A 113,812-nucleotide genomic window follows, 5' to 3' on the forward strand; every position below is an offset into this window, starting at 1 on the left:
AAAAGCGGTATCGGCGTCAGACTGCCCCATACGAAAGGGTCGGTCCGACAACGGGCGGGCGATATCGACCGGCACGTTGACTTTCTGAAAGGCCATGCCACCGCCACAAGGCATCGGCAAGACCAGATCCGCAGGGCCGTGCAACTGGCTGGAAGGATCGATCAGAATGGGGGGCCATGGGGCGTCGCTTGCCCAAGCCGAAGACAGCCAAGCCATGAAAAAACACAGGCTCAGTCGAGCAGATACGGGCAAAATCGGAACTCCCCAAAATTCTGTAACCACCCTGCATCGGGCAGGAGACAGTTTTGCACAGATGAAACAGATTGCAACTGAGGCCGTCCGGTGGTTCTTGCCGAAATCACGTTCGCGTGGTGGTAATTCCACATCAGGCGGGTTAGAGGGTGGGCAACCGACAAACCGAACATTTGCGATTGAAACGGCAGGAAGTTTTTTGATGCAGATAGAAGATACTTCATTAGAAGGTGTGAAAATCCTTACACCAGCACGCTTTGGCGACAACCGTGGCTTCTTTTCCGAAAGCTGGAACCGGAAGCGGATGGAGGATGCAGGGCTGAACTTCGAGTTTGTTCAGGACAATCATTCGGTATCTGCAACGGTGGGAACGCTGCGCGGGCTGCATATGCAAACACCGCCTCACGCGCAGGACAAGCTGGTGCGCTGTGGGCGCGGACGGTTGTTTGATGTGGCCGTCGATATTCGCAAGGGCAGCCCGACCTATGGGAAATGGGTGGGCGTTGAACTGAGTGCCGAGAACGGCAAGCAACTGCTGATCCCGGCCGGGTTCCTGCATGGTTTCGTCACCCGTGAGCCGGACACCGAGATCGTCTACAAGTGCTCGGACTACTACGCCCCGGACTGCGACCGCTCGGTCCGGTTCGACGATGCCGATATCGGTATCGACTGGGAGCTGGAAATTGATCCTGTGCTGAGCGCCAAGGATGAAGCGGCCGTGACACTGGCGGCTTTGGACAATCCGTTTGTATATGAAGGTCAGAAATGAAAATTCTCGTGACCGGCGGGGCCGGGTTCATTGGATCCGCAGTTGTTCGTCAGGCCATTCGTGACGGGCACAGCGTGGTCAACCTGGATGCGCTGACATACGCGGCGTGTCTTGAAAACGTGGCCAGTGTGACCAACCACCCCAATTACAGTTTTGTGCAGGCCGATATTCGTGATCGCGCAGCCCTGGACAAGGTGTTTGCAGAACATGAGCCGGACGCGGTCATGCACCTGGCGGCGGAAAGCCACGTTGACCGCTCGATCGACGGGCCGGGCGATTTCATCGAAACCAACATCACGGGCACCTATCAGATGCTCGAAGCTGCAAGAGCCTACTGGACACGCATGGGTCAGCCCGCGGCGTTCCGGTTTCACCACATCTCGACGGATGAGGTTTATGGCTCGCTGCCTGCTGACCCGCAGGTTCAGTTCACCGAAGAGACGTCCTACGACCCCCGCTCGCCCTATTCCGCTTCGAAAGCGGCAAGCGACCACCTTGTTCGCGCCTGGGCCGAAACATACGGCCTGCCGGTCGTGCTGACCAATTGTTCGAACAATTACGGGCCGTTCCATTTTCCTGAAAAGCTGATCCCCGTGATCGTCCTCAATGCTCTGGCGGGCAAGCCGCTGCCGATCTACGGGGATGGTTCGAACATCCGTGACTGGCTGTACGTGGAAGATCACGCGGATGCGCTTCTGCTGGTAGTGCAAAAGGGGCAAGTTGGCCGCACATACAACATCGGTGGCGAAAACGAGCGCACCAATCTGGAACTGGTCAAAACCCTTTGCGAAATCCTTGACCGCAAACGTCCAAAAGACAGCGGGTCTTACGCAGACCAGATCACCTTTGTAACCGATCGCCCCGGCCATGACGCACGGTATGCCATAGACCCGACCCGCATTCGCAATGAGTTGGGTTGGAGCCCGTCCGTAACCGTCGAGGAAGGGCTGGAAAAAACCGTCCAGTGGTATCTGGACAACGAAGACTGGTGGCGCGCGCTGCAAAACCGCGACGGTGTTGGTCAGCGACTGGGGACGGGAAAATGATCCTTGTCTTTGGAAAAACCGGGCAGGTCGCCCAGGAAATCGCCCTGAATGCGGGCCAGCGCGAGATCGTGTTTCTTGGCCGCGATGCAGCGGATTTGACCAACCCGGAACAGTGCCAGGCCGCCATCGAAACGCACCGGCCGCAAGCGGTGATCAATGCCGCAGCCTATACCGCCGTGGATCGGGCTGAAGATGAGGCCGAGACAGCAATGGCCGTCAACGGCACAACGGTTGGGGCCATTGCCCGGACCTGTTCCGCGCTGGGCATTCCGTTGGTGCATATTTCGACCGATTACGTATTTGACGGCTCGGGTGAGGCCCCGCACCGGCCGGAAGATGCCACGCACCCGATCAACACCTATGGCCGCACAAAGCTGGCTGGTGAAACGGCGATCCGGGCGAGCACCTGCCGCCATGCCATAATGCGCACCTCGTGGGTGTTCTCGGCCCATGGCAACAACTTTGTCAAAACCATGCTGCGCCTGTCTGAAACCCGGGATGCGCTGAACGTTGTAGACGATCAGATTGGCGGCCCGACCCCGGCTGCGGACATCGCGCGGGCCTGCCTGCATCTGGCCGACCGCCTGATGGCTGGTGAGATGGACAGCGCAACCCTGCATTTTGGCGGTTCACCGGACGTCAGCTGGGCCGGATTTGCGCGCGAGATTTTCTCGCAAGCCGGTCGGTCCGTGACTGTTACGGGTATTCCGACCTCTGACTATCCTACTCCGGCCAAACGGCCCCTGAATTCGCGAATGGACTGCAGCAGCCTGTCTGCCTGCGGTCTGGAACGCCCCGATTGGCGGGCCGGCCTGCGCGACGTATTGAACAGCAAAGAGATTTCATCATGACGAACCGTAAAGGTATCATTCTGGCCGGCGGCTCGGGCACCCGTCTGTACCCGATCACGATGGGTGTGTCCAAACAGCTTCTGCCGATCTACGACAAGCCGATGATCTATTATCCGCTGTCGGTACTGATGCTGACGGGAATCCGCGAGATCTGCATCATCACCACGCCCCAGGATCAGGACCAGTTTCAGCGCACGCTGGGGGATGGCAGCCAGTGGGGTCTGGAACTGACCTACATCACCCAGCCGTCGCCGGACGGTCTGGCGCAAGCCTATCTGCTGGCCGAAGAGTTTCTGAACGGCGCGCCGTCGGCGATGGTGCTGGGGGACAACATCTTCTTTGGCCATGGTCTACCGACCCAACTGCAAAAGGCCGATGCGCAAAGCACAGGCGGAACCGTTTTTGGTTATCGCGTGGCCGACCCGGAACGTTATGGCGTGGTTGGCTTTGATGCGACCGGCGCAGTGCAGAGCATCGTTGAAAAGCCCAAAGTGCCACCGTCGAACTATGCCGTGACGGGACTGTATTTTCTGGACGGAACCGCGCCAGAGCGTGCGCGGCAGGTCAAGCCGTCGGAACGCGGAGAACTTGAAATCACGTCCCTGCTTGAGACGTACCTGGACGACGGAACATTACGCGTCAGGCAGATGGGGCGCGGTTATGCCTGGCTGGACACCGGCACACATGCGTCATTGCTTGAAGCCGGAAACTTCGTGCACACACTATCGAACCGGCAAGGTCAGCAGGTCGGGTGCCCAGAAGAAATCGCGTTCGAACACGGCTGGATTTCGCAGGAGCAGCTTCTGAAACGCGCGGAATTGTTCCGGAAAACGGCATACGGAAGATACCTGCGCAATCTGGTGGACTAGTCCCATCGCGTTCTGATCTGCGGTTTTTTTTAGACTGGTGAGTATTGCGCGGGCAGGGCTACCGGTCCGTGCTGAAATACTCGTCCGGGAAATACTTGCGCCAGAACTTACTGCCGTATCTTTGGAAGGCGTGGCAGCCAAATGGCAGCTTCCCGTCGTTGCATTCCAGCAGGTATTCCGGCGCGGCTTCAAACGCGAACCGCGACGCCTGCATCGGCGTGGGAATTGTAAACCCGCTGAAATAACGCGGCACCAGGTTTGTCCAGATCACATCCTCGTTCACGCCGGGTTTTACGGGAATGATTGTTTTTCCGAACAGACGAAGCACTAGGTTTGCCAGGGCCACGGCACCAACCTTGTTGGCTATTCTGACGGCACCTGCGCAAGTCAGGAAAAGCGCCTCATGCGTCACCCTACGGCAATCGCTGATCTTGCGAAGGGACAATCCACCGTTCAGTTCACCGGTGAAGTCATACGGCAGGTTTGGTTGGCTGTACCCGTCAAAAACCGGCGCTCCGACAAAGGAATATCCATGCGCGGTCCAGGAATCGAGATGATCCTGAATGATCAGACAATCGACCTGGCAAATCAGGATGTAGGAAAAATCAGCAAATTGGTCATAAAACTCCTGACTGATCATCAGTTGGTTGTACGAGTCGATGCTGACAAAATGGGAATCGGACAGGCAAAGAGACCGCGCTGTTCCTTCCGTTTCCCGCAGGACGTTTTTTGTGACCGTGTTGTCAAGGTAATCGCACAGAGCGTCTGGCCCCAGAATGGTGACATCGTGTGACTTCAGTATCCTGACATTGTGCAGAAGGGCCGCCATTTCCGTGTCCGTTAGTTCCCGGTGAACGGGCACGACAACGTTGCAGCAGCCAGAAGTGTTTTCTGCGTCTGAGCTGTGCGGCACTTTCATGATTTCGCCCCTTCATAGGCCAACTATTTGTAATCTTGCAATATTAGTGGGCCGATACACGATTCAGCCAAACTGTCAGGTTGAGCGAAATTTTCTTCGTTTCTGCCCTCAATCTAACAGCACCGCAATTGATTGCCAACGATACTCAGCGCTTGTCCTGCCGTGACAGGTGATGCTGACGTCATGACCCTCAGGTTGTCTTGTAACCCCGCGGCACTTTCATGATTTGGGCTGAGGTGTCAATCCGATCTTTGCCCCCGGGATGCATCCGGCCAATCCAGTGGGGCAATCCAGGCCAGATACACTCAAGTATCTGCGGCATTGGCCACCAATCCTCGAGCCGCATTCTGTCAGGAAAATCGGTGTTCATGGGCGTGAAAACTGGGTCCTACGGGAATCCCCCAATATCGCTGTCAGCCGCGAATCGTTAATTATGTATTTCAGATACCGGGTCTAAACAGACCAAACCACTTTTCCCCCAAGAAGGGGCTGGCTACTTACCCCCTCGGCCGGCCCCTTACCCCTTTCAGGCAAGTTTACAGATCTCCGGCCTGACCAGTCGCCAACCGCGCGACAAGCGCGGGCAGTTCCAATGCATCGTTGTACACGACATCATGGCAAATGTCCGAAATGGCCGATTTCCGGTAACCATTGGTGAAAAGCAAAAAAGGCACCTGCGCGCGGCGTGCCGTTTCAGCGTCAACCTCGCTGTCTCCGACAAACAGCCGCGGTCCTGTGTCGGGCAGGGCTTCGAAGCAGGCATTAAGATGGGCCGGATTGGGCTTGCGTATGTTCAAGGTATCGCCACCGAAAACAGCATCAAAGAAACCTGACATTCCCTGCGCTTCCAGGATGTGCCGGGCGGGCCGTTCGGGTTTGTTGGTGCATACACCCATCGCACAGCCCATTTCGCTGAGCGCATGCAGCGCCTGGATCATGCCGGGATACGCAACGGTGTGGACGCTGCTGGCGGCGTTGTAGTGGGCCAGGGTTCTCTGTGTCAGGTCGGAATGCTGTTCAAGGGGAAGGCCGCAATGGTGGATGACCCGCTCGACCAGTTTGGGAAGGCCGTTTCCAACGAATTGCCGGATAGTGTTCAGTTCCAACGGTCGATGACCGACATCATCCAGCATTCGGTTTGCCGCCGCCGCAATGTCGGCGAGGCTGTCGAGCAGGGTTCCATCCAGATCGAATACAAGGGTTGCAGTCACAAAAAATGTCCACCGGTATCAATGCGTTCCAAGACCTACCCGGTGTCCCGGCCCGACGCAATCAAACAGTTATGCGGAAATGTGAAGGCACATGCTTGACAAACCTGAGTAAAATAATCAGATTAAGGCGCAGACAGTCAGCCAACCCGGCTCCGGGTCAGCCAGATCGTTGAAAAGCGCAATCAGATCAAAGCGATTTGCCAAAACCTATCCGGAGTTGCCCGATGAACATGCAGAACCCGAATCCAAGCCAGGCCTATGCCGTTTCCATGTTGCCAGCTCATAAGGCGGAAGACCTGACCAAGGGTGGAAATCTGGCTCATATCGAGTTGGGGGACCAGCTGTACACGCTGCGCATCACCCGTGCCGGCAAGCTGATCCTCACGAAATGAGCGCGCAGTCCTCGCGCGGCGGGGCAACGGTTGGACATTTGGCGGATCTGAGCCCGGTCGAGGCAGGAGCCGTCATGTATCTGCGGCTGTGGGGAAACGGTGCCAACGGCCGCGCTGATGCCGCAAGCGATTTTGAAATCGCTTTGGGTAATGATCACGGTCGCGCCGCAATGCTGACCTTGGACAGGTTGTGCTCGCTGTGCGCAAACCATGGGCGCCGACCTCTGATACGCCACGGCTTGAACTGCGCATGCCTGGGTGCGGACGAAAACTGCTTTGCGCAGATGATTGCTGCCGCATCCGAAGGGGCGCGAGAGGATGCGATGATGATGGCCTCGCTTATTATCAGGCCGGATTTTGCACCGGCGCTTGTCTGTCTGTCCGAAGAATTTGGGCTGGCGCTGCGCCGAATGACCATCTCGGCTCCGTTGCCCAACACGGGGCATCATACCCCGGCAGCTACTTTACATTGAAAGAGACCGAATGATGAGAGAACCCCGAGCTGCGCAGCGGGGTTCTTCTGAATTCAGCAGCAACTGCAACCAACATGGTGGTCGTGATCGCAGACTGGGGTGGGTGCATAATCACCCACTTCGCTCAGAACGCTTCTCAAGGCCCAAAGGATCATGTCCACGTCTTCAGCCTCGATCGTCAGCGGCGGGCGAATCTTCAGGATATTGTCCTTTGGACCCTCACTCCCGATCAGAATACGATGAACCCGCATCCGGTTCTTGACGAACTTGCAGATCTCGGTTCCTTCCGATCCGTCAGGGTTGATCAGTTCGACGCCCAGAAACAGACCCATCCCGCGTACATCCCCGACGCAGCCAAAATCAGCCTCAATCCCGCGCAGGCCGTCCATCAGGCGTACACCCATATTCCGGGCATTGTCCTGCAATCCCTCGTCGTCGACGATGTCCAGCACCTCTTTGCCAATCCGGCAGGACAGGGTCGAACCGCCGAAAGTCGAAAAGAACTCGATGCCATTGTCGAAGCTGTTGGCGATTTCCTTGGTCGTGACCAGAACGCCCAGCGGATGGCCATTGCCGATGGGTTTGCCCATGACAACGATGTCGGGCAGTGCCCCCTGATGTTCAAAGCCGAAATAATACTCGCCCAGCCGGCCAAGGCCGGTCTGCACTTCGTCCGCAATACAAACGCCACCTGCGGCCCGAATTTTTTCGTAAACGGCCGGAAGATAGCCCTTGGGTGGAATGATCTGGCCGCCGACCGATGGGAAGGTTTCCGCGATGAAGCCCGCAACCCCATGTCCTTTGGCCTTCAATGCAGCAATCGCGGGGTCCACCAAGTCTGCGAACTTCGCGGCACGGTCGGAATCGTCACGTCGGAATGAACCTCGATAGTCGTCGGCCACTTCGACCAGTTCGACCCAATCCGCCTGCCCCACACCGCCAGGCTTGTTGAACTTGTAGGCCGAGATCGCCACAGCCGCATTGGTATTGCCGTGGTAGCCGTGATCCGGCGTTACAATCCCCTTTGCCCCTGTGTGCGCCCGCGCCAGCCGCAAGGCCAGTTCGTTCGCCTCGGTCCCCGAGTTCACGAAGAAGCAGACCTCGAGGTGATCCGGCAGTTTCGACAGAATCTTGTCGGCAAATGCCGTTTGAGCCGGGTGAAGATAGCGCGTGTTCGAGTTCATCCGCTTCAGTTGGTCCGCTGCGACCGCCTGAATGCGGGGATGTGCATGACCCACGTGGGGGACATTGTTATAGGCGTCCAGATAGGGGCGGCCCCACTCGTCGAACAGATGATGCCTCCAGCCGCGAACCAGCATGACCGGATCGTCATAGGTCAGCGACAGGTTGCCACCGAAATGGTCTTGGCGCCCGCGCAGGATCGCCTGTTTGTCGGTCGGGCGATAAAACACCTTGTCGTCCGGCAGGTTCAATATTGCCGCAGGGTTCGGACAGACTGCGTGCCACAGATACATCTCGTCCGGGTCGCCGACACCGGGCCAGTCCGCCTCCATCCCGGCGGTGGTCAGGGCCAGCTGGAAATGCACATGAGGGGCCCAGCCTCCATTCTGACTGGCATCCCCGAGGCGGGCAAAGGCCGCGCCCTGTGCGACGGGATCGCCCGGCTTCAGCCGGGCGCAGACCTCGGGGTCCAGGTGACCATATAAGGTATAGAACGGATCGCCTTCAGGGGTTTCATGATGCAGGATCACAACGCCGCCATAATCCAGATGGGCGTCGCGGTTCTCGACCACTTCAACACGTCCGCTCATCGGGGCAAATAGCACGGCTCCGGCGGGCGCGAATACATCAACGGCCAGATGAACAGTCCGCCGGTCCGAGGCCTTCCAAGGTCCCTTACGGAAACCCGGCTCGGCATAAATCAGGCGCGGCTCGTTGTAATACCCCAGCCACAGGCCATCGCCGAACTCGGCGCCCACGCGGGCGGCCTCTTCCAGAGGCATGTGGAACGGGTTCTGAGGCCAGGTCGAATTTTCAACCGAAAGCGATCCCATCGGCACATCCGCCAGATCCTGCCCGAACATCTGCGCAAACTGGCCGCGGTGGTCGGACAGATAGGCGTGGATACGCTCGGCCCCGTCCGTGACCGGCAGCCCGCAGGCCGCACGCAGACGGGCGGGCATCAGACCGCCATTGACGGATGTGTTCTCTAGGAACCGCCAGGCCGGAGCCTGAGAGATGGTGACATAGGGATCATCCGGGTTTTCAGCCGCCATCAGAGTCGAATTCACGACAGACACCGCCAGACGCATCCGCAGCAACGGCCAGATCAGGTCGACTTCGTCGGTGCGCAGCGGGTTGGCGGCGTGATAGCCACGCACCAGCGCCGTCAGGGCGCGTTCAGGCCCGGGATGATCCAGAACAATATAGGCCCCGGCAATTGCGAGGTCACAGATACGCGGCGCCGCACACATGTCGCCCAGATCAATCAGGCCCGAGATCTTCAGGCGTTGCCCAAGCTCACCCTCAACAAGAATGTTGTAATCGTTTGCGTCATTGTGGATGGCCTGCCTGGGCATTGCGGCCAACCTGCCGGATACCTCATGGAACCCATCACAGATTTCGGTCAGCAACGCGCGCCGGTTGGGATCCGAAACAACCTCAAGCCTGCCGGAAATCCACCGGGCCTGTGTCAGATCCCATTTGAAATGCTCCCTGCTCAGCCCTGAATGGTCGAACCTTTCCAGAGCACGGTCCGTCGCTCCAAGAACACGGCCCAGCTTCATGATCAGTTCGTCGGTTTTGGGCGCGGCCTTGGCGTAGCACTGGCCCGGCAGACGCTCCAGCAACCAGGCAAGTCTTGGCTGACCCTGATCGTCAGGGATTTCGGGCAGCAATTCACCGGTCAGGTCCGGGATGACCGCCGGGAACGGCAGGCCGGGGGCCTCGGATGAGATATGGCGCAATGCCTGAACCTGCAGGTCCACAAACTCGGCCTCACACCCGGCCCGCATCACCTTGAGAACGTAGTCCCGTCCGTTGGTTGCTTCGGCCAGGAAATTCAGATCGTATTCGCCGTCCAGCCGGGTCAGCCTCGCTTCGATCCCCCAGGTCGCACGCAGCGCGTCCGCCCAGAATTGCGTCAGATCATTCATGCGCTTTGTGTCCTTTCCCAAAGCCGATCTCTTCTTTTGTGCCCATATATCTCGGGGGTGAACTGCCGCTTACGGCAAACGGGGCAGCCGCCTTGCCTTCAGTCCAGCGCGCGCAAGCGTTTGATCAAGGAAGAGGTGTCCCATCGCCCGCCGCCCAGTTTCTGAACGTCCTTGTAGAACTGATCAACCAATGCCGTCAGTGGCAGCGACGCGCCGTTCCTGTTGGCCTCGTCCAGACAAATACCCAAATCTTTCCGCATCCAGTCCACCGCGAACCCGTAGTCGAAATGATCGTCCAGCATCGTTTCGTGCCGGTTTTCCATCTGCCAGCTTCCGGCAGCACCCTGACTGATCACCTCGATCACGGCACGGCCGTCCAACCCGGCTTTTTCGGCAAAGTGCAGGGCTTCGCTGAGACCCTGCACAACACCGGCGATGGCGATCTGGTTGCTCATCTTCGTCAACTGGCCAGCGCCGCTGTCGCCGATACGGCGGCATATCTTCGAATAGACCTGCATGACCGGTTCGGCCTTTTCATAGGCGGTTTGCGAACCGCCGCACATGATGGACAGAACGCCGTTCTCTGCGCCCGACTGGCCACCCGAAATGGGCGCGTCCACAAAGGCAAATCCCCTATCATCCGCAACCGATGCAAGCTCTTGCGTCACTTTGGCGGATACCGTGGTGTGATCGACAAAGACGGCACCTTGCGACATGCCATCAAAAGCGCCGTTCTCGCCGGTGCAGATCGCGCGCAGGTCGTCATCATTGCCCACACAGGCAAAGACCAGTTCCGCGCCTTGCGCAGCCTCCGCCGGGGTTCCCGCCATTGCGCCGCCGTGCTGATCAACCCAGGCCTCGGCCCGTTTCGCCGTGCGGTTGTAAACGGTGACGTCATGCCCTGCTGCCTGCAGGTGGCCAGCCATGGGATAACCCATGACACCCAGACCTAGGAACGCGAGTTTTGCCATCAGATGATCCTCCCAGCTGTCCGGCCCTGCCTCCGTTTTGTGGCGGGCCGGAATGTTCAGCAGAGACAAAGCAAAGCTGCGGGCAAAGGGCAACCCCGTGTCAGCTTTTGCGACCCAGATCGCTGAGGATTGGACAGTCGGGCCGATTGTCTCCGGCGCAGGCGTCAATCAGGTGGCTTAGCGTGTCACGCATGGCGTTGAGATCCGCAATCTTGATTTCGATCTGCGCTAGGTGATCGCGTGCGACCTTTTTGACATCAGCACTGGCGCGGGTTTCATCTTCGTAAAGGGCCAGCAGTGTCCTGCAATCGCCGATCGTAAAGCCCAATGCACGGGCGCGGCCCAGAAAGATCAGCTTGTGCACGTCCTGTTCGCGAAACCTGCGATAGCCGTTGTCATCACGCATGGGCCTGATCAGTCCGATATCCTCGTAATACCGGATGGTTTTAGCGGGCAGACCGGTCTGGCTGGCAACGTCTCCGATATTCATGGTGTCACCGATTGGGTTGTTGGGATTGCAGAGGGTACGGGCGCGCTGACGCTCACCCGCCGCAAACGCAGTGCGTTGGTCACAACAAAGACGCTGGACAAGGCCATCGCCCCCGCCGCGAGCGCCGGGGACAGCAGCGGCCCGCCAAACGGAAACAAAACACCCGCGGCGACGGGGATCAGCAGCGTGTTGTAGCCAAAGGCCCAGCCGAGGTTCTGGCGGATGTTGCGCATAGTCCGGCGGCTGATTTCCAAGGCGTTCGCGACGCCCCGCAGATCGCCGGACATCAAAACGACGTCTGCCGTCTCGATTGCCACATCCGTTCCCGTACCAATGGCAAGGCCGATATCTGCAGCAGCCAGCGCCGGCGCATCGTTGATCCCGTCGCCAACAAAGGCTACCACGCCAAGACTGTCCTGCAGTTCGGTGATCGCGGAAAGTTTTCCATCGGGCAGAACATCGGCGACGACATGGTCAATGCCCAACTCATCAGCCAGTGCCTGCGCGGTGCGGGCGTTGTCGCCTGTGATCATTGCAAGGTTCAGCCCCATATCGCGAAGCTGCGCCAACGCTTCTTTTGTTCCCGGCTTGACCGGATCGGATACGGCAAGCAATGCCGCTGCCGCGCCGTCAATGGCAACATACAGGGGCGTGGCCCCCGACGCCGCGCGCCTGTCCGCCTCGGTCCTCAGATCGTCAATGTCTATTCCGTTTTGCATCATCAGCTTCGCTGAGCCGATCATGACGTCCTGTCCTTCGACCTCGGCGCGTACGCCAAGCCCGGTCATCGATTCAAACCCGGACAGCTCAGGCAAATCCGGTGGACCGGCCCTTGTGATCGCGGTGGCAATTGGATGTTCGGACCGGGCCTCAAGCGCGGCGGCAAGGCGCAGCATTTTTTTCGGGTCAAATCCGTTGGCCGGGATAATGCCGTCAAGCTCGGGCCGGCCCAACGTCAGCGTTCCGGTTTTGTCAAAAGCGATGACCTGCGCCTGTTGCAATTGCTGCAGGGCATCACCTTTGCGGAACATAACGCCCAATTCGGCCGCGCGCCCGGTGCCGACCATGATTGAGGTCGGCGTTGCCAGCCCCATCGCGCAGGGGCAGGCTATGATCAGCACCGAAACGCCCGCAACCAGCGCCAGGGGCAGTGCGGGTTCGGGGCCAAAAACAAGCCACAGCGCGATTGTAAGCATTGCCATCGCAATAACTACAGGAACAAAATAATAGGTTATGCGGTCGACAAGACCCTGAATCGGCAGTTTCGCGCCCTGCGCCTTTTCAACCATCTGTATGACCTGGGCCAGCACGGTGTCTGCCCCCACGCGTATGGCGCGGACGCGCAGCGCCCCGGTGCCGTTGACCGTGCCGCCGACCACGGTGTCACCGGCGGATTTCCCGACCGGCACCGGTTCGCCGGTAATCATGCTTTCGTCCAGATAAGATGTGCCGTCCAGCACTTCGGCGTCTACAGGAACGCGCTCGCCCGGGCGGATTTGCAGGATGTCGTCCACCACAATGTCTGCGACGGGCAGGTCTGCGACCATGCCGTCCCTTTCAACCCGCGCCGTTTTGGGCTGCAACCCAATCAGCCTGCGGATCGCAGCACCTGTTCGACCCTTGGCGCGCGCTTCCAACAGGCGTCCCAAAAGGATCAGCACGATGATGACGGCGGCTGCTTCGAAATAAACATTCGCCGTTCCTTGCGGCAGTATTCCGGGCGCAAAGGTGGCGATGACTGAATAAAGAAAAGCCGCGCCTGTGCCGAGGGCAACCAGCGCATTCATATCGGGCGCGCCACGCAGCAGGGACGGGACGCCTTTGGCATAAAAGACACGACCCGGGCCAACCAGCAGAACCGCGGTCAGAAGAAACTGGATCATGTGGCTGGTTTGCGCGCCGATATTTGCCTGCACCCAATGATGGAAGGCAGGGACCATGTGCCCGCCCATCTCAAGCACAAAAACCGGTAATGCCAGAACCGCCGCCAGCAGGGTCGAGCGACGGAGGACGTTCAACTCGTCCGATTTATCGGCGGGCGTAGGATCAGGCGCATTCCCCTGGTCGACATGCGCGGTATACCCGATTCCGTCCGACACCTGCGCCAGTGCCTCGGGGGTCGTCGTCCCTTCGAGGTACGAGACCAGTGCTGTCTGGGTCGCCAGGTTGACCTGCGCATCAATGACACCGGGGCTGGCCAGTAAGGCCCGTTCAACCCGGGACACGCATGAGGCGCAACTCATCCCCTCGATTCTCAGCGTCGCTTGCTGGGTTGCCGCAGGGTATCCAACGCTATCCAACGCCTGAACCAGCGGTGCCAAGGGGCCTTCGATTGAAACCTGTGCCGTTTCCGTTGCGAAATTGACAGAAGCGTCAGTTACGCCGGAAACACCCCGCAGCGCCGCTTCCACACGTCCGACACAGGAAGCGCATCCCATGCCCGTGATCCTGAGTTGCAGTGTTTTCAGTTCAGCCATCCGACTCGTCCCGACGTAAGTTCTTCCCTGCACATGGGGGTTCCAGTCACGGGAAGGTCAAGGGGTTCGAATGGTTTTTTATCCGAATTCAGGATCCGCGCATGTTCCGTTCCATCAGTCGCTGATACAGGCGCGGCGACAAACTGTTGAGCCACCACGCAAGGCGCGCAACACGCCCGACCGGGATCATGGGCTTGGACCTGTCCAACCCCCGCAGGATGACCTCGGCAGCTTTTTCAGGGCTCATGGCGTCCATTTCATCGGATGCCGAGCCGGGACGCGCCATTCCGTCTGCCTGCGTTTCGGCATTGCCGGCATTGGTGGAAACAAAGGACGGCGCGGCAATATGCACTCTGACGCCGTGCGGCCCCTCTTCGGATCGAAGCGACTTGAAAAACCCTTCAAGCGCATGTTTCGAGGCAGCATAGGCCGTACGGTGATAAAGCGGCGCGAAGCCCGCGACCGACGAGATCGCCAGATGCGTGCCCTGCGTTCTGCGAAGCTCCGGAAGAAACGCGCGCGCCATTGCGACGGCGGCGAAATAGTTGATCTCGAACAGTTTGCGATGGCTGGTGTCGTCGGAAACGTCAAACCCGCGAATCTGGGTGACACCAGCATTGTAGATGACCAGATCGATGCCATCGCTGGATGTGATGGTCTCGAGGACCGCTTCCTGCAACTGCTCGGGTTTCGTCAGGTCGCACCCGATCGGAAGCTGTGTTGGGGTCGCCGTAAGATCTGAAACATTCAGATCCAGCAGGACAACACGCCAGCCCCGCTGCTGAAGCCCCGCCGACAAGGCCCGACCCAGCCCACCTGCGCCGCCGGATATCACCGCCGTTTTCATAGCCCCGCCCATCCTTTCCACAGCGCGAATACCTCGGCGCTGGTCTTTTCCGGGGTGTATCCGAAATCGGTTTTCAGCGCAGTGTTGTCCAGCACCGGGCGGTACTGCAGAAATCGCACCTGTTCCGGTCCGTATCGCGACAGGCCAAGGGGGCGGGCAAGGCTCAGGACTGATCGGATCGCCCACGCAGGCAGGCGCAAAACAGGTTTGTTCAGGAGGTGCGCCAGTTCTGTTATTCCCAGCGCTCCGTCGCCGGCCACGTTGAAGATACCGGCCGGTCCATCTGTCGCCGCACGTTTCAGTATACGCGCCAGATCGCGGGTCCAGATGAAGACAAAGGGACTGTCACTGCCGGACACCGCCAGCAGGCGCGGTTTGTGAAACAGCGCCGTAATCTGATTGTCCGTGCCTTCCCCCAGTACAGTGCCCACGCGCAGGACCACCTGCTCAAGCTGCGGCGCACGTTGACGGGCCTCGGCCAGCATCTCCTCGACCTGCCGTTTGTGGTCGGCATAGGGAAATTCGGCATTGCCACGCAGCGGATCCTTTTCGCGTAGCGGGACGCGGTTATCCGGGTGATAGCCGTAGGCAGCGCCCGACGACGTGACGACCAGCCGCCGAACGCCATTGGCAATTGCAGCGTTCAACACGTTTTTTGTGCCTGTGACATCCACATCAAACGCTTTCTGGCGGCCCATTCCGGGCGGTGGCGTCACAATCGAGGCCAGATGAACGATGACTTCCGGCTTCACTTTCGCGATCACACGTGCCGCTTCTTCGGTGGTTACGTCCAGATGCAGAAACGCGGTGTCTTCAGGTAGGTCGGACGGTCGGTTCAGGTCTGTGGCAAATACAGCAAGGTCTTTGACTTCGGCCAGAAGGGCGCGCCCGACTGTTCCGGCAGCACCGGTAATCAGGATGCGGGTCATCGGGCCGCCTCGGTCCGGGCCATGGCAGTTGCCAGCGCAATCCCCGAGATCGCGTGCCAGATGCCCCAGAAGGCTGCCACAACGGCCATGCCGCCCAATCCATTGAAGAACGCGAATATCAGGACCAGCCCGAGGCCGGAATTCTGAATACCGGTTTCGATCGTTATGGCACGGCGGTCATAGGGGGACAGCCGGGTCAGAGTGGCCACAACCCAACCGCCCCCCAAAGCCAGCGCGTTGTGAATGATCACAAGCCCGGCGACGGCTCCGGCAAAGCCCAGGAAAAAGTCCCAGTTGGCCGCCAGAGCAAGAATGATGAACGCAACGAAGATGCCCATGGACAGGTACTGCAGCGGTGTCCGCAACCGCGCGGTCAGATCCGGCCGGCGCTGGTTCAGCACCATGCCAAGCACCAGAGGCAGGATCAGCATCAGCCCCACGATGATCGCAATCTGCCAGGGGTCGATTGCCGTTCTTTGAAGGATTTCCCGGGTCGGTGGATAAAGCCCGCCCCAAAACGCAATGTTGAACGGGGTCATTGCGATTGCCCCGATCGTGGCGAATGCAGTCATCGATACGGACAGGGCGGCATTGCCGCCAGCACGATGCGTTATGAAGTTAGAGATATTGCCGCCGGGGCAGGCTGCGACAAGGATCAACCCGAGAGCAATCGAAGGACGCGGGGCCGCCAGCCAGACCAGTACAAACGTCAGCGCAGGCAGCACCACGAATTGTGAGGCCAGCCCCACGATCACAGGCTTGGGCGCCCGGCGCAGGCGGTTGAAATCCTGCGGGGTCAGGTCGATGGCAATCGAAAACATCACGATTGCAAGAATGCCATTCAGCAATATCAGAGAGGCAGGGCTGAAGTTTAGGGTGATCTCATCGATGCCGGTCATGGGGTGGCTTTCCTGAGCTTGTCGATCCAGCCGGTGACCGCTTTGCGATAGGTCGCCTTGTCCACGTAATACGCCATGCGGGCGAGATTGAGGTAGTTCATGCCCCCGGTGGCGCGCTCATAGGATTTTTGTTTTGTGGCTTTCAGTTCGGTCGCCGCGGCGCAGCCGCTCTGAATACCTTTTATATAGCGCGCCACCATCTCGGCTTGCTCGTGGCGTCCCTGCCAGCCCAGACCGGTCGCTTCGATCATGCCCAGAACAAACAAGTCGTCGCGGTCCGGGTGCATGGAGTTGAGGTAAAGATGCGGCGCATCGCCCTGCCAGTTCAGCAGATCCGGGTCGATGAACGGGTAATGCAGTTTGTACCCGGTCGCGGCGAGGATCATATCATAGTCTTCGCTGCCGCCATCTGTGAAATGCACAGTTTTGCCGTCGATCTGCTGAATGTCGGGCCGAACGCGCAGATCTCCGTGACCCGCGTGGTACAGCACCAGTGAGTTCACGATAGGATGGCTTTCGTACAGTCTGTAGTCCGGTTTGGGAAAGCCGTATTTCTGCGGATCGCCGACGAACCACCCAAGGATCAGGCTGTCGATCTTGCGCTTCAGCCACATGGGCAGGCGGATCATTCTGCCCATCGTATCAGCTGGCTTCCCAAACACGTACTTCGGAACGAAATAGTACCCGCGCCGCATCGACAGGTCGCAGCGCACGGCATGATGAATGGCGTCCACCGCAATGTCGCAACCCGAGTTTCCTGCGCCCACGATCAGCACGCGTTTGCCATCGAACTGTTGGGGGTACCGGTATTGCGAGGCGTGGATCAGTTCGCCTTCAAAAGTGCCTGCGAACTGCGGCATGTTAGGTTCGGACAGGGTGCCGTTGGCGATCAGAACACCGGCAAACTCGGCCTCATGTTCCCCGTCCTGATCCCGCCAGCAAACGCGCCAGCCATCGCCGGGTGCGCCCAACGGCCTAGCTTTCGTTACCTCGGCATTGAATGTGAAGAACTTGCGCAGATCGAAGTGATCAGCAAAGGCGCGAAAATAATCCCGCATTGCCCGATGCGACGGATATTCGGCGACCCCATCCTCCATCGGGAAGTCGGTAAATTCCGTCATCCGCTTTGACGAGATCAGGTGGGCAGTCTCATACATGGTTGATCTGGGGGCATCAATGTCCCACAGACCACCGACATCCGAATGCAGCTCGAACCCCTGAAATGGAATACCTTGTTCCTTTAGCACCTTGGCCGCAGCCAACCCCATCGGGCCCGCCCCGATGAGGGCGAATGCCTCGCGCTTTTCTGACATGAACTCTCCCCTGTTCGCACGGCTTAAGTTGAACGATCGTACAAAATAAGGCAAGATGATTTTCATGACCGCCAAAGTGACTGAAATAAAACGACAAAGGGCACCATCGAAACGATCGCTGCAGACCCGGGCGCGCATTCTGGACGCGGCCGAGGCGCTGTTTGCCGATCGCGGATTCGAAGGGGCGTCGATCAGGGACATCGCGGCCAAAGCCGGTGTGCAAGTCGGGTTGGTGCATCACCACGGAGGCGGCAAGGAAGAGTTGTTTCACAAGACCGTTGCGCGTCGCGCGGATGAACTGGCCCAAATCCGGCTGGACGCCCTGAACGCGTTGAAAGAAGCTGGTCAGCCAACACTGCGCGGTGTTCTGGACTGCTTCATTCGGCCTTACATTACGTTAGCCGAAACGGGCGGAGCGGGATGGATGGCCTATGGGCGTCTGGTGGCGCATGTGTCTGTGGACCCGCGCTGGCGCGCCATCGCGGCGGAATGCTTCGACCCAACGGCGCGGCGTTTCATTGCGGAAATCGCTGCGCTGTACCCGAAGGTTGATGCCGCTTTGCTGGCCAGCGGGCAGGTGTATTCGGTGTCCTCAGTTCTGGCGCATCTCAACAGTGCATGGCGGGTGGATGCCTTGTCAGAAGGCGGACAACTTGCCGGGACCGACGAACTGATCGATTTTTGCGCGGCAGGGATCGAAGCGCTTGTTCGATCCGCAAACCCCTAGACGGTTCGGCATTACCTGGTTTCAAACTGTATCAGCAGAAGCGAGTTATACGCCGCGGGCGGAGACGTTCGAACCGCTTCGGGCGAGGCAAAGAACCCAAACGAAATCACTGCCAGTGAAAAAACGATGCCAGCTAACAGCGCGCTGGCCAAATTCATTGTTGATCGCATCATTCGGGTAATTCCTTGTTCTAATTCAAGGGTAAGGAGCGTTGTTGACGTCGTGTTCAGGATCGCCCTGCCAATTACTGCCTGAGCTTTTCGTTTTCGGCCTGAAGCTGCGCCAGTTGCTGGCCAAGCGAATTCAGGTGAGGCCGAAGCTCGACCTCGGTGAAACGAGGGGTGATGTGGCGGGGGCAGTTCCAGTCCAAGGCCTCGACCTTGATGATCACTGCGCGCTCGGCGGGGGCTTCGGCGTTGTCAGGGTAAAGACTGGCGGCTGCGGCTTCGCCTTCGGTGAATTCGACCCGTCCCAGAATCTTCAGACGGCGCTGATTGGCATAATCCATCAGGATCAGGGCAATCCGGTCGTTGCCGTCCAAATTCCCGCGTGAAATGTACTGTTTGTTGCCTGAAAAATCAGCGTATCCAAGGGTTTGCGGCCCCAGCACCTTCAGGAACCCGATCGGACCGCCGCGGAATTGAACATAGGGCCAACCGGTCTCGGATACAGTGGATTGGTAAAAACTATCGCGGGCCTGAATGAATGCCTTTTCAGCCTCTCCGATCAGGTGCCCCTTTTGCGGACCGCTGTCCAGGAACTTGGCATAACTTCGCGCCGAACCCATCCTCTCCTGATGGGCGCGAACGGCGGGGGTGAAGGTCAGTTCGGAAAACGCGCGTGGCATGGGCTGTCCTTTCAGAGACCCAGATCAGACAGGCCGGGACGGTCGTCGGGGCGCTGTCCTGCGGGCCAGTGGAACATGCGTTGTTCTACCGTGATCGGCAGGTCATTCAGCGACGTGTGGCGCGAGGCCATTCGGCCGTCTTCAGCAAATTCCCAGTTTTCGTTGCCATATGACCGGAACCACTGACCGCTGTCGTCGTTCCATTCATAAGCATACCGTACAGCGATGCGATGGTCGCGATAGGTCCATAATTCCTTGATCAAGCGGTACTCAAGCTCCTTGGCCCATTTTCGTGTCAGAAACGCGTGAATCTCGGCGTGGCCGCTCAGGAACTCGGCGCGGTTTCTCCAGCGGCTGTCTTCCGTGTAGGCGGGCGTTACGACGTCCGGGTCGCGGCTGTTCCAGGCGTTTTCCGCCATGCGCACTTTCCGGGTGGCCGTTACATGCGTGAAGGGCGGCAAAGGGGGGCGGTTCATATTACAGGCTTTCAGGTTAAGGCGGCCGTGATCAGCGCCAGAGTCAGAAGAAAGGGAACGTACTGCGGTGAAAATAGGCTGGCACGGCGTCGCATCGTTGAAATCCTTTGGTGTACAGATCGGTCAATCTTGATGATAAGATGTACAGATCGGTACATGTTTTCAAGCCCCTTTTTTCAAAATATTCGACTTCACCCTCCTGACTTTGGTAATAGCGTTATAAAACAATATGTTAATTGTTGTCATTGAAGCCTCTTTAGAAAGTGTATATGTACTGATCAGTACAATCAGGAGCTAGGAATGCGCCCCAACAAACGTGATGAGCTTGTCCGCAAGGCCTTGGAGGTTTTCTACAGGGACGGTTTTCATGCCACCGGAATGGACAAGCTGGTGGTTGAAACGGGCGTATCCAAAACATCGATGTACAAGCATTTCCGCACCAAGGAGGAGTTGATCCTTGCGGCATTGCGCCTGCGAGATGAAAACTTCCGAAACTGGTTCGTCCGAAGGATTGAAGACCTTTCCGAAACGCCCGCCGGTCAGCTGATCGCCAGTTTCGATGTGCTGAAGGAATGGTTCGAGGAAGACAAATACCGCGGCTGCATGTTCATCAAGGCCGGGGCGGAGTATCAGGAAAAAGACCACCCGATCCACGTTCAGGCGGCCGAGCACAAGCGGTTGCTTCTGGACTACATGACCGATCTGTGCCGCAAGGCCGGGGTTCGTGATCCTGAAAGTCTGGGGTGCCAGCTGCTGCTTTTGCAGGAGGGCGCGATTGTGACGGCGGTTCTTCTAAAAAAATGCGACCCTGCGCAGGATGCAAAGGAGGCGGCGCAGGTTCTGCTGAACCACGCACTGACATGACCGGATTTGATGAGCAGGTCAGACGCCAGACCGCGCAAACGAACGTCGCGTAGCAAGGGTTGAGAACGCGGCGTCACCCGGATTGGAAGAATCCGGGGCCGGGGATAGCATCGGACTATCAAAGACCGGAGAATACGATATGTCGCTTTTCACTTCGACCGCCGCATGGGTCACCGACGAACACCGGATGTTTGCCGAAATGGCCGGCCGGTTCATGGATGACGAGCTTGTCCCGAGCATTGATCGCTGGGTCGATCAAGGGATCGTTGATCGCGCGTTCTGGACGAAAGCGGGCGAGACCGGCCTGATGGCGGGCTCGATTGACGAGGCTTACGGCGGCGTCGGTGGCGGCATGGGGTTCGACTCGGTCACGCTGTACGAACAGGCTTCACGAGGCGATGCCGGATGGGGATTTGGGATTCAGTCCATCGTAACCCATTACATCACCACCTATGGCAGCGAAGATCAGAAACAGAAATGGCTGCCAAAACTGGCCAGCGGCGAGATGGTCGGCGCCATTGCCATGACCGAGCCGGGAACCGGGTCAGACCTGCAGGCGGTGCGAACCACGGCTGATAAGGATGGCAATTCGTACCGGATCAACGGATCCAAGATATTCATCACCAATGGCCAGACAGCCGATCTTGTCCTTGTGGTGGCGAAGACCGACAAATCGCAGGGGTCCAAAGGGGTGTCCCTGATTGCGGTTGAAACCGACGGCGCGGAGGGGTTTCGTCGGGGCCGCAACTTGAAGAAACTGGGTATGAAGGCCAACGACACGGCCGAGCTGTTTTTTGAAGACGTCAAGGTTCCGATGACGAACCTGATCGGCCCGGAAGAGGGGCAGGGCTTTTATCAGTTGATGAAGCAGCTGCCCTGGGAGCGTCTGACCATTGGCATCATGGCACTGGGCGCGATCGACTTCGCCATCGCAGAAACGGTGAAATACACGCAGGAACGAAAAGCCTTTGGCCAGCGCGTGATGGATTTTCAGAACACGCGGTTCAAGCTGGCCGAATGCAAGACCAAGGCCGAAGTTCTGCGCAGCTTTGTGAATGACTGTATCGGAAAGCTTGAAGCGAGCGAACTGGATGCGGCCACGGCGTCAATGGTGAAGTACTGGGGCTCCGAGGTTCAGAACGAGGTCATGCATGAATGCCTGCAACTGTTTGGTGGATACGGGTTCATGATGGAGTATCCGATTGCCCGCCTTTATGCGGATGCGCGGGTTCAGATGATCTACGGCGGGACAAATGAGGTGATGAAGGAGCTCATCGCCCGTTCCCTGGACGTCTGAGTCCTGAACGCTCCCGCCAGTCGTCAATGTTCCTTGCGGAACACCTCCTCCTGTTGGGCCGCGCAGCGCGCCGGGGCGCGCTGCGTTCGTGACAGCAGATGGATCAGCCCCACAAAGTAGGGTTCATCCACGGATCTGGCAGGTGTAGAACGCCAGACGCCTTTGTCTGGTTCCGGTTGATGTGCAGGGACTGCCACGCCGGGGCCCATTCCGTTGGAATGGGATAGGGCGTGGATACCCGGTCTTCCGCAAGAAACCCAAAACGGCTGTAATACTGCGGATCACCAAGCACATAGACCTGCTGGTTCCCGAGTGTCTCAAGCTTGCTGATGCCTGCGTTGACCAGCCGTGTGCCGATCCCCTGTCGCTGAAGGTCCGATGAAACGGCAAGCGGCCCCAACAGGGCCCCCGGTGCCGGGTCGTTTTCTGTCCGGCAGGTGGTGAAAAGGACATGGGCCACCAGCCGATCACCGATGAACCCACCCAGTGACAGGATATCCTTTTCCAGCGTCAGAAGTTCCGCGACCAGCGGTGTCAGATCTTCGTCCGGGAACGCTTCAGGGTACAATTCCAGAATCTGTGCCCGATCTGATGCGCCCGTTTCGCGAATGGTGATCTTGTCGTCCAATTCGGCCTCCTTTGACAGCGGTCCAGCCGCTTAATCCGGTGGTGTTGCGACCTGCCCCTCAAGCCAGGTGCGGAAAGAAACAAGCGGTGTTGCGGCAGGTCGGTGCTGCGGCCACACCAGGTAATAGTCACCCAGGCTGACCGGCGGACCCTGCCACGCCAGCGACAGTCTGCCTTTCCTGAGATCCTCGGCAACCAGATAGCTGGGAAGCAGTGCGACACCCAGCCTGTGGATTGTGGCCTGAATCATGGTTGAGAACTGATCGAACATCATTCCGGTCAAGCCTTTGACGGGGTGTCCCTGTATCGCGAACCATTGCTCCCACGCGTCCGGGCGGGTTTCGATGTGCAGCAATGGGGCCGATGTCAGCCATTCAATATCGCCTTGATTCTTTGGCAGAAGATCCGGGGCGCAGACAGGCAGAATGTCTTCCCGCATGATGGGCAGGTAATTGACGCCGGGCCAGTCCCGTTGTCCGAAATGGATGGCGGCATCGAAATGCTCGGTCTGGAAGTCAAACGGTCTGAGGCGGGTATTCAGGTTCACGGTCACTTCGGGGTGACGGCGTGCAAAATCCTGAAGCCGGGGGGCCAGCCAATGCATGCCAAACGCGGGCAGAATGGACAGGCTCAGCGATCCGCCCGTCGGGTTTGCCTTGAGCTTGAGAGAGGCCTGCGCAAGCTGGTGCAGTGCGGTTCGGGCAATCTGGACATATTCCTTGGCCGCCGGTGTCAGATGCAGGCGCATCTGGGTGCGCCGGATCAGTTCAACCCCCAGCTGCTCCTCCATGGTTTTGAGCTGACGGCTGATCGCACTTTGCGTCAGCGACAGTTCCTCGGCCGCTGCCGAGGCGCTGCCGAGGCGATCAACCGCTTCCAGCGCCAGCAACGACGGGATCGAAGGCAGAAAACGGCGCGGCGCAATCATATAACGAATCCTCATACCTTTCGGATGGAATATCACTGGCATTGCGAAGCTGCTAGCCCGATACAGGGCAGGCTGATGGGTAACAGGAATCTGGCAAATGGGCAGTCTAGAAACAGTGGCCGAGTTTAACCGGGCCGAGCGGCTCGACGGGATAGAGCTTTCGGAAATCGTTCAGATCTCCGAACATGCGGCGCGTCTTCGGGCCGAGGGCGTGGATGTGATCGCGCTCAGCACTGGAGAACCCGACTTTCCCACGCCGCCGCACGTGGTCGAGGCCGCGCATCTTGCTGCTGTTCAGGGTCAGACGCGATACCCGGCCACGGGGGGAACACCGGCCCTGCGCGCGGCGATTGCAGGCCAAGCGGGGGTCGGGCCCGCGAATGTCATCGTGTCGACAGGTGCCAAGCAGGTTTTGTCCGGCGCGCTGATGGCAACCCTGAACCCGGGCGATGAAGTTATCACCGCGGCGCCGTTCTGGACCAGCTATGCAGACATGGTCAGGCTGGCGGGCGGTGTGCCTGTGGTGTTGGAGTGCCCGAAACAGCAAGGTTTCAAACTCTTGCCCGCACAGTTGGAGGCGGCGATCACGCCGCGCACGCGCTGGCTGCTGCTCAATACGCCGTCAAACCCGACGGGAGCAGTCTATTCCAAGGCGGAATTGCAGGCTTTGGGCGCGGTGTTGCAACGTCATCCGCAGGTCTGGGTCATTGCCGACGAGATTTATCAGCATTTGTCCTATGTGCCGTTTTCCCCGTTTGTCGAGGCCTTGCCCGAGCTTCCGCACCGGACGCTGACTGTAAACGGCGTGTCCAAAGCCTATTCGATGACCGGTTGGAGGATCGGCTGGGGTATTGGGCCTGAACCCTTGATCAAGGCGATGATCGCGGTGCAGGGGCAGATCACTTCGGGTGCGTGTTCGGTCGCGCAGGCTGCGGCTTTGGCTGCGATTACCAGACCGCAGGATTTGTTGGTGGACCGGCGCACCGAAATGCAGGCGCGCCGTGATCTGGTGGTCCGTGGTCTGAATGCGGCGGGGATGAAATGTGCGGTGCCGGACGGGGCTTTTTATGTGTTCCCCGAAACTCCACCTAAAATGCCGGTCGATCACGAATTTTGCCGTTACCTGCTGGAGGAAGCAGGTGTCGCGCTGGTGCCGGGGCGGGCCTTCGGGATGCCGGGGCATCTGCGGCTTTCTTTTGCTTATGCCACCGAAAGCCTGCAACAAGGGCTGAGCCGCATCGCGGCCGCCGTCGAAAAGATTTGAATTCAAAGACCGGGGATTTGCAATGGACCGCGCCCAGATCGTTCACGACAACTTCCTGACCCGCGTCGCCCGTCGCGACTTGCCCGAAGGCGCGCCGCCGCATCCGGGGCTAAGCGGGCCCGAGGCTGTCTCGCTCTACCGATCGCAGGTTCTCAGCCGTGCGCTGGACCGGACAAGCCGGGCGATGCAGAAGGCAGGTCAAGGGTTTTATACCATCGGTTCTTCAGGGCACGAAGGCATGGCGGCCGTGGCCCACGCGCTTCGGCCGACCGACATTGCCTTTCTGCACTACCGCGATGCCGCGTTTCAGATTGCGCGGGCTGAACAGGTCCCTGGTCAGCAGATCGCCTGGGACATGCTTCTCAGCTTTGCCTGCTCGAAAGAGGATCCGACGTCAGGCGGCCGGCACAAGGTGCTGGGATCCCGGGCGCTGATGATACCGCCGCAAACCTCGACCATTGCCAGTCATTTGCCCAAGGCCGTGGGCGCGGCCTATTCGCTGGGTGCCGCCCGGCGTCATGACCCCGAGCATCGGGACCTGCCCGCAGACGGGATCGCCATGTGTTCCTTCGGTGATGCGTCGGCCAATCACTCGACTGCACAGGGTGCAATCAACACGGCCGGCTGGACCAGTGTGCAGTCAACGCCGCTGCCCTTGTTGTTTGTCTGCGAGGACAACGGCATCGGTATTTCGGTGAAGACGCCAAAAGGCTGGATTCAGGCCTCGATGGAGCATCGGCCGGGCATCAAGTACTTCCAGGCCAACGGGCTGGATATTTTCGAAACCTTTGCCGTGGCACAGGAGGCCGCCGAATATGTCCGGACGCGCCGCAAGCCCGCTTTCCTGCATCTGAAAACAGTTCGTCTTTATGGCCATGCGGGGGCGGATGTGCCGACAACCTATCTCAGCAAATCCGAGGTCGAGGCCGATGAAGCCAACGATCCCTTGCTGCATACCGTTCGCCTGCTGGATCAGGCCGGGGCCATGACGCCGGACGAGGCATCGAAAATCTATAACCAGACCTGCGCCCGTACTGACCGGATCGCCGCCGAGGCCGCGACCCGCCCGCATCTGACCAGTGCCGAAGACGTTGTGGCCAGCCTGGTCCCACCAAAACGCGTCTGCAAACCCACAAACGGCCCCAGCGCCGGTGCGCGATCCACGGCGTTTGGCGGTGACATGCGGGCAATGGATGAACCGCAACCGATGAGTCGCCTGATCAACTGGGCGCTGACCGATCTGATACTGGAACATCGCGAGATCGTCTGCATGGGCGAAGATGTCGGGCGCAAGGGCGGTGTCTATGGCGTAACCCAGAAGCTGCAGCAACGGTTCGGGCCGGATCGGGTCATCGACACCCTTCTGGACGAGCAATCCATCCTGGGGCTGGCGATCGGAATGGGGCACAACGGGTTCATTCCGATCCCGGAAATTCAGTTCCTCGCCTATCTGCACAACGCCGAGGATCAGATCCGGGGCGAGGCGGCGACTCTGCCGTTTTTCTCGAACGGGCAGTTCTCGAACCCGATGGTTCTGCGGATTGCGGGCCTTGGATATCAGAAAGGCTTTGGGGGGCATTTCCACAACGACAACTCGCTGGCAGTGTTGCGGGACATACCGGGTGTGATCATTGCCTGCCCGTCGAACGGAGTGGATGCAGCGAAAATGTTGCGCGAGTGTGCCCGTCTGGCCCGGGAAGAGCAACGGGTGGTGGTGTTCCTGGAACCCATCGCGCTGTATCCGATGCGGGATCTGCATGCACCGCAGGATGGCGGTTGGATGACGACCTATCCTTCGCCCGAACAGAGAATTGCGTTGGGGGATGTGGGCGTGCATGGCGCAGGAACCGATCTTGCGATCGTGACCTATGGCAACGGACATTACCTGTCGCGGCAGGCTTTGCCCGAACTGGAGGCCGCAGGGCTGAGCGTGCGTGTCATCGATATGCGCTGGCTGGCCCCCCTGCCGGAAGACGCGTTGCGGCAGGCTACCAAACCGTGCCGGCATGTGTTGATCGTGGACGAATGCCGCAGGACCGGAAGCCAGTCCGAGGCGCTGATGACGTTCTTTTGCGAAGAAAGTGACGGGATACCAACCGCCCGCATCGTGGCCGAAGATTGTTTCATAGCGACGGGCCCCGCCTATGCCGCGCCGCTGCCGTCCAAAGATGGTATCGTCGCCTCTGCACTGAAGCTGACCGGAGTGCAGCCATGACCCGAACCGCCGTTGTGATCTGCCCCGGACGGGGTACCTATAACAAGCCCGAACTGGGTTATCTGCACCGACACCATTCGGATCGGATGAACATGTTCGCCGCGTTTGATGCCATTCGCGCCGAAGCGGGTCAGGAAGGTGTCACGGCGCTGGATGGCGCTCAGCGCTATATGGTCGGCAAGTACTCCAGAGGCGATGTGGCCTCACCCCTGATTTATGCGGCGTCGCTTGCGGATGCTCAGTCGCTTTCGGACGATATCGAAATTGTGGCCGTTACCGGCAATTCGATGGGGTGGTATATCGCACTGGCCGCCGCGCGCGCGTTGAGTACGCGAGATGGGTTCCGGGTGGTTAACACGATGGGAACCCTCATGCAGGAACAGCTGATTGGTGGTCAGCTGGTATATCCGTTTGTGGGTGACGATTGGGTGAACGATCCTGCACGGAAGGCTGAGTTGCTGGCAGATGTGGCGAGAATTGATGCGTTAAACGGACACGCTCTGGCACTCTCCATTGATCTGGGTGGGATGCTTGTGCTGGCGGGTAACGAGGACGGGCTGAAAGCGTTTGAGCAGTCGCAGCCGGTGGTGCAGGAACGGTTTCCTATGCGACTGGCAAATCACGCGGCGTTCCATACCGGGCTTCAGGCACCGGTTGCAGCTAGGGGCCGTGCCCTGCTTGGCCAGGAACTGTTCGCTCAGCCGGATCTGCCGCTGATCGACGGACGCGGCAAGATCTGGTGGCCCGGCGCAACCGACACAGAGGCGCTTTGGGACTACACGCTGGGGCATCAGGTCACGGAAACCTATGACTTTTCACGTGCCGTGCAGACCGCCGCGCGCGAGTTTGCCCCCGATCTGTTCATTGTCACCGGGCCGGGCGCAACGCTTGGTGGCGCGGTCGCGCAATCACTGGTTCTGGCAAATTGGCAGGGCATGGCCGACAAGGCTGCGTTTCAGGGCCGACAGGAGGCAGAGCCCCTTTTGATTGCCATGGGTCGCGACGATCAGAGAATGCTGGTAACCGGCTGATACACCGATGAGGACTGGTGCGAATCCGAGGGCGTCGAGTTGAGCGATCATGAAAAGCCATTGTGGCTGAATACCAGCCGCGAGCATGTGGACAGCACCCGGCTGACTGCCGATCTGACCGTGGATCTGGCGATAATCGGCGGGGGGTACACCGGCTGTTCCGCTGCCCTGACGGCCGCCAAAGCAGGCGCATCGGTCTGTCTGCTCGAGGCGCAGGAGATCGGGCACGGCGGATCGGGGCGCAATGTGGGGCTGTCCAATGCGGGCCTATGGCTGCCTCCGGACGACATCCGCGCGTATCTCGGTAAGGCGGAAGGCGACCGACTGATTGACCTGTTGGCCGGGGCTCCGGACGAAGTCTTTCGCCTGATCGGGCAACACGGAATTGACTGTGCGCCGGTCAGGAACGGGACATTGCATTGCGCACATTCCCCGGCAGGCAATCAGGACATTGCGAAACGCCATGCGCAGCTCCGCGCATCCGGCGCGCCGGTCGAGCTGTTGACTGCCGAGGATACCAGTAGACGTACCGGCAGTTCCGCGTTTCACGGTGCGCTTTTTGACCCCCGAGCGGGAACCATCCAGCCGCTATCTTATGTTCAGGGGCTTGCCCGGGCCGCAATCGCGGCCGGGGCGCGGGTGTTCACGAACAGCCCCGTGCGTTCGTTGACACAGAACGAGGGCGGCTGGTCACTGATCACGGAAGGCGGAGTTGTTCGGGCCAAGGCGCTCATTCAGGCGACAAATGCCTATCACTGCGACCTGCAGGAAACCGCGCCTGCCTACGTGCCGGTCTACTACTTCCAATATGCAACGCAGCCTTTGCCGGATTGTGTGCGCGACACCATCCTTGCGGGCGGCGAAGGGTGCTGGGATACCGGCCTGATCATGACATCCTTCAGAACGGATGGCGATGGGCGCTTTATCATCGGCGCAATGGGGGATCTGGGCTACGCCGGGCGGTGGGCTCATTCCGGGTGGGTACGCCGCAAGATGGCCGAGCTTTATCCGCAACTGGCGGACCAACCGCTGACAGATGGCTGGCATGGGCGAATTGCAATGACATCGGATCACATCCCGAAAATCACTCGGCTTGGACCGCGCGCCTTGTCCGCGCACGGCTTTTCCGGGCGCGGCATCGGGCCGGGAACCGTGTTTGGGCGTCTCATGGCCGAAAGCCTTCTGGTGGATGATCCGTCAGTGCTGCCAGTACAGCCTGTGGATGCGCATCGTGAAGGCTGGACAGGATTGCGCCGCGCCTTTTTTGAAACAGGCGCGGCATTGACGCATCTGGTGAAGGCGCGGTTGTGAGGTCAGACGGATCGTGTGATGCCACCGTCGACGCGAATGTTCTGACCCGTGATGTATCCGCCCCCTTCGGATGCCAGCAGGGCAACGACGGACGCGATCTCATCATAGCTGCGACCGTACCTTCCCATGGGTATGCGCGCCCGGAATTCCTCTTTCTCGGGCAAGCTGTCGATAAAGCCGGGCAGGACGTTGTTCATGCGGATATTGTCTGCTGCGTATTTGTCCGAAAACAGTTTTGTAAAGGCCGCCAGCCCAGCCCGGAACACGCCTGAGGTCGGAAAAACCGGATCCGGTTCGAATGCGGCGAAGGTCGAGATGTTGATGATCGATCCGCCGCCCTGCGCCTGCATGATTGGTGTGACCAGCCGTGTCGGGCGGACAGCATTCATGAAATAGACGTCCATTCCGGTGTGCCAGTCCTCGTCCGTCAGTTCCAGAACAGGCGCGCGCGGTCCGTGTCCGGCGGAATTGACCAGCACGTCAATGCGGCCCCATTGCGCCATGGACGTATCAACCAGCCTTTGCAGATCGTCATTGGACTGGTTCGATCCGGTGACACCGACGCCGCCCAACTCATCCGCCAGCGCCTCGCCCTTGCCGGATGAGGACAGGATGCCGACCTTGAGGCCATCCGCCGCCAGCCGCCGGGCCGCATCCGCTCCCATGCCGCTGCCGCCTGCCGTGATCAGAGCCACTTTTGCCATTTCTTCTCTCCGATTGAATGTCTGGATTGAATGTGCAGGTTGCGGCCGGGTTTGACCAATCAGTTCTTCTGCCATAAAACAGTAGAAAATCTACTGGTTATTGCGATGGCCGCTCTACCTCCGTTGAATGCATTGCGGGCTTTTGAAGCTTCGGCACGACACCTGAACTTTCGACGCGCCGCTGACGAACTGGGCGTTACACAAGGCGCGGTCGCGCAGCAGGTGCGCGGGTTGGAGGCGCGGTTGGCGGAAAAACTGTTCGACCGAATGCCCCGCGGGCTGCGCCTTACCGAAGCGGGGCGGCGGTTTCACGCACCGCTGCAACGGGCCTTCCAGCTTATCGAAGAGGCCGTCGATGACCTGGCCGGCACAAGACAGATCACCATTTCGGTTACACCCAGCTTCGCGTCGAAATGGCTGGTCCCGCGCCTGAACACATTCACGGACCTGCACCCCGACATCTCGGTTCAGGTAGACGCCCGCGAGCGGTTGGCAGATTTCCGGACCGACAATGTGGACATCGCCGTCAGGCAAGGTCGCGCACCTTTCGGACCCGGGCTGGTCGTAACACCCCTGTTTTCGACCGAGTTCGTCGCCGTTTGCAGTCCGGACCTGGCAGGGAATGTGCGGGCTGCACGTGATCTTCTGGGCCAGGTCCTGCTGAACGATACGCACGGACTCTGGCCGCTTTTTCTTGAGCGTGTCGGAGTAACCGGCAAACCCCGGATGATGAGTTTCAGCCAGACCAGCCTTGCCATCGATGCGGCGATGTCGGGGCAGGGGATCGCGCTGGCAAACGCGCCGCTGGTAGAGAGGGAACTGGAATCCGGTCGTCTTGTGCAAGCACTGCCGGATGTTCTGATCGGGGATCTGGGGTTTCACGTCGTAGCGCCTGCCAAACCACGACAGCCAGAACTGGTCGGGTTGGTTCGCGACTGGCTGTTGTCTCAGACCTGAAGCTTTGCAGCAACCGCTTCGATCCGGTTTCGCAGCCACCGATGCGCGGGGTCGTTGGTCGATCGTTGGTGCCAGACCATGTAGATCGAAACAGGGTCACAGTTGAACGGAAGCGGCGCGCAATCAAGCGAAGACAACGGCCCCTGCTTCATCAGCGCCGTGTCGGTCGAGATCAGATCGCTGCCTTTCACGAAAGATGGAATAGCGTTGAAATGCGGCAGGGCCACGGTGGGTGGCCTGATCTGCGACTGATCAACGCCGCGCATCACCGCGCGTGAACTGCGCCCATCGGCAAACCGCACTTCGACATGTTCCGCCTGACAATAGCTGGGCCAGCTGTCCGGGGGCGTTCGCATCGCGCTGTCATAGAAAATCATAAGCGGGCTGGTGATCAACAGCTTCTGAATGATGTCCGGCCCGTCCGGCGGCAGAGGCGTCAGCATCAGTTGGCACCTGTCACCGCGCAGCAGGTCGGGGTCGGGTACACCTGACGGAATAAAACCAAGTTCAACGCGAATGCCGTCCGCGCGGCTGGCGCGCAGCAGCTCGGGAAAGATCAGCTCGCGCGGCATGTCGTTGGTGGCGATCCCGAACGCCATTTCTTCGGACAAGGGATCGAATGGGCGCTCGTGGGTCAGGGCCCGCATGTCGTCGAGCAGCGTCTGAACCGGCTCTTTCAGGGACAAGGCGCGCTCGGTCGGGGTCAGGCCCTGACCTGAACGAATGAACAGCGGATCGTTCAACACCAGTCTCAGCTTCGCCAGTGTATGACTGATTGCGGATTGCGTAACGCCAAGCCGGTCGGCCGCCTTCGAGACCGAGCTTTCCTCGAGTATCGTCAGGAAGATGCGCAGCACCTTGCCATCCAAATCAGTAAAATCAGTTTTGCTCATACAATCTATGATTATTCATGAATGGATTTGCTGTCCACGGCAGGATAGGCAGCTTTCAGATCAGGAGGCGCGAAATGGGAATACGCTTTTTCTCGGACAAGAACCGACCCGTCCACATGGGGGCGTACCCGATGGAGCGGTTGGCTCGGCAGGACAACCTTCCGGATCTGTCGCTTGTGCCGCCGATGAAAGAGCTCAGCTTTCACCGCCCCGACCAGCCTGAAAGCATCGTAAACGCGATGGGCGAATTTCAGGCCATGATGGATGCTATCCGTGACGGGTTTGTGAACCCCGCGATTGCGGGAATCCCGGACAGCCCGTCGGAGCGCGCCAATCATCTGAAGGCGTTTGGTTATTTCAATGATGCATCGATGATCGGATGCGGACCGCTGCCGACTGAGGCGCTGTTGCCCGAACCCCGGAGAAATCGCGACATCGACCGGCTGGCCCACGCCCTGAGAACGCGCCAGACCAAGACGCTGGCCTCGGGCATCGATGTGATCATGGCGGATCTGAAGGAAAGCATGGAGGCGGAGACCGGCTCGATAGACGCCCACCGACACGCGATTGTTTTCCTGTACGAACATCATCGCGACCCGGACGCGGATGAGCCGGGGACAGAGTGGATCAGGGATGCACAGGACCATCGTGCCTGCCTTTTGGCGACCGAAAACGCGGTGGTGATTGCCAACTATATCCGATTGCTCGGGTTCGATGCGCGGGCGCATACGGTCATGTCGTCCGAGGTGGATCTGAACAGGCTGGCCGTTGCCGCGGGGCTGGTCACGGCCGAGGGCGGCGCGCTTGTCGCCCCCTGGCTTGGCAAACGGTTCGGGTTGGCTGCAATCACCACCGAGATGGAGATCGCCCATGACAGGCCCCTGAAGCCCATGGCGCAGCAGCCGTGGTTCAAAACTCAGGGTCCTGCGTGGTGGCTGGGTGCAGGTTTTGCCAAAAGTGCGCTGAACCGTGACCCCTATGCCAAGCGGCGCTATGTGGATGGCGCGCATCCGTTCGAAAAGCTGACGCGTGTCGACGATCCAACCACATACATTGACGAGGAAAACGTGGCCCGTGTGCCGAAACGGGCGGACATGTTTGCCCGCGCGCAATTCGGAGATATGGGCAAGCCCCTGCAAGACGCGGCCAAAGGCGGGCACTACGTCCGCAAATCCGCGCCCAGCTTCGCACAAAGGCGCGCGCTGGGTGCCTTCGTTCTGTTGCAGGATGGCGACAGCGCCGACGGGCGCAAGCCAACAGATGCGCAGCGGAACGCCGCGAACATCAAGGCGGCGTCCTACTTTCTGGGGGTTGATGCTGTCGGTCTAAGCCGGTGCCCGGAATGGGCCTGGTATTCCCACGACGCAACCGGCGAAGCCATCGATTCGCCCCATGATCAGGCCGTCAGCATGATCATTGATCAGGGATATGAGACGATGGAGGGCGCCAGCGGTGACGATTGGATCAGCGTCGCCCAGTCCATGCGTGCGTATCTTAGATTTTCCTTACTGGGCGGAGTGATTGCCCAGCAAATCCGCAATCTGGGCTACAAGGCCAAGGCGCATACGGTGATGGATGGCGAAGTGCTGCAGCCACCACTGCTGTTGCTGTCCGGGTTGGGCGAAGTCAGCCGCATTGGCGAGGTGATCCTGAACCCCTATCTGGGGCCGCGTCTGAAATCGGGCGTGGTAACGACAGATATGCCGATGAGCCACGACAAGCCCATCGACTTTGGCCTGCAAAGCTTTTGCGAGTCCTGTAACAAATGCGCGCGCGAATGTCCCTCGGGGGCGATCACTGCCGGACCGAAACTGATGTTCAACGGCTATGAAATCTGGAAGTCCGACAGCCAGAAATGCGCCACCTATCGGATCACGACACCGGGCGGGTCCATGTGCGGGCGGTGCATGAAAACCTGCCCTTGGAACCTTGAAGGCCTGTTCAGCGAACGCCCTTTCCGCTGGGCAGCGATGAACATCCCATCCGTCGCACCCGTGTTGGCGCGATTGGACGACGCGGTCGGAAATGGCGGTTTGAACGACACCAAGAAATGGTGGTGGGATATCGAGTTGCAGGCGGACGGGGCCTATCGCCCTTCGACCCATCCCCTGAACCGGCGTGACCTGCAAAAGGATCTGGACCTGAAATACGAGGATCAGACGCTGGCCGTCTACCCGGCTTACCTGGCCCCGCACCCATGGCCCTATCCGTTCGCGATGGACCGCGAGGCCGGGATCGCCGCCTATGAGGCTCTGGTTTCGGCAGACGAGTACAAGGCGCGCAAAGCTGCCGGGGATATGAGCGTGGTTCACCGCTATCAGATCGCCGGAGACGCACCGGTGATGCGGGTTGAACTGACCAGGGTCGACAAGTTGTCTTCTGATATCACGAAATACGAATTCTCGGCCATGGATGGTGCGCCGTTGCCGGACTGGACTGCCGGCGCACATCTGGATGTATTGGTCGCCCCGGAATTTCTGCGTCAGTATTCCATGTCGGGCGATCCTGCTGACCGGACTACGTATCAGATCGGCGTCCTGCGCGAAGATGAAGGGCGCGGCGGTTCGGCGCTGTTGCACCGTATCTTCGGCAAGGGGCGCAAGGTATTCATTTCAAAACCCATCAATCACTTTGAACTGGATGAAACTGCCAGCAAGACGTTCCTGATGGGCGGCGGTATCGGCATCACCCCGATGATTGCCTTTGCGCACAGGCTTCACGCGCTGGGCAGAGACTTCGAGCTGCACTATTCCGCCAGTACGCGGGCGGACGCTGGTTACCTGCAGGACCTTGCCGCAGCGCCCTGGGGCGATCATGTGCACTACCATTTTTCAGACGAAAACACCCGGGCCGATCTGGATGTCATCCTGTCTGATTATCAGGAAGGATGGCACGTTTATACCTGCGGTCCGGATCGATATATGGACGGCGTGATACAAGCGGCAGAACGACAGGGTTTTCCCGAAGACGCCCGGCATCTGGAGTATTTCTCGGTTCCCGAGCAACCCGAATACGAAAACCATCCGTTCATTCTGAAGCTAGCAAAGTCAGGCAGGGAGCTGACCGTCCCATCGGACAAGGATGCCGCGCAGGTTCTGAATGAGGCGGGAATTCATGTGGATGTGAAATGCGCCGACGGCATTTGCGGGGTCTGCAAATGCGGGGTTATCTCGGGCGAAATTGAGCATCGTGATTTTGTGTTGTCGAACCGGCAGCGCGAAGGAGCTATCATTTTATGCCAAAGCCGCGCCGCGAATGCGGATGGCGTGATCGAGATTGACCTCTGACAATTGTTCAAAAACGACTTTGGGAAACCTAAATTTTGGTCGTTCCGGCCATGGACGCCACCTGGTTGCTGCACTAACGTCCCGTTCAAACCCCAGTTAATCCTGATCCACAGGTGCGAGGTAAACAAATGGACTATCACAGCCCCAACAGTTTCGAAGAAGCTTCGGCGCTGGCAGCGAATGCAACGGGCACGACCCGGTTTCTTGCAGGCGGCACCGACGTACTGGTGCAATTGCGTTCGGAACTGGTGACCCCCGATACACTGATCGACGTGAAAAAAATCAATGGGGTGCGGGACATCACCCGAAACGCCGATGGCAGTTGGACCCTGGGCGTCGCCGCCACCGGTGCCGAAATGAGCGAGCACCCCGAACTTGGCCGCGACTGGCCCGGCGTGGTCGAGGCAATGGATCTGATCGGCTCCACCCAGGTACAGGGACGCGCGACTTTGACGGGCAACCTGTGCAATGGCTCGCCTGCGGCTGATTCCGTGCCGGCCATGGTAGCGGCCGGTGTCACGGTGACCGTGACCGGTCCTGGCGGCACGCGGGAGGTCGCGGTCGAAGATATTCCTGTTGGCCCCGGAAAGACCTCGCTGACCAAGGGCGAGCTGATTTCCGCAGTGCACATTCCGGCGCGGGGAGACAACGGTGGAGACGCATATCTGCGCTTCATTCCACGTACCGAGATGGACATCGCCGTCGTCGGCGTCGGCGTGAACCTGCGCCTGGATGGTGATAAGATCACCGAGGCGCGTGTTTCGCTGGGTGCGGTGGCCCCGACCGTTCTGCTGGTCGAAGACTGCGCCAGGGCCATCATCGGCACCACTCTGGACGACACCGCGCTTGATGCACTGGCTGCGGCTGCATCCGCCGCCTGTAATCCGATCAACGACAAACGCGGCACAATCGAATTCCGCACCGAAGTTTCGGGTGTTCTGGCAAAGCGCGCCGCAAAAATCGCCTATGCCCGCGCGAAGGGAGAGCAAGCATGAGCAAGTTACACGTATCCACCACCGTGAACGGTGACGCGGTTGAATACCTGTGTGATCCCCGCGAAACCCTGCTGGACTGCCTGCGTGATAAGCTGAACCTGACCGGCGCCAAAGAAGGCTGCGGCACCGGCGATTGCGGCGCGTGCTCGGTCACGGTTGATGGCCGTCTGGTATGCTCGTGCCTGATGCTGGGTGTCGAGGCGGAGGGAAAGCAGATCGAAACCGTCGAAGGTATCGCGGATGGCGATGTTCTGCACCCGCTGCAGAAGAAATTCATCGAATACGCTGCCCTGCAATGTGGCATCTGCACGCCGGGTATTCTGGTTGCGGCGAAGTCCCTGCTGGAAAAGAACCCGAACCCGACCGAGGAGGAGACTCGGTACTGGCTGGCGGGCAACCTGTGCCGCTGCACGGGATATGACAAGATCATTCGTGCCGTGATGGATACGGCAGCTGAGATGCGGGAGGCTTCGTAATGGCACTCGACGATCGGAAATCCGAATTCAATTTCGTGGGTACCCGTCCTGACCGGCCGGATGGTCTGGACAAGGTGACGGGCCGGGCCCGGTTTGGCGCCGATGCTTATGCGCCCGGGATGTTGCACGGCGCGATCCTGCGGTCCCCTCATGCGCACGCGCGGATCGTGAAGATCGACGCATCGAAGGCCGAGGCGCTGAAGGACGTCAAAGCCGTTGTGACCCGGGCCGATTTCGCGGATGTGCCCTTCAAGCCCGGTTTGGAAGGCGAATTCTGGAGCGTGCTGGAAAATGTCATGGCGGGTGAAAAGGCCCTCTATGACGGTCACGCTGTTGCGGCGGTTGCGGCCACGTCGGCTTTGGCTGCGCGCGATGCGCTCAAGCTGATCGAGGTCGAGTACGAAGTGCTGCCCCACGTCACGGATGTGGACAAGGCGATGGCCCCTGATGCGCCGGTAATCCGCGAAGGGGCTGCGGACTATTCCGTGCCCGAAGGGATGCACCCCAACGTCGTGCGCTATCACGAAAGCGGCCATGGCGACGTCGAGGCCGGGTTTGCCGAGGCGGATCTGATCCTGGAAGACAGTTTTGTCACCGAGGCAACGCATCAGGGCTATATCGAACCGCACGCCTGCCTTGGATCTCTGGGCAGTGACGGCAAGGGTGAGCTGTGGTGCTGCACACAAGGCCATTGGTACGCGCAGAAATACTGCGCCACGCTGCTAGGCCTTGAAACGGCGCAGCTGCGGGTGACCGCCTCGGAAATCGGTGGTGGCTTTGGTGGCAAGACCACCGTGTTCATCGAACCGGTTGCATTGGCGCTGAGCCGCAAGGCCAACCGGCCTGTTAAGATCGTAATGAGCCGCTCTGAGGTGTTCCGTGCTACCGGCCCGACCTCGTCCGCGTCGATGGATATCAAAATCGGCATGAAGAAAGACGGCACGATCACGGCGGCCGAAGGTATCTTCCGACTGCAGGGCGGTGCCTTTCCGGGAGCGCCCGGGGATATGACCGCCATGTGCGCTTTTGCGCCCTACAACCTGACCAATGTTCGTCAGGTCGGCTATGACGTTCTGGCCAACCGTCCGAAACAGGCCGCCTATCGCGCCCCCGGCGCACCCATGGGGGCGTTCGCAGTAGAATCCGTGCTGGATGAGCTGTGCAAGAAGCTGGGGCTGGATCCGGTGGACGTGCGTCTGAAGAACGCGGCGCACGAAGGCACCAAAGCCAGTTATGGCCCGACTTACGAACGTATCGGTCTGGTCGAAACGCTTGAGGCAGCCAAGGCCCATCCCCACTATTCGGCGCCGCTGAAACCGGGGCAGGGGCGCGGCATTTCGTGCGGGTTCTGGTTCAATCACGGTGGTGAAACCAGCGTCTCGCTTGCTCTGTCCGAGGACGGCTCGGCCCAGGTTATGGTCGGCACACCCGACATCGGTGGCTCGCGTGCGTCTATGGCCCTGATGGCGGCCGAAGTGCTGGGTATCCCATACGAGAACATTCGTGTCACCGTCGCGGATACGGCGACGCTGGGCTACAATGACGTAAGCCACGGCTCGCGTGTGACCTATGCCAGCGGTCTGGCGACCATCAAGGCAGCCAGAAACGCTGTGGAACGTCTGTGTGAACGCGCGTCGGCCAAATGGGGTATCCCGGTTGACGCGGTGAAATGGGAAAATGGCTGTGCCGTGCCTTCGGGTCCGAACGCAGGCGATTTCGATCCAATGCCGCTGGCCGATATCACTGCCGATATGGGCGCGACCGGTGGCCCGATCTCGGGCCATTTCGAAGCCACTCCGGAAGGGGCGGGCGTGTCATTTGGCACCCACATCGTCGATGCCGAGGTCGATCCGGAAACCGGCAAAACCGCGATCACCCGCTATACGGTCATTCAGGATGCCGGTAAGGCCATCCACCCGACTTATGTGGAAGGTCAGTATCAGGGCGGTGCCGCGCAAGGCATCGGCTGGGCGCTGAATGAGGAGTATATCTACGGCGAGGATGGCCGGTTGCAGAACTCGATTTTCCTCGACTATCGCATTCCTGTGGCCAGTGACCTGCCGATGATCGACACGGTGATTGTCGAAGTGCCCAACCCCGGCCACCCGTTCGGTGTGCGCGGCGTGGGCGAGACCGGCATCGTGCCGCCGCTCGCGGCCATCGCCAACGCTGTCTCCAATGCGGCGGGCGTGCGGATGAAGCAATTGCCAATGTCGCCGCCCCGCATTCTGGCGGCGCTCAAGGACAATGGTTGAGGTCCACCTCTGGTCCGGCCTCCGGTCTCTGACTGGGGGCCAGCAGGTGGTTGAGGTGCAGGCCAAAACCACCGGCGAGCTGCTGCGCGAACTTGTTCGCGCGCATCCGCAATTGCAGGCACCGATTGATGCCGGGGTATCAATCGCCATCGATGGCCGTGTTATCGCCTCGGGATTGACCGAACCGATCCCGGAAGGCAGCGAGATTTACCTGATGCAACGCCTGCGTGGCGGCTGAGCGAGGTTGACCCGGAAGGGGCAACGATCAGTTCACTAAGTCTTCGGCTATTTGATCCACGGCAGTTTGCAGAGAGTCGCGTCGATATTGCGTGCTATCGGCGAAGGCGTCGAAACGGGCCGAGGCCCGCAGAATTTGAACGCCGTCCCGTGGGGTGATATCGAAACTGATCGAAGAGATAATGCAGTTTCCCGGCAAGGCGCGGATTTCGGTACAGATTCTGCGTGCCTTTTCGAACAACTCTGCGTGGTTGCCCAGAGTGTTGTGAAGATCGCGGCCACCAATCAGCCGCACCCGGGCCGAGATGAGTTCGCCGTTCTTGACGACTGACGGATCGCCGGTTTCGTAATCTGGGACATATTGCAGGTTTCCGATGATCATGACGTTTCCATCCCGTGAAAGCGTGGCGTTGGATTTGGAAACATCACATTTTGTTCCCAGGTTGCCCAGTACTTCGAAACAGTATCCCGCCAGAGTTTGCGGCGCGCGCGCATGGGCATAAAGTTCCTGAAAATCCGGCTCTTGCAGGGTTTCTCCGGGCTTCAGCAAAGCCTCAAACGGCATTTCCAGCTTGTATGACACATAGCGACCTGTGGTCAGGTCCGTGGGGTTGAATGCTGCGTTCAGCTTCTTGTTGTTGCGCAGCCAGGCAACAAGTGGTGGGCCTTCGGCAAGTTCACCCACGGTTTCAAACGCCGCGTCTTCGCCGGACTGCGCCCGGGATACCGCGTGGCTGATTTGAAAGCCCCAGTACATCGTCGGCAGATACCACACCGCAAGTAACGCCAGGATTGAAAGAGTCAGGGCCATACCTATCAGTTTCATTGCCGGGAAACCTCCTGCGGCGCGGGATCAAGCAGCGCAAGGTCACCACCGACCGCGGCGGTCAGCAGCATGACATGCGTGTCCTCAAACGTGTCATCTCCGATCAGCGTAAAGTCGTTTTCCGAGACATAGACATCACGTCTGGCCATGCTGCGATATTCGATTGGCTGGTCCGGCAGGTCGCCCACCAGGACATGGGCCGCACTGTGGGGGGCTGTTACATTGGTGTCCGCAGGCACACCCATGACCTGCCGGTACCATGCGTCAAACGCGCGGTAACCGGTGTTGAAGCTGTAAATTTGGTTCGTGTACAGATCATTTCCGTTATCCGCCTTGGTCTGCGCGGGCTAATGCACCTGTGGCCTTCGCCATGGTGCAACCATGCAAGGCCCCGGGTCATCATTCGCGCCAAATTCAAAGTTCGTTACAAAGTCGCTGATCCTGATTGCCTCGAGCGGCATGTCCTGTTCCGGCACCACAAGACCCGAGTTCTCGCCGATCATCGCGACATGCGACAGGGTGACACCCCTGGCCAGTTGCAGGTTCCAGATCACGTTCTGGCGGAAGCTTTGCAGCACCAGATAGACGGGTGCCGACGTGTCCGTGACAAACACGTCCACGGCAAACATCCGTCCCTGCGCCCGGGATCCGGTCTGATAGTGTTTTTCCGAAACCTGCACACCCTTGATTTGGTCGATCAGTGCATTTGCGATGGCCCGGTTCGAGAACACATGGGTCGTTGTCAGCAGCGTGCCGGTCTCCATGCGCACGTTATAGGCAACATCATTCGGCTGCGGTCTTTTGAAGGTGCAATTGGAGTTAACGGCAAAAGGGATCAGCACGTTGGGTGGGGCGTCCTTCACTGAAGATTCAAAGCCCGTCGCCACATCCAACACGGTCAACTGTCCCCGGCCCGCAGTTGCCAGACCCGGGCTGGGAATGCTCCAGCCTTGATCGGTGATCTGGCGAACGTCCTGCACAGGCTTGGGTTGTGGCTGTGGGGCCGGCTGGTTGTCTGGGGCCGCTGCTTGCGACAGTTTCCACTCGTCGAACACCATCAGGCCGTGGAACCCGGCAACCCCGGCCATGGCCGCCAATATGGCCCAGATCATCGCGTTGCGGAGATTATGACCTTTCGGCGCCGGTTCACTGGGCGGAGCTTCTGTTTGGACTTGCGGTGGCGGAGGGGTGCCGTGTTTCTGCTGAATGCGTTGTATTCGTTCTGAAAAATCTTGCTTTTGCTTTGAATCAGTCATGGTGTCGTATCTCGTGATTCGGCACCGACGTTAATTGAAAATTTCAACCGCTGCGAGAATGCAGTACCGGCGAAACCTGCCGTTCGAAATGACTGTTGCAAGAAGACAAATCAACTACACCTTGTTCGAAGCAGTTGAAGTCCGGTTGTTTTGGCTGGAATTGATGCTTGGCTGTTAACCCTGCCAGGGTTCACGCCCGACCATCCGGTCCGCTTCTGCCGTGATATCGTTCATGTGGTGCTCAAGGCTTTGCCTGAGCGTTTCGATCTGTTCTTCACTGGCTTTGCGGGGGACGGTTTCGGTCCATTCCCGACACAGGAAAACGCCCTGATTGCGCCAGGGGCGGGGCAGCAGCATGCGGTCCCACGTTCCGGCCTCGCGCCCGTAGCGGGTAGAAAAGGTAATGCCAAACACCCGTTTACCCGAGGTGCGGGCCCAAACCAGCGGCACGGTCGACAACACCCGTTCGGGCCCACGCGGACCGTCGGCGGCAATGCCAATCGAAATGCCTTGCTTGATCATCCCCAGCACCTCGCGCGACAAGGCGACGTGGCGTTTCCGGCTGGTCATGGCGATCGAGTCCAATCCGAACAGCTTTTGCACCCGGCCCACCATGCTGCCGGCGCGCGCGGCCGACGTGATGGTACAAACCCGTCCCTTGTCCAATGGAAAGAGGTAGGGCGATAGCGTCAGCCGCTGGTGCCACATCACAACAATCACCGGCTCACCCTGTTCCACCAGTTTGTCCATTTCCTCAAACCCGAGGCGCTGCCAGTTCGTGTTGCGATGAACCATCCGGATGTAGCTGGCGATCCGCCGCGCCGCCCAGTTGAGAACGGCTTCGCTGTCTGCGATTTTCTTGCGGAGGCTCACGTATTGTATCCTTTTGCTGACCAGACCTTGTCTTAAAGAACTGCGCGTTCTGTGCAACTTGTTTGTCCCCGGGGTGATCTGACGATGAATCGCAAAAAGCCTCTTGAGTCCGCCGCGCGGCTGGCATATCTGGGTCGCACCACAGGGGTATAGCTCAGTTGGTAGAGCGACGGTCTCCAAAACCGTAGGTCGCGGGTTCGAACCCTGCTGCCCCTGCCATTTCCTTCCATGTTGTCGACGAAGCCCAGGTTGGGGATACCCTTCCTTGTGCGGGTTCAGTTTCACGGGCAATCGCTGTTCCCTCCGGCGAATGAATGGCCTATTGTCCCGTGCAGACAGAACGCACCGGGATGGGGATACATGTCGCGTTTCGATGGTTACTTCCTGCGGCAGTTGCTGGTGCTGTTCGGATTTTTCACTCTGGTTCTGGTTGGCGTCTTCTGGATTACCCGATCAGTCAGCCTGTTTGACCGGGTAATCAGCGGTGGTCAGTCGGCCATGGTGTTTCTTGAATTCACGGCCCTGACGCTGCCGACGCTGATCCGCACGGTGATGCCAATGGCCGTATTTGCTGCCGCAGTCTACGCCACCAACCGGCTGAGTCGGGAAAGCGAGATGACGGTGATGCTGGCCACCGGGTCAAGCCCGTGGCGGCTGGCGCGCGGAGTATTGGTTTTTGGTGTCATTGCCGGGCTGATGATGGCGGTCATCAGCATCTTCCTGCGCCCAGCATCCGTCGATCAGCTTGAGCAGCGGCAGGCCGAAGTCGCCGGGGACGTTACCGCGCAATTGCTGAACGAGGGTGAATTTCTGCACCCGGCCGCTTCGGTGACGGTCTATATCGGCAGCATTGATCTGGACGGTACTTTGCACGAAGTGTTTGTTTCCGATCGTCGCGACAAACTGAACTCGGCCAGCTATTCCAGCAAGACGGCGTATCTGGTCAACAATGATGCGGGTCTGCATCTTGTGATGCTGGACGGGATTGCGCTGCGCCTGGACCGTGAAGGCCGGACGTTGTCTTCGACCCTGTTTCAGGACGCGTCTTACGACATATCCGGGTTGACCAGTTCGCGCGGCATGAACGACCGCAGCCTCGAAGCGGTTCCGACAATCGAGTTGCTCAATGACCGGGACGCAATCTCGGCAGCGGAAGGATTCAGTCAGGGTGAGATGATCGAGGAGCTGCACCAGCGGTTCTCCTGGATCGCGATCTGTATTGCTGTCGCGATGGCGGGGTATTCCACGCTGATGCTGGGCAGTTTCTCGCGGTTTGGCCTTTGGCCACAGATATTCGGGGCTTTCACCATCCTTATTCTGCTGGAGGGTGTTCGCGGATTTATCTCTCCCATTGTCATCGCCGATCCTGCCATGTGGCCGATGCTGTATCTGCCGGCCTTCGGGGGCATCCTGATTTCCTGCATGTTCCTGTTTGTTGCGGGCCGGCCGCTTGTCGTGATGCGGCGAACCGAAAGCCAGACAATGCCGCAGGCAGGCACCTGAGTTCAGCCGCGAAGATCGGCAAGGCAGCTCAGGATATCGTCGATGCCCGCGCCATCACGGCGGGTCACCAGATAGAGCGGCAGTAACAGGTCACGTGCCCCCTCAATCGGGATCAGTTCCTTCGATCGCAGGTGGTCTTCGATGACGTAGCGCGGGAAATACCCGGTTCCGCCCCGGCGGAACACATAGCGCAGCGCCATCATGCAATTGCCAAGAAAAATCGTCTGCCCCGGCGCCTGTCGGGCCACGGATTTCACGTGGTCCTGATAGACTTCACCCAATTCCAGATTGACAAATACCAGATCCTGGCCGGTGTCGGCCGTGCCCCGGGTTCGGACAAGTATCAGGCGCTCGGTGCCCAAGTCGTGAAACACCACGCGCGGATCGGCCGGTTTTTCATGGGTCAGGGCGGCATCCAGAACATGCGTCGCGACAGCGTCGACCATGTTCAGATCGTGGTCATAGTTCAGCGTCAGCAACAGTTTTCCGGACTGCCGTTCGAACCGCACGGCCAGATCAACCAGCAACGGATCCCAGATGCTCAGCTGTGCGCCAAGCCGCAAGGCGATGCGGTTCTGGGATTGAGACGGCAGGTCGTGTGAAGCAAAGGACCAAAGCGACAGCATCTGTTCAGCGTAAGGGCGGAATTGCCGCCCGAAATCAGTCAGTGTGGTGCCACCCGCGCCCCGATTGAACAGTTGCTTTCCCGTTTCATCTTCAATCGCGCGGATACGCGCACTGACGGCAGTCTGGGTCACGTTCAGCTTGCGGGCCGCGGCGTGAAAGCCTCCGACCTCGGCAACGCACAGAAATGTTTCGAGCGCTTTGATCTGCATGCCGAAAGTATTTTTTGATCGAACCGATAAAATCAATTCATTTTTTTGGCCACAGGGATTGCACTATCATGATGCGCAACTTCAGCCAAAGGACGCGCCATGCTGGACAAAAGCCACAAACCCACCTGGACCAGTTTCGAAAACGCCACCAAGGAAGATTTTCTGGCGGTGATGGAATACGAAGACGCCTATAACGCGGCTCTGCCGGATCGCATTCTGGATGCAATCCGTTCGCTCGATGAAGAGTGGACGCCCTATCCTGTAAACCGTTATCAACACAGCCTGCAGGCCGCGACCCGTGCCTATAACGACGGGGCCGACGAAGAGATCGTCATCGCTGCATTGGTGCATGATACAGGCGATATCCTGTCCCCCTACAACCATGGTGAGCTGTCAGCGGCGATGATGAAGCCCTATGTCAGCGAAAAAACCTACTGGATTCTCAAGCATCACTGCGTGTTTCAGGGGTATTATTACAATCACTTCCTGGGTGGCGACCGCAACGCCCGCGACAAGTATCGTGACAGCCCGTACTGGGAAGACTGCCGGTATTTCTGCCACGAATACGACCAGTGCGCCTTCGACCCCGATTACCCGACCAAACCGCTGGAGTTCTTTGAACCCATGTTGCGCCGGGTTCTGAACAAGGGAGAAGGCCACATGGAATTGAACGAGACGGCGGACGACGGCAAGATTGATTAAGAAAAATGACAGGCGGGCCTGAGCCGCCCGCCTGAACCGATCAGCAGCTTGCCATCAGACGATAGACGATCTGCGCGGCGGTAAAATCCCATGCGGCATCGCCATCGGGGGCCAGTTCGACCACATCGAGTCCGACGCATTTTCGCCCCTTCAACGCGTGTTCCACCAGATGCAGCGCCTGGTAATAGGCCAGCCCACCGGGAACGGGGGTGCCGGTTGCCGGCATGATCGCCGGGTCCAGTCCATCAACATCAAAGCTGACATAAACCAGTTCCGGGAAGTCTTCGGGCAGGTCGATGGCGTGGATGTTGTCGGTCACCAGTTCTTCGGCATCGACGTGAAAAACGTTGTTTTGTACACGGCTCTCGGCCTCTTCTTTGCAGAAGGCACGAACGCCGAACTGGGCCAGTCGGATGCCTTCCTCGGCCAGAAGATGCATGACCGAGGCGTGGGAGTGTTTTTCGCCCTGATAGGCGTTGCGCAGGTCGGCATGCGCGTCCACCTGAACAATACCGATTGGTTGACCCAACGCACGGGCAACACCCATGACTGCACCGTAGCTGAGCGAATGCTCGCCACCCAGCGTCACCGGCACCTTACCCGCGCGCACTGCGGCTTCGGTGCGTTGGGCCAGGCGTTCCATGATTTCCGGCAGCGAGGCATCGCAATCCAATGGCGGCTCGGTGAAGATGCCCTGCAGGCAGGGTTGAGCGCTGCCGACGATCCGCTCCAGCTCATTTGAGGCCTCGATAATTGCTTCGGGCCCTTTGGCCGTGCCCGAGCCATAGGACACCGTGCGCTCCAGCGGCACCGGGATCACGTGGAACCGCGCATCTTCAGTGCGCTCGGAGGCGGTCAGTTCACTGTCGAGGAAAATGCTCATGAGAGTCTGTCCTTAAAGTCTTCATAGCCGAACTTTTTGATGATTTTCAGTTCGTCCGTTTCGCTGTTCCACAGCGCGATGGTCGGCAGCGGCACGCCGTTGAATGTGTTTGTCTTGACCATTGAGTAATGGGCTTGGTCCAGGAAGGCGAAGCGCTGCCCGATCTCCAGCGGCTTGTCCCATGTGTAGTCGCCGATCACGTCGCCCGCCAGACAGGACGGGCCGCCCAGACGGTATGTGTGGCCAGCCTCGGCTTCATCCATCAAAGCCGGACGATAGGGGGCTTCGATCACGTCGGGCATATGGCAGGTGGCCGAGATATCGGTGATCGCAAGGTTCATGCCATTGGTCGGCAGGTCGAGGATTTCGCCAATCAAAACGCCTGCGTCCAGTGCGACGGCTTCGCCGGGTTCAAGATAGACATCGATGCCATATGTTTCGCGGATGCCCTTGATGAAAGCGACCAGACCGTCGCGGTCATAGTCGTCGCGGGTGATATGGTGCCCGCCGCCGAAGTTCAGCCATTTGAGTTGCCCCATGAACGGCATGAGTTTCGGTTCGACGGCGTCCCACGTGCGCTGCAGCGGCTCGAATCCCTGCTCGCAGAGCGTGTGCATGTGCAGGCCATCAACCCCGGTCAGGGTTTCCGAGGTGAGCTGGCTGACGGGCGTTCCCAGCCGAGAACAGGGGGCGCAGGGATCGTATTTCGGAATTTCACCCTCGGAGTGTTCCGGGTTGATGCGCAAGCCGACCTGAACGCCCGCAGCCTGTGCCTTGGCGAGAAACCGATCCTTTTGCGCCGGAGAGTTGAAGATGATGTGGTCGGACAGTGACAGGATCTCGTCGATATCCGCGTCCTTGTACCCGGCGCAGAATGTGGCGACCTCACCGCCATATTCCTCGCGGCCCAGCCGAGCCTCGTAGATGCCGCTGGCGCAGGTGCCACCGAGATGTTTGCGTACCAGGGGGGCAAGCGAGAACATCGAAAACGCTTTGAGCGCGCTCAGCACATGCGCGCCTGATCCGGATCCGATATCGGCGAGAACGGTCAGGTTCCGCTCGACGGCCTTTTCATCGACCACGAAGCAGGGGGTCGGCACACGGCTCAGGTCAAAATTGCGGAAGGCTCCGGCATCCCCGGCTTGTGTGGTCATCATGTCGGACATAACCGGCGTCTCCTTGGGGTGGAGAGGCCGGGGGCGCTGCCCCCGGACCCCCGGAGTATTTGGAAAAAGATGAAGACCAGATCAGAATTCGACGGGGCCGTCGAGTTCATGGACCTGCCACGGCAGGCCGTGGTTGTTCAGCATGTCCATGAAATCATCCGGGTCGAGCTGTTCCATGTTCCAGACGCCCGGCTCGGTCCAGTTGCCCTTCAGAACCTGTGCCGCGCCGATCATGGCAGGGACACCGGTGGTGTAGCTGACCGCTTGGCTGCCGACCTCGGCATAGCATTCCTCGTGGTCGCAGATGTTGTAGATGTAATAAGTCTTCTCGCCCGAGCCATCCTTGGCCTGACCCGTGGCGATGTCGCCGATGCAGGCTTTGCCCTTGGTTTCCGCGCCCAGATCGCCAGGATCGGGCAGCAGGGTTTTCAGGAACTGGATCGGGATGATTTCCTTGCCGTCATGCATCACCGGGTCGATGCGGGTCATGCCGACATTTTCCAGCACTTTGGCGTGGGTGATATAGGCGTCACCGAAGGTCATCCAGAAGCGGGCACGCTCGATCTCGGGGAAGTGGGTCGAGAGCGACTCCAGTTCCTCGTGATACATCAGGTACATGTTTTTGGGGCCGATGGCGGGGAAGTCAAACTCGACCTTATGGGTCATGGCGGGGGAGTGCTTCCACTCGCCACCTTCCCAGTGGCGCACTTCGGCCAATACTTCGCGAAGGTTAATCTCCGGGTTGAAGTTGGTGGCGAATTCCTGATCGTTCGAGCCGCCATTGGCGTCCAGAACGTCGATCTGACGAATGGTGTCCAGCTTGTGTTTCTTGAGCCATTTGGCGAACACACTGGTCACACCCGGATCGAAACCCGAGCCGAGGATGGCGGTCAGGCCAGCCTCTTTGAACCGCTCCTGATAAGCCCACTGCCAGTGATATTCGAACTTGGCCTCATCCTCGGGCTCGTAGTTCGCGGTGTCGAGGTAATGGATACCGGCCTCAAGACATGCATCCATAAGAACCAGATCCTGATAGGGCAGGGCGAGGTTCACGAGGATTTCCGCGCCGGTCTCCTTGATCAGCTTGACCGTGTCTTTGACCTTGTAGGCGTCCAGTTCTGCGGTGGCGATATCAACGCCAACACGTTCTTTCACCGATTTGGCGATGGCGTCGCATTTCGATTTCGTGCGGCTGGCCAGAGTAATCTCGGTGAAGATGTCTGAATTCATTGCCATCTTGTGCACGGCGGCGTGGGATACGCCGCCTGCGCCGACAACCAGTGTTTTGCCCATGGGGTTTTCTCCTCTCACAGGGGGTTATTCGTAATAGGTGTAGCCGTTGATCGAGTCGCGGTAGGCGCTCATCAGGGTTTTGCGGTCCTTGGCTTTCAGAGTACCGGTCGAGATCGCCTCGTCCACCATTTTGCGGAAGGCAGCGACACAATCGCCGGGGTCAAACTCGACATAGGACAGAACTTCGGAGATGGTGTCGCCTTCCTGTTCGTGCAGCAGGTCGAAGCCGCCGTCAGCGCGCAGGTCGATGGTGACAACGTTGGTATCACCAAACAGGTTGTGCAGATCGCCCAGTGTTTCCTGATAGGCGCCGACGAAGAAGACGCCCATGTAGTATTCGTCTTCTTCAGGCAGCGAATGCACCGGCAGGCTGGGAGAGACACCATCGGCCAGGATGAAGCGGTCGATTTTGCCGTCGCTGTCGCAGGTGATGTCGGACAGGACCGCGCGGCGGTCGGGTGTTTCGTTCAGTCCCTGCAGCGGGACGATCGGGTGCAACTGGTCGATGGCCCAGACATCGGGCAGGGACTGAAACAGCGAGAAGTTGCAGTGGTAGATATCGGCCACTTTTTCAAGCTGGTCGTCCACATCGGTTTCCAGATCGTTGCTGGCCGCAAGCGCCTTGAGGCGGGTCATCAGCGACAGGTAGATGCGCTCGGCCCGGGCCATCTGGCGCAGGTCGACATAGCCGCGCCGGAACAGGGCACGCAGTTCATTGCGATAGAAGGTGGCGTCGTTCCAGCATTCTTGCAACCGGTCGCTGCTGAGGTAACTGGACACAGCGGCCAGGTCCGAAACCATATGGTGGTCATCGGGTTCCACCTCGGGCCCGTTGGGCGCATCGTAGAGCGTGCTTTCCAGCACGTTGAACAGCAGCATCGACGAGGTTGCCACCACAGCGCGACCGCTTTCGGTGACCAGAGTCGGGTGGGCCACTTCGGCCTCATCCATCGCGTAGGCCACGGTTTCGACGACATTGGCGCAGTATTCCTCGACCGTGTAGTTGATCGAGTTCTCGGCGGCTTTCTTTTCGCCTGTATAGTCCACACCCATGCCGCCGCCGAGGTCCAGATGGGTCAGCGGCACGCCCTCGCGCGTCAGTTCGGTGTAGTACCGGCAGGCCTCGCCCACGGCGCGGCGCACGTCGTTGACGTCCTGCACCTGAGATCCGAGATGCGAGTGCTGCAGCTTCAGGCAATGCAGCAGACCGGCCGCTTTCAGTTTGTCGACAGTAGCGACCAGCTGATCGGTGTTCATGCCAAAGGCGGACCGGTCGCCCGAGCTTTCTTCCCATTTGCCGCTGATCTGGTTGGTCAGTTTGACCCGCACACCGATCAGGGGTTCGATGCCCAGATCGTTATAGACCTCGATCACCGTGTCAGCCTCTTTCGGGCTTTCCAGCACGATGACGGTGTTAAAGCCGATCTTGCGGCTGAGGATTGCCAGTTGGATGAACTCCGCATCCTTGACGCCGTTGCACACAATTAGCGCTTCGCTGGCCAGACGATGGGCAAGCGCGATCACCAGTTCGGGTTTCGATCCGGCTTCCAGGCCGTAATTGTACTTCTTCCCGAACTCGACGATCCGGTCCACGACCTGCGCCTGTTGGTTCACCTTGATCGGGAAGACACCGCGATAGTGCCCCTTGTACCCGGTACGGGCAATCGCATCACGGAAGCTTTCATTGATATGAGCGATCTCGTTTTCCAGGTAGGAACTGATACGCAAAAGCATCGGGGCCCTGATGCCGCGTTCCTCAAGGTCGCTCAGGATGCCGGGCAGGCTGATTGCCGCAGCCTCTGGCGCCATGGGATTGCACAGACCGATCTCGCCCTGCTTCGTCACCTCGATGAGGCCTTTGCCCCATTTTTCAACCCCGTAGATGGAATGCGGTGCGTTGGGCGTGTGTTTCAATCAAGTCAGTCCTTGTAAGTCTGGAGTGCCGGTTTTGCGCCCGCCAATACGGTAGCAGTTTGATTCGTCCAAGTTTAATCTATGCGACGGAAAATGCCGAGGTTCAGCCAAACGCCCGGACAGGGATCAGGTGGTTGTCCCATTGGCAGTCCAGTTGGGCCAAATTGTTGGCGCTGATGCCGCTCAGGCTGCCGATCACTCCGGTGCCGGTGGTAAAGACATACCCCTTGGGCCCTGCGCTTAACCCGCATACATCGTCAAGCTGGTGGATGCTGGCCAGTCGCCCGTCTGCGACATTGAACTGATGCAACGCGTTGCCGCGCGGGCAGGTGATCGCGACGGTTTCGCCATTGGCAGAAAACGCGATACTTCCTGCGTAGCCTTGAAGCGTGGCTTGATCGGTGTCGGGTGCCGCCAAAAGCCTGGGCGCCTGACCACGGTGATGCAGGCCCAATAACGGCGGGTGAGCAGTCGCGTCGCCCTGCCATTGCATGGCAAAGGCAACAAGTCCATCCCGGCGCACCGCCAGATGACGGGTCGAGCTCTTGTGCATCGCGCGCGGCAGTTCCACCGTCTCCAGAATGTCGCCGGACAGGTCAAGATAGGTCAGGTTGGGTTGCATCACCGGCAGGTTCAGCTTGGTGCGGCCCGTGTCGGGATGGGTCTCGATCCCGCCATTGGCGACGACCAAAGAAACGCCATCCGGCATCAGGCGCAAGTCGTGCGGGCCGATACCGCCCGAGGAAATCTCTCCGATCCGAGTGTAATCTTGGCCGTTCCAGATGCCGATGATGCCCGCGCCAGCGTCATAGTCGTTTTCGGTCGTGTACAGCCTTGTTCCATCTCGCGAATAGGTACCGTGGCCATAGAAATGGCGCCCTTTTGGGGCCTGCAACCCGGCGATTTGCACCCCAGTGGCGCAATCAATCACCGCGGCAAAGGTACCGGGACGGCGGGCAAAGGCCACCGCCTGCGGCAAGTGTGGATGCGCGGCGGCGGCGTGGCCCCGGGCGGGCAATGGCAGGGAAAACAGGATGGTTCCGTTCACATCCAACCCGGCCAGGCGGTACGTAGCATCCGGGAATAACGCCGCAGCCAGATAGTCCGGGCCGCCCACCGACGCCCACCCTTTCATGGGGGCAAGACCGGCGGCGGTCAGACCGGCCAGAAAGCGGCGGCGGGTGGTCATGCGGATCAGTCTCCGTCCAGTGAGTTGAACCCGGCGCTGATGCCAAGGGTCGGGCCGAGTTCGGTAGAGGCAATAGCGCGGATGTCGTTGATCGACTGTTGCAGCGCTTCGACCCGGATGCGTCCCTGTGGATCGGCGACACCCGCAAAGGCCGGATCGTCCAGTGATTGTGCCCGGCTTATGGCTCTTGCAAAGGTGGCGTCCAGATCATCGGCAATCCCGGGATGACCAGTCGACAGATGCGCGGCAAGATCGCGCAAGGCGATCAGCGACAATTCCACATGGCGCAGGGATCGTTCGGACCGGCGTGCCTCGGCCCGGTTGGGGCGGGGGCGGTCATGCGTTCCCATGGGGCGGCCAAGGCGGGTGTCGGCGTTAAACTCCGGACCGGTGATCAGGGCTTTGAACAGTTCCTGCATCGCTTCATCATCGGACCGGTAGGGGCCGTCGGGTCCGGGTCGAGCCATTTTGCCGGCATAGGACTGCCAGTCGTTGTCGATAGCCCGCGCATTCCGTTCGATATCTGTCGCGATGGCCCGAACCAGCGCAGCGATAGTCATCCGCGCCTGCCACGGACAGTTGCGAGTCGAACAGAACCTGCTCCAAAGCAAAGAAACCGCGTCCCGCGATGGATGTTTCCGCGAAACCTTCGGCGGAATAGACCGCATCATCTTCCCGGGCGATCAGTCCAGACAGCGCCTTGGGCGTGAAACCTTTACTGTCGGGCCAGAACGCCAGGGCAAAGGCGCGGTCATCGGTTTCCGATGGGCCAAAGCGCAGGTGGCTGGCAGAAATCCATGCGTCGAAGGCATCGTGATAAGCCGCCTGCAGATCGGGGGCGTCCATTGAGCAATCCGCTTGCGACGATGCTTTCAGTGTCCCGGACGTGTCTGCAAGCTGCGCAAAACGCGGCAGGATGTGGGATTGCACCGTGTCCGCGAGTACAGCCTGACGATCCTGAGCGTGGACAGCTATTGGCAGTATGAGGGCAGCCAGTAAGGTGAGAATTCGCATGAATCAGAGACTTTCGAGGAAACGCACAAGGGCATTGCGGTCGGCTTTTGGCATCGAAACAACACTGTCCCGCGCCGCCTGCGCCTCACCCCCATGCCACAGGATGGCTTCAAGCAGCGACCGGGCGCGCCCGTCATGCAAAAACTGGGTATGGCCGGACACCTGTTCGGTGAAGCCAATGCCCCACAGCGGTGCGGTGCGCCATTCCCGGCCATCGGCGCGGGCTTCGGGGCGGTTGTCTGCAAGTCCCTCGCCCATGTCGTGCAGCAGCAGGTCGGAATACGGCCAGATCAACTGAAAGCTGTGTTCTGGCCGGTCGTCCATGCGGTGCGTGACGAAAGCGGGCGTATGGCAGGAAACACAGCCGGAGGTGTAGAACACCTCTTTCCCGCGCAGCACTTGCGGATCATTCACATCGCGTCGGGCCGGAACGCCAAGGTTCTGGCTGTAGAATGCAACCAGGTCCATGCCCTGCTGGTCAATTTCGAATTCCCGAATGTCCTGATCGCCATGGGGGGCCGCAACGCAAGCAGTCTGGCGGTCAGTGCAATCGCCGTGCGGGGCCGGGTAGAGCGGGCTGGAAATGCCGATGTCACCGGCAAAGGCGGCGGCGGATTGTTCCATTATCGTCGGCATTCCGGCCTTATGGCCGAACCGGCCCAACATGGGTTCACCAAATTCCGCTGACCAGACGATGTTCGGGCGTCCGGAAATTCCGTCGCCATCCATATCTTCGGGATCGGCGTTGGCCAGCAGATCGTCGACCGGGATGGCTTCAAGCAACCCCAATCCGATCATCTGTGGCGCCACGCGGGGGCTGAGCATCGCGCCCGGGTGCAACGGGCCGTATCCCAGATCTGTTGCGCTGTAGGTCGGGCGGCGCAGGATGGCAGTTTCGCCTTCCGACAGTTCAACGAGGACATCATCATATGCGATATCCAGCCGGTATTCGGCCGGATGGCCGGGCAAGGCCAGGTCCTGCATCTGGCCGCCGTAATTCGGTTCGGGTCGGGTGGCGATGTAGTCCTCGATCTCGGAATACCCGTCGTCGGGGCCACCGGGAACAGACACGCGCAGGAACATCGATATCGCGCTGTCGTCCGGGCCGTTGGGCGTATGGCCGCGCCCGTCCTTGATGTGGCATCGCTGACAGGATCGGGCGTTGTAAAGCGGGCCCAGACCGTCCGAGGCCAATGTAGATGCGGGGGACGAGACCCAAATCTTTCTGAACAGCCCGTTGCCGACTCGGAAATCCAGCTCCTGCTCGAAGCTCAGATTGCCCGAGGGTTGTGAAAAGGCATCGGCGTCCTGGCGCGCCCGCACGGTGGCCGCCCCGGCGGGCAGGTCCTCGAACCGTTGCGGCGCGCTGAAATCATCGGGCAACGCCGTGACGGCGGAGATCCGGTTGCGCTCTTCCTCGGTTCTGGGCTGGAAGTTCAGATGAATGTCACGCAGTTCGGCGGACAGGGAGGGGGTGGCCACGCACGTGACCACCGACAAAAGACAGAGTTTAGTCCACGTCGTCCATTTTCGACGCGTTGAGCTGAGCATAATTGGCTTCGCCGATCCTTTCATACAGGTCGAGCTGCGTTTCGAGGAAGTCGATATGGCCTTCTTCATCACTGATCAAATCCTCGAACAATGACATCGACACATAATCGCCCGCCTCGCGGCAATATTCCCGGGCTTCGACATAAAGCGCGCGGGCATCCTGTTCCGCCGCCAAGTCGCATTCCAGCGTTTCCTTCGGGGTCTGGCCGATCCTCAGAGGATCGAGTTTTTGCAGATTGGGATGCCCTTCCAGGAAGATGATCCGTTCGATGAGCTTGTCGGCATGGCCCATCTCTTCGATGCTTTCCTCGCGGCTTTTCTTGGCCATATGGCCAAGGCCCCAATCCTCTTGCAGGCGGTAGTGCAGCCAGTACTGGCTGACCGCCGTCAGTTCATGCCGCAGGGATTTGTTGAGGTATTCGATGACTTTGGGGTCGCCTTTCATCTGCACTCTCCTGTGTTGCTCCGCTGCGCAGGGCGCGGAGTTGCATGGGGACTTCCAGATTATCGCAGGACCGCATCGAGTCGAGAAAAAGCGGCATGCATCCGCCACAATCCGCTGATTTCCCAAGCGCATGGTAGATTTTTCCGGGCGTGATCACCGTGTGCGGGTCAGACGCGCGCATCCAGTCGATCGCGGCGCGGATGTCGTGGTCCGAGATATGTGTGCAGTGGCAGATGATCATGGTAATGTGCCCATTTTGCGGTCGAGCTTTGATGTCAGTTGGGGGTTCGGATGCGGCTTTTCACATCAAACCCCGGTGATCCGGATATCCGGAAGCACCCACGTTCAGATGCTTCCGGTTCAGTCAGGCCGGGAGGGGGTGCCCGGCCAGACAGGTCTTATTCGAACACCGAACCTGGGTTATCTAGGCTGTCCGAGCCTTCGATGCTGACCTGATCCAGGTCCAGCGCAGCCACGACACGCTCAATGGTCTTGGTCTGGTCGATCAGGCCGTTCACACCGCCCATGATCAGGACCTCACCGCCTTCATTGCCGCGTTCCAGCATCTGGTCGTAGGCAAAGCCTGCCTCGGCTGTCGATTTCAGACGACCCAGCGCTTGCATGGTGTTTGCCAGTTTGACCTTCATCTCAGCGTCCAGCGACGGGTCGGTGGCCAGTACCAGGTCCGACAGCGACGCACCGGAAACCGGTGTGCCGTCGATGCGGGTATAGCTGCCCAGATAGACGTTCTGAATGCCCAGCCCGTCGTAGTAATGGCTGTTGTGAGTGTTGTCCGAGAAGCAATCATGCTCCTCCTCGGGGTCGTTCAGCATCAGGCCAAGGCGCATCCGCTCACCCGCCTGTTCGCCATAGGACAACGAGCCCATGCCGGTGAGGATGGCGCTGACACCGGCCTTGTCGCTTTCGGCCAGTGCGGCGCGTGCCGCACCGCCTGACTGCCACTGGGTGGCCATCCAGTCCAGATCGCTGACCAGCAGTTCGGTTGCGGCGCTCAGATACTGTGCGCGGCGATCGCAGTTGCCGCCGGTGCAATCGTCACCCTGCGCATAGTCGGTATAAGGACGGTTTCCCGCGCCCGAGCCGTGGCCGTTCAGATCCTGGCCCCAAAGCAGGAATTCAATGGCGTGATAGCCGGTTGCGACGTTGGCCTCGATGCCGTCTGCTTCGTGCAGGGTTTCACTCAGCAATTCGGGCGTGATTTCGGCGGCGTCGATAGTGTTGCCGGACAGATCGAAACTGGGGTTGGCGATGACGTTCAGCGCCGCAAACTCATTCTCGTCGGTCGGTCCGCCGTAGGAGGCGTCGACATAGTCGATCAGCCCCTCATCCAGTGGCCATGCGTTCACCTTGCCTTCCCAGTCGTCGACGATGGCGTTGCCGAAGCGATAGACTTCGGTCTGCTGATAGGGCACGCGGGCCGCAATCCAAGCGGCGCGTGCGGCGTTCAGCGTGGCGTCGGACGGATCGGCAATCAGTGCGTCGACGGCGGTTTGCAGGGATTTCGCGGCAATCAGGCTGTCTTCAAACGTGGCTTCGGCGATATTGGCATAGGTGTTCAGAACGTCCGCCCGGGAGGGCGCATCAGCGGCAATTGCTGAAGTTGCGGCAAGTAGTGTCAACGTACCCGCTGTGGCAAAGCGTTTGGTCATGATGATTTTCTTTCCTGTCAGAAACAATAGTTCGGGTGTCTTGTGGCAGGCACCGTTCTGTCTATAGCTGATTTAATTAGTCAGGAATGTCAACCTGAGTTTTATTGTCGGAAATAGTCGTATTATGTTCCGACCGCGCCCCCTACCCATATCTGGCGAGGTCTGGTTGGGGTGCTGACATTGCGCGATTGACGGATCGGAATACAATAAAGCCAGTGATTCTTTTTGAACGGTGCACTGGTTATGAAAGCAGCGATGGTCGCATTTTCCCTGATGCCAGTCGTTGTTCTGGCCGAAGAATCCAATATTTCTCAATCACATAGCCACGGTACGGGAACACTGATCGTTACCCACTCCGATACGAGCATACAGCTCTCATTTTCCGCGCCCGGAGCGGACATCGTCGGGTTCGAACATCCGGCGGAAAACAACGACGATCGCGTGCTGGTAGCCCGGGCCGTGTCGGACCTGTCCAAACCGCTGAAGTTGTTTGAACCTCCGGTCGAAGCTGGCTGTTTTAACGCGTCAGCGAATGTAACGCTGACCAGCGTCGCACAGGGGCAGAGCGACAAGGCAGGTGACGAACGGCATATGGAATTTGTTGCCGACTATCGGATCACTTGCCAGAACGCAGAGCAGCTTGATCGAGTAAAGTTCGCGTATTTCGACAGGTTTCCGAACGCAGGGATGCTGCGGCTTCAGGTTGTTTGCGGCGATGTTGCTCAGGTAAAGGAAGTTTCCCGCACAGACCCGATTGCCGGTTTGGCCTGCACCCAATAGCACGCAAAGCAACCGCGGCGTCCGCGACGTTCAGATACCGAACCGGGTCAGTACGTTCCTTGTGATCCGTTCAACCTGCCAATCCCGCCGGGTCAGCCCCATGACCCATTCACAGGTGGCGGCGTTGAACACCTCACCCTTGCCGCGGTGCCAGTGCACGATCACCCCGTTGCCGCGGGTGCTACGGTCCAGCGTTTCTTCGGTGACCTCTCCAAAGATTGCCTGCGCTTTGAAACTGGCATCATCGTTACCGATGTAGACGGTTTCACCCCAGACGCCGTGGTCGGGTTCGACATTTGTAGCCAGACCCAGCGCAAGGATTTCGACCTCTGGATTGGTGCCGTCATATCCGGTGGCAAAGGGCAGGCCATCCTCCATCCGGTAATCGACGCCATCCACCTCGTACCCGAAAATGCGCGAGGTCGCCCCCAGTTGGTCGCCGTAACCCAGTTGAGTGCCTGCAAACGCCCAGTGCCGGGGGCGATAGACGGTGAAACCGCCACTGCCCTGACCCGCGCAACGTCCGAGGCTGGCATACACGCCCCCCAGCCCGTTTGCGCCAAAGGTCTGTGCGCCGGGCCAGTTGGTGGGGGCGACCTCCCATGCGGAAGTGACCAGATTATCCCGGTCTGTTCCTACCAGAGGATCCTGATCGGCATTGTATTTGTAGCAGACCTGCTGACGGCCCTGATCCTGGATCCGGGTCTGCCATAGGAAGTTTCCGCCAAACCGCGCCATCTTGCCGCCGTTTTCGGTGAACCGGTCCACGGCGTGGCGCATCGGGGCAGACCAGTATTCGTCGTGACCCACGAAAATCGCACATTTGTAGCGGTTCAGCAGGTCCGGGTCAGCATCAAGATCGTGCTGAGTGGCAAAGTCCAGATCAAAACCGTTCGCTTCGGCCCACACAGCAAAATGCCGCTCGTAACTGGCCCAGCCGGCCGAGGCGTATTTCTTGGAGTACCCATAGGAATAGGCCCATTCCATGTAGGGGTAACGTACCATTCCACCGGGCACATGCGGGGCTTCGGGAACCGCGCGCGGGGCGCCGTGGGGCAGTTTACAAAACCCACGGGTCCAGGGGCGCCGGGTCGAAACCACGGGTGAAAATGCATCACCGTCGGGTCCGGTAATGCCCTGATAATGGTTCGAACCTCCCCAGCAGTTATAGGCCAGCCAGGTGCCGGTGGCACAGACCAGAACGTAAGGGGCGGGCACGCGATCCGCCGCGCGGCGCAGCAGAAACAGGTGATGCTCTTCGACCCGGTCGCCGTCCTGTTCCGCACTGAAGGTGATCAGGTATCCGCCCGGGCGCCAGTCATCGGGGATGGTGAATTTGTAGGCGACTGCCCAGTCGCATCCATTCACCGAACAGTCCGGCGGGGTGGTTTGGTGCATGCCGGGCAGGTTGGTTTCGTGAAGCAGCGGCTCGTAATCCTGCCCGTCGCGGCCAATTTCCAGTGTCCAGTTTTGGGCAGTGGTCGAAACCCGCAACGCAACCCGATCGCCCGGTGCATAGGACATGCGGTCCGTATAGCCCCAAATTTCCAGAACTGAGCCGTCTCCGGCCGGTCCGATATAATAGTTATCCAGAATGTGGCGGGCCTTGGCGCGTGTGCGCGGCGTTGTTGCGGGGCCGGGATTTTCCGATCTGTTCATGGGGCTATCCTGTATCGGGTTGCTGCGATCCGCTGCGCCTGCACGGTGGTTCGATCATGGCGAGAAACCTGCAAGCAGAAAAGTGAAAACGCTGTTGTCGGCGGGCACTGGACCGCGCATCATGCCGCCTGCGCGATCCAGTTCTGAAACAGATGGGCGCCGGTTTTTGTTTTCCCCAAAGCCGTGACCGAGCAGAAGTAGCCGCGTTTGCTTTCATGCTCGTGGTCACAGGCCAGCGCAAGGGTTCCGTTGGCAAGAAACTCGTCAATCAAGGGCCGCCAGCCAATACCGATGCCCAGACCGTTCTGAATGGCGCGCAGATAGACCATGAAACTGAGGTAGGTGTCATGGCCGGGTGGTGGCGGCACTTTCTTTCCGGTTCCCTGGAAATACCGCCCCCAATCGCCGTTATGGTCACGCTCGGACATATGCAGCAGTTTTTGCCCGGCCAATGCCGCGCGGGAATAGGGTTGCCCGTCGTGCAACAGGTCGGGGCGGCAAATGGCCACCATGCGCTCGGGGAATATTTGCAGCGATGGGCAACCCGGAATGCCGTGTTCGCCGAAAAGAATAACGACGTCACATTTTGCCGGATCATAGTCTGGGTTCTGATCCCGGGTGACAATCTGGAGCTTGGTGTCGGGGTGATCCGCCTGAAACCCGGCCAGTCTCGGCAACAGGTAAAGGCTGGTGAAACCGATGCTGGCGCTGACCACGATCGTGTCCTCGTGCGCGCGGGTTCGCACCGCGTCAAGCCCGCCTCGGATGGCCCCGAATCCTTGTGACACTGCCTTGGCCAGCAAAACCCCGTCTTCTGTCAGGGTAAGGCGGGGCTTGGTGCGGGCAAAAAGCTGGGTCCCCAGTTCCGCCTCAAGCGCCGCGATATGGCGGCTGATCGCGGGTTGCAGCACGTTCAACTCCTCGGCTGCACGGGAAAAGCTAAGGTGGCGCGCGGCGGCGTCGAAGGCGTTGATCTGGTGCAGGGGAATGGACATGCGTCACAATCATTCATTGTAAGAACAATATTCATTCATCATTTCCGTCTTTTTCTTTCGCTGCAAGCGGGCAAATCTGTTTGCGGAACCAAATCAGGGTCGTTCCATGGGAAAGACGATTCTTGCGCTGGGTGGCGATGGCATCGGTCCCGAGATCGTGGGCTATGGACTGCAGGTGGCCGAAGTGCTGGCGCAGCGATGCGGTATTGCGCTGTGCGTCAGGCACGGGCTGCTGCACGGCGCTTCGTGGGAGGTGCATGGCACGTTTTGCACGCCCGAGGATCTGGAATTTGCAAAGGCATCGGATGCTGTTCTGGTGGGCGCGGTCGGCGGACCCGACTGGGATGACATCCGGGTATCCGGCGGCGCGGAATGCCAGGACGGGCTGATGTATCTGCGCCACCATCTGCAGACCTATCTGGGACTAAGGCCCGCGCGGGCATGGGCAGGATTGATGAACCGGACCCCGTTCCGGGCCGGTGTTGCCGACAGGGCGGACGTGCTGATCCTGCGCGAAATGTGTGGCGGCGCGATGTTTGCCCGCGAACGCGGCCAGCGTCGGGTCGATGGGGTGCGGCAGGGTTATGACCTGACCGCTTATGACGAAAACGAAGTCGCCCGGTTTGCGCATGGTGGGTTTCAGCTGGCTCGCGAACGGCGCAGGCGTCTGGTCAGCTGCGACAAATCCAATGTCATGGAAAGCTACAAACTGTGGCGCAACGTCGTGACCGAGGTAGCGCAGGAATACCCGGATGTCGAATTCGAAAACATGTTCGCCGACAATTGCGCCTATCAGCTGATGCAGCGGCCTGCTGATTTTGATGTCGTGTTGTGCTGCAATCAGATGGGCGATGTGCTCAGCGATCTGACGGCGGTGTATGCGGGGTCACTGGGTATGCTGCCCTCGGCCAGTCTGAGCGCCAGTCCCGCCCGTGGTCCGGTGTTTGGCATGTATGAAAGCACCGCCGGGTCTGCGCCGGACATTGCGGGTCAGGGGATCGCCAATCCGGTGGGGACGATCCTGTCGGTCGGGATGATGTTCAAATACAGCTTTGGCCTGCCCGACCCTGAAAACCACCTGCACAGGGCTGTCTCTGCCACATTGCGGGACGGGATCATGACGCCCGATCTGGGCGGCGCAGCAACCGGCGCCGAGATGACCGGCGCCATTCTGGACAGGTTGCCGCAATGAGTGGTTCGTTCGATTATGTCATCGCCGGAGGCGGCTCGGCCGGATGCGTTCTAGCGGCGCGGCTGGCCGAAGATCCGGACATATCGGTCTGTCTGGTCGAGGCGGGCGGAGAGGGGCGCGATCTGTTTATTCGGATGCCTGCGGGGAACGGATTCGTGTTCGGCAACCCAAGGCTGGACTGGGGCTATACATCCGTTGCTCAGCCCGGATTGGAGGGCCGTTGTGTTTACTATCCGCGTGGCAAGGCGCTGGGCGGGTCCTCGATCGTCAATGGCATGATCTACATGCGCGGTGTCGCGGCGGATTATGATCTGTGGCGGCAGAAGGGGCTGACCGGATGGTCTTACGTCGAGGTCCTTCCCTATTTCCGCCGGGCCGAAGGTGCACGTGACAGACGGGATGCCTGGCATGGCGTGGATGGCCCCCTGAAGACGGAACCGGCGCGCAATTTCGGCCTGATGGATCAGGCGTTTATCGCGGCGGCGGCTGCCGCCGGGCATCGCGAACTGGACGATCTGAACGGTCCGCACAGAACAGGTGTGGCGCGCAATGACAGCACGGTTGCCAAAGGCGTCCGGCAGTCGGCGGCGATTGCCTACCTGAAATCCCGGCCAAAGAACCTGACCGTCCGCACTGGCGTTCATGTTGTGCGGGTTGTCACCGAAGACTGCCGTGCCGTCGGACTGCTGACCTTGACGGGTGAGGTCATCCGGGCAGAGCGCGAAGTGATCCTGTGTCAGGGCGCCATCGGGACGCCGCAGTTGTTGATGTTGTCGGGGATTGGACCGGCAAATCATCTGCGGTTTCATGATATCGAGGTTTTGGCCGACCTGCCCTCGGTTGGCGCGCATCTTTCGGATCACCCGAATGTGTCGATGCAGTTCGGATCGGACCGCGCGGACCTGAGCCACGCCAAACATCAGCGTCTGGACAGGGCAGCTCTGCTGATGGGACGATGGTTGCTGAACGGATCGGGCCCCGGGGGCGGCGCTTTTTTCTCGACAGTGCTGTTTCACGCCTTCGACGACCCCAAATGGCCCGAGCTTCAGGTGCACATGACCCCGATGGTGGTTGAGGAAAACCTGGGTGACGGTGCGCATGAAACTGTGCCGTTGCTGAACCGATTAGGCCGCAAGTTACTGGTGCGTGGGCGAAAGATGGCGCGACCTGGTGTGCAGATCGACATCAATCTGGAACGCCCGATCTCGGAGGGTACGGTTCGATTGTCCGGCCCGGACCCTCTTCTGCACCCGGTCATCGACCCCAAATACTTCGCCGACTCCCGCGACCTGGAGTGTCTGAAGCGTGGCGTTGCCACGATGCGCGAGGTGATGGCACAACCCCAGATCGCGCAATATCTGACGGGTGAAATCGGCCCGTGGCTTGGGGCCAAAACCGATGCGCAGATTACCGATGCTATCCGAAGAACCGCCTATACCGGCCATCACCTGTGCTGCACTGCCCGGATGGGTGATGTGCTGGATTCCCAACTGCGCGTGCACGGGGTTGAGGGGCTGCGGGTTTGCGATGCCTCGGCCATGCCCGCTCAGATCACCGGAAACCTTTATGCAACCGTTGTGATGATGGCCGAGAAAGCCGCCGACATGATCCTTGGCCGGGCACCTCGTCCCGCTGAACATCCAATGGAGACCGCGTCATGAGCAATATCCGGACCTTTCGGTACTTTACCGGCAACCAATGGCACGACCCGGCGGGCGGCGCATATATCAACAGCGAAAACCCCGCCAACGGAGAAGTATGGGCCCGTGTACCGGACTGCCGCGAAACAGATGTGAACCGAGCGGTCGAGGCGGCGCGAAAGGCATTTTACGACGGACCCTGGGGACGAATGCAGCCCGCCGAACGCGGGCGGGTGCTGCGCCGGATCGGGGACGTGATTTCCCGACACGCCGAGCGACTTGGGGTGATTGAGACACAGGACAACGGCAAGCTGCCTTCCATGATCACGCCGGGCTTGCAACCGGGTCAGTGGCAGGTCGACAGTTGGCATTATTACGCAGGCATGTGCGACAAGTTCGAAGGCCGTGTGATACCGGCCGAGGCACCGGACATCCACAACTACATGACATGGGAGCCGTTCGGCGTGGTGGCACAGGTGCTGACGTGGAACTCTCCGTTGGGTACGCTGATCTGGAAGCTTGCGCCTTGTCTGGCGGCGGGAAATACCGTTGTGATCAAACCTTCGGAGCATTCCAGTTGTTCGACGCTTGAGCTGATGGACATCTTGCTCGAGGCCGATCTGCCACCCGGGGTTCTGAATGTGGTCACAGGGTATGGGCCGACAACCGCCAAACCGATGATCGAACACCCGGATGTGCGCATGGTCAGTTTTACCGGCGGCACTGCTGGCGGGCGGGCCGCAGCAATCGCGGCTGCGCAACAGGTCAAACCGGTGGTGATGGAACTGGGCGGCAAGTCGCCGCAAATCGTGTTTCCGGATGCGGATCTGGAACTGGCGGTGAATGGCGTGGCTGCCGGGATATTTCCACCCGGTGGGCAAAGCTGCATTTCCGGCTCGCGCCTGCTGGTGCATGCCGAAGTGATCGAAGATTTCACCGACCGCCTGGTGGATGTCGTGAAAAAGGAGCGGGTCGGCGACCCGCTTGATCCCGCAACCCAAATCGGGCCGATAGCCAACCGGCCACATTATGAATCTGTTCTGAGCCGGATCGCCGCCGCTGAGGAGGCCGGTCACAACCTGCGACTGGACGGACGCACAGCCTGCCGGGACAAGGGCTATTATATCGGTCCCACCATCTTTTCTGATGTCCCGAACTCTGCCGATCTGGCGCAAAACGAAGTTTTTGGCCCGGTTGTCAGCACCGAAGCCTGGACCGAGGAGCCCGAGGCCATTCGCATCGCCAATGATGCGGTTTACGGGCTGGCCGCCTGGATTTGGACCCGCGATGTCGCACGCGCGATGCGGGTGGCGTCCCGGATCGAGGCCGGGACCGTCTATATCAACAACTACTTCAACGCAGCCACCCAGTCGCCGGTTGGAGGCATGAAACAATCAGGCTACGGGCGCGAAAACGGCTGGGAAGGGATGCGCTGCTTCATGCAGACCAAATCCGTCTGGCTGTCGACGAACCCGCATCAACCTGATCCTTTCGCGGATTGAGTGGGTGCGAGGATGGGCATTTGGATGACGCTGCTTTCCGGGTCCACTCAGCCGAAAGGGGGTACACCGTGACGGCCATTGAAACACTTGCGCAATTTGCGGTTGCGGCCCGCCCGGACCCGTCTGTACAGGCGCAGATTGCCCCGGCGGTCGTCGATTGTTTCGGGTGCATACTGGCTGGCGCGAACAGTGCGGTGGCGCGTCAAACACGGGCGGCGTTGGCCTTGGTCGCGCCCGGTCCGGTCCGTGTTTACGGGGCGGTTCAGACCCTTTCGGCCCCGGTTGCCGTGCTGGTAAACGGGGTCGCGGGCCATGCCTGGGATCTGGATGACTGGGAAGAGCCAGGAAATACCCACCCGACTGTTGTTCTGCTGCCCGCCTTGCTGGCGTCCGCGCATCTGACCCCGGTCTCCGGAAAGGACCTGATGACGGCCTATGCCGTGGGGGCCGAAATCATCATGCAATTGGGTAAAGCGGTGTCATTGGCGCATTATGCACGTGGGTTTCATTCCACGGCCACGCTGGGTGTCATCGGTGTAGCCGGGGCGGTTTCGCGGTTGTTGGGGCTGTCGGCGGACCAGACAGTGCATGCCCTGTCTTTCGCGGTGTCGCAGGCGGCGGGCTACACAAGGCAATTCGGGTCCAACGCCAAGCCCTTGCAGGCCGGTTGGGCCGCCCGCAACGGTGTTGAGGCCGCCTTGCTGGCAGCCCAGGGCCTGACGGGGCAACCGCATGTAATGGACCACGAACGCGGGTTTGCAGGGCTTCTGAGTGACTATGATGCGAAACGGTTCTCAGGCGTCATGTCGCGGTTGGGGCGGGACTGGGCTCTGTCCGATTATGGGCTGATCCTGAAACCCTGGCCCTCGTGCGGATACACGCACCGCCTGATGACTGCGGCGGTGGAAATCCGTTCGCGACTGGCCGGGGGCGTGCATGGGATTACGGCCATCGAGGCATTCATGCCAGATTTCCACTATGAAATCCTGCCATTCGATCGCCCGGCATCGCGTACCGAAGCCCTGTTTTCGGCTCCGGCCTGTGTTGCGCAAGTTCTGGCAAAGGGACAGCTATCGCTGCGCGACAGCGCGGATGCGTTCTGGGCCGACCCCGAAGTTGCCCGGTTGATCGATTTGACCACCGTCAAGGCAGAACAGGCCAAAAACCCGGCGCTGAATTATGACCCGGATCAGCCAGACAGGCTCAGGGTTGAACTGACAAGTGGCGAGATTGTCCAGGCCACCTGCGCCGCCCCTCTGGGTCATCCATCCAACCCAATGACGCCTGACCAGTTGGCGGACAAGTTTTCTGGTCTGACTGGATTGCCTGAGGACAGTTACAAGACTGCACTCAACTGGCCGCAGGCGGACAACGTTGCCAGTTTTTTTGACAGGATCGATCAATGACTGCACGTAAACGCAACGGCGGACGCGCCGCCCGCAGGCACGCAAGGCAGGATGGCGCGGGAATGGGCGTGACCGAGGCGATCTGGCCGGGGATCGAAGGCGGAAAGTTCGCCGCACTTTCGGCCAGGGAACTTTCGCTGATCGATACCACGGCGATGCGTATTCTTGGGGAAATCGGGCTGAAAGGGGCGACCCGGGACTGCATCGACACGGTCTGTGCTGCCGGTGGGTCCCTGACCACGGACAGGCGGCTGTTGTTTCCCGAACCTATGGTGCGGCGGGTCCTTGAAACCGCCGGCCGCGGGTTTCACCTGTTTGGCCAGCGGCCCGAGCATGATTTGGACCCGTCAGGTGCGCGAACGCATTTCGGCACGTCGGGTGCGGCGGTTCATATCATCGACAGCGAAACCGGTCAGATCCGCGACACGACCTTGCGCGATCTTTACGATATGGCGCGGCTGGCCGAAGCGCTGCCCAACATCCACATGTTCCAGCGCACCGTGGTGGCGCGGGACATCACGGACCCGCGCGAGATGGATCTGAACACGCTTTACGCGTGCCTGAAGGGAACGGCCAAGCCGGTTGGCACCTCATTCGGTTCGGCAGCCGTTCTGGAAGAGGCCGTCGGTATGCTGACGATGATCACCGGCGGTCCCGAGGCGCTGCGGGCACGGCCGCCGCTTTGTATCTCAACCTGTTTTGTGGTGCCGCCGCTGACTTTTGCCGAAGAGGCGCTGGAAGTCATCGCGACTGCCGCGCGCCATGGCATTCCGTTAAAGCTGGTTTCGGCGGGTCAGGCGGGCGCCACCAGCCCCGCACCGCTGGCCGGGGCGGTTGCCCAGCAGACCGCCGAGGTGCTGGCAGGGCTGGTATATGTCAATCTGCTGAATCCCGGTCATCCGGCCACTTTTGGAGCCTTACCCTTTGTCAGTGATCTGCGCACCGGTGCGATGTCGGGCGGCAGTGCGGAACAGGGGCTGCTGATGGCGGCCTGTGCACAGATGGCGCGGTTTTATGACATTCCCTGCGCAGTCAGCGCAGGGATGACCGATAGCAAGATGCCGGATTTTCAGGCCGGATATGAAAAGGGCTGTACCGAGCTGTTGTCCGCGCTGTCGGGTGCCAACCTGATCTACGAGGCGGCAGGGATGTATGGTTCGCTTCTGGGCTGTTCGCTAGAAAGCTTTGTTCTCGACAATGACATGATCGGTTCGGTGATGCGCGCGACGCGCGGGTTCGAGGTTTCGGAAGACACGTTGTCCCTTGAAACCATCCGCGATGTCTGTGTCGGAGGGCCGGGACATTTTCTAGCGCATGATCAGACGCTGAACCGGATGGAAAGCGACTATTACTATCCGGCGATGGCGGACCGGCGCACGCCACAGGAATGGGCGGCGGCGACAGATAGGGATCTGCTGGAACGGGCCCGGCAGCGTACCCGCGAATTACTGGCGGCCCCCGATCCCGGTCATATCCCGGATCGGCTGGACGCGGAAATCCGCGCGCGGTTTCCCATTCGCCGGCTGGAACACGCCAAGGGTTGATCAGGCCGAATCCCCGCGCTTGGACGCAGGCAATACAAGGCCGGATGGCCGGAACCGGACCGGGTCGCTGAGGCCCAGATACATGCGCCCGATCCCCGCCAGACCAAGCATCAGGCCTGGCGTTTCACCGCCTTCGACCAGGCCGCATTTCCATTCCTCGTTTGCAGGGGGTCGCATTGCCAGACCAAGTTCGCGGGCCAGGGCTATTGCCTCGGGATCAGGGCGGACCTGAGATGAGTAGATCAGGGGTTCGACGATACTTCCAAGGCCATGGCAAACGCTTGCGTTTTCTTCGAAACCGGCGCGTTCGGTGGTCAGAGCCTGCCGCGCCCGTCGCTTGCAGGCGAAGATGGCGGCGTTGGCTTCTGCAAGGGCTGTCTTGTTGCTGGTCAATTGCCAGGCCCGAAGCCGCGACAACGCGATGCCGCCCGACCCGTAACACCAGTAGGCGGGGTAAACCATCGCTTTGGGGTCACCGGCCTGATCGGCCCTGACATCGCGCAGATCGGGCCAACCGCATTGGTGGCGATCGAACCATTGCCGCTCGTACTCAAAGGCGCGGAAACCGGCTTTGCGATAACGTTCGTCCCGGGTCGCGGCCCAAAGCTCCAGCAGCGCGAGCGCTGGGGAAGAGGCACCGTGTGCGAGGCCGCAATGCGGAAAGGCGTGTGACGTTTCCGCATTTTCTTCCTGCCATGACAGTCCGATACCAGGTCCGGACTGCGCCCGGTCCAACAGCCATTCGCCATTGAGGTGACAGGCGCGCAAGATACTATCGCCGGACTCTGAGCCGTGCAGTGTCAGCAAGCCCGCAATCGTTCCCGATGGCCCGGCGATCACGTCAAAGCAGCCATCCTGTGGGGTCGCCGCTGTCAGAACTTCGTGCAGAAGACTCGTATCGTCTGCCATCTCCGTTTCTGGCAGCATGTCGTACACGGACCGAACGGTGCTCAGAGTGCCGATGAGGCCGCTGTACCATCCGTGCGGTGTGACGCTGCGCCGTTCGCGTATCAGGTGCATGGCGCCGTTGGCTGCGCTTGATGCGGTGTTGGCGTAGTCTGGATTGCGGGTCTGCCGCCACATCTCCGCAAGAAACAGCGCAACCCCGGCCAGTCCGCCGTAAAGGGATTCGTCGATGGTCTGGTAAACGGACCGCCATTCCCCGTCGACCAATTCCATTTCATACCCAAGCCAGGTGCAGCAATCTTCGTCCCGGACAGCATCGCGCACCAGTTGATCCGCGATAGCAGTGGCGACCGCAAGAAAGGCCGGGCCCTGGTCGCCGCCGGGAGGCGGGGGTGATGGGTCCAGTTTCCTCACGGCAACGCGTACTCCGGGCTGTCGGCAGCTTCGGCCCATGGCCGATCCGGTGCGATGCCTTCGGACGAGAATACGGCGCGCACGGATTTGACCCAGTCCGTGGGCTGTTCGATACCTCGATCAACGCAGCGCAGGACACCCCGCGCCACCAACGCGCATCGGGACGACCCAAAGCTTTCTCCCCGTGCTGCCGGGTCGTCGGCCACGCTGACCCCGGGGCAAAGCTTTCTGGTCAGGGGGGGAACCGGATCACACAGGTCGTCGCATGCACGCCTGGCGGTAGCGGCGATGGCCTCGGCTGCCTTTGCGAAATCTGGTCGGGGCAGATAAAGGACAAGCGCATCCCGGCGATCATATTCGGCCGGGCGTCTGGGGCACTTGAGGAAATATGGGAATGCGTCGCCCAAAGCCTGACTCAGCGCGTGAACCAGAACAGGTGCACCTATTGGCATTGCGTTCCAGTACACCCGGACAATCGGGTGCCGGTTTGCATGCCAGGGTTTCGAGAAGGTGACGTAATCGCCAGGGTTCATGGTTTCGGAATCCCGGCGGGCCACAACCGAAACGGTGTCGCCGGGGCGAATACGCGCGCCACGGCCATCTTCGGGCAGGCAATCGATCACGTGGAGCACCCGCCTTTCGTGTCCGCGCGTTACGGCAACCTTGCCGCGTCTGGACACTTTCGCGACATGCCACCCTTCCTCCCATCGGTGCGAGGATGCGTGCGCTGTTCTCAGCAACTCGCACAGATCGCGGTCTTCTGCATTCAGGCCCGGTTTTTCACCGACCGCACAATACCAGTCCCGATAGAGCGCATCCGTCAGGGGGGCGGGATCGCCGCTCCTAAGGGGTTCACTGGCCAATACCCGCGAAATGACGTCAAACGCCGCAGGTAAGGCCTCGTCCAGCGCATCAGCACCCATTGCTATACCGATCCTGTTCCAATTCGCGGCCCGTCCCGAAGAAGGGTTTCAAGCCATTTCGGAGTCTGGCACACCCTCAGCGCCATGGCCAAGGCTACCTGACTGCGCGTCCCGTCCGGGCTTTCCATCGATTGCAACTCGAGTGTGGTCTGGACAAGTCGGATACCGGTATAGAGGCTGCATCGTCTCAGGAAATCCGTATTTGCGGATCCTAAAGTGCCGGTGGCGCGCGTGTAGGCTGAAAACAGATGAACCGCAGCCCGGCAGGCTTCGTTTTCAGGAAGAGAGGCCAGTGGCTTGTTGCCCGGGCTGGCGGGCAGTTGCGCCAGCTGAAGGTACTCCTGCACGGCCGTTGCGACGTCCCAGGCGGGATCGCCGAGACCCGCCAGTTCCCAATCGACCAGCCGGATCTGCACCGTGCCATCCGGGCCGGACTGCAGCAGGCAGTTGTCCCATTTGAGATCGCCATGGATGAGGCAGGTTTCCCGCCATGCTGCCTGAGCACGGCTGATGCAGGCCATGACCGCCGCACGCGCAGCCGGATTGGGCAGGAGGTGATGCAACTGCTCGTGCAGCCCTCCGGAATCCCCGTCCAGCATCCAGGGACGAGCCGAGGGAAGGTGCGTGTCATCTACGTGTCCCTGATGCAGACGGGCCAGCACGTTTGCCAGACCATCAAGAATGGCTGGGTCATCCAAGGGGTTGCGCCCCATGAAGTCGTGCAGGGTTGTGGCCGGGTCCAGAAGTTCGGCGATCAGGATACCTCGATCCGGATCGGAATGCGCCAGATAGGGCGCGATGCCGGGGCTGAGCGATTGTACCGCCTGATAGCAGGTTATCTCACGCCGGTTCCAGTTGCTGGCGGATCGGGTGCCCAATTTGACCAGAAACGTTCCCTGTCCGCCCAGATGAACAGTGGCTGTTGTCGCGCGGTCGCGCCGGGTGGCCATGATGCGCATGCCCTGTTGCACGATCCGCGTTGCGGGGATCAGGTTACGCCTGCGCAGAACAGAAGCGACCCGTTCTTCCGCACGCGGCCTGCGCGATGGTTCTGTGTTCGAACGAATGGCGGCATCGGTCATGTCGTAAGGCCCTCAGGAACACCCCCGGGCGGTTGGCCCGAGGGTGCGTGGTCGTTACATCCGGCAGGATGACTTAGTACTCGTCATCATACCCGTAGTCGTCGTCCCAATAGTCGGCGTCGGACTCGGCGCCGTACTCATCCACCCATTCATCGTCATAGGCGTCTTCGTACATCGCGTAACCGTCGTCCCAGTCGTCGTATCCGTCGTCCCAGCCGCTGTCATAGTAATCTTCGTCGCCAGCGCGGAAGCAAGCCAGCGTAGGACGTGGGCAGCCTGCGAGCGTCGGACGCGGACATCCGGCCAGTGTCGGGCGCGGACAGCCTACCAGCGTGACCCGAGGACATCTCGGCCCGCTCAGGGTCGGGCGTGGGCATCCGGCGAAAGTCGGGCGTGGACACCACGGTCCGGTGAAGGTCCGGCGCGGGCAGCGCGGCCCGACGGTTGTCGGACGCGGGCACCACGGCCCGACCAGGGTCCGGCGCGGGCAGCGCGGCCCGACGGTTGTCGGACGCGGACACCACGGCCCGGTCAGGGTCCGGCGCGGGCAAAGGGGTCCAACCACCGTTCTGCGCGGGCATGCGGGTCCGACGATCGTTCTGCGGACAGGCCGGTGCAACCGGTCATACGCGGCCTTGATCTGGACAATGCCGGATCCGGAATGCTGGTCGAAGCCGCTGGCCCCGATATCCTTGGCCGTTGCCTTCAGTATGGATTTCAGCTGTGCCTGCGTTGCGCTGGGTTGGGATTGCTTCAGCAACGCCACCGCACCCGCAAGGATCGGCGTCGCCGCCGAGGTGCCGGAGTCACTTGTGAAATACCCCGTGAAATGGCTGATGGAACAGAAGTCAGGCTTATTCGAATCCAGAGCGGCAGGTCCGCGGCTGCTGTATCCGATGAACTCTTCGTTCTTGTTCACCGCGCCGACGGTCATCACCAGCGGGTGGCCATTTGCACCCCAGATGCTGCGTCCCGGGCCGTTATCGGCGCCGCAACGGTTGTCGGGGCAGGTATCTCCGCAGTTACCAGCGGCGAAGAGCACGAGAATGCCTTCGTTGATCGCCTCGACCACCTTGCGGGTAAACGGGTGGTTGGGGTTGCGGGCATAGGTGGTATCCCATGTTTCCTGGAAAATACCCCAACTGTTTGTCAGAACTTGCGGAGTGCCATTGCTTCGGAACTGGTTGATAGACCAGTTGAACGCCTGCAATGCCCGGCTGATTGTCCCGGGCGAGCCGCCAGATCCGGCAATCCGCAGATCGTAAAGCTGGGCTTCGGGCGCCATGCCAAGAACATCAGTGGCGCACATGTTGCCGTGATTGCCCCATTTGCCGGATTCGGTGCCCCAGTCTGACGGCCATCCGCCGATTACGCGCGGGATGCGACGCGAGGTCTCTCCGTTCTTGACCGGTCGGCCTTGCGCGGTGATGCCGCTGTCCAAAACGCCGACAACAATTCCGTTTCCACGGAACCCCGCCGCCCAGACCTGATCGACGCCCAGATAGGTGGCGACGTCGGCCATGTTGCCCTTTGGCGTGCCGGGGCTGCAGTCGCAGGGCGGGATCGGGCATGCTGCCATGCCGCCGCCTGTCTGCGGCCCGTACGGATTGTCGACGGGGAAGCCGTCGATTGGGACGTCGCGCCAGACACCGGCCACTTCGGGGCGGCTGCGCAAGGCTGCCATTGCGTCTTCACTTGCAACGGTGCCGCGCACCACGAAGGTTTCGTCAGGGGCCTGACCCGAAGCGGCAAATTCGGCGCTTCCGGTGCCGCCCATGCTGACAGGTTCGAATTCATTGTCGACAGCGAAGCCGTCCCCCGAGAAACCTTCGGCCGAGGACATCGCCATGGGACCGGAGCCGCCAGGCGTATAGCGCATTTCGACAAGTATGCTCAGCCGGCCCTTGCCGTCAGTGGGCTGCGGAACCCCGTTTGGGGGCGAGCCGTTGTCGCCGTTGGACTTCCTGCCACGCGTGGTTTTTTTAGCAGCCATCTTTATACCTCCATTGGGTTAAATTTGTTGCACTGGAAACTGGTTGCGCAGGTTGCCGGTCGCGGCGAACGTCGCCACGACAGATTTCGGGATTGGTTGAGTTTGAGCGGTGGAAGAAATCCGGTTCAGCAGGTTGAACGCGGCCTACGGGGCAAAAGGCGCAATTGGCGTATCGCCCCAAATGTTTATGACGTCCGGCCGCTGATTGAGTGCGTCCAGAGCTTCCGCGTCGGCAATGGTTCCGCTGAGTATCACGCTGGTCGGCTGCCGTTGTGCGCCGTGGCCCGTCTCGTTCATCGGAACAGGTTCCAGATCCGGGTCGAGTTCGAACCCCAGCTTTCTCATCTGAATGGCCAGTGCTTCGGGATCCTGCAAATCGAAATGTGCAGACGCGGTGATCTCGACCATAACGCGCATATTCACGGCCGGACCCTTTGCAAAGGGTGGGTGGTGTCTGACGAATGGTCTCGCGACAGAATATGCCCCCGGTGGACCCAGGCGGTTCGATTCGTTGTGGTCTTCTCAACACCTGTATTGTGAAGGAGTGCCATTTCACAACCTCGGTTCGTACGGGATCCGGCGTAATACACGGAGCCATATCAAATTCTCGTCGAAGATTCGAGCGGGGAGTGCTCATGACCGTTGCTTTCAATACCTGCGCAGATGCGGGCTCGCCCGGGCATCAAAGCATCAGGTCAAAAGAATACGGACTAACTTGTTAATGCCACGGCACGTGTCTGGTGTTTCATCCGAAAACGGTGGCGTTCCGTCAGAGGCAGAAAAGCCTGCTGTCGAAGGGGCGCTGTATGCTTCGGTCAGGTCCAGCCGCAGTTCAAGCCGCAATCCTTTGGAACAATGGCTCTGAGGCCACCGAGCGGAGAAAAAGTGGTGCCCGCCGTCTACATTCAATAACTCGTATAAACGCGATCATAATAGCGTTTTAGACTGGTTTTTTCAATTCTAAACAGAGTCCGCCGGACGCCGAAAGGGCCGGCTTGCCTGTGCACCAGCCCGGTTCTGCGTCAATGATCCATCGTTTGCAGAAGGAGGTTTTCCGGTCCGGTCACGTGTAAAAGGTTGATAAGTTGCGCACATCCCGAGGTTGTCCGGGCGGTTACAACGCAGCGGGTTTGTTAGGCCGGGTCGCTCGCGCACATTGCGTTGATGGTCAATTTGGCTTGGCTGATTGGGTTGCCGCCGGGGTTGTGCTTGCGAACGCCCCAATTCGGATCCCCGTTTCGGCGCTGGGTCCGGGGCGACCGGTCGGCTATCGATTCCCCCATTTTGCGGCGACAGGAACTGGGGCGGCCCGCGCCAGCCGGTCGGTCAGGGTTCTTCCCCAACTGGGGATTTTACGAACAGGATTCTGGTGTCGGAAACAGTTGCGAACGTGGTCTCTGGCGGTGTGCATGGGATCATCCGGTTAGTTGATTGACTGATCAATAAAAATCCACCATGGTCATCCCCACAGATAAAATGGCCGGCTCGATCCGCGCTGGCCCGTCTGCTCAGAACCATGCGTTCGCAATACAAACCCGCCGGAGAAAAACAGTTCCGGACTACCCATCAGCCATGTTTCGGAGACCTCAGAACATGATCGCGCAGCCTCAGGCCAGCCATTACGTGAATGGCGCCTATCTTGAAGATGAAAACGGTCGATCCCTTGATGTGATTTACCCAGCGACCGGAGAGGTGATCGCGAGGTTGCACGAGGCCTCTCCCGAGCTCGTCGATCAGACGATCGCGCTGGCCCGGACGGCGCAAAAAGCCTGGGGCGCCATGTCCGGCACCGAACGCGGGCGCATCCTGCGCCGAGCCGCCGACATCATGCGCGAACGCAACCATGAGCTTTCAGTGCTGGAAACCTATGATACCGGCAAGCCACTGCAGGAAACCCTGGTTGCGGACGCAACATCGGGCGCAGATGCATTGGAGTATTTTGGCGGTCTTGCATGCAGCCTGACCGGCGAGCACATACAGCTTGGCGAAGACTGGGTCTACACCCGGCGCGAACCGCTGGGACTGTGTGTCGGCATCGGTGCCTGGAACTACCCCACGCAAATTGCCTGCTGGAAGGCCGCGCCAGCACTGGCCTGCGGCAACGCCGTGATTTTCAAGCCTTCTGAAGAAACTCCGCTCTGCGCGCTCAAGGTTGCTGAAATCCTGTCCGAGGCAGGCCTGCCGCCGGGTCTGTTCAACGTGCTGCAGGGGCGGGGTGAAACCGGCGCTGCCCTTGTCACTGATCCCCGGGTGGACAAGGTATCGCTGACCGGTTCGGTGCCCACCGGGCGAAAGGTCTATGCCGCTGCGGCTGCGGGCATGAAACATGTCACGATGGAGCTCGGGGGCAAGTCTCCGATGATCGTGTTTGACGATGCCGATCTGGAAGACGCCGTCAGTGGCGCGATCCTTGGCAACTTCTATTCTTCGGGGCAGGTGTGTTCGAACGGGACACGTGTGTTTGTTCAGAAGGGCATCAAGGACGCGTTTCTGAACCGCCTGCAGGAGCGGCTTGCCAACGCGATCATCGGTGACCCGCAGGATGAGGCCACCAATTTTGGCCCGCTGGTCAGCGCGCGTCAGTTGGAGATCGCCCAAAGCTATATCGAGGCAGGGAAATCCGAAGGGGCCCGCTTGGTTTGTGGCGGCGAACGGATTGAACGTCCGGGCAACTGGATGACGCCTGCGGTTTTCGCCGACGTTACCGACGACATGAAGATCGCGGTTGAAGAGATCTTTGGTCCCGTGATGGCCGTGCTGGATTTCGAAACCGAGGAAGAGGTGATCACGCGCGCCAATGCCACCGATTTCGGTTTGGCCGCCGGTGTGTTCACCAGCGATCTGAAACGTGGGCACAGGGTCATCGCGCAACTGGATGCCGGAAGCTGCTTTATCAACTCGTACAATGATGCGCCGGTCGAAGCGCCGTTTGGTGGCGTCAAGCAATCGGGGGTCGGGCGCGAGAACTCCAAGGCTGCGATCGAACATTACAGCCAGCTCAAATCCGTCTATGTCCGCATGACGCCGCTGGAGGCGCCATACTAAAGCACGACAACGGTGCAAAAGGATGCCGGTTCGGCCATTGGCATGATTGCCTTTTGGCCGATCCGGCTTTTGTTTTTTCGTTTCGGCGAGTGGTTTTATGGGGCCAATGCAGTTGGGCCTGTCAATGCACGAGGTCGAAATGCGCCACGGTGACGGCTTGATGGCCGGGCGGTCGCGTGTACGCAAGCCTTGCGGGGCAGCGCCCGAACAAGCGCAGTTGGCTTCTACCCAAGTCTTAACTCCTGAAATTTTTCGAGTACGATTGAGGTGGTTTTGCCGCGGCAATCAAGGTCGCCGACCCGTGAGCATATCATACCACAAGCCATCGGAAATTAGTCGACCCGCTCATCGCCCATTCTGAAGATTGTGCCATTGTGGGCTTTGGGTTGCGGCTCCGAAAACCGGGCCAAGCTAGCTGAGCCCAGGCGATTCCGCCCCTGACGTTTGCCGGGAAGGTTGCGCGGGTAGGAAGTTCACATTTAGTATACGCAATGTATCGATGTGAAACATCCGGCGTTCAGCCGAAAAAATGTCTATCTGGGGGGTAGGGTATGAAACAGTTTTGCTATCGGGTGCTGACGGCAGGTCTTTTCGCGTCGCCTGGATTTGCGCAGGATGCTCCGATCATACACGATGCCGAGTTTTACATTCTTCAGTCCCAGCATGAAGACCAATGGGCACAGGATGACGCTGCGGTCAACGACGCTCTGGCCGCATTTCGGGACGGCAACGGAGGCAACCCACCGAACATCGTCAGTGTGCTGATCGACGATATGGGTTTTGGCGACATGGGAATACCCGAGCTGAACGCCGTGCGGGGATATGAAACGCCGAATATCAACGATTTCTCGGATCAGGCCATGCGAATGGTAGGCATGTATACCGAACCCTCCTGTACGCCGACGCGGGTGGCGCAGATGACCGGGCGGTTGCCGGTGCGGATGGGCATGGGCGACACGACAGTCGATATCGCAGGTTTTGGCCTGCCGGAGAACGAAGTCACGCTGGCCGAGGTCCTAAAACAGGCGGGCTATGCGACCAGTCATGTGGGCAAGTGGCATATGGGCGACATCGCTGAAAGCTGGGCGATGAACCAGGGATTTGATTACGCTCAGCACGCAATCCACCAGCAGGGGCAGCTGACCATTTTCAACGACGACGCGATCAGGGAACAGGTTTCGGTCGCGATCCGGGATTACGACGACAAGTACACGCTGGACGGCTGGTTCCGGCCGGATGCTGCTGCAATGATGACCGTGATCGAAGGTGAAACCGGCGGCCCAATCCGTGAAATCCGCATGGAAACCGGTGAACGCTGGAATGCCGCTAAATATGACGAGATGAACCAGGCGTTCCAGGACAAGACGCTGGAGGAACTGGATCGCCTTGCAGGCGGTGAGCATCCGTTCTTCCTGCAATACTGGCCGATGATCCCGCTGGACAACACCCGTGCCGGACGATCGGGACCGGAAAGCGTGAATGGGGGACTTTATGTCGACAAGATGCAGCTGCTGGATCAGTGGCTGGGCGATCTGTTTGCCCGCTTGGATGAACTTGAGCTGACCGACAACACCGTTGTCGTAGTGATGGGCGATAACGGACACTTCACAAAATACGCTCCACAATCCGGCTTTACGCCGTTGATCTATGCAGGTGGCAAAGGTGACACGACCGAAGGCGGTGTCCGCGTCGATGCCTTCATCCGTTGGCCTGGTATGATCGAGGCTGATGGTCTGCTGAACAGCATCATTCACGTCTCGGATCTTTACACAACGCTCTCCCGGTTCGCCGGGGCCGATCAGCATATCCCACGAGATCGTCTGGTTGACGGGGTGGACCAATCGGCCGCCCTGTTGTTTGCCGATGAAACCAAGGCGCGGCGCGATCATGTCATCATTTATTCGGTCAACAAGCCTGAGGCCGTTGTGAAAGACCAGCTTAAGCTGAAACTGCCGGGGCCCGGGGAAAGTGCGATTCTCGCGAAGTTCTTTGATCTCTACCGGGACACACGCGAAGAATACTCGGTCTCGACCGAGGTTGGCGCCTGGGGCGGTCAGGAGTTCGCGCGGATTCTGGGGCGTCACATGGCAAGAAAAGAGAAATATCCCGATACAACGCCTGCCTACGGTGTGCCCTATGAAGGGATCGAGAACATACGCCCCGAAACGCAACAGGCCGTAGATGCGTTCATGACCAAACGCGCCTCTGCGCAGCAATAACGCAAAAACCGGAACAGGATCACGAGGTGCAGATGGTCGGAAACATACTCTTCGCTCTTGGCCTGATCGCCTCGCTTGGGATCGGATTTGTCTATTTCCGCGATCTTGGCGACATCTCGCAGATGCTGTTGAAGGTGAAGCGCGAAAATATGGTGCGGTTCATCCGAAACGAATACCGCCTCATCGGCATAGGGCTGAGTGGCTTTGCCGTTTCAACGCTGGCGCATTTCCTGTTTGGCGGTGGTCCGTTCTGGCTTTGGTTTGTCGCCGCGCTGCTGGTGATATTTCTGTACGGGTTTCCCTATGTCTGGGTGCATCTGGGTTTGCGGAACCAGCTTAACACGGCGCAGTATTTTCCGATCAGCGAAGCGCGGAAATACGTCGGGTCGACGGCGCCGGTTATCGTGATCGAAAACAATGGGCATGCCCGCGCCCATCCGGATGCGCAGATTATGCGCCCGCATCTGGCGGGCAATGAAAAAGGTCTGGGCGGCGAAGACGTCGTGATGACCTACTGTGCCATGGCCAATCTCGGTCAGGGATATTCGCCGGCCATCGAAGGCAAGCGGCTGAACCTCGAGGTTCTGGCCCAGCACGGCAACAACCTGATCCTGCGTGACAATGATACCGGCGAGCCGATTCAGCATATCTACGGCTTCCGCGAAGCGGATCGCGACCCGAATGCGGACGGACCTGCCTGCCCCCTGCGGCCGGAAGCTCGGATGAAGCCATGGCCCACGTTTCGGATGACGTTTCGCGGGTTTCAGAAGGCCTTTCCCGACGGCGAGGTTTACCTGAACAAACCCTCTTCGAACCCGCTGCTGCGCCTTCTGGACATGGTGACGGAGATCACTTTTGGCTGGGGTATTTCCCGCCAGCATCAGGAAGATGCGCCGGTGATGGACAACATGGACCGCTCGGACAATCGGCTGCCGAACAAGACCTATGTCTGGGGGATCACAATCGGGGATGAGGCGGCCTGCTGGACCGACGATTTCATTGTCGAGAATGACTGGATCGTGAACGCGCGGGTTGGCGGGCGCGACGTCGTTGTCAGTCTGGACCCTCGTTATGAGAGTTTGGGTGTCTGGTACAACGACAGCGGCCAGCCCGTGACCCGATGCGATTTCTGGGGTGTTTCGGATCAGGGCCAGTTGCAGAGGGTCGAGACGCTGCGGGCCGGCGTGTTCTGGCATGTCTGGTCCGAGTTTTTTCCAAACACCGACATCAATCGTGTAGAAGGTGGTGAAGACGTGGTTGGAGAGACCGCCGCGTGATCCGACGGGCCCGGGGAGCATTCCAATTGCGACGGCACACTTGTTTTTGGAAGCCTCGCTGGGCGGTTCCCCGGCGCATTGACCTGCCCGGTTGCTCGGGCAGGATTTCGGATTTCGGTGTTGTACTGATCCTTGCTCTGGCAACTTGGGCGTACCTTGCCGCTGCCGTCAGGGGACAAGAGATACAGTCGGAGAACACGGACCAGCACTATGTCGGATCGGAGCAGTGTACGGGCTGCCATCAGGATGCCACCGACGCCTGGATGGGGTCGCATCACGCGCTTGCCTGGACCAGCCCCGCGCCGGATACCGTCCTGGCCGACTTTGACGGAACCCGGTTCGAGCACGACGGGGTGCAATACGAGTTCTCAGTCGACAACGGAAACTACCGCATTCACCTGACCGAGACCGACGGCACGGTGAAAGACTATTCCGTCCATTCCGTTGTCGGGGTCGCGCCGCTGCAACAGTATCTGATCGAAACCGAGCCGGGCCGATTGCAAAGCTTTGATGTCGTTTGGGATGTCGAAAACGGACGTTGGTACCACTTGTACCCCGACCAGACATTGCCGCCGGATGACGGGTTGCACTGGACCGGACCATACAAGAACTGGAATGCCCGCTGCGCGGAGTGCCATGCGACCGGTTTCGAAAAGCGCTATGACGAACGCCGTCAGGCCTATGCTTCGGTTCAGGTCGAAACGGGGGTCGGATGCGAAGCCTGCCACGGCCCCGGTTCGGCGCATGTCGACTGGGCGGAATCTGCCGGAACCTCATCGGTGCCCGCGCCCGCGGGATACGGATTTGCGATGGATTTCGCCGGGGCAGGGGCTGAGGCTGCGATACAGCAATGTGCGACCTGCCATTCCCGACGTGAGCCGTTTGGCGAGGGAAATCCAATGCCCGGAACCAGTTTTCATGAGGCTTACAACCTGTCGTTGCTGCGCCCCGGCCTCTACCACGCCGATGGGCAGATTTTGGACGAGGTCTATGTCTACGGGTCGTTTCTTCAATCCAGGATGTACTCAAAGGGCGTGACTTGCCTGAATTGCCACGACGCCCACAGCGCCGAATTGAAGGCAGACGGAAACGGCGTCTGCACGCAATGCCATTCCCCGGCAGGCAATCCCGATTTCACGTCTTTGCCGCTAAAGCCCTACGATGATCCTTCGCATCATTTCCATGAAGCGGGTTCCGAGGGCGCGCAGTGCAAAAACTGCCACATGATCGAGCGTGTCTATATGGGGACAGACGGTCGTAGGGACCACAGCTTTCGTATCCCAAGGCCGGATCTGGCAGACGTGACCGGTGCACCAGACGCCTGCACCGACTGCCACGCGGATCGGTCGGCAGAATGGGCGGCGGCGGAGATAGAAAAATACCATCCGAATGCAGCAGCGCGCCCGCATTACGGCGTCACGCTGGCGGCCGGGCGGTCTGATCCAGTGGGCGCCAAGCCGGACCTGAACTCTCTGGCGCTTGATGACAGTCAGGCGGGCCTGGTCCGGGCAACAGCCCTATGGCTGTTGTCTCAGGTCGCGGATGAGACTACCGCCGAGGATATGGCACCTCTGCTGGCACATGATGATCCGCTGATAAGGGCGACGGCCATCGCAATTCAAAGGGCCGCGCCGCCCCGGCTACAGGCGGACAGGCTAAACGAACTGCTCGACGACCCGGAAAGGATGGTGCGGATCGAGGCTGCGAAGGCCATGCTGGACTTTCCTGCCGCCGGTCTTCCGGAGCAGGAGCAGGACAAGTTGCAGCAGGCGATGTCCGAGTGGCGGGCCTCGCTGCGGGCGCGGTCAGATTTTCCGGAAACCCATCTGGTACTGGGTGGAATGGCATTGACCTTCAGAAACATTCCCGCAGCAAAACGCGCCTTTCGCGAGGTTGTGCGCATGGATCCGCAACGCGAAGAAGCCTGGGTCATGCTGGTCCGGATTGCCGCAGCAGTCGATGGGCGCGAGGCGACGCTGGCCATTCTGGAGGAGGCCCTGAGCAAAGTGCCAGACAGTCAGGCCCTGAACGAGTTGCGCGCTTCGGTCTTGGCCCAATAGACCCGAGCCCTTTCTAAAGGTTCTGAATACCGTGAAGGGTAAGTGTGCTGACCACGTCCGAGTAATCTTCGCGCGCTTTTGACCCTGCACCAGTGTTCCACATGTAATACCAGTTCAACATGCCGAAAACGGACATGGTCGCGGCGCGCAGCTTGTTCTTGTCTGTTCCAAGAACGCCCGGAGCCAGTTCTTTCAGTATGTCGCTGACGAAATTGACCAGATCCCGCTGATAACCGCGCAGGACCTTTTGCTGTTCGTCGGGCAGTGCGGACATGCCGCTGACCTGAACGCGATGTTCATCATCCGCGCCCTGATAGGCGAACAGGATTTCTTTTATCGCGGCCCGCAGTTTCTGTTCAGCCGTCAGGCCATCCGTGTCGATGCCGCAGATCCTGTCGCGCAGATCACGCAGGTAGGTTTCAAGGATGTCATACAGGATGGCATCCTTGCTGTCGTAGTAGTGGTAGATATTGGCTTTTGATATCCCGCACTCCTTGGCCAGCAAGGACATCGAGGCACGGTCGAACCCTTCATTGGCAAATACCCGTGCCGCCGATTTCAGGATTTGAGCACGTTTCTGATCGTGATCTTTGGCGATGGTACGGGCCAAGGTCTACTCCTTATCACGGTTGTCGACGACCCGTTTGGCTTTGCCTTGCGAGCGTTCAACCTGTCCGGGGTCCTCTACAATAATCTCGGTTGAAACACCAACGATGTCCTTGATCCGCTTGGTCAGCATGCGCGCCGCTGCGGTTTTGGACAACTCGTCGGTCGAATCCGGATTGGCCTCGACCAGCACGCGCATCGCGTCCATGCGGCCCGATTTGTAAAGCTCGATCTGGTAATAGGGTGCCAGTCCGCCGGTCGCCATGACCTGTTCTTCGATCTGGCTGGGAAAGACATTTACGCCGCGCAGGATGATCATGTCGTCGCTGCGCCCGGTGATCTTGGCCATCCGGCGCATCGACCGGGCGGTTCCCGGCAAGAGACGCGTCAGGTCGCGGGTGCGGTAGCGGATCATCGGCAGGCCTTCCTTGGTGAGCGTGGTGAAGACCAGTTCGCCCATTTCCCCGTCCGGCAGAACCTCCCCTGATTCCGGGTCGATGATTTCGGGCAGGAAGTGGTCCTCCCAGATCACCGGACCGTCCTTGGTTTCGACGCATTCGTTGGCGACACCCGGCCCCATGATTTCCGACAGGCCGTAGATGTCGACCGCATGCATGTCAAAGGCGGCTTCGACCTCTTTGCGCATGGCGTCGGTCCATGGCTCGGCGCCAAAGATGCCAACCTTGAGTGAGCTTTCGCGCGGATCAAGCCCGGCCTTGTGAAACTGTTCGAGAATGTTGAGCATGTAGGACGGCGTCACCATGATCCCGTCCGGACGGAAATCGGTGATCAGGCCGACCTGCTTTTCCGTCTGTCCGCCCGACATCGGTATGACCGTGCAGCCAAGCCGTTCGGCCCCGTAATGTGCGCCCAGACCGCCGGTGAACAGGCCATACCCATAGGCCACATGCATCATGTCACCCTTGCGTAACCCGCTGGCGCGGATTGAGCGGGCGACCAGATCGGCCCAGTTGTCGATGTCGTTTTGCGTATAGCCAACAACGGTCGGCTTGCCCGTGGTTCCTGAAGACGCATGAATGCGCACGATTTCGCGGCGTGGAACGGCAAAAAGCCCGAATGGGTAGTTATCCCGAAGGTCGTTCTTGTAGGTGAACGGGAACTTTGCCAGATCAGACAGGCTTTGCAGGTCGTCAGGATGAACGCCGGCCTCATCGAAACGCGACCTGTACATCGGCACGTTTTCATAAGCGTGACGCACCGACCATTTCAGGCGGTCCAGTTGCAGAGCCCGTATCTCATCGATCGATGCGATTTCAATCGGGTCCAGGTCAGCTTTGTTGGGGCTAAGATCTTCCATCGCGGTCTCCTCCAAACGCGAAGTTATTCTTTGAACAACTGGCCGTTGATCGTGCGGGACATGCCGCGAAACTCGGCGATCAGTTTGTTGTCCTGATTGGTGACGCGGACGTCGTAGATGCCGCTCCGCCCAGTCAGGGATATTTCCGTCGCCGTGGCGGTCAGGCTGTCGCCCAACTGGCCGGGGGCGAGATAACTCATCACCGTATGCTGCGCCACGGTGACAGTGTTTCTGCTGTTGCAGGCAAACGCAAAGGCGCTGTCGGCAAGGGCGTGGCTGACGCCGCCGTGGCAGATGCCCACACCGTTGCAATGGTGGGCCGCGACGGTCAGTGTCAGCACGGCGCGGCCTTCATCGACCTCAAGAATTTCCATACCGAACCACTTGCTTGCCTGATCGTTGGCCCACATGGCGGACGCTGATTTTTCTGCCCGTTCTTTCGCGTTCATGCTTACCTGCCCTGAAAATTCGGTGCGCGCTTTTCCAGAAAGCTGGCGACGCCCTCGGCATAGTCCGCGCTCTGACCGCAGGTTTTCATGGCTTGCGCCTCCAGATCCAGCTGATCGGAAAGGGTGTTTTTGGCTGCGGCGTGAATGCATTCTTTTGTCAGCCCGTAACCCAGCGTCGGGCCATTTGCGAACTGTTCAGCCAGCGCGCGAGCCTCGGGCATCAGTTGATCGTCCGGCACCGCTTTCCAGATCAGCCCCCATTCGGCGGCTTGCGCGGCAGGCAGGGGTTGCGCTGTCAGGGCCAGGCCCTTGGCCCGCGCTTCACCCAGTAAGCGGGGCAGGTGCCAGCTTCCGCCGGTGTCGGGTATCAGCCCCACCTTGGAAAAACTCTGGATGAAATTCGCGCACTCGCCCGCCAGGACCATGTCACAGGCCAATGCAAGGTTTGCGCCCGCGCCGGCGGCAACACCGTTCACCGCGCAGATGACCGGAAAGTTGAGCGACCGGATCAGCCGAACAAGCGGCGCGTAGAAGGTGCGCACAGTGTGCCCAAGATCGGGCGGCCCATCCATCTTCGAAGGGTCCCGGTCGCCAAGATCCTGCCCTGCACAAAAACCGCGCCCGGCGCCGGTCAGCAAGATGGCCCGCGCTCCGTCGTCGCGCGCTTTTTCCAGCGCGGAACGCAGGGCAAGGTGCATCTCCTCGTTGAAGGAATTCAGTTTGTCCGGGCGATTCAGGGTGATTTCGACCCAATTTCCGTGACTTATGGCAAGAATGGTATCGCTCATGGCGACCTCGTGTTTGAAATCCGGCAAGTTCCATATTGCATTAACCGAACGGTTGGTCAATAAATAACCGAGTTGCGAATCTGAACCGAACTGGGAGCCGGCATGACGCAATCCCCGCTGGTCAAAGTGGATCTTGAAGGCGACATCGCCTGGGTCATGGTGAACAATCCGCCGGTGAATGCGACGTCGTTGCAGGTGCGCCAGGGGCTGGCGGATGCGGTAGATGCCGTCAAGGATGCCCGGGTTGCCGTTCTGCTCTGCGCCGGTTCGACCTTCATTGCCGGTGGCGACATGTCGGAATTCGACAGTGCGCCTGTTGAACCTCACCTACCTGATGTCGTGCAGATGATCGAAGACAGCCCGGTTCCGTTTGTCGCCCAGTTGCATGGCAACGTGTTGGGCGGTGGCTTCGAGATTGCCATGGGCTGTGCTTGGCGGATCGCTGCGCCGGGCACACGGTTTGGGCTGCCCGAGGTCAATGTAGGGCTGATCCCCGGTGCCGGAGGCACACAACGACTGCCACGCCTTGCCGGGATGGACGTTGCAATCGATATGGCCTGTTCGGGAAAGCTGCTGACAGCCGAAGTCCTGCAAGAGCTTGGGGGTGTCGATCTGGTCGCTGAAAACATCGACCTGGCGGTCAGAGAGTTTGTCGCGGATCTTCCTGCGCGGCCTGTACCCGTCAGTCAGCGGAAAGTGCAAGACATTGCGCCCGATCTTTTTGAAGTGTCGCGAGAGGTGCTGAAAAAACGTGCCAAAGGTCAGCAATCCCCGCTGGAGAACCTGACGTCGCTGTCATGGGCGCTGGAACCATTTTTGAAAGGCCAACTGAAAGAGCGGGCGCGTCACCTGGAGCTGAGACAAACCCCGGAAAGCCGTGCATTGCGTCATGCTTTTTTTGCGGAGCGTACTGTGACCAAGCCATCGGCAATTCAGGGTGCCTCACCCCGCGCGATTAACAGAATCGTTGTCGTCGGCGGCGGGCTTATGGGGGCCGGGATCGCCACGGCCGCGCTGAACGGTGGTCTTGCTGTAACCCTGATCGAGCGTGATGCCGAGGCGGCGACAGCGGCAGAGGCGCGCGTTTCCGAGCTTTTGAATGGGGCAGTAAAGCGCGGCAGAATGACCGAAGCGCAGATGCAGGATCGGTTGTCAGCCTTCAGCGCCGTGGAAGATTATTCTGGCGCCGCAGACGCGGATCTGGCGATCGAGGCGGTATTCGAGGATCTGAGCGTCAAGCGCGCGGTTTTTGCAGACCTTTCCGCCCACATCAAGCCGGACGCCATTCTGGCCACCAACACGTCTTATCTTGATCCTGTCGACATATTCGAAGGGGTGCAAAATCCCGCCCGTTGTCTGGGGCTGCATTTCTTCAGCCCGGCGCATGTCATGAAACTGCTTGAGATCGTGAAAACCCCTCACACCAGTGCTGAGGTGATCGCGACAGGTTTTACTTTGGGCAAGACGTTGCGCAAGGTTCCGGTCCTGTCGGGAATTTGTGACGGATTTATCGGCAACCGAATGCTGGCCGCATACCGGCGCGAGGCGGATTACCTGCTGGCCGATGGTGCCATGCCGTATCAGATTGACGCCGCGATGCGCGCTTTTGGAATGCCGATGGGGCCATATGAATTGCAAGACCTGACCGGGTTGCAGATCGCCTGGGCCAACAGAAAACGCAATGCGGTCACGCGTGATCCGCAAGAGCGGTACGTCACCATCGCCGATCAGCTTTGCGTGTTGGAGCGTTTTGGGCAGCGCAGCGGTAAAGGCTGGTATCGTTACGAAGACTGCAGCCGCGCACCGATCCGCGACCCCGAGGTCGAGGCGCTGATCGAAACATATTCTGCCGAGCAGGGCATTACACGCCGGGAGTTTTCGGCTGAGGAAATCACCTCCCGCATTCTGGCCGTTCTCGCCAACGAAGGGGCGCTGATTGTCAGGGAAGGTATCGCCGAAACCACGGATGCCGTCGATATGGTTCAGATCCATGGCTATGGTTTCCCACGCTGGCGCGGCGGCCCGATGCAATACGCGACTGAGGTGGGATGGAAAAAAACGTTGGAAGCCATGCAGTTGGTGGCGTCCGAAAGCCCTGCGTCCTGGAAGTTGGCGGCGGCGCCTGAAAGCTCTAAACCCGTTGATGGTTACAAAAAGGACCATTAACGCATTCTTAACTCATGTTTCACTGGGAGGAGACAGATCCATGAAGTTCACTAAGTTGAGTACCCTTCTTGCCTCGGCCGCGCTGGCCGTTTCGGGTACTGTGGCGTTGGCGGCGGATTACACGCTGACCATTTCCAGCTGGGCCCCGCCGACCCATGGCATCAACGCAATGATGTGGCCGAAATTCACCGAAATGGTCGAAGAAGCCACGGATGGTAAAGTCACCGCCGAGCTGAAACTTGGCCTTGCACCACCGCCCGCGCAAATGGACCTGATCATGGATGGCGCAGCAGATGCCTCGATCATTTTCCACGGCTACCAGCCGGGCCGCTTCGTCACTACAAAGATGATCGAACTGCCCGGGTACGAAGGATCGGCCGAGGCCGCATCGGTCGCCTATTGGCGCGCCTATGAGAAGTACCTGAAAGCGGCCGACGAGCATCGCGGGGTCAAGCTGATCGCGCTGCACACGCACGGTCCGGCGCAGCTGCATTCAAGCGCTCCGGTGACATCGCTGGATCAGGTCTCGGGGCTGAAGGTACGTATCCCCGGTGGTGTGGGTGGCGACGTTGGAACGGCGCTGGGCGCGACCGGCATTCAGGTTCCAGCCCCCAAGGTCTATGAAACGCTCGCGTCCAAAGCGGCGGATGGCGTTGTCATGCCGTTTGAATCCCGCAAGGGCTTCAAGCTGACCGAGGTTGCACAGAACGTTTACGAAGTGCCCGGCGGGCTCTATCGCGGCTCGTTTGCGTTCATCATGAACGAAGATACGTTTGCCGACCTGCCCGAAGATCTGCAGAAGGCGCTGGAAGAGAAGGTCTTCGGCGAGCCGTTGAGCCGTGAGATCGGCAAGATCTGGGACCAGATCGACGCCATCGGGCGCGAGGCGACCGAGGCGGCGGATGGCAACAGCATCAACGCCGCGTCCGCAGAAGATCTTGAACAGTTCAATCAGATTGCGGCCGACGTTCGAAGCAAGGTGATTGGCGAAGTCAATGAAACCGGTATCGACGCGCAGGCAACCTATGACCTGATCGTGCAAGAAATGGCGGCTCAGTAAGGCTGTCCGGCTGGTGGGGTTTCCCACCAGCCATTTTTTACCGGCAAGAGACATAATCATGCGAAATCTCGTGATCTGGGCGCGGCGCGCCAGTTTTTTTCCGACGCTGCTGGCCTGTGTGGCCCTGTTCATCCTGATGGTGATGACATTCTGCGATGTCATCCTGCGCTCGGTTTTCAATGCTCCGATCGAGGCTGCGACCGAACTGACCCGGATTTTGATGGCCATCCTCGTGTTTTCGGTCCTGCCCATGATTTCCGCGGGAAAAGGCCAGATCGCGGTCGATCTGACAGACGGTCTGTTTTCCCGTCTTCGCCTTAGCCGGGCCCGTGACGCTGTGGTTTACCTGGCATCAGGCATCATGCTGATCTGGCCAATCAATAGGGTCTGGATACTGTCCGAGCGCGCGCGCGACTACGGGGACGTCACAGAATACCTGTCGATCCCGGTCTTCTATGTCGGCTGGTTCATCACCTTCTTCACCGTTATTGCCGCCATCGCGATGGTGATTACCGGGCTGATGTACATCTTTGCACCCCACGCCCTGTCGGAGCAGACCCAATGACCGCAGCCCTGATCGGTTTCGCACTGGTACTGGTTCTGGTGCTGCTTCGTTTGCCCATTGTCTTTGCGATGGGTTTGGTTGGCACGTTTGGCTTCGCCTACGAACGCGGCGGCGCGATTTTTTCGGAACGGGGGCTCAAGGCCGCCATGTCGATGGTGGGCCGCCAGATCACGGACACCGCGCAGGACTATGGCCTGTCGGTTGTGCCGCTGTTCATCCTGATGGGACTGTTCGTCAACAAAGGTGGATTGGCGCGTGAGCTTTACGCGGTTTCTAACGCCTTCCTGGGGCATTTTCGGGGCGGTATCGCGATGGCGACCGTCGCCGCCTGCGGTGGTTTTTCGGCAATCTGCGGGTCGTCTCTGGCCACGGCTGCTACAATGTCCAAGGTTGCGATGCCCGAAATGCGGCGCTATCGCTATTCGGACGAGTTGTCGACCGCCTCGATTGCGGCAGGCGGGACGCTGGGCATTCTGATACCGCCTTCGGTCATTCTGGTGATCTATGGCCTGCTGACCGAAACCTCGATCGGGAAGCTGTTTGTCGCTGGGATATTGCCGGGGATGATGGGCATCCTGTTCTACCTGTTCGCGGTGCGCTGGACCGTCTGGCGCAAGCCTGATTCAGGCCCTGCCGGTGAACGCCACGGCTGGGGCGAGCGTCTGACGGCGCTGCGATCCGTCTGGGCCGTGCTTTTGTTGTTCTTCCTGGTTATCGGGGGCCTCTACGGCGCGTTTGATTTTCACCCGCTGAACCTGACCTTCAGCCCGACCGAAGCGGCGGGCATGGGTGCAATGGGCGCGTTCCTGATCGCCCTTTCGCGCGGCGGCCTGACGCTGAGTTCGACATTCGAGGTGCTGAAGGAGACGTCTTATACAGCCGCGGCCTTGTTCTCGGTCCTGATCGGGGCGCAGATCTTTTCGAATTTCATCAACCTGGCGGGTCTGCCCGAAGCGCTGATTGCGCTGGTCACGGCGTATGAAGTGTCGCCTTTCGTGGTGATTCTGATGATCCTGGGCATCTACATTATCCTTGGCTGCGTTTTTGAGTCGCTTTCGATGCTGCTGCTGACGGTGCCGATCTTTTTCCCGCTGGTCACGTCGCTGGGCTATGACCCGATCTGGTTCGGCATTGTCGTGGTCGTTGTGACCGAGATCAGCCTGATAACCCCGCCCGTCGGTCTGAACGTGTTCATCCTGAAAGGCGTGGTGGGCGATGTGTCGACCGGTACGATCTTCCGGGGCGTGACACCATTCTGGGTTGCCGACATCTTCCGCCTGGCGTTGATCGTTCTGGTGCCGTGGCTGGTGCTGGTCCTGCCCGAGCAGATGGGCGCGATGGGGCACTGATGTTCGCGCTGACCGCACTTCCCGAGGGGTTCCATCAGGACCCGTATCCGACCTACGCCGCTTTGCGCGAGGATGCGCCGGTTTGTGTGCAGCCGGATGGCAGCGTGATCCTGTCCAGATACGAGGATCTGGATCTGGTGTATCGCGATACACGCCGTTTCATTTCGGACAAGAAGGCGGTTTTTGGCCCGAAATACGGGGTCGATAGCGCATTATACGAACACCACACCACCAGTCTGGTGTTCAACGATCCGCCGTTGCACACCCGTGTGCGCAAGGTGATGGTCGGCGCGCTGAACCCCCGCGCGCTGGCGCAGATGGAGCCGGGGCTGGTCGAACTGGTTGATCGCCTGCTGGACGAGATGCAGGCCAAGGGCCAAGTCGAACTGATCGAAGATTTTGCCGGTGCCATTCCCATCGAGATCATCGGAAATCTTCTGGGCATTCCCCGTGACGAGCGTGAGCCTTTGCGGGACTGGTCGCTCGCGATACTTGGGGCGCTTGAGCCCAAGCTGACGCCCGAGCAGGAGGAGCAGGGCAATCGCGCTGTCGCCGATTTCGTCGAAAACCTGCGCCGGATCATCGACGACCGCCGCGCCAGTCCGGGCGACCCGGAAACAGACGTCCTGACCCGACTGATGCAGGGTGATGTGGACGATCGGCTGACCGAAGTCGAGCTGTATCAGAATTGTATCTTCATTCTGAATGCCGGTCACGAAACCACCACAAACCTGATCGGTAACGCGCTTGATCTGTTGCACCGGCACCCGGATAAACGGGCCGAACTTCGGACCAGACCCGACCTGATCACGACTGCAGTGGACGAGTTCCTGCGGCTGGAAAGCCCGAACCAGTTCGGCAATCGCCTGACCACCGAGGCAGTTGAATTCCATGATCACATGATCCCGGCGGGTACGGATATTCACCTCTGTATTGGTGCTGCCAACCGTGATCCGCGCCAGTTTGACGACCCCGATGCCGTGAAACTGGATCGCCGTCCCAACAAACATCACGCCTTTGCCGGCGGGCCGCATACCTGCGTCGGGCTGACTCTGGCGCGAATGGAGGGGCGTGTTGCCGTTGGCCGTTTTCTCGAGCGCTTTCCCGGTTTTGAGTTGCAGGAGGGTGCGCAAAGAGGAAATCGCATCAGGTTTCGCGGCTTTGCCCGTCTGCCAGCTCGGGTGGCATAGATGCAGCATAGATAGGCATTTTTGCTGTTTTATGTTTGACCGACCGATCGGTTAATAATAGTTTGATCCGAACGACCCGGCCAAATTCGCCGACCGGATGCCAAGGATGAGGAGGCACATATGACCATCCAACAGATTTCCAGCTTTGCCGCCGGTGAATGGATTGGGCCGGGTGAAGGCGCCCGTTCCATCGCCAGTGCAGTCACCGGAGACGTAATCGCGACCGCGGGTAACAACGCGCTGGACGTGCAGGCAATGCTGGACCACGCGCGGGATGTAGGCGGGCCCGCCCTGCACAGAATGACGTTCCACGAGCGGGCAAAGATGCTGAAGGCGCTGGCCATGCATCTGGGGCAGCACAAACAGGCACTGTATGATCTGTCTTTCGATACAGGCGCGACTCAATCCGACCACCTGATCGACATCGATGGCGGCATCGGCACGACTTTTGTCTATGCGTCCAAGGGGCGTCGCGAGATGCCTGACGGGCATGTCTTCCTGGACGGCGAGGTTGAGCAATTGTCGCGCAACGGAACGTTCCTGGGCCAGCATGTCTGCACCCCGTTGCAGGGCGTCGCGGTGCATATCAACGCATTCAACTTCCCGGTCTGGGGCATGTTGGAAAAACTGGCGCCAACGTTGTTGGCCGGGGTTCCGGCGATTGTAAAACCTGCCACCAACTCCTGCTACGTGACAGAGTTGTGCGTGCGCATCATGCTGGATTCAGGCATCTTGCCCACGGGTGTCTTGCAGTTGGTGACGGGCGGATTGGGCGATATGCTCGACCGGCTGGGAATGCAGGACGTGGTCAGCTTTACCGGCTCGGCCGAAACGGCACTGAAACTGCGTGCCAATCCGGTGATCCTTGAGAACTCGGTACGGTTTGTGGCCGAACAGGACAGCCTGAATGCCTCGGTTCTGGGACCGGATGCGGAACCCGGAACGCCCGAGTTCGACCTGTTCATCAAGGAAGTTCAGCGCGAAATGACAACAAAGGCGGGGCAGAAATGTACGGCCATCCGCCGGATCATCGCACCGGAAACACATGTTCAGGCTGTGATCGATGCGCTTTCGGACAGATTGGCAAAGACGGTCATCGGCGATCCGAGGCTTGAAACCACCCGCATGGGCGCGCTCGTTTCACAAGGCCAGAGGCGCGATGTTCTGGAAAAAGCCGCGATCATCGGGCAGGAGGCCGAGCGGGTTTTCGGCGATCCTGAAGACTTCGCCATTGACGGTGCGGATGTCGAAAAGGGCGCCTTTGTTCCACCGATGCTGTTCCATTGCGCCAGCCCTGACACGGCCCGGCGGGTGCACGATACCGAGGCCTTCGGCCCGGTCAGCACCATCATGGGATATCGTGATCTGGACCATGCGGTTGAATTGGCGAACAAGGGGCAGGGTTCACTGGTGGCGTCCGTGGTCACCCGCGACCCATCCGTCGCGCGTGAGATTGTCATGGGGGCCGGGGCCTATCACGGGCGTTTGTATTTCAACAACCGGGATTCGATGAAGGAAGCGACGGGCCACGGGTCTCCGTTGCCGCACATGGTCCACGGCGGCCCCGGTCGCGCCGGAGGCGGCGAAGAGATGGGTGGTGTGCGAGGGGTGCAGCATTACATGCAGCGCACGGCAATTCAGGGCTCGCCCGATATCCTGACCGCGATCGGCGACAGGTGGGTTTCCGGTGCGACCGAGATCAAAGGCCCGGCGCATCCTTTTACCCGTCGGTATCACGATCTGGCGATTGGCGAGACCATTCATACGGCACCGCGCACCATCACCATGGACGATATCGAGCATTTCGCGCATTTCACGGGCGACACTTTCTACGCCCATATGGATCAGGCCGCGGCCGAGCGGAACCCGTTCTTCCCTGGTCGTGTGGCGCATGGTTATTTGTTGCTTTCGTTTGCGGCGGGTCTGTTTGTGGAACCCAACGAAGGTCCGGTTCTGGCCAATACCGGGCTGGACAATCTGCGTTTCATGAAGCCGGTGGAAGCAGGCGATGCGATCAAGGTGCGGCTGACTGTCATGAAGAAGACCGGGCGCAATGATGAATACGGAGAAGTGCGCTGGCACGTGTCGCTGACCAACCAGGATGGTGATCTGGTGGCGGAATATGAATTGCTGACAATGGTAGCCTACTGAAGCGGGCCGGATGGCAATTTCCTTTGGCCGGGCTATACTTAGGCTATGAAAGATCCGCATTCTGACTGGTTCGAAACCTGTATTGCCCAGCTGACGGCGTCCGGCACGCAGCGGGTCTGGTCGGTGCTGGTATCGATTTTCGGCGATCTGGCCCAGAAGGAGACCGATCAGATCAGCGGTGCCCTTATTACCCGGCTGACCGGACTTGCCGGGATAAAGTCTGAAGCGACCCGTGTTGCTTTGCACCGACTGCGCAAGGAGGGCTGGATCGAAAGCACCCGGAGCGGGCGCAACAGCACGCACAGCCTGACGGCGTTCGGGCGCGCTCAAAGCGCCGCAGCGGTGCCGCGCATCTACGCCCGCGAAACCGTGCGCCCGGAAACCTGGCATGTCCTTATCGCGGACAGTTCGGACGGGTCCCGGCAGGAACTGGCCGATCTGCTGCTGACCGGTGACTACATTCCACTGAGCAGCACGGCAGCGATGGCTCCCGGTGAGGCTCCGGAAGGTATCGAAGACCTGTTTATTGTTCAAAGCGGCGCCCTCTCGGTTCCCCGCTGGCTGCGCGAACGTTGCGGACCAGATGCGCTGAACGAAGGATATAAACAGCTTCTGACCCGATTGCGGGCGGTTCAGGAGAGCATTCCGGCCTCGGGTGTCGGCGATCCGTTCCAGGCGGCGGTGCTGCGGGTCCTGATCGTTCACAGCTGGCGCCGCATCGTTTTGCGGCACCCGGATTTGCCGTCAGAGTTTCTGCCCGAGGCGTGGAAGGGTCCGGCCTGCCGAAAGGCTGTTTTCCAGATCCTCGACAGGTTGCCGCGCCCTTCGATCAAAGCGCTTGAATCGGCTTTGACCGGATAGTGGTCCCGGTATTTCCCGGTGGCGAAGGTCGTTGTGTCGAACAATAAGTTACATTGATTCGGGAATGGCAAAAAATTCGTAACATATTACTTGCTTCGAATCATCGCGGCCCGTATTAACCGACCATACGGTTGGTATTTCCGGCCGTTGCGACAGGAGGCCTTTGATGGACGCATTCATTTGTGACGCGACACGTACCCCGATTGGCCGGTACGGTGGCGCGTTGTCTTCGGTCAGAACAGATGACCTTGCGGCGGTGCCGATCGCTGCACTGATGGCCCGGAATCCGCAGGTGGACTGGGCCAGTGTGGATGACGTGATCTTTGGCGATGCCAATCAGGCCGGTGAAAGCAACAGGAACGTGGCGCGTATGGCGGCGCTGCTGGCGGGTTTGCCGGTTGAGGTTCCGGGAACCACGGTGAACCGGCTTTGCGCCAGCGGCATGGATGCGGTGGGCATGGCCGCGCGTGGAATCCGGGCGGGCGACTTCGATCTGGCAATTGCGGGCGGCGTGGAAAGCATGAGCCGCGCGCCCTTCGTCATGCCCAAGGCCACCAGCGCCTTTAGCCGCGCCAATGCGGTTTATGACACAACGATTGGCTGGCGGTTCGTAAACCCGAAGATGAAAGACATGTACGGCGTGGACAGCATGCCGCAAACGGCTGATAACGTGGCCGAAGACTATGGCGTAAGCCGTCAGGATCAGGACGACTTCGCGGCCCGCAGCCAGGCTCGCTGGCAAGCAGCGCATGAGGCGGGGATTTTCCGGGATGAGATCACCCCGGTCTCGGTCCCGCAGCGCAAGGGCGATCCGGTTGTCGTGGATACGGACGAACATCCCCGTCCCGGAACCGATGCTGCGAAGCTGGCCGGATTGAAAGGCGTGAATGGCCCCGACAAAACCGTGACTGCGGGTAATGCCTCGGGTGTGAACGATGGCGCAGCGGCGCTGCTTCTGGCCAGCGAGGTGGCAGCGCACAAGAACAGCCTGACACCGATGGCGCGCGTGGTTGGGATGTCCGCTACGGGTGTCGAGCCGCGCGTCATGGGCATCGGCCCGGTATCGGCAAGCCGCAAGGTGCTGGCCCGCGCCGGTCTGAGTATCGATCAGATGGATGTGATAGAATTGAACGAGGCGTTTGCGGCTCAGGGCCTCGCCACGCTGCGCGAGCTTGGTGTTACCGATGATGCACCGCACGTGAATGCCAATGGCGGTGCCATTGCAATGGGTCATCCGCTGGGCATGTCGGGGGCCCGCATCGTGCTGACCGCGGCTTATCAACTGCAACGCTCGGGCGGGCGCTATGCGCTTTGCACCATGTGCGTCGGCGTGGGTCAGGGCGTCGCCCTGATCCTTGAACGCGTCTAAGGGAGGAGACCCCAGATGTATGCTCAACTTGTGAAAACGGCCGGAACCGGCGTCAAAACCAAAGACGAGATGACGGATCAGGAGCGTGAGTTCCAGGACAAGATCGACCGCGATATCAAGATCGAACCAAGGGATTGGATGCCGGATGATTACCGCGCGACCCTGATTCGCCAGATCGGCCAGCATGCGCATTCAGAAATCGTCGGCCAGCTTCCCGAAGGCAACTGGATCACCCGTGCGCCCACATTGGAACGCAAAGCGATCCTGCTGGCCAAAGTGCAGGATGAGGCCGGGCATGGTCTGTATCTATACTGTGCTGCGGAAACGCTTGGGGTCAGCCGCGACGAGATCACCGAGATGTTGCTGGACGGGCGCATGAAGTATTCGTCGATCTTCAACTATCCGACCCTGAACTGGGCGGATATCGGTGCCGTCGGCTGGCTGGTGGATGGTGCGGCGATCATGAATCAGGTGCCGTTGCAGCGCACATCGTACGGGCCGTACTCGCGCGCGATGATTCGCATTTGCAAAGAAGAGAGCTTTCATCAACGGCAGGGTTATGACGCCATCCGCAAGATGGCTGAAGGTACGCCCGAGCAGAAGAAAATGGCGCAGGACGCGCTGAACCGGCTGTGGTTCCCGTCTTTGATGATGTTCGGCCCCTCTGACAAGGACTCAGTGCACTCGGCGCAGTCGATGGCGTGGAAAATCAAAATCAACACCAATGACGAGCTGCGCCAGAAGTTCGTGGACCAGACGGTTCCGCAGATCGAATTCCTTGGCCTCGATTTGCCAGATCCCGGCATCAAATGGAACGAGGATCGCGGCCACTACGACTACACCGACCCGGACTGGTCCGAGTTCTTCAACGTCATCAAGGGCAATGGTCCGTGCAACGTGGACAGGCTGGCTGCGCGCAACAAGGCGTGGGACGACGGCGCGTGGGTGCGCGACGGCTTGCTGGAACATGCCCGCAAGAAAGCCGCCCGCAAGCACGCGGCAGAGTAATCAGGAGGTTCCGCTATGAAAAATGAATGGCCCCTTTGGGAAATCTTCATCCGCGGCCAGCATGGGCTGAGCCACCGGCATGTTGGTTCGCTACATGCACCAGATGCCGAAATGGCGATCAAGAACGCGCGCGATGTCTATACGCGCCGCAACGAAGGCGTGTCGATCTGGGTGGTTGAAGCCCGGCACATCGCGGCCACCGCACCCGGCGAGAAGGGCCCCCTGTTCGAGCCGTCCGAGAGCAAGGTCTACCGCCACCCGACGTTTTACGACATCCCGGACGAAGTGGGGCATATGTGATGGCAGAAGTCGACAAACAGGCCCTGCTGCAATTTCTGCTGCGGATGGGCGACAACACTTTGGTCCTCGGGCACAGGGTGTCCGAATGGTGCGGTCACGCGCCCGTGCTGGAAGAGGACATCGCGCTTGCCAATACGGCGCTGGACCTGATCGGTCAGACGCAGCTCTGGCTGGGTTATGCGGCCGAAATTGAGGGCGAAGGCAAGTCGGCGGACGATCTGGCCTTTCTTCGCGACGTCTGGGATTTTCGCAACGTTCTGCTGGTCGAGATGCCCAATGGCGATTTCGGTCAGACCCTGATGCGTCAGTTTCTATTCGATGCGTGGCATTCCATCATGCTGGGCCGACTGATCAGATCGTCGGATCGGACTGTGGCCGAGATCGCTGAAAAGGCCAGCAAAGAAGTGGCGTATCACCTGGAAAGATCTGCCGACACAGTTGTCGGTCTGGGAGACGGAACCGAGGAAAGCCATAACCGGATGCAGGCCGCTCTGAACTACCTGTGGCCCTATGTCGGAGAAATGTTTGAAGGCGACGCGGTCGATGAGGCCATGGTTAAGGCCGGTATCTCGAGCGACCCCAGCCGGTTGCGTGAAGAATACGACACGCTGGTGGGCCGGGTCCTGTCCGAGGCGACGCTGACCATTCCCGAAAGCCGCTTTGCCCATAAGGGTGGCCGCACCGGCCAGATGCATACCGAACATCTGGGCCATCTGCTGTGCACGATGCAGTGGCTGCCGCGTGCCTATCCCGGTTGCCGGTGGTGACAGTGATGGCGCGGCCCTCCGTCGGTGAAATCTGGCAGTGGCTGGACCATGTGCCCGATCCGGAAATCCCCGTGATCTCTCTGGTGGATCTGGGGATCATCCGCGACGTCGCGTGGGAAGATGATCTTTTGGTTGTCACGGTCACACCAACCTATTCGGGTTGCCCGGCGACCAGCGTCATCAATCTGGATATCCAGACGGCGCTGCGCGAAAAGGGGATCGACAGGCTTGAACTGCGCCGTCAGCTTTCACCTGCATGGACCACCGACTGGCTGTCGGACAAGGGGCGCGTGCGTCTGGAAGAGTTCGGCATCGCACCGCCGCAACCGGCAGGCGGACCCGAACGCTGTCCGCGTTGTGGTGGCAACCATCTGGAAAAACTCAGCCAGTTCGGCTCGACCCCCTGCAAGGCGCAGTGGCGGTGTTGCGACTGCCTGGAACCGTTCGACTATTTCAAGTGCATCTGAGGGAGGAACCCATGGCGCGCTTTCATGATCTTGAAGTCACAGACATCCGCAAAACGATCCGCGATGCAGTGGTCGTGACGCTGAAGCCCGAGAATGGTGCGGCTGCCGAGTTCGACTTTACGCAAGGCCAGTACCTGACATTTCGCCGCGACTTTGACGGTGAGGAACTGCGCCGATCCTATTCGATCTGCGCGGGCAAGGATGACGGTGTCCTGCAGGTCGGCATCAAGCGGATCGATGGCGGTGCGTTTTCGACCTGGGCCAACGAAGATCTGAAGGTGGGGGACACCATTCAGGTGATGCCGCCGATGGGTGGGTTCTTCACCGAGCTGAATGCCGGAAACGAGAAGCAGTATCTGGGTTTCGCGGGCGGGTCCGGCATTACCCCGGTGCTGTCGATCCTGAAAACCACCCTGTCACGCGAACCCAATTCCAGCTTCACGCTTGTTTACGCCAACAAGAGCGTGAACTCGATCATGTTCCGCGAGGAGCTTGAGGACCTGAAGAACAGCTTTATGGGACGTTTCAACGTCATCCACGTGCTCGAGACGGATGCGCAGGAAATCGATCTGTTCACCGGAATGGTGACGGAAGAAAAATGCGCGCAACTGTTCAAAACCGGTTGGATCGACATCGAAAATGTCGATGTCGCATTCATTTGCGGCCCCGAGCCGATGATGCTGGGCATAGCCCGTGCATTGCGCGACCATGGGCTGGATGACGGTCAGATCAAATTCGAACTTTTCGCCAGCGCCCAACCCGGTCGGTTGAAGCGCAAGGCCAAGGCCAAGGATGCCGCAAGCAGCGCCAATACGGCAAAGGCTTCCATCACGCTGGACGGCGCAACCCAGACCATCGATATGCCCAAGGACACGACGCTGCTGGACGCGGCTTTGCAGAACGCAATGGATGCACCTTATGCCTGCAAGGCCGGGGTCTGTTCGACCTGCCGCTGCAAAGTGATTGAGGGCGAGGTGGAGATGGTGACCAACCATGCGCTGGAGGACTATGAGGTTGAGAAGGGCTATGTTCTGTCCTGTCAGTCCTTTCCACTGACCGACACTGTCGTCGTCGATTATGATCAATAAAGAAGGGGACCTGTCATGCCGGATGATATGAGCATTGAAAGCTACCTTGCGCAGGGTGGGGTGCTGACAAACCCTTCGAACGTGCCTTCGCGGTATCGCGCCGAACTGATGAAGCTGATGGCGACCTTTGTGGACAGCGAGCTGGCCGGTGCCGCCGGGTTTGCCGACGTCATTAACACCGGCCCGGGCATCAAGGAACGTATTGCCGCCGCCAAGATCGTGTTGGAGAAAACCGATAACGCCGATCGTGTCCTGACCATCATGGGTGAGTTCGGTGTCAATACGAAACGCTACGCGACGCACCACCCCTGGGCTGCGCGGCTGGACCGTTCAGCCGATATTGGCGCGACCCGCAACGAACATGATATGCGACTTGCCGTCTTCAATTATCCGCTTGAAGGGTGGACGGACGCAGTGGTCATGAACCTGATCATGGGGTGCGCTGTCGGCGTGCAACTGGCCGAATTCAGCAGTGTCTCGTATCAACCTCTGGCCGAAGCCTTTCGTGCAATCGCACCGGTTGAGGCGCGCCACGCCGAGCTGGCCGAGGAAGGTGTGGCCAGACTGGCAGAGGATGGTGATACGGCCGCGATTCAGGCGTCGGTCGACTACTGGTGGCCACGTGTCGCCGTTTGCTTCGGGGGGGATGACGCGGCGCGGCTGAAAGATCTTCAGGCGCTGGGGCTGCGCCGCACCGGGAATGCCGAACTGCGCGATCGCTGGATTGCCGCGGCCTCGGCCATTCTTGACAAATACGGGCTGGAAGTTCCGAGATAGCTAAGAACAAAGGCCGTCTGTTATTCAAAAAAACAGACGGCCTTTTTGCCACGTTATTTGTTCAGTTCTTTGGCATGCAGCCAGTCGGCGTGTTTCGGGGCCTTCTTGGTCTTTGACCATTCATCCAGCATCAGCCATTTGACCTCATCCATGCGTTTGAGCATCGCCTCTTCCTCGGGATCGGGGCAGGCCAGTTCGACCCGGTGCCCGTTGGGGTCGAAGAAGTAGATCGAGTGAAAGATGGAGTGGTCGGTGACGCCCAGAACCTCGACACCGTTGGCTTCCAGATGGTCTTTGAACTGCAGCAGCGTCTCGCGGTCTTTCACCTTGAAGGCGATGTGTTGTACCCAGATCGGCGTGTTGGGATCGCGCCCCATCTCGGGCTTGGTCGGCAGCTCAAAAAAGGCCAGAACGTTGCCGTCACCCGCATCCAGAAACAGATGCATGTAGGGATCAGGCTCGTGGGTCGATGGTACGTGATCCTCGGCAATGGCCAGGATGAAATCCATGTTCAGCATCTTGCCGTACCATTCGACGGTTTCCTTGGCGTCCTTGCAGCGATAGGCGACGTGGTGGATTTTCTCGATTTTCACGTGTTGTCCTCCTGTTGAAGCGACGCGGCGCGCAGGGCTTGTCGCAGCACGTCGTTGTCCCCGATATGGTTGGCCAGAACCAGCACCAGGCGCGCGTTCAGCGCGTCCCCCTGTGCCTTGTCCAGCCCTTCATGTGCATCCAGCAGATCGGCGTAGAACCCATCGGTATTGTCGAAATTTGGTGTGAGGATCAGATCGGCCATGGCGATTACTCCTTACTTGTGGCGCGGCGGACCGCATGCCGGAATGCGTTTTCTTCGTAGGTGTCGCGTCGCGCCGCCACATGCTGATCCGGTCGGATCAGATAGACCCCCTGCGGCGCATCACCCAGATAGCGGCGTTTCAGGGCCATTGTCCGGTCGTCCTTGATCGACAGGGCCAGGCGCGAAACCGTGATGCCGTCCACCTCGATCTCATCCGGGGCATCGGCATCAATGGTCATCAGGGTGAACTTCCCGGCCAGTTTCGGCAGCAGGAAGCCGTCCCCCAATGGCGCATCTGGGCAGGGCGAGCCCGGACGGGTCGAAGCCGGCCCGTTCAGCGCATCCGCCGAATTCAGGGGCGAGCCATCATAGGTGCAGGGAACGCTCAACCGACCGGAGTTCACCATCGGACGGGCGAATTCATAATGTTCGCTCAGATCCAGCACCGCGTCGCGCATGATGCGGGACATCTGGGATTTCGGTGTGATGAAATCCGTGGACCTGGTCGAGTTCAGGATATTCTCATCCGCCCCGTGGATACGTTCGATATCATAGCTGTCCAGAAGCGTTTCCGGGGCCAGACCGTCGATCACCAGCTTCAGTTTCCAGCACAGGTTGTCCGTGTCCTGCAGGCCCGAGTTGGCACCGCGCGCGCCAAACGGGCTGACCTGATGCGCGCTGTCGCCGGCAAAGATCACCCGGTCATGGCGGAACTGTTCCATCCTGCGGCACTGGAAGGTGTAGATGCTGACCCACTCCAACTCGAACTCGACATCCTCGCCCAGCATAGCCTTGAGACGCGGGATAACGTTTTCGGGGCGCTTCTCGCGCTCTTTGTCGATGTCCCAGCCCAGTTGCAGGTCGATGCGCCAGACGCCGTCCGGTTGTTTGTGCAGCAACGCGGATTGCCCCTTGTTGAAGGGCGGATCGAACCAGAACCAGCGCTCGGACGGGAAGTCGGCCTCCATGATCACGTCGGCAATCAGGAAGTTGTCCTCGAACACACGACCAACAAAGTCCTTGCCCAACATAGCCCGCATCGGCGATCCGGCCCCGTCACAGGCAATCACCCAATCTGCTTCGATGGTGTAGGACCCTTCTGGCGTTTCGACTTCAAGCCTTACGTGATCCGGATGCGTGCCAACCGCTTCGACCTTGTTCCGGCCCCGGATCTGGATCGGTGCGCCCTGCGCCTGCAACTCGCGAACCCGCTCGACCAGAAACTGCTCGAAGTAATATTGCTGAAGATTGATGAAAGCCGGGCGCTGATGCCCGTCCTCGGGCAGCAGATCGAAGTTGTAGACCTGCCGGTCATCGAAGAACACCTTGCCCTTGTTCCAGACGACGCCCTTGTCGACCATCGCCTGGCCGCATCCCAGCCGGTCGAGGATTTCCAGCGGACGCTTGGCGAAACAGATGGCCCGGCTGCCAAAGCTGACCTTGTCATTGTCATCCAGCACGACAACCTCGACCCCTTGCTGTGCAAGATCGATGGCAGCGGCCAACCCGACCGGGCCCGCGCCGACAACAATGACCTTGTGACGCACCGGTGTCGGCGCGGTCTGATCCGGGCTGGGCTCGTATGCATAAAGAGGGTCTTCGAAAATCTTGTTCACAGGCTCTCTCCCCAGGTGTTGCGCAACAGGGCGCAGAAATTCGAACCCTGGCGCGCAGGCGCCAGGTCAATAGTTTCACCGTCTGATTCGGGTCGCCACGATCTGAATCAAACCGGCCCCAATTCGTCAGCCTTGCAGGGCTTCCCACATTTCAAGATCGCGCTGGGCGGTCCAGATGCGGGGATGGGCGATACCGCGGGCTTCGTCATAGGCGCGGGCGACGTTGAAGGGCAGGCAGTGTTCATAGATCGCGTAATCGGAAAATTTCGGGTCGCATTCGGCGCGCACGGCATCCCATGCCTCTTTCAGCGATCCGCCGCGGGCAGCAATCCTGCGAACAGGCCGGTAGGTGCTGTCTACAAAGTCGCGGGTGTTTTCGATGGCCTTTTCCACCATCTCCTTTCCAACCAGCGCATCGCCGCGCCCCGGTGCGATGGCGTCCACGTCATAGGCCTTGATGTTGTCCAGGGTCTGACCCCAGTCGGCGAAATGCCCGTCGCCGCAATAGCAGGCCGAGTGATATTCGACGATATCGCCGGTGAACATCACGTTCTGATCCGGCACGTGAATGATGGCGTCGCCTGCCGTATGGGCGCGGCCGATCTGTTTGATGTCGACGCGGCGTTTGCCCAGAAACACGGTCATGCTGTCCGAGAAGGTCGTTGTCGGGAAGGTCAGGCCCGGAATGCTCTCATGTCCTTCGAACAGGCGCGGAAAGCGTTGAAATTCACTGTCCCAATCTTCCTGCCCGCGTTCCAGAACCATGTTGTAGGCTGCGTTCGACATGATCACCTGCCCGGCGTCAAAGGCGCTGGCACCCAGAACGCGCACGGCGTGATAATGCGTCAGCACCACGTGGCTGATCGGCTTGTCAGTAATGGATCGGACACATTCGATCACCTTGTTTGCCAGACGCGGTGTGGCCTGTGCCTCGACGATCATCACGCTGTCATCGCCGACGATGACGCCGGAATTCGGGTCCCCTTCGGCGGTAAAAGCGTACAGTCCGTCGCCGATTTCATCGAAGGTGATTTTCTTTTCGCTCAGATCGCCCTGCGAGGCGAATGCCTTGGCCATTTCCTGTTCCTTTGACGTTCTGTCATCCGCACAGCAATAACCGCAGCGCGGCGGGTAGGTCCCATAAGTTTCGATCCGGGCGGTCAGCCTGTGCTGCCTTCGCCCTGACATGCGAATACGCCAACGACGGGTTCTGCCGCCTTGATCTGACACAGACCGACACGTCCGCTGACGTCTATTTGCTTCTTCTTGCGCTGCGCGTCAATTCAAATATTGAGCCGATGGATCAAATATTGCTTTGACCTTCTGCTCTGTCAAGCTATTCATGCATGGGGTAAGGATCATCAGGTCTGGTTTGCGAGGTGACATGGCGGAAGGCCCATCAACAGTACATAAGGCGCTGTCCCTGCTGGAGTTTTTTGATGAAAGACGCCACCGTATCGGCCTGAGCGAGCTTTCGAAATTGTCCGGTTACAACAAAGCGACGACGATGCGGTTTTTAGCCGCGCTGGAATCCAAGGGCTTTGTCGAACAGGACGAGGAAACACGTTTGTTCAATCTGGGCCCCGCGTTTCTGCGGTTTTCCCAATTGCGCGAGGCCAGTTTTCCGCTTGTCGATGCGGTAAAGATCGTGTTGCGGGATCTGAATGCGATCACGGGCGAAACGGCGCATGCGTCGCGCATCGCGGGCCAAACGCTGGCCAATATTGCCACGATCGAAAGCAAAAGCATGAACCGGGTTATCATAGGATCAGGCGAGTCGCTGCCGTTGCACGCGACGGCCTCGGGGCTGGCCTATCTGGCTTTCGCGGCCCCTGCCTTTGTCGAGCCGTTTATTGAAGGGGGCGCCTTGCAGTCGCATACGACGCAAACCCAAACCGATGCGGCTGTAATCCGGCAGCAACTGGATCAGATCCGTCAGACAGGCCTTTCGATTTCAAGCGGCACGTTTGAGGAAGGTGTGATCGGGATAGCGGCCCCGTATTTTGGCCCCAGCAACAAGGTGTGCGGGGCCGTGGCCGTGGCTCTGCCCGCCGTTCGGGCGACCGAGGCGCATCAGAGCATCATCGAGGAAAATGTCAGGAAGGCCGCCAAGCGCCTGACATTGTTGCGCGGCGGCCGGTATCCCGAGGCGATAGACAACGGAGCGGTATCCGACAACGGGTAGGCGGGCGCGTGGTCCGAAGGCTTGGCGAGGGAGCAAAAAATGCACCTCCTTTGATGGGAGGCGCATTATCAAAAGACTACATCGAAAAAGAGATGGCGTTCAGCCGTTCGCGGCGATCAGTTCGGACTGTGCGACGATAACTTCGGCCTGTTTGATTGAGGCGATGTCGACCAGGCGGCCATTGTAGACCGTTGCACCTTCACCATTGGCTTTGGCCTGTTCCATCGCCGCCAGAATCTCACGCGCTTCGGACACAGCTTCGTCTGACGGGGTGAACACCTGGTTGGCCAGAGCGATCTGCTTGGGGTGGATTGCCCATTTGCCGACCATGCCCAATGTGGCCGAACGTTTCGCCTGCGCGATATAGCCTTCGTCATCCGAGAAATCGCCGAACGGCCCGTCCACCGGCAGAATCCCATGGGTCCGGCAGGCGGCGACGATGGCGGCTTGTGCCCAGTGCCACGGGTCGGACCAGTGCTTTTCGCCCTCGCGCAGCATGTAGTAGTTTTCCTGCGTTCCGCCGATGCCGGTTGTCTGCATGCCCATCGAGGCTGCAAAATCAGCAGCACCAAGACTCATCGCCTGCAAACGAGGAGAGGACGCGGCAATGGCCTCGACATGCGCGATACCGGCAGCGGATTCGATGATGACTTCGAAACTGATCGGCTTGGTGCGCCCTTTGGCCCGTTCGATGGCGGTGACAAGGGCATCCACGGCATAGACGTCCTCGGCGCAGCCCACTTTGGGGATCATGATCTGATCCAGGCGGTCCCCGGCCTGTTCCAGCACGTCCACGACATCACGATACCAATAGGGTGTATCCAGCCCGTTGATCCGCACGGACATGTATTTGGAACCCCATTCGACGATGTTCAGCGCCTCGATCACGTTGGCACGGGCTGCATCCTTGTCGGACGGGGCAACCGAGTCCTCAAGATCCAGATTGATGACATCCGCAGACGAAGCGGCCATTTTCGGGAACAGCTTGGTGTTCGATCCCGGCCCGAACAATTGGCAGCGGTTCGGGCGTGCAGGGGCGGCGGGTTGGATGCGAAAGCTCATCGGGACCTCGTGCGAGAAAGGAAATTGCGGTATTCTTGCTCAATGAGGTATTAAATTGCGCGGTCAGGCGCAAGCGCCTTTGTGCAGCTGCGGCAATGCTGTTGCAGCATTCGCCGAAAATCGGTGCGTTGACGGTGACTAAAGTTTAATCAGTTTGAAAACTTGCAAGATTGTCCCGAAATTCTGCGGGTTAATGCAAGATAATCCTATTGCGTGGGGTGCGTCCGGGCGAAAATGCGAAACGCTCGTTTGCTGCGTTCTTTAGCCTGCGCCGGAATCAAAGGAGTGCATGGCGATGATCGAAACACCGTATCTGCTGTTTTTGGGCGATGCGCCCGACCAATTGGCGGCCAAAGTGGCTGTTGGCATCAAGGACTGGCGACCGGAGAATGCCGTGGGCCAGTATCGGATGGAAGGCTGCAAGGCCGATCTGGGTCTGACCGACATGTCGCTGGTCGAAGCGCGTGAGGCTGGTGCCAAGACACTTGTGATCGGGGTCGCAAACCGTGGCGGTGTGATCAGCCAGGAATGGAAAAAAGTTCTGGTCATGGCGTTGGAGGAAGGGTTTGACCTGGCTTCGGGTCTGCACAACCTGTTGCGGGATGAGCCCGATCTGGTTGCCGTGGCAGAAGCCACCGGGCGCACGCTGCATGATGTCCGGGTGCCCGAGGTGGACTACCCGATTGCCAACGGCATCAAGCGCAAGGGCAAGCGCTGCTTGGCCGTGGGGACGGATTGTTCGGTGGGCAAAATGTACACGGCGATGGCGATGGATGCTGAAATGCGCAAGCGCGGCATGAAATCCACCTTCCGCGCAACCGGTCAGACAGGGATCCTCATCACTGGTGACGGTGTGCCGCTGGACGCCGTCATTGCGGATTTCATGGCGGGCTCTGTCGAATGGCTGACACCTGACAATGACGAGGATCACTGGGACCTGATCGAAGGGCAGGGATCCTTGTTCCACGTGTCCTATTCGGGTGTGACCATGGCCTTGATCCACGGCGGCCAGCCTGACGCGCTGATCCTGAGCCATGAACCGACGCGCGAGCATATGCGCGGCTTGCCGACTTACCAGCTGCCGAGTCTGGAAGACCTGCGCGACACGGCGCTGGCACTTGCGAAAGTGGCGAACCCAGACTGTCAGGTTGTAGGCGTATCGGTCAACACTCAGCACATGTCCGAGGAAGATGCGACCGCTTATCTGGCCAGAATCGAAGCCGACATGGGCCTGCCGGCAACGGACCCGTTCCGATTTGGGTCGGGCAAGCTGGTGGACGCGCTGGCTGCGTTGTGATCTGAACGTTTCGCCGGCGGCAGCCGCTGTTCTGCCTCCGGCGGGAGTATTTGGAAAAAGATGAAGGAGCGTGTTCGTGCAGATTGAAGTTTCTCGCGATGTGTTTCGGCTGGCGCAGGTCTTCACCATCTCGCGCGGGTCGCGAACCGAGGCGAGGGTGCTGACGGTTCGGATTTCAGACGGGACGCATCAGGGGTGGGGCGAATGCGTGCCATATGCCCGGTATGGCGAAACGCTGGATTCGGTTGAGGCCGAGATCGCGGGTTTGCCTGCGAATATTTCCCGGGAGGCGCTGACTGGTTTGCTGCCCGCTGGTGCCGCGCGGAATGCGGTTGATTGCGCGCTTTGGGATCTGGAGGCAAACCGCGCGGGCAAGCGTGTGTGGGAAATGGCCGGTTTGCCGATTCCGGGACCTGAAGTCACGGCATACACGCTGTCGCTGGACACGCCTGAGGCGATGCGAAAGCAGGCGGCCGAAAACGCGAACCGGCCGCTGTTGAAGATCAAGCTGGGAACTCCGGACGACATGCCGCGGCTTGAAGCCGTTCGCGCTGGCGCGCCTGACGCAAAAATCATCGTGGACGCCAACGAAGGGTGGTCTGCAGAGGTATATGCTGATCTTGCCCCGCATCTGGTGCGTCTGGGTGTGGCGCTGGTCGAACAGCCGTTGCCTGCAAGTGATGATGAGGCGCTGATCGGGATGGACCGCCCGGTGCCTGTGTGCGCGGATGAATCCTGTCATGACCGGGCCAGTCTGTCTGCGCTGAAGGGCAAATATGACGTGGTCAACATCAAGCTCGACAAAACCGGAGGTCTGACAGAGGCGCTGGCGTTGCGCGAACACGCACTGGCCGAAGGTTATCGCGTTATGGTTGGCTGCATGGTCGGCAGTTCGCTGGCGATGGCGCCTGCGACATTGCTGGCGCAGGGTGCGATGGTAACAGACCTTGACGGTCCGCTTCTGTTGGCTGAAGACCGCGACAACCCGCTGATTTTTGATGACGCGGGAGTGCACCCGCCCGTGGCGGCACTTTGGGGCTGAGGAGACATACATGACCCGTACCGTTTACGTGAATGGCGAGTACCTGCCGGAGACCGAGGCCAAGGTATCCATTTTTGACCGAGGCTTTCTGTTTGCAGACGCCGTTTACGAAGTCACCAGCGTTCTGGACGGCAAGCTGATTGATTTCGAAGGTCATGCCGTGCGCCTCAAACGTTCGTTGGACGAGTTGGAGATGGCCGAGCCCTGCACCAAGGAAGAACTGCTTGATATCCACCGAAAGCTGGTGGAGCTGAATGGCATTGATGAGGGTCTGATTTACCTTCAGGTGAGCCGCGGATCGGACGGCGACCGGGACTTTGTGTTCCCCTCTGCGGATACCAAACCCAGCATTGTTCTGTTCACTCAGAACAAGCCGGGTCTGGCCGACAGCCCGGCCGCCAAAAAGGGTGCCAAGATCATTTCGATCGAGGATATCCGCTGGGGCCGTCGCGACATCAAGACTGTGCAGTTGCTGTATCCGTCGATGGGCAAGATGATGGCCAAGAAAGCGGGCTGTGACGATGCGTGGCTGGTCGAGGACGGCTATGTGACCGAAGGCACCAGCAACAACGCCTATTTCGTCAGGAACGGCAAGATCGTCACCCGTCCGCTGTCCAACGACATTCTGCACGGCATTACCCGCAAGGCCGTGCTGCGCATGGCGGCAGAAGCGCAGATGGAAATCGAAGAGCGGCTGTTCACCATCGACGAAGCCAAAGAGGCGGATGAAGCCTTCACGACTTCGGCCAGTGCATTTGTCATGCCCGTCGTCGAGATTGACGGTGTGGCGCTTGGCGACGGAACGCCGGGTCCGATTGCCAAGCGTTTGCGCGAGATCTATCTGGACGAAAGCCGCAAGACCGCGATCTAAAGAAAAAGCCCGCTGCATTGGCGGGCCTTTTTTTCAGGCGTCAGCCTTTCTCGGTGACATTCTCTTCGAAGGCGACCTTGAAGGCGGCTTGCTTCTCGGGGCTGGCTTCGGTCTGGAAGTTGGCTTTCCACTCATCCATGGTCATGCCGTAAAAAACTTCGCGGGCTTCTTTCTTGCCCATCTCGATGCCCTTTTCATTGGCCGCTTCTTGATACCAACGCGACAGGCAGTTGCGGCAGAATCCGGCAAGGTTCATCATGTCGATGTTCTGCACATCGGTGCGGTCTTCCATCAGGTGCTTCTGCAACCGGCGGAAGGCCGCGGCCTGAAGTTCGATTTCGGTTTGCTTGTCCATGAGATGGCTCCGAGTGATTGCCTTGTGTTCCGAGCCTGACCTAACAATCCGACGGCTTTGTTACAACAAACAGGAAGGGCCCAACGGACCCCTCCCAGCCTTTGAAATCGAATTCATGCCAGTTTCAGTGCCAGCCAGGGCATCAGGCAGAATACGATTGTCAGGATCTTGTAGTTGGCGAGATACCTGAAATATGCCCTTTTCACGTCGGCGCGTTCCATCTGGAACATCCGGCCGTGAATCCCCGCGATCCAGTCCTGAAGGACTATGATCATCAATGTGGTAAAGCCCAAAAGGGCGATGTTCAGGACCGTCATCCAGCCGAAGACGGTCGTCAGGGTTTCCTGAGTCATGGTCGTCTCCTTTCCCGAAATATATGGGGTTCGCGGGGTATGCTCACAATAACGTGAGGTCGGGAAACGGCCCGAGGTGACCCGACGTCACAGGTCGCTGTCTTCCAAGGCGCTTTGCAAGATCGGGGCCAGACGTTCGGCCCATTCACGCTGTCCGGCATGGTCTGCGATCAGGTCATTGCGCAGTTCGATCAGCGCGTTCGGGCGACCGAAGTTGGTGCAGTGCTTATCGATCGCATCGCCGGGAAGAACCCCGGTATAGGGTTCGTTAACGCCAACACACAAATCGCCCCCTGCCTCAAGCCGGTTGATCAGCGGACGTGAGAAACGTTCATCCGGCGTGTGCAGGATTCCGATATGCCAGGGGCGCGGTTCGCGGCCCCGCAACTGACGCGTAAACGAATGCATCGACACGATCACCGCGTGCGGCAGGGCCGCCAACTGCGCCAGCGCCTCGTGATAGGGGCGGTAGCACATGTTCAGGCGGCGTTCCTTTTCGGCCGCGTCCGCGTGGCGGTTGCCGGGGATGATCGAACCGTCATAGAGCTTCATCAGTAGCGTCGGGTCGTCCTCGCCACGGTTCGGGTCGATCACCAGACGCGAGAAATTGGCGGCGATCACCGGAGCGTTGAGAATTTCGCCCAGATGTTTCGACACCTCGTAGGCACCTACGTCATAGGCGATGTGACGCTCCATATCCTCGCGCGGCAGGCCGAGGTCTCCGCCGTTGATTTCGGGCGGTACAGTGTTGGCTGCATGGTCGCAGGTGATCAGCCAGCGGGACGGGCGATCCTCGCCGTGAATGAAAAACGGAGTGTACGTCATGAGCCTGTCATCAAGTTTGTCGCAGGTGTAGGGCAGTTGCTTCGGAAAGGGAATTGCGCAATAAGCACATCCAAGCACTGTTTGCGGTAACATTGAGTCATCGAGGAGAGCAAGACCGATGCGACGCCTGAGAAATGTGAAAATCGTGGCGACGCTGGGGCCGGCGTCCAACGACTATGACACCATTCGCGCCCTGCACGAAGCCGGAGCGGATGTCTTCCGCCTGAACATGAGCCACGGCAGCCATGACGAAATCCGCGAACGGCACCGGATCATCCGGCAGGTGGAAAAGGATCTGGAAAGCCCGATCGCGATTCTGGCCGATCTTCAGGGCCCGAAGCTGCGGGTCGGTGTTTTCGGCAATGGCGAAGAGGAATTGCAGGAAGGGGCCGCGTTCCGGTTGGACCTGGATCCGGCGCCTGGTGACGCTGAGCGTGTCTGCCTGCCGCATCCCGAGATTTTCGCCGCACTGGAACCCGGTGCGCGCCTGTTGGTCAACGATGGCAAAATTCGCCTGATCGTTGCCGATTGCGGTCAGGATTTCGCCAATTGCACGGTCGAGGTCGGCGGTACGATCTCGAACCGCAAGGGGGTGAACGTGCCGGACGTGGTGCTTCCACTGGCGGCCCTTTCGGCCAAGGACCGTGACGATCTGGAATTTGTCTGCCAACTGGGCGTGGACTGGCTGGCGCTCAGCTTCGTGCAGCGGGCACGGGACGTTTATGAGGCGCGCACGCTGGCCGATGGCCGTGCCGCGATCCTGTCCAAGATCGAAAAGCCCGCCGCTGTCGAGGCATTCGAGGACATTCTTGATGCGTCTGATGGGATCATGGTCGCACGCGGCGATCTGGGCGTTGAATTGCCGGTGTCGGCTGTGCCCCCGATCCAGAAACGACTGGTACGCAGATGCCGGGCCGCGGCCAAGCCGGTGATTGTGGCCACGCAGATGCTGGAAAGCATGATCGAAAGCCCGATGCCGACGCGCGCCGAAGTTTCGGACGTGGCCACGGCGATCTATGAGGGTACCGATGCCATCATGCTCAGCGCGGAATCCGCTGCCGGGGATTACCCCGTCGAGGCGGTTCAGACCATGAACAAGGTTGCCATCGAGGTCGAGGCCGACCCGACTTACACGCAGATCATCGCGGCCTCGCGTTCGGCCAAGGGGACGACGATCGCCGATGGTATCGTTGCCGCCGCCCGCGAGATTGCTGAAAAGACGGATATCAAGGCCATCTGCTGCTTTACCCAAAGCGGCACAACAGCCTTGCTGACCGCCCGTGAGCGCCCCGGTGTTCCGATCATCGCCATGACGCCGGCCCGAGGCACGGCACGGCGCCTGTGCCTGAGCTGGGGCTGCCATTGTGTCATGACGCCCGAGCTTGAGCGGTTCAAAGGTGCGGTGGTCAACGCGGCCCGTGCTGCCCGCGCCGGTGGGTTTGCGTCCGAGTCCGATCAGATCGTGGTTACCGCAGGGGTGCCGTTCAACGTGCCGGGCACCACCAATATCCTGCGCATTGCCCCTTGTGACGAACGGCTGATCTACAACACTGACCCCGGTTGAAGACATAACGATGCCCCGGCATGTCGCCGGGGTGCCTGAGCCGGGCCGGAAAAGCGAAGATTCTGGTCGAAACCCCCTTGCCAGTATGGCGGAACTTGCGTAAACGGCGCTTCTGATCGCGTGACCGGCCGAGATGGCATGCCGAGTCGCGTTTGAAACCGAACCCGGAAAAGGAGACGGAAATGCCTAAGATGAAGACAAAAGCGAGCGCCAAGAAGCGCTTCAAGGTGACTGCGACCGGTAAGGTCCTTGCTGGCCAGGCCGGCAAACGGCACGGCATGATCAAGCGGACCAAGAAATTCATCCGCGACGCCCGTGGCAACACCACCCTGTCCGCCCCCGACGCCAAGATCGTCAAGGGCTACATGCCCTACGACCGCTAAGAGGAGATTAAGAGATGTCCCGCGTTAAAGGTGGAACCGTAACTCACGCCCGTCACAAGAAGGTTATCAAGGCCGCCAAAGGTTACTATGGCCGCCGCAAGAGCACCTTCAAGGTTGCCCGTCAGGCCGTCGACAAGGCCAACCAGTACGCAACCCGCGACCGTAAGAACCGCAAGCGCAACTTCCGCGCGCTGTGGATCCAGCGTATCAACGCTGCTGTCCGTTCGCATGACGAAGCACTGACATATTCCCGCTTCATCAACGGCCTGAACCTGGCCGGTATCGAAGTGGACCGCAAAGTTCTGGCCGACCTGGCCGTGCACGAACCGGAAGCGTTCGGCGCGATCGTAGCCAAAGCTCAGGCTGCTCTGACTGCCTGATCCTCTGAAAAGAGACAGTGAATAAAGGGCCGTCCCATTGGGGCGGCTTTTTTTCTCGTTGCAGTGCATTTTCGGCATCTCCAGAAAGTAACTCCTTCTGACAGGGAAATTCTTGTCTTATGCTCGGCTGAAGCTGGGGCTCTGGAGGGAGCGATGCTGGAAATTCAGGCTGTCAGAACCCAAACACAAGCAGATGCCGTTTATTCGTTGGCATACGAGTTCACGGACTGGCTGCGCGAACGCTATCCGGAAATGGCGGCAGATATTGATGTTTACCTCAAACACCAGAAGTTTGATGAGCAGATCCGAGATGTGCTGATCCATTTCAGCCCGCCAAAAGGGGAATGCCTGCTTGCCGTCAATAATGGGCAAGCGATCGGAATTCTGATGTTGAAGGATCTCGGAGAGGGGACTTGCGAAATGAACAGGATGTTCGTTCGCGAAACCGCGCGGGGGCTGGGGGTAGGCCGGGCTCTGGTCCAGGAACTCAAACGGCGGGCACGGGAAATGGGCTTCAGAACCATGACGCTGAGCGCCCTGCCGCGCCACCACGAAGCTCTGGCCCTTTATCGGGCGAGCGGGTTCCAGTTAGATGATCGCGCAAGGGATGCTGGAAACTCGGCAAACGCTGTTCTCATGAAAATCAATCTGGATGCGCTTTCCGAATAATGGCTGGCCCTGCGGTTTTTGCTGACAAGAAACCAGATAGTGGTCAAAAAAAACCGGCGCTAAAAGCGCCGGCTCAATTTGCGTATCACCTCAGGTCTGTTTACCCGAACACACGCCCCAGCGCGCCGTCAACGGCGTCGGTGATCTGGTCAATGTCATCTGCCGTTGCGATCAGCGCGGGTGAGAAGCACAACGTGTTGTTGCGGCTGGGGATCGAGCGGTTGGTGGCCCCGATGATGACGCCCTGCGCCATACAGTCGGCCACGACCGCCTGAACTCTTTTCTCGTCCATCGGGTCCTTGGTGGCGCGGTCGGTTACCAGTTCGGCACCCAGGAACAGGCCCTTGCCGCGCACGTCGCCGATAACCTTGTGCTTTTCCATCAGCGCCTGCAGGTTGCCCATCATGCGGTTGCCCATATCGGTGCAGTTGCCCAGCAGGTTCTCGTCTTCGATGATGCGCATGTTCTCGATCGCGGCCGCCGGACCTGCGGTGCAGCCGCCAAAGGTCGAGATGTCGCGGAAGTAGTTCAGCGGATCGGATGCGTCGTCCTTGAACAGGTCAAAGACTTCCTCGGTGGTGACCATCACGGCAATCGCCGCATAGCCCGAGGCAACGCCTTTGGCCATGGTCACGAAGTCCGGCTTGATTCCGTATTGCTGATAGCCGAACCATGTGCCGGTCCGGCCGACGCCGCAGACGACCTCGTCGATATGCAGCAGCACGTCGTACTTCTTGCAGATCTCCTGCACCCTCTGCCAGTATCCCTCGGGGGCTTCGATCACGCCACCACCGGCGGTCACGGGCTCAAGGCACAGCGCGCCAACGGTGTCGGGACCTTCGCGCAGGATCACTTCTTCGATCTGGTTTGCGGCCCATTCACCGAAGTTTTCCTCGGGCGCGCCGTCCAGCTCGTGCTTGCGGTATTCCATGCAGTGCGGAACGCGTACGAAATCAGGCGCAAACGGACCATACTGCGCGGTGCGCTCGTCCTGACCGCCTGCCGACATGGTCGCCAGCGTCGAGCCGTGATAGTCGCGGTCGCGATACAGGATCTTGGTCTTCTTGCCGCCATAGCGCTTATGCGCGATCTGCCGGACCATCTTGAACGCTTTCTCGTTCGCTTCCGAGCCCGAGTTGGTGTAGTAGACGCGGCTCATCCC

The 113,812-nt window shown here is 59.6% G+C and carries 104 protein-coding genes, 1 tRNA gene and 1 pseudogene (2 of these 106 only partly in view); 54 read left to right on the plus strand and 52 right to left on the minus strand.

Annotation, left to right across the window (positions count from 1 at the left end; genetic code table 11):
• On the minus strand, positions 1-216 hold the 5' end (the start) of the coding sequence (locus ACR3EQ_RS17355) for an SUMF1/EgtB/PvdO family nonheme iron enzyme (protein WP_170615852.1). It extends 1,320 nt beyond the left edge of the window; only the first 216 of its 1,536 coding nucleotides appear in the window; its start codon is at positions 214-216; the stop codon falls past the left edge of the window.
• Positions 217-454: 238 nt separating this feature from the next.
• Between ACR3EQ_RS17355 and rfbC the strand changes: the two genes are divergently transcribed.
• Genes rfbC through rfbA form a run of 4 tightly spaced genes read left to right on the plus strand, consistent with a single transcriptional unit; the run spans position 455 to position 3,787 of the window.
• Positions 455-1,021, plus strand: a complete 567-nt coding sequence (gene rfbC / locus ACR3EQ_RS17360; RefSeq protein WP_170615854.1) for a dTDP-4-dehydrorhamnose 3,5-epimerase — start codon at positions 455-457, stop codon at positions 1,019-1,021.
• Positions 1,018-2,067, plus strand: coding sequence for a dTDP-glucose 4,6-dehydratase (gene rfbB, locus ACR3EQ_RS17365; RefSeq protein WP_480491355.1), 1,050 nt, complete (start codon positions 1,018-1,020; stop codon positions 2,065-2,067). Before rfbC ends, rfbB begins: the two co-directional genes overlap by 4 nt.
• Positions 2,064-2,918: a dTDP-4-dehydrorhamnose reductase gene (gene rfbD / locus ACR3EQ_RS17370; protein WP_170615858.1), complete on the plus strand. Its 855-nt coding sequence runs from the start codon at positions 2,064-2,066 to the stop codon at positions 2,916-2,918. Before rfbB ends, rfbD begins: the two co-directional genes overlap by 4 nt.
• The gene (gene rfbA, locus ACR3EQ_RS17375; protein ID WP_170615860.1) at positions 2,915-3,787 is read left to right on the plus strand and encodes a glucose-1-phosphate thymidylyltransferase RfbA; all 873 of its coding nucleotides are present in this window, start codon (positions 2,915-2,917) and stop codon (positions 3,785-3,787) included. Before rfbD ends, rfbA begins: the two co-directional genes overlap by 4 nt.
• Positions 3,788-3,845: 58 nt before the next feature.
• Here the strand turns inward: rfbA and ACR3EQ_RS17380 are convergent, their stop codons facing one another.
• Complete coding sequence (locus ACR3EQ_RS17380; RefSeq protein ID WP_480491357.1) at positions 3,846-4,616, minus strand: DUF5672 family protein; 771 nt, start codon at positions 4,614-4,616, stop codon at positions 3,846-3,848.
• Positions 4,617-5,242: 626 nt separating this feature from the next.
• Positions 5,243-5,917, minus strand: coding sequence for a phosphoglycolate phosphatase (gene gph, locus ACR3EQ_RS17385; RefSeq protein WP_170615864.1), 675 nt, complete (start codon positions 5,915-5,917; stop codon positions 5,243-5,245).
• A 224-nt stretch (positions 5,918-6,141) separates the two neighbouring features.
• Between gph and hemP the strand changes: the two genes are divergently transcribed.
• Both hemP and ACR3EQ_RS17395 read left to right on the plus strand, forming a co-directional pair.
• On the plus strand, positions 6,142-6,309 hold the full coding sequence (gene hemP / locus ACR3EQ_RS17390; RefSeq protein WP_170615874.1) for a hemin uptake protein HemP: 168 nt from the start codon (positions 6,142-6,144) through the stop codon (positions 6,307-6,309).
• Positions 6,306-6,782 (plus strand): hypothetical protein, encoded by a 477-nt coding sequence (locus tag ACR3EQ_RS17395; protein ID WP_170615876.1) that lies wholly within the window; start codon positions 6,306-6,308, stop codon positions 6,780-6,782. The genes hemP and ACR3EQ_RS17395 overlap by 4 nt, the downstream gene beginning before the upstream one ends.
• Before the next feature lie 53 nt (positions 6,783-6,835).
• Here ACR3EQ_RS17395 and ACR3EQ_RS17400 read toward each other — a convergent pair whose 3' ends face one another.
• From ACR3EQ_RS17400 to ACR3EQ_RS17435, 8 genes are all read right to left on the minus strand, one after another.
• A complete protein-coding gene (locus ACR3EQ_RS17400) occupies positions 6,836-9,898 on the minus strand; it encodes an aminotransferase class III-fold pyridoxal phosphate-dependent enzyme (RefSeq protein ID WP_170619720.1) in 3,063 nt (1,020 codons plus the stop codon).
• A 98-nt stretch (positions 9,899-9,996) separates the two neighbouring features.
• Positions 9,997-10,869, minus strand: a complete 873-nt coding sequence (locus ACR3EQ_RS17405) for an NAD(P)-dependent oxidoreductase (protein WP_170615879.1) — start codon at positions 10,867-10,869, stop codon at positions 9,997-9,999.
• Between the two features lie 100 nt (positions 10,870-10,969).
• Positions 10,970-11,359 (minus strand): Cu(I)-responsive transcriptional regulator, encoded by a 390-nt coding sequence (gene cueR, locus ACR3EQ_RS17410; protein WP_170619721.1) that lies wholly within the window; start codon positions 11,357-11,359, stop codon positions 10,970-10,972.
• Complete coding sequence (locus ACR3EQ_RS17415; protein WP_480491360.1) at positions 11,356-13,836, minus strand: heavy metal translocating P-type ATPase; 2,481 nt, start codon at positions 13,834-13,836, stop codon at positions 11,356-11,358. The genes cueR and ACR3EQ_RS17415 overlap by 4 nt, the downstream gene beginning before the upstream one ends.
• A gap of 88 nt (positions 13,837-13,924) precedes the next feature.
• Entirely contained in the window at positions 13,925-14,683 is a 759-nt protein-coding gene (locus ACR3EQ_RS17420; RefSeq protein ID WP_170615885.1) for an SDR family NAD(P)-dependent oxidoreductase, read from the minus strand.
• A complete protein-coding gene (locus tag ACR3EQ_RS17425; RefSeq protein ID WP_170615887.1) occupies positions 14,680-15,612 on the minus strand; it encodes an SDR family oxidoreductase in 933 nt (310 codons plus the stop codon). Before ACR3EQ_RS17425 ends, ACR3EQ_RS17420 begins: the two co-directional genes overlap by 4 nt.
• Positions 15,609-16,511, minus strand: a complete 903-nt coding sequence (locus tag ACR3EQ_RS17430; protein ID WP_170615889.1) for a bile acid:sodium symporter family protein — start codon at positions 16,509-16,511, stop codon at positions 15,609-15,611. The genes ACR3EQ_RS17425 and ACR3EQ_RS17430 overlap by 4 nt, the downstream gene beginning before the upstream one ends.
• Entirely contained in the window at positions 16,508-17,824 is a 1,317-nt protein-coding gene (locus ACR3EQ_RS17435) for a flavin-containing monooxygenase (RefSeq protein ID WP_480491362.1), read from the minus strand. The genes ACR3EQ_RS17430 and ACR3EQ_RS17435 overlap by 4 nt, the downstream gene beginning before the upstream one ends.
• A 64-nt stretch (positions 17,825-17,888) precedes the next feature.
• On the opposite strand from ACR3EQ_RS17435, the gene ACR3EQ_RS17440 reads away from it, so the two are divergent.
• The gene (locus ACR3EQ_RS17440; protein WP_170615893.1) at positions 17,889-18,551 is read left to right on the plus strand and encodes a TetR/AcrR family transcriptional regulator; all 663 of its coding nucleotides are present in this window, start codon (positions 17,889-17,891) and stop codon (positions 18,549-18,551) included.
• Positions 18,552-18,795: 244 nt separating this feature from the next.
• Here ACR3EQ_RS17440 and ACR3EQ_RS17445 read toward each other — a convergent pair whose 3' ends face one another.
• Positions 18,796-19,398 carry a pyridoxamine 5'-phosphate oxidase family protein gene (locus tag ACR3EQ_RS17445; RefSeq protein WP_480491364.1) on the minus strand — a complete coding sequence of 201 codons (603 nt, stop codon included), beginning with the start codon at positions 19,396-19,398 and terminating at the stop codon, positions 18,796-18,798.
• An 11-nt stretch (positions 19,399-19,409) separates the two neighbouring features.
• Entirely contained in the window at positions 19,410-19,874 is a 465-nt protein-coding gene (locus ACR3EQ_RS17450; protein ID WP_480491366.1) for a nuclear transport factor 2 family protein, read from the minus strand.
• A 300-nt stretch (positions 19,875-20,174) separates the two neighbouring features.
• On the opposite strand from ACR3EQ_RS17450, the gene ACR3EQ_RS17455 reads away from it, so the two are divergent.
• Together ACR3EQ_RS17455 and ACR3EQ_RS17460 are read left to right on the plus strand one after the other, a co-directional pair.
• A complete protein-coding gene (locus tag ACR3EQ_RS17455) occupies positions 20,175-20,738 on the plus strand; it encodes a TetR family transcriptional regulator (RefSeq protein ID WP_170615899.1) in 564 nt (187 codons plus the stop codon).
• A gap of 139 nt (positions 20,739-20,877) precedes the next feature.
• The gene (locus ACR3EQ_RS17460; protein ID WP_170615901.1) at positions 20,878-22,035 is read left to right on the plus strand and encodes an acyl-CoA dehydrogenase family protein; all 1,158 of its coding nucleotides are present in this window, start codon (positions 20,878-20,880) and stop codon (positions 22,033-22,035) included.
• A gap of 103 nt (positions 22,036-22,138) precedes the next feature.
• On the opposite strand, the gene ACR3EQ_RS17465 is transcribed toward ACR3EQ_RS17460, so the two are convergent.
• Together ACR3EQ_RS17465 and ACR3EQ_RS17470 are read right to left on the minus strand one after the other, a co-directional pair.
• Positions 22,139-22,663, minus strand: a complete 525-nt coding sequence (locus ACR3EQ_RS17465) for a GNAT family N-acetyltransferase (RefSeq protein ID WP_170615903.1) — start codon at positions 22,661-22,663, stop codon at positions 22,139-22,141.
• Between the two features lie 30 nt (positions 22,664-22,693).
• Positions 22,694-23,590, minus strand: a complete 897-nt coding sequence (locus tag ACR3EQ_RS17470) for a LysR substrate-binding domain-containing protein (protein WP_170615905.1) — start codon at positions 23,588-23,590, stop codon at positions 22,694-22,696.
• A 97-nt stretch (positions 23,591-23,687) separates the two neighbouring features.
• On the opposite strand from ACR3EQ_RS17470, the gene ACR3EQ_RS17475 reads away from it, so the two are divergent.
• The 4 genes from ACR3EQ_RS17475 to ACR3EQ_RS17490 are packed head-to-tail and all read left to right on the plus strand — an operon-like array spanning position 23,688 to position 29,411.
• Entirely contained in the window at positions 23,688-24,854 is a 1,167-nt protein-coding gene (locus tag ACR3EQ_RS17475; RefSeq protein ID WP_170615907.1) for a pyridoxal phosphate-dependent aminotransferase, read from the plus strand.
• A gap of 22 nt (positions 24,855-24,876) precedes the next feature.
• Positions 24,877-27,069 (plus strand): dehydrogenase E1 component subunit alpha/beta, encoded by a 2,193-nt coding sequence (locus tag ACR3EQ_RS17480; RefSeq protein WP_480491368.1) that lies wholly within the window; start codon positions 24,877-24,879, stop codon positions 27,067-27,069.
• Positions 27,066-28,100, plus strand: a complete 1,035-nt coding sequence (locus ACR3EQ_RS17485) for an ACP S-malonyltransferase (RefSeq protein WP_170615911.1) — start codon at positions 27,066-27,068, stop codon at positions 28,098-28,100. Before ACR3EQ_RS17480 ends, ACR3EQ_RS17485 begins: the two co-directional genes overlap by 4 nt.
• A 39-nt stretch (positions 28,101-28,139) precedes the next feature.
• Positions 28,140-29,411: an NAD(P)/FAD-dependent oxidoreductase gene (locus ACR3EQ_RS17490; RefSeq protein WP_480491370.1), complete on the plus strand. Its 1,272-nt coding sequence runs from the start codon at positions 28,140-28,142 to the stop codon at positions 29,409-29,411.
• A gap of 2 nt (positions 29,412-29,413) precedes the next feature.
• Here ACR3EQ_RS17490 and ACR3EQ_RS17495 read toward each other — a convergent pair whose 3' ends face one another.
• Positions 29,414-30,115, minus strand: a complete 702-nt coding sequence (locus tag ACR3EQ_RS17495; RefSeq protein WP_170615915.1) for an SDR family oxidoreductase — start codon at positions 30,113-30,115, stop codon at positions 29,414-29,416.
• Between the two features lie 105 nt (positions 30,116-30,220).
• Between ACR3EQ_RS17495 and ACR3EQ_RS17500 the strand changes: the two genes are divergently transcribed.
• Positions 30,221-31,072 (plus strand): LysR substrate-binding domain-containing protein, encoded by an 852-nt coding sequence (locus ACR3EQ_RS17500; RefSeq protein ID WP_170619725.1) that lies wholly within the window; start codon positions 30,221-30,223, stop codon positions 31,070-31,072.
• Here ACR3EQ_RS17500 and ACR3EQ_RS17505 read toward each other — a convergent pair.
• Positions 31,063-31,965, minus strand: a complete 903-nt coding sequence (locus tag ACR3EQ_RS17505; protein ID WP_170615919.1) for a LysR family transcriptional regulator — start codon at positions 31,963-31,965, stop codon at positions 31,063-31,065. The two genes, ACR3EQ_RS17500 and ACR3EQ_RS17505, sit on opposite strands and share 10 nt — an antisense overlap.
• 74 nt (positions 31,966-32,039) lie before the next feature.
• Here ACR3EQ_RS17505 and ACR3EQ_RS17510 point away from each other — a divergent pair, with 74 nt between their 5' ends.
• The 5 genes from ACR3EQ_RS17510 (at position 32,040) to ACR3EQ_RS17530 (ending at position 39,216) form a co-directional block, all read left to right on the plus strand.
• Positions 32,040-35,252, plus strand: a complete 3,213-nt coding sequence (locus tag ACR3EQ_RS17510) for a reductive dehalogenase (RefSeq protein ID WP_480491372.1) — start codon at positions 32,040-32,042, stop codon at positions 35,250-35,252.
• Positions 35,253-35,380: 128 nt separating this feature from the next.
• A complete protein-coding gene (locus ACR3EQ_RS17515; RefSeq protein WP_170615924.1) occupies positions 35,381-36,247 on the plus strand; it encodes an FAD binding domain-containing protein in 867 nt (288 codons plus the stop codon).
• Positions 36,244-36,723 (plus strand): (2Fe-2S)-binding protein, encoded by a 480-nt coding sequence (locus ACR3EQ_RS17520; RefSeq protein WP_170615926.1) that lies wholly within the window; start codon positions 36,244-36,246, stop codon positions 36,721-36,723. Before ACR3EQ_RS17515 ends, ACR3EQ_RS17520 begins: the two co-directional genes overlap by 4 nt.
• Positions 36,723-38,978, plus strand: coding sequence for a xanthine dehydrogenase family protein molybdopterin-binding subunit (locus tag ACR3EQ_RS17525; RefSeq protein ID WP_170615928.1), 2,256 nt, complete (start codon positions 36,723-36,725; stop codon positions 38,976-38,978). Before ACR3EQ_RS17520 ends, ACR3EQ_RS17525 begins: the two co-directional genes overlap by 1 nt.
• Complete coding sequence (locus ACR3EQ_RS17530) at positions 38,971-39,216, plus strand: MoaD/ThiS family protein (RefSeq protein WP_170615930.1); 246 nt, start codon at positions 38,971-38,973, stop codon at positions 39,214-39,216. The genes ACR3EQ_RS17525 and ACR3EQ_RS17530 overlap by 8 nt, the downstream gene beginning before the upstream one ends.
• Before the next feature lie 27 nt (positions 39,217-39,243).
• Here the strand turns inward: ACR3EQ_RS17530 and ACR3EQ_RS17535 are convergent, their stop codons facing one another.
• From ACR3EQ_RS17535 to ACR3EQ_RS17550, 4 genes are all read right to left on the minus strand, one after another.
• Entirely contained in the window at positions 39,244-40,041 is a 798-nt protein-coding gene (locus ACR3EQ_RS17535; RefSeq protein ID WP_480491375.1) for a hypothetical protein, read from the minus strand.
• A complete protein-coding gene (locus ACR3EQ_RS17540; RefSeq protein ID WP_170615935.1) occupies positions 40,038-40,280 on the minus strand; it encodes a hypothetical protein in 243 nt (80 codons plus the stop codon). The genes ACR3EQ_RS17535 and ACR3EQ_RS17540 overlap by 4 nt, the downstream gene beginning before the upstream one ends.
• A 108-nt stretch (positions 40,281-40,388) precedes the next feature.
• On the minus strand, positions 40,389-41,297 hold the full coding sequence (locus tag ACR3EQ_RS17545; protein ID WP_480491377.1) for a hypothetical protein: 909 nt from the start codon (positions 41,295-41,297) through the stop codon (positions 40,389-40,391).
• Positions 41,298-41,471: 174 nt separating this feature from the next.
• Positions 41,472-42,170 carry a DUF374 domain-containing protein gene (locus tag ACR3EQ_RS17550; protein ID WP_170615939.1) on the minus strand — a complete coding sequence of 233 codons (699 nt, stop codon included), beginning with the start codon at positions 42,168-42,170 and terminating at the stop codon, positions 41,472-41,474.
• Between the two features lie 143 nt (positions 42,171-42,313).
• Between ACR3EQ_RS17550 and ACR3EQ_RS17555 the strand changes: the two genes are divergently transcribed.
• Together ACR3EQ_RS17555 and lptF are read left to right on the plus strand one after the other, a co-directional pair.
• A tRNA-Trp gene (locus ACR3EQ_RS17555) sits at positions 42,314-42,389 on the plus strand.
• A 141-nt stretch (positions 42,390-42,530) separates the two neighbouring features.
• A complete protein-coding gene (gene lptF, locus ACR3EQ_RS17560) occupies positions 42,531-43,673 on the plus strand; it encodes an LPS export ABC transporter permease LptF (protein WP_170615940.1) in 1,143 nt (380 codons plus the stop codon).
• Positions 43,674-43,675: 2 nt separating this feature from the next.
• Here lptF and ACR3EQ_RS17565 read toward each other — a convergent pair whose 3' ends face one another.
• The gene (locus ACR3EQ_RS17565; RefSeq protein ID WP_170615942.1) at positions 43,676-44,509 is read right to left on the minus strand and encodes a LysR family transcriptional regulator; all 834 of its coding nucleotides are present in this window, start codon (positions 44,507-44,509) and stop codon (positions 43,676-43,678) included.
• Between the two features lie 99 nt (positions 44,510-44,608).
• Here ACR3EQ_RS17565 and ACR3EQ_RS17570 point away from each other — a divergent pair, with 99 nt between their 5' ends.
• Positions 44,609-45,211, plus strand: a complete 603-nt coding sequence (locus ACR3EQ_RS17570) for an HD domain-containing protein (protein ID WP_170615944.1) — start codon at positions 44,609-44,611, stop codon at positions 45,209-45,211.
• 40 nt (positions 45,212-45,251) lie between these two features.
• Here the strand turns inward: ACR3EQ_RS17570 and speB are convergent, their stop codons facing one another.
• From speB to ACR3EQ_RS17620, 10 genes and pseudogenes are all read right to left on the minus strand, one after another.
• Positions 45,252-46,094, minus strand: a complete 843-nt coding sequence (gene speB, locus ACR3EQ_RS17575) for an agmatinase (RefSeq protein ID WP_480491379.1) — start codon at positions 46,092-46,094, stop codon at positions 45,252-45,254.
• On the minus strand, positions 46,091-47,260 hold the full coding sequence (gene nspC, locus ACR3EQ_RS17580; protein WP_170615948.1) for a carboxynorspermidine decarboxylase: 1,170 nt from the start codon (positions 47,258-47,260) through the stop codon (positions 46,091-46,093). The genes speB and nspC overlap by 4 nt, the downstream gene beginning before the upstream one ends.
• A gap of 81 nt (positions 47,261-47,341) precedes the next feature.
• Positions 47,342-48,553: a saccharopine dehydrogenase family protein gene (locus ACR3EQ_RS17585; RefSeq protein ID WP_170619729.1), complete on the minus strand. Its 1,212-nt coding sequence runs from the start codon at positions 48,551-48,553 to the stop codon at positions 47,342-47,344.
• A 24-nt stretch (positions 48,554-48,577) separates the two neighbouring features.
• Complete coding sequence (gene speA, locus ACR3EQ_RS17590) at positions 48,578-50,467, minus strand: biosynthetic arginine decarboxylase (RefSeq protein ID WP_480491381.1); 1,890 nt, start codon at positions 50,465-50,467, stop codon at positions 48,578-48,580.
• A 103-nt stretch (positions 50,468-50,570) separates the two neighbouring features.
• Positions 50,571-51,656, minus strand: coding sequence for a DUF1513 domain-containing protein (locus ACR3EQ_RS17595; protein WP_170619730.1), 1,086 nt, complete (start codon positions 51,654-51,656; stop codon positions 50,571-50,573).
• Between the two features lie 5 nt (positions 51,657-51,661).
• Positions 51,662-52,670 (minus strand): annotated as a pseudogene (locus tag ACR3EQ_RS17600) (imelysin family protein).
• Between the two features lie 3 nt (positions 52,671-52,673).
• Complete coding sequence (locus ACR3EQ_RS17605) at positions 52,674-54,221, minus strand: di-heme oxidoredictase family protein (RefSeq protein ID WP_170615957.1); 1,548 nt, start codon at positions 54,219-54,221, stop codon at positions 52,674-52,676.
• A complete protein-coding gene (gene bfr, locus ACR3EQ_RS17610) occupies positions 54,181-54,666 on the minus strand; it encodes a bacterioferritin (protein WP_170615959.1) in 486 nt (161 codons plus the stop codon). The genes ACR3EQ_RS17605 and bfr overlap by 41 nt, the downstream gene beginning before the upstream one ends.
• Positions 54,614-54,907 carry a (2Fe-2S)-binding protein gene (locus ACR3EQ_RS17615; protein WP_170615961.1) on the minus strand — a complete coding sequence of 98 codons (294 nt, stop codon included), beginning with the start codon at positions 54,905-54,907 and terminating at the stop codon, positions 54,614-54,616. The genes bfr and ACR3EQ_RS17615 overlap by 53 nt, the downstream gene beginning before the upstream one ends.
• A 157-nt stretch (positions 54,908-55,064) precedes the next feature.
• Positions 55,065-56,336 carry an imelysin family protein gene (locus ACR3EQ_RS17620; protein ID WP_170615963.1) on the minus strand — a complete coding sequence of 424 codons (1,272 nt, stop codon included), beginning with the start codon at positions 56,334-56,336 and terminating at the stop codon, positions 55,065-55,067.
• A gap of 255 nt (positions 56,337-56,591) precedes the next feature.
• Here ACR3EQ_RS17620 and ACR3EQ_RS17625 point away from each other — a divergent pair, with 255 nt between their 5' ends.
• Entirely contained in the window at positions 56,592-57,116 is a 525-nt protein-coding gene (locus ACR3EQ_RS17625; protein WP_480491383.1) for a ZrgA family zinc uptake protein, read from the plus strand.
• Positions 57,117-57,146: 30 nt separating this feature from the next.
• On the opposite strand, the gene ACR3EQ_RS17630 is transcribed toward ACR3EQ_RS17625, so the two are convergent.
• The gene (locus ACR3EQ_RS17630; RefSeq protein WP_170615967.1) at positions 57,147-58,775 is read right to left on the minus strand and encodes a N,N-dimethylformamidase beta subunit family domain-containing protein; all 1,629 of its coding nucleotides are present in this window, start codon (positions 58,773-58,775) and stop codon (positions 57,147-57,149) included.
• Positions 58,776-58,894: 119 nt separating this feature from the next.
• Complete coding sequence (locus ACR3EQ_RS17635) at positions 58,895-59,770, minus strand: LysR family transcriptional regulator (RefSeq protein ID WP_170615969.1); 876 nt, start codon at positions 59,768-59,770, stop codon at positions 58,895-58,897.
• Positions 59,771-59,876: 106 nt separating this feature from the next.
• Here ACR3EQ_RS17635 and leuB point away from each other — a divergent pair, with 106 nt between their 5' ends.
• From leuB to ACR3EQ_RS17660, 5 genes are read left to right on the plus strand one after another with little or no spacing between them, the layout of a single operon-like run.
• Complete coding sequence (leuB, locus tag ACR3EQ_RS17640; RefSeq protein ID WP_170615970.1) at positions 59,877-60,962, plus strand: 3-isopropylmalate dehydrogenase; 1,086 nt, start codon at positions 59,877-59,879, stop codon at positions 60,960-60,962.
• Positions 60,959-62,623: a GMC family oxidoreductase N-terminal domain-containing protein gene (locus ACR3EQ_RS17645; protein WP_170816060.1), complete on the plus strand. Its 1,665-nt coding sequence runs from the start codon at positions 60,959-60,961 to the stop codon at positions 62,621-62,623. The genes leuB and ACR3EQ_RS17645 overlap by 4 nt, the downstream gene beginning before the upstream one ends.
• Entirely contained in the window at positions 62,620-64,104 is a 1,485-nt protein-coding gene (locus ACR3EQ_RS17650; protein WP_480491386.1) for an aldehyde dehydrogenase, read from the plus strand. Before ACR3EQ_RS17645 ends, ACR3EQ_RS17650 begins: the two co-directional genes overlap by 4 nt.
• Before the next feature lie 20 nt (positions 64,105-64,124).
• The gene (locus tag ACR3EQ_RS17655; protein ID WP_480491388.1) at positions 64,125-65,510 is read left to right on the plus strand and encodes an MmgE/PrpD family protein; all 1,386 of its coding nucleotides are present in this window, start codon (positions 64,125-64,127) and stop codon (positions 65,508-65,510) included.
• Positions 65,507-67,054: a trimethylamine methyltransferase family protein gene (locus ACR3EQ_RS17660; RefSeq protein ID WP_170615979.1), complete on the plus strand. Its 1,548-nt coding sequence runs from the start codon at positions 65,507-65,509 to the stop codon at positions 67,052-67,054. Before ACR3EQ_RS17655 ends, ACR3EQ_RS17660 begins: the two co-directional genes overlap by 4 nt.
• On the opposite strand, the gene ACR3EQ_RS17665 is transcribed toward ACR3EQ_RS17660, so the two are convergent.
• The 5 genes from ACR3EQ_RS17665 to ACR3EQ_RS17685 all read right to left on the minus strand — a co-directional run bounded on the left by ACR3EQ_RS17665 (position 67,055) and on the right by ACR3EQ_RS17685 (position 72,795).
• The gene (locus tag ACR3EQ_RS17665; protein WP_480491390.1) at positions 67,055-68,374 is read right to left on the minus strand and encodes a lanthionine synthetase LanC family protein; all 1,320 of its coding nucleotides are present in this window, start codon (positions 68,372-68,374) and stop codon (positions 67,055-67,057) included.
• Positions 68,371-69,297, minus strand: coding sequence for a T3SS effector HopA1 family protein (locus ACR3EQ_RS17670; RefSeq protein ID WP_170615983.1), 927 nt, complete (start codon positions 69,295-69,297; stop codon positions 68,371-68,373). Before ACR3EQ_RS17670 ends, ACR3EQ_RS17665 begins: the two co-directional genes overlap by 4 nt.
• A gap of 2 nt (positions 69,298-69,299) precedes the next feature.
• A complete protein-coding gene (locus tag ACR3EQ_RS17675) occupies positions 69,300-70,379 on the minus strand; it encodes a phosphotransferase (RefSeq protein WP_170619739.1) in 1,080 nt (359 codons plus the stop codon).
• Positions 70,380-70,452: 73 nt separating this feature from the next.
• Positions 70,453-72,372: a S8 family peptidase gene (locus ACR3EQ_RS17680; RefSeq protein WP_480441741.1), complete on the minus strand. Its 1,920-nt coding sequence runs from the start codon at positions 72,370-72,372 to the stop codon at positions 70,453-70,455.
• Positions 72,373-72,516: 144 nt separating this feature from the next.
• Positions 72,517-72,795 carry a hypothetical protein gene (locus ACR3EQ_RS17685; protein ID WP_480491392.1) on the minus strand — a complete coding sequence of 93 codons (279 nt, stop codon included), beginning with the start codon at positions 72,793-72,795 and terminating at the stop codon, positions 72,517-72,519.
• A 1,170-nt stretch (positions 72,796-73,965) separates the two neighbouring features.
• On the opposite strand from ACR3EQ_RS17685, the gene betB reads away from it, so the two are divergent.
• The 4 genes from betB (at position 73,966) to ACR3EQ_RS17705 (ending at position 80,973) form a co-directional block, all read left to right on the plus strand.
• On the plus strand, positions 73,966-75,417 hold the full coding sequence (betB, locus tag ACR3EQ_RS17690) for a betaine-aldehyde dehydrogenase (protein ID WP_170615989.1): 1,452 nt from the start codon (positions 73,966-73,968) through the stop codon (positions 75,415-75,417).
• 551 nt (positions 75,418-75,968) lie between these two features.
• Positions 75,969-77,636: a sulfatase-like hydrolase/transferase gene (locus tag ACR3EQ_RS17695; protein WP_480491394.1), complete on the plus strand. Its 1,668-nt coding sequence runs from the start codon at positions 75,969-75,971 to the stop codon at positions 77,634-77,636.
• A 32-nt stretch (positions 77,637-77,668) separates the two neighbouring features.
• On the plus strand, positions 77,669-78,913 hold the full coding sequence (locus tag ACR3EQ_RS17700; protein ID WP_480491396.1) for a DUF3179 domain-containing (seleno)protein: 1,245 nt from the start codon (positions 77,669-77,671) through the stop codon (positions 78,911-78,913).
• Positions 78,914-78,939: 26 nt separating this feature from the next.
• The gene (locus ACR3EQ_RS17705) at positions 78,940-80,973 is read left to right on the plus strand and encodes a cytochrome c3 family protein (protein WP_480441737.1); all 2,034 of its coding nucleotides are present in this window, start codon (positions 78,940-78,942) and stop codon (positions 80,971-80,973) included.
• Positions 80,974-80,986: 13 nt separating this feature from the next.
• On the opposite strand, the gene ACR3EQ_RS17710 is transcribed toward ACR3EQ_RS17705, so the two are convergent.
• The 4 genes from ACR3EQ_RS17710 to paaG are packed head-to-tail and all read right to left on the minus strand — an operon-like array spanning position 80,987 to position 84,134.
• Positions 80,987-81,583: a TetR/AcrR family transcriptional regulator gene (locus tag ACR3EQ_RS17710; RefSeq protein WP_170615995.1), complete on the minus strand. Its 597-nt coding sequence runs from the start codon at positions 81,581-81,583 to the stop codon at positions 80,987-80,989.
• A 3-nt stretch (positions 81,584-81,586) separates the two neighbouring features.
• The gene (gene paaK, locus ACR3EQ_RS17715; protein ID WP_170615997.1) at positions 81,587-82,897 is read right to left on the minus strand and encodes a phenylacetate--CoA ligase PaaK; all 1,311 of its coding nucleotides are present in this window, start codon (positions 82,895-82,897) and stop codon (positions 81,587-81,589) included.
• Positions 82,898-82,920: 23 nt separating this feature from the next.
• Positions 82,921-83,346: a hydroxyphenylacetyl-CoA thioesterase PaaI gene (paaI, locus tag ACR3EQ_RS17720; protein WP_170615999.1), complete on the minus strand. Its 426-nt coding sequence runs from the start codon at positions 83,344-83,346 to the stop codon at positions 82,921-82,923.
• A 2-nt stretch (positions 83,347-83,348) separates the two neighbouring features.
• Positions 83,349-84,134 carry a 2-(1,2-epoxy-1,2-dihydrophenyl)acetyl-CoA isomerase PaaG gene (gene paaG / locus ACR3EQ_RS17725; protein WP_170616001.1) on the minus strand — a complete coding sequence of 262 codons (786 nt, stop codon included), beginning with the start codon at positions 84,132-84,134 and terminating at the stop codon, positions 83,349-83,351.
• Between the two features lie 102 nt (positions 84,135-84,236).
• Between paaG and ACR3EQ_RS17730 the strand changes: the two genes are divergently transcribed.
• The 14 genes from ACR3EQ_RS17730 (at position 84,237) to ACR3EQ_RS17795 (ending at position 99,252) form a co-directional block, all read left to right on the plus strand.
• Positions 84,237-86,300 (plus strand): 3-hydroxyacyl-CoA dehydrogenase NAD-binding domain-containing protein, encoded by a 2,064-nt coding sequence (locus ACR3EQ_RS17730; RefSeq protein ID WP_480491398.1) that lies wholly within the window; start codon positions 84,237-84,239, stop codon positions 86,298-86,300.
• 40 nt (positions 86,301-86,340) lie between these two features.
• The gene (locus ACR3EQ_RS17735; protein WP_170616005.1) at positions 86,341-87,360 is read left to right on the plus strand and encodes a TRAP transporter substrate-binding protein; all 1,020 of its coding nucleotides are present in this window, start codon (positions 86,341-86,343) and stop codon (positions 87,358-87,360) included.
• A gap of 58 nt (positions 87,361-87,418) precedes the next feature.
• Complete coding sequence (locus tag ACR3EQ_RS17740; RefSeq protein WP_170616007.1) at positions 87,419-87,925, plus strand: TRAP transporter small permease; 507 nt, start codon at positions 87,419-87,421, stop codon at positions 87,923-87,925.
• Positions 87,922-89,274, plus strand: coding sequence for a TRAP transporter large permease (locus tag ACR3EQ_RS17745; RefSeq protein WP_170616009.1), 1,353 nt, complete (start codon positions 87,922-87,924; stop codon positions 89,272-89,274). The genes ACR3EQ_RS17740 and ACR3EQ_RS17745 overlap by 4 nt, the downstream gene beginning before the upstream one ends.
• Positions 89,274-90,464, plus strand: coding sequence for a cytochrome P450 (locus ACR3EQ_RS17750; RefSeq protein WP_170616011.1), 1,191 nt, complete (start codon positions 89,274-89,276; stop codon positions 90,462-90,464). Before ACR3EQ_RS17745 ends, ACR3EQ_RS17750 begins: the two co-directional genes overlap by 1 nt.
• 120 nt (positions 90,465-90,584) lie before the next feature.
• Positions 90,585-92,615 carry a phenylacetic acid degradation bifunctional protein PaaZ gene (gene paaZ / locus ACR3EQ_RS17755; protein WP_170616014.1) on the plus strand — a complete coding sequence of 677 codons (2,031 nt, stop codon included), beginning with the start codon at positions 90,585-90,587 and terminating at the stop codon, positions 92,613-92,615.
• Positions 92,616-92,660: 45 nt separating this feature from the next.
• Positions 92,661-93,476 (plus strand): PaaX family transcriptional regulator C-terminal domain-containing protein, encoded by an 816-nt coding sequence (locus ACR3EQ_RS17760; protein WP_170616016.1) that lies wholly within the window; start codon positions 92,661-92,663, stop codon positions 93,474-93,476.
• Positions 93,477-93,642: 166 nt separating this feature from the next.
• Positions 93,643-94,845 (plus strand): 3-oxoadipyl-CoA thiolase, encoded by a 1,203-nt coding sequence (pcaF, locus tag ACR3EQ_RS17765; protein WP_170616018.1) that lies wholly within the window; start codon positions 93,643-93,645, stop codon positions 94,843-94,845.
• 15 nt (positions 94,846-94,860) lie between these two features.
• On the plus strand, positions 94,861-95,853 hold the full coding sequence (gene paaA, locus ACR3EQ_RS17770; protein WP_170616020.1) for a 1,2-phenylacetyl-CoA epoxidase subunit PaaA: 993 nt from the start codon (positions 94,861-94,863) through the stop codon (positions 95,851-95,853).
• Positions 95,854-95,868: 15 nt separating this feature from the next.
• The gene (gene paaB / locus ACR3EQ_RS17775; RefSeq protein ID WP_170616022.1) at positions 95,869-96,153 is read left to right on the plus strand and encodes a 1,2-phenylacetyl-CoA epoxidase subunit PaaB; all 285 of its coding nucleotides are present in this window, start codon (positions 95,869-95,871) and stop codon (positions 96,151-96,153) included.
• A complete protein-coding gene (gene paaC / locus ACR3EQ_RS17780; RefSeq protein WP_480491403.1) occupies positions 96,153-96,920 on the plus strand; it encodes a 1,2-phenylacetyl-CoA epoxidase subunit PaaC in 768 nt (255 codons plus the stop codon). Before paaB ends, paaC begins: the two co-directional genes overlap by 1 nt.
• Positions 96,921-96,925: 5 nt before the next feature.
• Positions 96,926-97,387: a 1,2-phenylacetyl-CoA epoxidase subunit PaaD gene (gene paaD, locus ACR3EQ_RS17785; RefSeq protein WP_170616027.1), complete on the plus strand. Its 462-nt coding sequence runs from the start codon at positions 96,926-96,928 to the stop codon at positions 97,385-97,387.
• An 11-nt stretch (positions 97,388-97,398) separates the two neighbouring features.
• On the plus strand, positions 97,399-98,475 hold the full coding sequence (locus ACR3EQ_RS17790) for a 2Fe-2S iron-sulfur cluster-binding protein (RefSeq protein ID WP_170616029.1): 1,077 nt from the start codon (positions 97,399-97,401) through the stop codon (positions 98,473-98,475).
• A gap of 15 nt (positions 98,476-98,490) precedes the next feature.
• Entirely contained in the window at positions 98,491-99,252 is a 762-nt protein-coding gene (locus tag ACR3EQ_RS17795) for a Phenylacetic acid catabolic protein (protein WP_170616031.1), read from the plus strand.
• Positions 99,253-99,305: 53 nt separating this feature from the next.
• Here ACR3EQ_RS17795 and ACR3EQ_RS17800 read toward each other — a convergent pair whose 3' ends face one another.
• The 4 genes from ACR3EQ_RS17800 to ACR3EQ_RS17815 all read right to left on the minus strand — a co-directional run bounded on the left by ACR3EQ_RS17800 (position 99,306) and on the right by ACR3EQ_RS17815 (position 102,741).
• A complete protein-coding gene (locus ACR3EQ_RS17800) occupies positions 99,306-99,845 on the minus strand; it encodes a VOC family protein (RefSeq protein ID WP_170616033.1) in 540 nt (179 codons plus the stop codon).
• Positions 99,842-100,048 carry a DUF2783 domain-containing protein gene (locus ACR3EQ_RS17805; protein ID WP_170616035.1) on the minus strand — a complete coding sequence of 69 codons (207 nt, stop codon included), beginning with the start codon at positions 100,046-100,048 and terminating at the stop codon, positions 99,842-99,844. The genes ACR3EQ_RS17800 and ACR3EQ_RS17805 overlap by 4 nt, the downstream gene beginning before the upstream one ends.
• A gap of 5 nt (positions 100,049-100,053) precedes the next feature.
• Positions 100,054-101,664: an FAD-dependent oxidoreductase gene (locus tag ACR3EQ_RS17810; protein WP_170616037.1), complete on the minus strand. Its 1,611-nt coding sequence runs from the start codon at positions 101,662-101,664 to the stop codon at positions 100,054-100,056.
• Positions 101,665-101,790: 126 nt separating this feature from the next.
• Positions 101,791-102,741: an MBL fold metallo-hydrolase gene (locus ACR3EQ_RS17815; protein ID WP_170616039.1), complete on the minus strand. Its 951-nt coding sequence runs from the start codon at positions 102,739-102,741 to the stop codon at positions 101,791-101,793.
• 307 nt (positions 102,742-103,048) lie between these two features.
• On the opposite strand from ACR3EQ_RS17815, the gene ACR3EQ_RS17820 reads away from it, so the two are divergent.
• Positions 103,049-103,849: an IclR family transcriptional regulator gene (locus tag ACR3EQ_RS17820; RefSeq protein WP_170616041.1), complete on the plus strand. Its 801-nt coding sequence runs from the start codon at positions 103,049-103,051 to the stop codon at positions 103,847-103,849.
• A 99-nt stretch (positions 103,850-103,948) separates the two neighbouring features.
• Here ACR3EQ_RS17820 and ACR3EQ_RS17825 read toward each other — a convergent pair whose 3' ends face one another.
• On the minus strand, positions 103,949-104,911 hold the full coding sequence (locus tag ACR3EQ_RS17825; RefSeq protein WP_170616043.1) for an L-malyl-CoA/beta-methylmalyl-CoA lyase: 963 nt from the start codon (positions 104,909-104,911) through the stop codon (positions 103,949-103,951).
• A gap of 295 nt (positions 104,912-105,206) precedes the next feature.
• On the opposite strand from ACR3EQ_RS17825, the gene dgcN reads away from it, so the two are divergent.
• The 3 genes from dgcN to ACR3EQ_RS17840 all read left to right on the plus strand — a co-directional run bounded on the left by dgcN (position 105,207) and on the right by ACR3EQ_RS17840 (position 108,121).
• On the plus strand, positions 105,207-106,208 hold the full coding sequence (dgcN, locus tag ACR3EQ_RS17830) for an N-acetyltransferase DgcN (RefSeq protein WP_170616045.1): 1,002 nt from the start codon (positions 105,207-105,209) through the stop codon (positions 106,206-106,208).
• Positions 106,209-106,284: 76 nt separating this feature from the next.
• Positions 106,285-107,250 (plus strand): N-acetyl-D-Glu racemase DgcA, encoded by a 966-nt coding sequence (gene dgcA / locus ACR3EQ_RS17835; RefSeq protein WP_480491407.1) that lies wholly within the window; start codon positions 106,285-106,287, stop codon positions 107,248-107,250.
• A 10-nt stretch (positions 107,251-107,260) separates the two neighbouring features.
• Positions 107,261-108,121, plus strand: a complete 861-nt coding sequence (locus ACR3EQ_RS17840; RefSeq protein ID WP_170616049.1) for a D-amino-acid transaminase — start codon at positions 107,261-107,263, stop codon at positions 108,119-108,121.
• Positions 108,122-108,161: 40 nt separating this feature from the next.
• On the opposite strand, the gene ACR3EQ_RS17845 is transcribed toward ACR3EQ_RS17840, so the two are convergent.
• The 3 genes from ACR3EQ_RS17845 to ACR3EQ_RS17855 all read right to left on the minus strand — a co-directional run bounded on the left by ACR3EQ_RS17845 (position 108,162) and on the right by ACR3EQ_RS17855 (position 109,654).
• Positions 108,162-108,476 carry a DUF1244 domain-containing protein gene (locus tag ACR3EQ_RS17845; RefSeq protein ID WP_480491408.1) on the minus strand — a complete coding sequence of 105 codons (315 nt, stop codon included), beginning with the start codon at positions 108,474-108,476 and terminating at the stop codon, positions 108,162-108,164.
• Positions 108,477-108,589: 113 nt separating this feature from the next.
• Positions 108,590-108,829: a DUF6868 family protein gene (locus ACR3EQ_RS17850; RefSeq protein ID WP_170616053.1), complete on the minus strand. Its 240-nt coding sequence runs from the start codon at positions 108,827-108,829 to the stop codon at positions 108,590-108,592.
• Positions 108,830-108,916: 87 nt separating this feature from the next.
• The gene (locus tag ACR3EQ_RS17855) at positions 108,917-109,654 is read right to left on the minus strand and encodes an N-formylglutamate amidohydrolase (RefSeq protein WP_480491409.1); all 738 of its coding nucleotides are present in this window, start codon (positions 109,652-109,654) and stop codon (positions 108,917-108,919) included.
• A gap of 118 nt (positions 109,655-109,772) precedes the next feature.
• Here ACR3EQ_RS17855 and pyk point away from each other — a divergent pair, with 118 nt between their 5' ends.
• The 4 genes from pyk to ACR3EQ_RS17875 all read left to right on the plus strand — a co-directional run bounded on the left by pyk (position 109,773) and on the right by ACR3EQ_RS17875 (position 112,650).
• Positions 109,773-111,218, plus strand: coding sequence for a pyruvate kinase (gene pyk, locus ACR3EQ_RS17860; protein ID WP_170616057.1), 1,446 nt, complete (start codon positions 109,773-109,775; stop codon positions 111,216-111,218).
• Between the two features lie 182 nt (positions 111,219-111,400).
• Positions 111,401-111,601 (plus strand): 50S ribosomal protein L35, encoded by a 201-nt coding sequence (gene rpmI / locus ACR3EQ_RS17865; protein WP_088632295.1) that lies wholly within the window; start codon positions 111,401-111,403, stop codon positions 111,599-111,601.
• 14 nt (positions 111,602-111,615) lie between these two features.
• Positions 111,616-111,981 (plus strand): 50S ribosomal protein L20, encoded by a 366-nt coding sequence (gene rplT, locus ACR3EQ_RS17870; protein WP_152457001.1) that lies wholly within the window; start codon positions 111,616-111,618, stop codon positions 111,979-111,981.
• Between the two features lie 153 nt (positions 111,982-112,134).
• Positions 112,135-112,650 (plus strand): GNAT family N-acetyltransferase, encoded by a 516-nt coding sequence (locus tag ACR3EQ_RS17875; RefSeq protein ID WP_170816066.1) that lies wholly within the window; start codon positions 112,135-112,137, stop codon positions 112,648-112,650.
• A 100-nt stretch (positions 112,651-112,750) separates the two neighbouring features.
• Here the strand turns inward: ACR3EQ_RS17875 and ACR3EQ_RS17880 are convergent, their stop codons facing one another.
• A protein-coding gene (locus tag ACR3EQ_RS17880) for an aminotransferase family protein (RefSeq protein ID WP_170616061.1) crosses the window boundary here: on the minus strand, positions 112,751-113,812 show its 3' portion. Its footprint extends 330 nt past the window's final position; 1,062 of the gene's 1,392 nt are visible here — the last part of the coding sequence; its start codon lies off the right edge, out of view; its stop codon occupies positions 112,751-112,753.

The organism is Ruegeria sp. AN11 (assembly GCF_056536005.1).

Excerpts from the sequence above, each read along its gene's own strand:
- ACR3EQ_RS17795 (WP_170616031.1), top strand. The coding sequence starts at position 98,491 with ATGCCGGATGATATGAGCATTGAAAGCTACCTTGCGCAGGGTGGGGTG.
- ACR3EQ_RS17660 (WP_170615979.1), top strand. The coding sequence starts at position 65,507 with ATGACTGCACGTAAACGCAACGGCGGACGCGCCGCCCGCAGGCACGCA.
- ACR3EQ_RS17695 (WP_480491394.1), top strand. The coding sequence starts at position 75,969 with ATGAAACAGTTTTGCTATCGGGTGCTGACGGCAGGTCTTTTCGCGTCG.
- paaD (WP_170616027.1), top strand. The coding sequence starts at position 96,926 with ATGGCGCGGCCCTCCGTCGGTGAAATCTGGCAGTGGCTGGACCATGTG.
- ACR3EQ_RS17790 (WP_170616029.1), top strand. The coding sequence starts at position 97,399 with ATGGCGCGCTTTCATGATCTTGAAGTCACAGACATCCGCAAAACGATC.
- ACR3EQ_RS17420 (WP_170615885.1), bottom strand. The coding sequence starts at position 14,683 with ATGAAAACGGCGGTGATATCCGGCGGCGCAGGTGGGCTGGGTCGGGCC.
- ACR3EQ_RS17400 (WP_170619720.1), bottom strand. The coding sequence starts at position 9,898 with ATGAATGATCTGACGCAATTCTGGGCGGACGCGCTGCGTGCGACCTGG.
- dgcN (WP_170616045.1), top strand. The coding sequence starts at position 105,207 with ATGATCGAAACACCGTATCTGCTGTTTTTGGGCGATGCGCCCGACCAA.
- ACR3EQ_RS17680 (WP_480441741.1), bottom strand. The coding sequence starts at position 72,372 with ATGGCTGCTAAAAAAACCACGCGTGGCAGGAAGTCCAACGGCGACAAC.
- ACR3EQ_RS17745 (WP_170616009.1), top strand. The coding sequence starts at position 87,922 with ATGACCGCAGCCCTGATCGGTTTCGCACTGGTACTGGTTCTGGTGCTG.
- ACR3EQ_RS17700 (WP_480491396.1), top strand. The coding sequence starts at position 77,669 with ATGGTCGGAAACATACTCTTCGCTCTTGGCCTGATCGCCTCGCTTGGG.
- paaK (WP_170615997.1), bottom strand. The coding sequence starts at position 82,897 with ATGGAAGATCTTAGCCCCAACAAAGCTGACCTGGACCCGATTGAAATC.
- rfbC (WP_170615854.1), top strand. The coding sequence starts at position 455 with ATGCAGATAGAAGATACTTCATTAGAAGGTGTGAAAATCCTTACACCA.
- ACR3EQ_RS17425 (WP_170615887.1), bottom strand. The coding sequence starts at position 15,612 with ATGACCCGCATCCTGATTACCGGTGCTGCCGGAACAGTCGGGCGCGCC.
- ACR3EQ_RS17605 (WP_170615957.1), bottom strand. The coding sequence starts at position 54,221 with ATGCTCAGCTCAACGCGTCGAAAATGGACGACGTGGACTAAACTCTGT.
- paaA (WP_170616020.1), top strand. The coding sequence starts at position 94,861 with ATGTATGCTCAACTTGTGAAAACGGCCGGAACCGGCGTCAAAACCAAA.
- speB (WP_480491379.1), bottom strand. The coding sequence starts at position 46,094 with ATGAGCATTTTCCTCGACAGTGAACTGACCGCCTCCGAGCGCACTGAA.
- ACR3EQ_RS17615 (WP_170615961.1), bottom strand. The coding sequence starts at position 54,907 with ATGATCATCTGCCACTGCACACATATCTCGGACCACGACATCCGCGCC.
- leuB (WP_170615970.1), top strand. The coding sequence starts at position 59,877 with ATGGGAAAGACGATTCTTGCGCTGGGTGGCGATGGCATCGGTCCCGAG.
- rfbD (WP_170615858.1), top strand. The coding sequence starts at position 2,064 with ATGATCCTTGTCTTTGGAAAAACCGGGCAGGTCGCCCAGGAAATCGCC.
- ACR3EQ_RS17595 (WP_170619730.1), bottom strand. The coding sequence starts at position 51,656 with ATGACCACCCGCCGCCGCTTTCTGGCCGGTCTGACCGCCGCCGGTCTT.
- ACR3EQ_RS17875 (WP_170816066.1), top strand. The coding sequence starts at position 112,135 with ATGCTGGAAATTCAGGCTGTCAGAACCCAAACACAAGCAGATGCCGTT.
- ACR3EQ_RS17855 (WP_480491409.1), bottom strand. The coding sequence starts at position 109,654 with ATGACGTACACTCCGTTTTTCATTCACGGCGAGGATCGCCCGTCCCGC.
- paaC (WP_480491403.1), top strand. The coding sequence starts at position 96,153 with ATGGCAGAAGTCGACAAACAGGCCCTGCTGCAATTTCTGCTGCGGATG.
- ACR3EQ_RS17675 (WP_170619739.1), bottom strand. The coding sequence starts at position 70,379 with ATGACCGATGCCGCCATTCGTTCGAACACAGAACCATCGCGCAGGCCG.
- ACR3EQ_RS17570 (WP_170615944.1), top strand. The coding sequence starts at position 44,609 with ATGCTGGACAAAAGCCACAAACCCACCTGGACCAGTTTCGAAAACGCC.
- ACR3EQ_RS17820 (WP_170616041.1), top strand. The coding sequence starts at position 103,049 with ATGGCGGAAGGCCCATCAACAGTACATAAGGCGCTGTCCCTGCTGGAG.
- pyk (WP_170616057.1), top strand. The coding sequence starts at position 109,773 with ATGCGACGCCTGAGAAATGTGAAAATCGTGGCGACGCTGGGGCCGGCG.
- ACR3EQ_RS17475 (WP_170615907.1), top strand. The coding sequence starts at position 23,688 with ATGGGCAGTCTAGAAACAGTGGCCGAGTTTAACCGGGCCGAGCGGCTC.
- ACR3EQ_RS17850 (WP_170616053.1), bottom strand. The coding sequence starts at position 108,829 with ATGACTCAGGAAACCCTGACGACCGTCTTCGGCTGGATGACGGTCCTG.
- ACR3EQ_RS17470 (WP_170615905.1), bottom strand. The coding sequence starts at position 23,590 with ATGATTGCGCCGCGCCGTTTTCTGCCTTCGATCCCGTCGTTGCTGGCG.
- ACR3EQ_RS17480 (WP_480491368.1), top strand. The coding sequence starts at position 24,877 with ATGGACCGCGCCCAGATCGTTCACGACAACTTCCTGACCCGCGTCGCC.
- ACR3EQ_RS17625 (WP_480491383.1), top strand. The coding sequence starts at position 56,592 with ATGGTCGCATTTTCCCTGATGCCAGTCGTTGTTCTGGCCGAAGAATCC.
- betB (WP_170615989.1), top strand. The coding sequence starts at position 73,966 with ATGATCGCGCAGCCTCAGGCCAGCCATTACGTGAATGGCGCCTATCTT.
- ACR3EQ_RS17500 (WP_170619725.1), top strand. The coding sequence starts at position 30,221 with ATGGCCGCTCTACCTCCGTTGAATGCATTGCGGGCTTTTGAAGCTTCG.
- bfr (WP_170615959.1), bottom strand. The coding sequence starts at position 54,666 with ATGAAAGGCGACCCCAAAGTCATCGAATACCTCAACAAATCCCTGCGG.
- ACR3EQ_RS17645 (WP_170816060.1), top strand. The coding sequence starts at position 60,959 with ATGAGTGGTTCGTTCGATTATGTCATCGCCGGAGGCGGCTCGGCCGGA.
- ACR3EQ_RS17565 (WP_170615942.1), bottom strand. The coding sequence starts at position 44,509 with ATGCAGATCAAAGCGCTCGAAACATTTCTGTGCGTTGCCGAGGTCGGA.
- ACR3EQ_RS17510 (WP_480491372.1), top strand. The coding sequence starts at position 32,040 with ATGGGAATACGCTTTTTCTCGGACAAGAACCGACCCGTCCACATGGGG.
- ACR3EQ_RS17495 (WP_170615915.1), bottom strand. The coding sequence starts at position 30,115 with ATGGCAAAAGTGGCTCTGATCACGGCAGGCGGCAGCGGCATGGGAGCG.
- paaZ (WP_170616014.1), top strand. The coding sequence starts at position 90,585 with ATGACCATCCAACAGATTTCCAGCTTTGCCGCCGGTGAATGGATTGGG.
- nspC (WP_170615948.1), bottom strand. The coding sequence starts at position 47,260 with ATGTCCGACATGATGACCACACAAGCCGGGGATGCCGGAGCCTTCCGC.
- ACR3EQ_RS17620 (WP_170615963.1), bottom strand. The coding sequence starts at position 56,336 with ATGACCAAACGCTTTGCCACAGCGGGTACGTTGACACTACTTGCCGCA.
- ACR3EQ_RS17730 (WP_480491398.1), top strand. The coding sequence starts at position 84,237 with ATGACGCAATCCCCGCTGGTCAAAGTGGATCTTGAAGGCGACATCGCC.
- ACR3EQ_RS17825 (WP_170616043.1), bottom strand. The coding sequence starts at position 104,911 with ATGAGCTTTCGCATCCAACCCGCCGCCCCTGCACGCCCGAACCGCTGC.
- ACR3EQ_RS17440 (WP_170615893.1), top strand. The coding sequence starts at position 17,889 with ATGACCGCCAAAGTGACTGAAATAAAACGACAAAGGGCACCATCGAAA.
- ACR3EQ_RS17445 (WP_480491364.1), bottom strand. The coding sequence starts at position 19,398 with ATGCCACGCGCGTTTTCCGAACTGACCTTCACCCCCGCCGTTCGCGCC.
- ACR3EQ_RS17535 (WP_480491375.1), bottom strand. The coding sequence starts at position 40,041 with ATGAAACTGATAGGTATGGCCCTGACTCTTTCAATCCTGGCGTTACTT.
- hemP (WP_170615874.1), top strand. The coding sequence starts at position 6,142 with ATGAACATGCAGAACCCGAATCCAAGCCAGGCCTATGCCGTTTCCATG.
- ACR3EQ_RS17515 (WP_170615924.1), top strand. The coding sequence starts at position 35,381 with ATGGACTATCACAGCCCCAACAGTTTCGAAGAAGCTTCGGCGCTGGCA.
- ACR3EQ_RS17455 (WP_170615899.1), top strand. The coding sequence starts at position 20,175 with ATGCGCCCCAACAAACGTGATGAGCTTGTCCGCAAGGCCTTGGAGGTT.
- ACR3EQ_RS17460 (WP_170615901.1), top strand. The coding sequence starts at position 20,878 with ATGTCGCTTTTCACTTCGACCGCCGCATGGGTCACCGACGAACACCGG.
- ACR3EQ_RS17750 (WP_170616011.1), top strand. The coding sequence starts at position 89,274 with ATGTTCGCGCTGACCGCACTTCCCGAGGGGTTCCATCAGGACCCGTAT.
- rfbB (WP_480491355.1), top strand. The coding sequence starts at position 1,018 with ATGAAAATTCTCGTGACCGGCGGGGCCGGGTTCATTGGATCCGCAGTT.
- ACR3EQ_RS17405 (WP_170615879.1), bottom strand. The coding sequence starts at position 10,869 with ATGGCAAAACTCGCGTTCCTAGGTCTGGGTGTCATGGGTTATCCCATG.
- ACR3EQ_RS17485 (WP_170615911.1), top strand. The coding sequence starts at position 27,066 with ATGACCCGAACCGCCGTTGTGATCTGCCCCGGACGGGGTACCTATAAC.
- ACR3EQ_RS17380 (WP_480491357.1), bottom strand. The coding sequence starts at position 4,616 with ATGGCGGCCCTTCTGCACAATGTCAGGATACTGAAGTCACACGATGTC.
- ACR3EQ_RS17635 (WP_170615969.1), bottom strand. The coding sequence starts at position 59,770 with ATGTCCATTCCCCTGCACCAGATCAACGCCTTCGACGCCGCCGCGCGC.
- ACR3EQ_RS17670 (WP_170615983.1), bottom strand. The coding sequence starts at position 69,297 with ATGGGTGCTGATGCGCTGGACGAGGCCTTACCTGCGGCGTTTGACGTC.
- ACR3EQ_RS17545 (WP_480491377.1), bottom strand. The coding sequence starts at position 41,297 with ATGACTGATTCAAAGCAAAAGCAAGATTTTTCAGAACGAATACAACGC.
- ACR3EQ_RS17650 (WP_480491386.1), top strand. The coding sequence starts at position 62,620 with ATGAGCAATATCCGGACCTTTCGGTACTTTACCGGCAACCAATGGCAC.
- lptF (WP_170615940.1), top strand. The coding sequence starts at position 42,531 with ATGTCGCGTTTCGATGGTTACTTCCTGCGGCAGTTGCTGGTGCTGTTC.
- paaB (WP_170616022.1), top strand. The coding sequence starts at position 95,869 with ATGAAAAATGAATGGCCCCTTTGGGAAATCTTCATCCGCGGCCAGCAT.
- ACR3EQ_RS17430 (WP_170615889.1), bottom strand. The coding sequence starts at position 16,511 with ATGACCGGCATCGATGAGATCACCCTAAACTTCAGCCCTGCCTCTCTG.
- ACR3EQ_RS17525 (WP_170615928.1), top strand. The coding sequence starts at position 36,723 with ATGGCACTCGACGATCGGAAATCCGAATTCAATTTCGTGGGTACCCGT.
- ACR3EQ_RS17805 (WP_170616035.1), bottom strand. The coding sequence starts at position 100,048 with ATGGCCGATCTGATCCTCACACCAAATTTCGACAATACCGATGGGTTC.
- ACR3EQ_RS17415 (WP_480491360.1), bottom strand. The coding sequence starts at position 13,836 with ATGGCTGAACTGAAAACACTGCAACTCAGGATCACGGGCATGGGATGC.
- ACR3EQ_RS17760 (WP_170616016.1), top strand. The coding sequence starts at position 92,661 with ATGAAAGATCCGCATTCTGACTGGTTCGAAACCTGTATTGCCCAGCTG.
- cueR (WP_170619721.1), bottom strand. The coding sequence starts at position 11,359 with ATGAATATCGGAGACGTTGCCAGCCAGACCGGTCTGCCCGCTAAAACC.
- ACR3EQ_RS17630 (WP_170615967.1), bottom strand. The coding sequence starts at position 58,775 with ATGAACAGATCGGAAAATCCCGGCCCCGCAACAACGCCGCGCACACGC.
- ACR3EQ_RS17740 (WP_170616007.1), top strand. The coding sequence starts at position 87,419 with ATGCGAAATCTCGTGATCTGGGCGCGGCGCGCCAGTTTTTTTCCGACG.
- rpmI (WP_088632295.1), top strand. The coding sequence starts at position 111,401 with ATGCCTAAGATGAAGACAAAAGCGAGCGCCAAGAAGCGCTTCAAGGTG.
- ACR3EQ_RS17435 (WP_480491362.1), bottom strand. The coding sequence starts at position 17,824 with ATGTCAGAAAAGCGCGAGGCATTCGCCCTCATCGGGGCGGGCCCGATG.
- ACR3EQ_RS17450 (WP_480491366.1), bottom strand. The coding sequence starts at position 19,874 with ATGAACCGCCCCCCTTTGCCGCCCTTCACGCATGTAACGGCCACCCGG.
- ACR3EQ_RS17735 (WP_170616005.1), top strand. The coding sequence starts at position 86,341 with ATGAAGTTCACTAAGTTGAGTACCCTTCTTGCCTCGGCCGCGCTGGCC.
- ACR3EQ_RS17840 (WP_170616049.1), top strand. The coding sequence starts at position 107,261 with ATGACCCGTACCGTTTACGTGAATGGCGAGTACCTGCCGGAGACCGAG.
- ACR3EQ_RS17505 (WP_170615919.1), bottom strand. The coding sequence starts at position 31,965 with ATGAGCAAAACTGATTTTACTGATTTGGATGGCAAGGTGCTGCGCATC.
- pcaF (WP_170616018.1), top strand. The coding sequence starts at position 93,643 with ATGGACGCATTCATTTGTGACGCGACACGTACCCCGATTGGCCGGTAC.
- ACR3EQ_RS17520 (WP_170615926.1), top strand. The coding sequence starts at position 36,244 with ATGAGCAAGTTACACGTATCCACCACCGTGAACGGTGACGCGGTTGAA.
- paaI (WP_170615999.1), bottom strand. The coding sequence starts at position 83,346 with ATGAACGCGAAAGAACGGGCAGAAAAATCAGCGTCCGCCATGTGGGCC.
- ACR3EQ_RS17815 (WP_170616039.1), bottom strand. The coding sequence starts at position 102,741 with ATGGCCAAGGCATTCGCCTCGCAGGGCGATCTGAGCGAAAAGAAAATC.
- ACR3EQ_RS17395 (WP_170615876.1), top strand. The coding sequence starts at position 6,306 with ATGAGCGCGCAGTCCTCGCGCGGCGGGGCAACGGTTGGACATTTGGCG.
- ACR3EQ_RS17585 (WP_170619729.1), bottom strand. The coding sequence starts at position 48,553 with ATGGGCAAAACACTGGTTGTCGGCGCAGGCGGCGTATCCCACGCCGCC.
- ACR3EQ_RS17845 (WP_480491408.1), bottom strand. The coding sequence starts at position 108,476 with ATGGACAAGCAAACCGAAATCGAACTTCAGGCCGCGGCCTTCCGCCGG.
- rfbA (WP_170615860.1), top strand. The coding sequence starts at position 2,915 with ATGACGAACCGTAAAGGTATCATTCTGGCCGGCGGCTCGGGCACCCGT.
- rplT (WP_152457001.1), top strand. The coding sequence starts at position 111,616 with ATGTCCCGCGTTAAAGGTGGAACCGTAACTCACGCCCGTCACAAGAAG.
- paaG (WP_170616001.1), bottom strand. The coding sequence starts at position 84,134 with ATGAGCGATACCATTCTTGCCATAAGTCACGGAAATTGGGTCGAAATC.
- ACR3EQ_RS17530 (WP_170615930.1), top strand. The coding sequence starts at position 38,971 with ATGGTTGAGGTCCACCTCTGGTCCGGCCTCCGGTCTCTGACTGGGGGC.